The sequence below is a fragment of the Hansschlegelia plantiphila genome, from assembly GCF_027922265.1.
Taxonomy (GTDB): domain Bacteria; phylum Pseudomonadota; class Alphaproteobacteria; order Rhizobiales; family Methylopilaceae; genus Methylopila; species Methylopila plantiphila.
This window is the reverse complement of the sequence record NZ_BSFI01000002.1, coordinates 110,434-223,601: the sequence shown is the minus strand read 5'-3', so window position 1 is coordinate 223,601 and position 113,168 is coordinate 110,434. Positions and strand designations below refer to the sequence as shown.

Genomic DNA, 113,168 nt, shown 5'->3' with positions numbered 1-113,168 from the left:
ACCATCTTACAGTGGAATACATCTCTCTTATACTGTTCGTCGCAATCAGCTTGGGACGCCATTGCTGTCCGCAAACGACTTTGCCGGGTACGCTGCGCCGAGATAGGCGGATCTTGGACGAGATTGATGGTCGACCGCTCGCCTGCCCACTGACCCGCTGTTGATTCTCCACGTGGGACCCGGGGCTGATTTGGATCGAAACCGCCTTTGAACCGGAGCCGGTAGACTAAGAATTTGTGCCTAAGCCGATCGGAAGCGACATCCGATCTCAGACCCGTGAACCGCTGTCCAATCATGGACGTTCCCCTCCTCGATCGCTTTGAAGTCGGAGGGCAATTCTATAGGATTATATACTTAAAATCAAGCTGACTCTCTCGCTGTATGCGATGGGCAGTTCGACCCCCGAGGATCTTGCGACGAAAACACCCGGACCGCTGGCGCGATCCGGGTGTTTCAGGGGTGTTCAGTCCAGTTCAGTTCGCCTGGCGGCGGAGGAACGCCGGGATCTCGAGCTGATCGTCCTCGAGGCCGCGGGGATGCGGGGCCGGAGCGCGGCCCTGCTGGTCATACTGACCGGCCGACTGACGATGGACCGGAGCCTGCGGGCGACGGGCGAGGTCCGGATGCGGCGCCTGCGGACGCTGCTGAACCGGCGGCTGCTGCGGCGCCTGGTAGGCCTGCTGCGGAGCGTGCTGAGCGTGCTCTTCCTCCTGGTGGCGGCCGAGGCCGTTGGCCAGGCGCTGCAGCAGGGTCATGCGCTTGCGGTCAGGAGCGGCCGCGGCTTCCGCCTGCTCGCGATTCGCGCGGAGCTGCTGCTGGACCGGCATCGGCAGGTCTTCGATCTGCGGCATGCGCGGCGCGCGGGAGGCCGGGCGCTCGGCGTGCGGCGGGATGAAGGGCTGCTCGTGGCCGTGGTCTTCCTCGATCTGCTCTTCCTCGTGGTGATGCTGCTCCATCATCACCGGCTGCTTCGGAGCGGCGGCGCGGATGGTGACGTCCTCGATCGCGGCGACGACCTGGGCGTCGTAGTGGTTGGCCTCGGGCTGGGCTTCCGCGGACTGCGTCGGCGCGCGGAAGGTCGGAAGCGGGGCCGGCTCGGGGCTGCGGGTCGCGGGCGCCGGCTGCTTGAAGCGGCCGGCGAGCTCGGCGATGCGCTGCTCGGCGGGGCTCTGCTGGCCCTGCTCGAAGATGTGGTCGATGCCGGTCGCGACGACCGAAACCCGGATGATGCCGTCGAGGCTCTCGTCGAAGGTGGCGCCGAGGATGATGTTGGCCTCCGAATCGACCTCCTCGCGGATGCGGGTGGCGGCTTCGTCGACTTCGTAGAGCGTCAGGTCGTTGCCGCCGGTGATCGAGATCAGCAGGCCGCGGGCGCCCTTCATCGAGACGTCGTCGAGCAGCGGGTTGGCGATCGCGGCTTCGGCGGCCTGGACGGCGCGCTTGTCGCCGGAGGCTTCGCCCGTGCCCATCATCGCCTTGCCCATCTCGCGCATGATCGCGCGGACGTCGGCGAAGTCGAGGTTGATGAGGCCTTCCTTGACCATCAGGTCCGTGATGCAGGCGACGCCCGAGTAGAGCACCTGGTCGGCCATCGCGAAGGCGTCGGCGAAGGTGGTGCGCTCGTTCGCGACCCGGAACAGGTTCTGGTTCGGAATGACGATGAGGGTGTCGACCGCCTTCTGCAGCTCCTCGATGCCGGCTTCCGCCGTCTTCATCCGGCGCATGCCTTCGAAGTGGAACGGCTTGGTGACGACGCCGACGGTGAGGATGCCGGCCTCGCGCGCGGCGCGGGCGATGACGGGCGCGGCGCCCGTGCCGGTGCCGCCGCCCATGCCCGCGGTGATGAAGGCCATGTGCGCGCCGGAGAGGTGGTCGCGGATCTCGTCGATGACTTCTTCGGCCGCGGCGCGGCCGACTTCCGGCTGCGACCCGGCGCCGAGACCCTCGGTGACCTGCACGCCCATCTGGATGATGCGCTCGGCCTTCGACAGGGTCAGCGCCTGCGCGTCGGTGTTGGCGACCACGAAGTCGACGCCAACGAGGCCGGCCTCGATCATGTTGTTGACGGCGTTGCCGCCGGCTCCGCCGCAGCCGAACACGGTGATGCGGGGCTTGAGCTCCCGGATGTCCGGCATCTTCAGGTTGATCGTCATCGCATGCCTCTAAGGTTGTCGCGCCATCCCGGCGAGTGCCACTTCAGTTTCGGCGTTCGGGGGGCGCGCAAGGCCCCATCCCGACCGTCGGCCGCCGCGCCGCCGGTCAGAAACTCTCTTTCAGCCACCGCCCGACGCGGTGGATGTATGTGTTCTTCTGCGTCGAGCCGCCTCGCCGCATGCGCCGCGGATCGACATGTTCGAGCGCCGCCACCTGCGGGAAGACCAGCAGCCCGAGCCCGGCCGCGAAGGCCGGCCCCTTCGCCGCTTCGGGCAGCCCGCGGACGCCCAGCGGGCGACCGATGCGGACCGGCCTGTCCAGAATTCGTCTCGCGAGCTCCGGCAGACCGGTAAGCTGACAGGCGCCGCCCGTCAGCACCACGCGGCGCGCCTCGGCGCCGTAGCCGGACGCCCTGAGACGGTCCCTTACCAGCTCCAGCGTCTCCTCGACGCGGGGCTTCACGATCTTCACGATCATCGACTTCGGCAGATAGGTCGCGGCTTCCGGCTCGTTTTCTCCGACCGGAGTGACCGCAATCTGCTCGCGCTCGTCGGCGATCGAGGGGAACACGCTGGCGTGCAGCGTCTTCAGACGCTCGGCCTCGTCGATCGAGGTCGACAGGCCGCGGGCGAGATCGAGCGTGACGTGGTGCCCGCCGAGCGCGATCGCGTCGCAATGAACGAGGTTGCCGCCCTGAAAGACCGCGACCGATGTCGCGCCGCCGCCCATGTCGACCAGCGTCACGCCCATTTCGCTCTCGTCGTCGACCAGCGAGGCGAGACCTGCGGCGTAGGGCGCCGCGACCATCGTCTCGACGTTGAGATGCGAGCGCTCGACGCACAGCATCAGGTTGCGGAGCGGCGCCCCCTCGGCTGTGACGATGTGCATGTCGACGCCGAGATGCTGGCCCACCATGCCGCGGGGATCCCTGACGCCGCGCGTGGCGTCGAGCCCGAAGCCGGTCGCGATCGAATGCACCACCGCCCTGTTCGGACGCACCGAGTGGGCGCAGCCGGCCTGGAGCACGCGACGGATGTCGCGGTCCTCGACCGGATGCCCGGCGATGCCGACCTCGGCGTGGAAGGTCTCGCTCGCGAGCCGCCCGGCCGAGACCGAAAGGATCACGCTTTCGATCTGGACGCCCGCCATGCGTTCGGCGGCGTCGACCGCGAGGCGGATCGCCTGTTCGGCGGCCTCCATATCGACGACCTGGCCGCCCTTCACGCCGCGCGAGCGCTGATGGCCGATGCCGATCAGCTCCACCATGTGGCTGCGGTCCGGCAGCGCGTCGCCGGCTTCGGTCGGGCGCAGACGCGCCACGAGGCAGGCGATCTTCGAGGTGCCGACGTCGAGCGCCGACACCACCACCGCGCGGCGGGCCGGCAGCGGACGCATTTTCGGCACGACGCCGTATGGAAAGGCTTCGCTCATGTCTGGCCGGCCTTCTTTCTGGCCTTTGCGGCGGCCTTGTCGGCGTCGGCCATGATGCTGGCGGCCTCCGGAGAGAGCTGGACGACGGTGCGGGCGGGCGAGCGCAGATCGACGACCGCGATCCACCTGGAGAGGATGTCGTCGCGCTCCTGCAGCACCTCGAGACGGGCGAGCGCCGGGGCGAAGCCGGACTCCGGCAGCTTGACCTCGACCCCCGAACGCAGCCGCAGATTCCAGCGCCGCTCGGCGACGAGCACGGCGGCGTAGGTCTGCGCCTTGATCTTCGGAGCCGCGTCGAGCGCGTCGAGCAGCGCCTGGGCCTTCTCGTTCGCGGCGGGACCGACCACCAGCGGCAGATGCGCAAAGCGCGAATCACGGAACTCGTCGATCGCGGTGCCGTCGGCGGCGAGGATCTGGACCTTGCCGTCGTGCTGCCACAGCGCGAACGGCTTGCGCTCGACGAGATGGACGGTGACGCGGTCGGGATAGAGCTTGCGGACCGCCGCGTCCTCGACGAGCGGGTTCTCCATCAGCCGTTCGCGGGCGGCCTTGACGTCGAGGAAAGGCAGCGCGGTGTCGTCCTTGACGCCGAGCGCGAGCAGCACCTCGTCGTCGGTCAGCGCGCTCTGCCCCTCGGTCTGGACCGCGACGACGCGGAAACCGAAGGCGTTCGCGGCCGTGACATGGAGATTCAGGAGTTCTGCGCGGACCACGGGCCAATGCCCGCCGTCGATCATGCCGAGGACGCCGGTTCCCGCGAAAAAGGCCGCGGTGAGAGCGAGGCCGACGCGGCGCTTGCGGGCGACGCGCTCGAGCTTGAAGCGAAAGCTGGACCAGCGGCTCGCGCCGATAACCTCGTCGACGTCGTCGAGGTCCGGGCGGGGCTGCCGGACGCTGTCATGCGTCGCCCGCATATTCGGGTCGGTCTTGTAGACCAGCGTCGGGCGGTCGCGCTCGGCGCGGATCCGCACGGCCGGAGCGAGCGGCTCTTCTAGCGATCTAAGGAGGCGTCCTCCACTAGCCATCGAACGAGCTCACCAAACCCCATGCCGACAAAAGCGGCGAGTTCCGGCACGAGCGACGTCTCCGTCATGCCGGGCTGCGTGTTCACTTCGAGGCAGACGAGTTCGCCCGTTCCGCCCTTGCGGTCGTCGAAACGGAAATCGGCTCTGCTGACCCCGCGGCACCCGAGAGCGTTGTGCGCCGCTACCGCCAGTTTTCGGACCTGTTGGTAAACAAAGGGTGAAATTTCGGCCGGAAGAACGTGCCGCGAGCCACCTTTGGCGTACTTCGCTTCGAAGTCGTACCAGCCCTCGCCGGGCACGATCTCGATCACGTCGAGCGGTTCGCCATTCAGGACGGCGCAGGTAAGCTCTTTTCCTGCAACGAAATTTTCGGCGAGCAGGTTCTCGCCATGCGGCCAGTCGGAGCGGGTGAGCTCCTGCGGCGGTCGCTCATGGTCTTCGTTAACAATCAGCACACCGACAGAGGATCCCCCATCGACGGGCTTGAGAACGTAAGGCGGAGGCAGGACATGGGCCTTGGCCGCTTCCGCTCGTGTGACCACTTTGCCGCGGGGCACGGCGACGCCCGCCGCCGCCATCACCGTCTTCGCCCTCTCCTTGTGCATCGCGAGCGACGAGGCCAGCACGCCGGAGTGGGTGTAGGGAATTCCCATCACCTCCAGCAGGCCCTGAACCGTGCCGTCCTCGCCGAAGCGGCCGTGCAGCGCGTTGAACGCGACGTCGGGCTTGAGAGCGTGCAGCACCTCAGGCAGGTCGCGTCCGGCGTCCACCCGCGTGACCCGGAATCCCTCGCCTTCCAGCGCCTTGGCGCAGGCCTCTCCCGACCAGAGCGAAACCTGCCGCTCGGAGGACAGGCCCCCCATCAGGACGGCGACGTGCTTGGACATCTCAGTTCCCCCAGGAGGCGGTCGTCATCCCGAGGCCAAATGGTCGCGCCGGGATCGTTCGCAGAATTTAGCGCCGTCGTGGTCCGGCTTGACCGGACCACCCAAGTTGAGCCCGAGCTCTACGTCGCAGGTGGGTCCTCCGGTCAAGCCGGAGGACGACGAGCTTTGTGAAGCAGCAGAAGCTGACACGTTGCAGCGCCTAAGCCGCCACCCCTATGCGCTTGATTTCCCATTCCAATTCGACGCCGGACGTCTCCTTCACGCGGCGTCGGACTTCCTCGCCCAGCGCCTCGATGTCGGCCGCGGTGGCGCCCCCGACGTTCAGCAGGAAGTTCGTGTGCAGCTCCGACACCTGCGCCCCGCCGATCCGCAGCCCGCGGCAACCCGCCTCGTCGATCAGCTTCCACGCGGATTGGCCAGGCGGGTTCTTGAAGGTGGAGCCGCCCGTGCGGCTCTTGGTCGGCTGGCTCGCCTCGCGATGCGCGACGACGGCGTCGATCTCGGCCTTGACGGCGTCTCGATCGCGCGGCTCGCCCTGCATCAGCGCGCCGGTGAAGATCACGCCTTCGGGCGCCGAGGAGCGGCGGTAGGAGTATCCCATCTCGGCGTTCGACAGCGTCACCGCGTCGCCGGCCCGGTCGAAGCCGAACACCTCGACGACGCGGTCGGAGGTCTCGGTCCCGTTCGCGCCGGCGTTCATGGCGAGCGCGCCGCCGATCGCCCCGGGGACGCCGGCGAAAAAGGCGAAACCGCCGATCCCCGCCTCCATGGCCTCCAGCGCCACGCGCTTGTCGGCCGCCGCGGCTCCCGCCCAGAGCGCACCGTCCCTGCCCGGCGCGATTGTGGCGAAGGGGCGACCGAGCCGTATCGTGACGCCCGGAAGCCCGCCGTCGCGGACCAGCAGGTTCGAGCCGAGGCCGACGACCGTGTAGGGAATCCCATCCGGCAGGCGGCTCAGGAAATAGGCGAGATCGTCCTCGTCGGCAGGCGCGAACAGCGCTTCCGCCTTGCCGCCGACGCGGAACCAGAGCGATTCCGCGAGGCTCTGCGCGGCCGACAGCCTGCCGCGGAGCTTCGGCATGGCGGACGATAGGCGATCGGAGAGAGACGTCATGTCAGATCGCGTTCAGGCGCATGCTTGACGAGCATGTCGTCCACGGCCGCTTCCAGCGCTCCGAGATGATCCTCGTAGACGTTCCACAAAAGCTCGGCGTCCAGCTTGTGGTAGGCGTGACGAATATGATTTCCGAGGTCAGCGATCCTTCTCCACGGGATTTCGGGCGCTGCAGCTTTCTTCCAGTCGTCGGGGACGCTGCGCGAGGCCTCGCTCAAGATCTCCAAAAAGCGTTCGAACGCCGCTCGAACCACCTTGTCGCCGTACATGACGTCGAACGTGCGCCCGCTCAAGAGAGCGTCGATCTCCTGAATGGCGGCCTTCATGTCCTGAAGGCGGTATATCGCACGGTCAGCCATCAGAAGATCTTGATTTCGTCTTCCGCCAGCGTCTTCGAAAAGTTGGAGTTGAGGCTTCGGCGCATGAAGACGTTCGCAGGAAGTCCGGTCCTGCCTTCGATCTCGTGCGCGACGCCGATCAGATCGAGCAATGAGAACCGATGCCCGGGTCGCACGTCGATAACGACGTCGACATCGCTGTCCGGACGGTGGTCTGCGCGAGCGCGTGATCCGAACAGAGCCAGATGCGTGACGCCCTCGGCCTGAAGCGCCGGCTCCAGGGCGGAAAGAGAACGGACCAGAAACTCGCGCGACATCGTCATGGGAGACATGTTTATCACGCCGCGGCCTCCGGGCCGATGGCGGCGAGCTCCTCCGGCAGCGCGGCCGCCCAGTAGGTGCTGGTGCCCGCGCCGAGCAGCACGACATAGTCGCCCGGCCGCGCGACGCTCGCGACGACGCCTGCAAGAGCCTGCGGGCTTTCCAGCGCGATGACGTGGCGGTGACCGCGGGCGCGCAGGCCCGCCACCAGCCCGTCCTTGTCGGCTCCCTCGATCGGCGCTTCGCCTGCGGCGTACACGTCCGCGACGATCACCGTGTCGGCGTCGTTGAAGCAGCTCGAGAAACCCTCGAACAGCGCGTGCAGGCGGGAGTAGCGGTGCGGCTGCACGACGGCGATCACCCGTGCGTCGGTCGAGGCGCGGGCGGCCTTCAACACCGCCGCGATCTCCACGGGATGGTGGCCGTAGTCGTCGAAGATGGTGACGCCGTTCCACTCGCCGGTGCGGGTGAACCGGCGCTTCACACCGCCGAACTTGGCCAAGCCGGCGCGGATCTGGTCGACGGAGATGCCGAGCTCGTGGGCGACGGCGATGGCGGCGGTCGCGTTCAGCGCGTTGTGGCGTCCGGCCATGGGGAGCTCGAGCCCGTCGAGCGAAGTCACGGCCCCGGTCTTGCGGTCGCGCACCGTCACGCGGAACTTGCAGACGCCTCCGCGCAGGTCGAGGTCGAGCAGCCGCACATCGGCCTGAGGCGTCTCGCCGTAGGTCACGACGCGGCGGTCCTCGATCAGGCCGACCATCTCCTGCACGGTCGGATGGTCGAGGCACATCACCGCGAAGCCGTAGAACGGCACGTTCTCGACGAAGGACCGGAACGCCGTCTTGATCGCGTCGAAGGTACCGAAATGGTCGAGATGCTCGGGGTCGATGTTGGTGACGACCGCGACGGCCGCGGGCAGCTTGAGGAAGGTGCCGTCGCTCTCGTCGGCCTCCACCACCATCCAGTCGCCCTCGCCCATGCGGGCGTTGGTGCCGTAGGCGTTGATGATGCCGCCATTGATCACGGTCGGGTCCATCCCGCCGGCGTCGAGCAGGGTCGCGACGAGCGACGTCGTCGTGGTCTTGCCATGGGTGCCGGCGACGGCGACGCAGGTCTTGAACCGCATCAGCTCGGCCAGCATCTCGGCGCGCCGCACCACGGGCAGGCGCCGCTCGCGCGCGGCGGCGAGCTCGGGATTGTCGCGCTTGATCGCGGAAGAGACGACGACGACTTCGGCGTCGCCGAGGTTCCCGGCGGCGTGGCCGATCGTGACCGCTATGCCGTTCTCGCGCAGGCGCTTCACATTGGCGCTCTCCGCGGCGTCCGTTCCCTGAACCCTGTAGCCATGGTTCGCCAGCACCTCGGCGATGCCGGACATGCCGATGCCGCCGATGCCGATGAAGTGGATGGGGCCGATATCGCGGGGAAGCTTCATGGGAGTCCGGCTATCAGAAAACGGGCGTCGAGACGGGGGTGCGGGCGGACGCCCGCCCTTTGGCCGCCGCCAATACCACATCGGCGAGCCTTGAGGCTGCATCCGGAGCGCCGACACGCTTGGCGGCCTCGGCTGCGGCTTCCAGCGCTTGCGGATCGGCGAGCCGGGCGTTCAGATCATCGGCCAGCGCCTGCGGCGTGAAGCGGTCCTGCGCCGTCACCACCGCCCCGCCCGCGAGCGCCAGGGCGTTCGCGTTGGCGAGTTGGTCGTTGTCGAGCGCATGCGGAAGCGGGACGAGGATCGACGGACGGCCGATCACCGCAAGTTCGGCGACCGTGGAGGCCCCTGCGCGGGCGATCACGAAATGCGCGAGCGCCATGCGCATCGGCATGTCGCCGAAGAAGGACGACAGCTCGGCTTCGACCCCAGCCTCGTCATAGGCCCGGCGGACCTCCTCGATGTCCTCCGGGCGCGCCTGCTGCGTCACATGCAGCCGTTCCCGAAGCTCCCTCGGCAGCAGCGCGACCGCGGCGGGGACGACCTCGGACATGATGCGGGCCCCCTGGCTGCCGCCGAACACCAGCAGCCGGACGGCCTGGCCGGCGGTCGGCGCGTGGTAGGGCACGCCGCTTGCGGACAGCACCTGCGGGCGGACCGGATTGCCGACATGCGTCGCCGGCGCTCCCTTCGGCAGATGAGCGACCGAGGGAAAGCCGGCGCCGATCGCGGAGGCGAGCTTCGCCAGCATGCGGTTGGCCCGGCCCATCACGGCGTTCTGCTCGTGCAAGACGACCGGGATGCGAAGGATCCAGGCCGCGACCAGCGGAGGAAACGTCGGATAGCCCCCGAAGCCGACGACCGCCGCGGGGTTCACGCGGCGCAGCACCCGAAGGCTGCCGACGACGCCGCGCGCAAGCGTGGCGGCGAGCTTGGCGTAGGCCTTGAGGCCGCCGCCGCGGAGCGTGTCGGCCGGCGCCGCATGCACGGCGCGCGCGGGGAAATGGCCGGCGTAGGCGAGCGCGCGTTCGTCGGTGATCAGCTCGACCGCCACGCCGCGCCGGGCGAGTTCGACGGCGAGCGCCTCGGCCGGGAAGAGATGGCCGCCGGTGCCGCCGGCCGCCAGCAGGATCGGCCGTTCGACCGTCACGCCATCGCCTCCGCGCCCTCGCTCCGCTCATGCCTGCGGGCGTGACGGGCGATCTCGGCGGCGAGCGTGTCGGTGCGCGGGCGGCGGCGGGTCAGCGCAAGCAGCATGCCCATGCCGAGCGCAAGCGCGAACATCGACGATCCGCCGTAGGACACGAAGGGCAGCGTCATGCCCTTGGCCGGCATCATGTGGAGGTTGACCGACATGTTGATGGCGGACTGCAGCCCGAACAGCATGGAGAGGCCGGCGATCGCCAGGCGGACATAGCCGTCCTGCTCGCGGCGGGCGTGCATCAGACCGCGCATCACGATGAAGGCGTAGATCGTGACGATGCAGATGCAGAACAGCACGCCGAACTCCTCCGCCGTGACCGCGAAGATGAAGTCGGTGTGGCCGTCCGGGATGATGCGCTTGACCGTGCCCTCTCCCGGACCCTTGCCGAACCAGCCGGCGGAGGTGAACGCCTCGGTGGCCTTCTCGATCTGGAAGTTGTCGCCGGTCTCGGGATCCATGAAGCGGTCGATGCGGCGGGCGACGTGCGGCAGCAGCTCGTAGGCGGCGGTGAGGCCGACCACGCCGCAGCCGCCGAGGCCGACGACCCAGATCCACGGCAGGCCGGCGAGAAAGAACAGCGCGCCCCAGACCGTAGTGGTCAGGATCGTCTGGCCGAGGTCCGGCTGCAGGACGAGCAGGCTGAGCACCGATCCGAGAAGCGCCGTCGCCATGATGTGGCCAGGCATGTCGCGGCGCTCCGAGCCCTCGGCAAACAGCCATGCGGCGAGCACGACGAAGGCCGGCTTCACGAACTCGGAGGGCTGGATGACGACGCCGGCGAAGCTCACCCAGCGCCGCGCGCCCTTGATCTCCGTGCCGGCGAAGAGCGTGACGGCGAGCAGCAGCATGCCGATCGCGAACACGATCCACGCCAGCCGCCGGACCTGACGGGGACTGAGGAACGACACGCCGATCATGATCGCGATCGCCGGCGGCAGGAACAGCGCCTGGCGGTTCACGAAGTGGAACAGGTCGAGCCCTATGCGTTCGGCGACCGGGGGCGACGCCGCGAGCGAGAGCACGACGCCGAGCACCATCAGCGCGCCGACCGCGAACAGAAGAGCGCGGTCGATCGTCCACCACCATTCGCCAAAGACGGTGCGTTCAGCGCGGGAGATCATGTGGCGTGACCCTGTCGGCGATTGCGATCGCGTCGGTTCGCCGGCGACAGGCGGCGACGCGGCAGCATGGCGGATTTAGGGTTAACGGTTCGTCGCCGTCGCGCCGCCCAGGGCGAGCACGGCCGTCCGGAACGCTTCGCCGCGCTGTTCGAAATTGCGGAACTGGTCGAAGGAGGCGCAGGCCGGCGAGAACAGCACCACGGGCTCCGCGGCCTCCGCCTTCCCGGCGTCTGAGGCCGCCGCCGCGACCGCCCGGTCGATCGTGCCGAGCACCGCATGCGGCACGTCGTGGGCTGCGAGCGTCGCTGCGAACGCCTCGGCGGCCTCGCCGATCAGGTATGCGCGCTCGACGCGGGAGAAGAATGGCGCGAGCGCATCGATCCCGCCGGTCTTCGGTTTGCCGCCCAGGATCCAGAACACCTTCGGGAACGACGCCAGCGCCTTGGCGGCGCTATCGGCGTTGGTGGCCTTCGAGTCGTTGATGAAGGTGACGCGGCCCGGCGCCGCGATCTCCTCCATGCGGTGCGCGAGGCCCGGGAAGGTTTCGAGCGCGGCGTGCGCCGTCGCGTCTGAGACGCCAAGCGCCCGCGCCACCGCGAGAGCCGCGTTGGCGTTCTGCGCGTTGTGGGCTCCGCGAAGCGCGCGCGCCGCGGAGAGGTCGACAGGGTCGTTTTCGGAGATCGTGACGACCTTTACGCCGTCGAGCTCCAGCGACGTCGCGATCGCCGCCGAGAGCGCGTCGTCGCGCCCGACCACGGCCGTTCGCGAGCCTGCGACCAGCCGGCGCTTGATGGCCGCGTAGTTCTCCATCGCGCCGTGCCGCTCGAGGTGGTCTTCGGAGAGGTTCAACATCACGCCCACCGTCGGGTCGAGCGTGGGGGCGAGATCGATCTGGTAGGAGGAGCATTCGACGACGTGGACGCGCGCGGCGGACGGCGGTTCGAGATCGAGGATCGCGACCCCGATATTGCCGCCCATCTGGACGTCGCGCCCGGCCTGGCGGAGGACATGGGCGATCAGCGCCGTCGTGGTCGATTTGCCGTTGGTGCCGGTGATCGCGACGAAGGCCGCGTCCGGCGCGACGGCGCGGCGCTCGCGGCAGAAGATCTCGACGTCGCCGATGATCTCGACGCCCGCCGCATGCGCGCGCCCGACCGTCCAGTGCGGAGCCGGATGCGTCAGCGGCACGCCCGGGGCGAGCACGAGCGAATCGAACCGGGAGAAATCGGCGTCGCGCAGATCGCCGGTCGGCAGGCCCTGGGCGGCGGCCTTCGCCACGCTCGGCTCGGAATCGTCGAAGGCCAGGACCTCCGCGCCCCCGGCGACCAGGCTGCGGACGGTCGCGAGCCCCGAGCCGCCGAGGCCGAACACGGCGACGCGCTTGCCCCTGAAGGACGTCGCAGGCGTCACGAGACGCGCGCCCGCCTCTGCGCCAGGTTGATCCAGAAGAACGCGGCGCCCCGGTCCAGCGAAGCGCGCGCTTCGAGACCCGCCGCCAAACGTCGCTCCTCGGCATGAGGAACCGGAAGTTCTACGGAAACGCCACCGCCCTCATGCCGCGGAGCCGTCCAAAGGACGGCGTCCCGAAGCACGGCGGACTGCGCCGCTGCGAAATCTCTGGATCCGTTCGCGCCGTCCATTGCTCACCTCAGCTTGAGCGTCGCGAGCCCGACGAGGGCGAGCACGACGGCGATGATCCAGAAGCGCACCACGACCTGCGGCTCCGACCAGCCGAGATGCTCGAAATGGTGGTGGATCGGGGCCATGCGGAACACCCGCCGGCCCGTCAGCTTGAAGGACGCGACCTGAACGATCACCGAGACGGCTTCGAGCACGAACAGGCCTCCGATGATCGCGAGCACGATCTCGTGCTTGGTGGCGACCGCGACGGCGCCCAGCATGCCGCCCAGCGCGAGCGAGCCGGTGTCGCCCATGAAGATCGAGGCCGGCGGCGCGTTGAACCACAGGAAGCCGAGCCCCGCCCCCAAAACCGCGCCGCAGAGCACGGCGAGTTCGCCGGTGCCTTGCGTGAAGTGGATCTGCAGATAGTCCGCGAACACGGCGTTGCCGGCGAGGTAGGCGATGAAGCCGAAGCTCGCGCAGGCGATCATGACGGGAACGATCGCGAGCCCGTCGAGCCCGTCGGTGAGGTTTACCGCATTGCCCGCGCCGACGATCACGATCGCGCCGAACAGCAGGAACAGGTAGCCGAGGTCGAGCAGGACGTTCTTCAGGAACGGAAAGGCGAGCGAGGTCGAGAAGCCGAGATCGAGCAGCGGCAGGCCGGCCGAGTGGAACGAGCCGGGCTGCGCCGCGATCGCCATCAGATAGACCGCGATCACCGCTATGCCGGCCTCGATCGCGAGCCTCATCCGCCCGGAATAGCCGACATGGTTCTGCTTCGTGACCTTGAGATAGTCGTCGTAGAAGCCGATCGCCCCGAAGCCGACCGTCACGAACATGACGATCCAGACATAGGGGTTGCTCAGGTTCCCCCACAGCAACGTGGTAACGATCAGGCTCGACAGGATCATCAGCCCGCCCATGGTCGGCGTGCCGCGCTTGAGCAGATGCGACTGCGGCCCGTCGGAACGGATCGGCTGCCCCTTGCCCTGCTTGAGCCTGAGCTGGTCGATGATCCAGGGACCGAACAGAAATACGAACAGCGTCGCCGTCATCACCGCGCCGCCCGTGCGGAAGGTGATGTAGCGGAAGACGTTGAAGCCGGGGACATGGCCCGACAGATCGGCGAGGAAATAAAGCATGGGGCGCGCTATCCGGCCGTGACCGTCTCGTCAACAGCGACGGCGGCGAAGCGACCACGAAGCGCAGCCACCAGCGGCGCCATGCGTGATCCGTTGGAACCCTTGACCATGACGGCGTCGCCGCCGCGGACACGCTCGATGAGCGGAGTCTCGAGGGCTGCGGCGCTCGCCGCCCAGCCGCCGCGCGTCTGCGCGGGAAGCGAGTCGTAGAGCGACTTCATCAGCGGGCCGGCGGCGAAGACGAGGTCGATCTTGGCGGCCGCGACCGCCTCGGAGACGCGAGCGTGCAGCTCTTCCGCCGTCGCTCCCAGCTCCAGCATGTCGCCGAGCGCCGCGATCCGCCGTCCGCCGGCGCCGATCGGCGTCTGGCCGAGCAGAGCGAGCGCCGCGCGCATCGAGGCCGGATTGGCGTTGTAGCTCTCGTCGATGACGAGCAGCGGACCGGTCGGCGTCTCCAGCTCGTAGCGCTGGCCGCGCCCCGAAGGCGGCGTGAAACGGGCGAGCGCGAGCGCGGCGAGCGCGAGGTCGGCCCCGGCGAGCTTCGCCGCCAGCAGCACCGCGAGCGCGTTCTGCACGAGATGGCGGCCAGCCGCGCCCACCTTGAAGGTCACGGGCTCGCCAAGAATCGTGGCCGCGACGCACGAGCTCCGCTCCTTCAGCGCGAGCCGGTCGAGCCGGGCGTCCGATGCGATATGCTCGCCGAAACTCGCGACTTCCGCCCCGCAGGCGCGGGCGGCCGCGGCCAGCCGCTCATAATGCGGGTTGTCACGGTTGACGACCGCGTGGCCGCCGGGAACGAGGCCCTCGAATATCTCGGCCTTGGCGTCGGCGATCGCCTCGACGCTCTCGAACGCCGCCAGGTGCACCGGCTCGACATTGGTCACGATCGCGACGTGCGGGCGCACCATCTTCACCAGCGGCCGGATCTCGTCCGGGTGGTTCATGCCGATCTCGAACACGCCATAGGCGGCCGATTTCGGCAGCCGGGCGAGCGTGAGCGGCACGCCCCAATGATTGTTGTACGAGGCGGCCGACGCATGCGTCGGCCCGTCTCCGGCGAGCGCGACCTTGAGCGCCTCCTTGGTGCTGGTCTTGCCGACCGAGCCGGTCACCGCGAGGATCTTCGCGTCCGACCGGTCGCGCGCGGCCCGGCCTGCGGCCACCAGCGCGGCCAGAACGTCCTCGACCACCAGTAGAGGGCCGGCCTGCGCCAGTTCGCCGGCGTGGGCCTCGTCGACCACCGCGATCCCCGCCCCGCGCGCGAGCGCGTCGGCGACGAACAGGTGACCGTCATGCACGTCGCCCTTGATGGCGAAGAACACGTCGTCGCGTGCGACCGTACGGCTGTCGATCGACACGCCGAGCAGCGCGGCCGCCGGCTCGCCGACGATCCGGCCGGAGGTCGCGACCGCGAGCTCGTCCGGCGACCAGAGCGGTTCGACGACGCTGCTTGGAGCGCTCACGCGGCGTCCCCCTGGCTTGTGAGCGTCGCGCGAACGACCTCGTGATCCGAAAACGGCAGCGTCCGATCGCCCACGATCTGGCCCGTTTCGTGTCCCTTGCCCGCGATCACGACCACGTCGCCGGTTTTGGCCTCCGCGATCGCCGTCTCGATCGCGCGCCTGCGGTCCCCGATCTCGCGGGCCGACGGCGCCGCGGCGAGGATGGCGGCGCGGATCTCGGCGGGGTCTTCGCCGCGAGGATTGTCGTCGGTGACGATGACGAGGTCGGCGCCCCGGGCCGCGACCTCGCCCATCAGCGGGCGCTTGCCGGGGTCGCGATCGCCGCCTGCGCCGAACACCACGATCAGCCGTCCGGTCGCGAAGGGCCGCAGCGCGCCGAGCACGGAGGCGAGCGCGTCGGGCTTGTGGGCGTAGTCGACGAACACGGCGGCGCCGTTCGTCTCGCCCACGAGTTCAAGCCGTCCCGGCACGCCCTGCAGATGCTCGAGAGCGTCGAAAGCGACGTCCGGCGCGACGCCCGTCGCTATCGCGAGCCCCGCCGCGACCAGCGCGTTCTCCGCCTGGAAGGCGCCCGCGAGCGGCAGCCGGACGGCGCGCGCGGCGCCGCCGAAAGTGATCGAGAGCGTCTGCGCCAGTCCGTCATAGGCGACATGGTCGAGGCGGATGGTCTCGCCCTTGCGGCCGACGGTGAGCAGCCTCATCCCCCTGCCCCGCGCCGCCTCGATGAAATAGGAGGCGTCCGCCGCGTCAGCCCAGACCACCGCTGCGGCCCCGGCGGGCGCGAGCTCGCCGAACAGCCTGAGCTTGGCGTCGCGGTAATGGGCGACCGTCGGATGATAATCCATGTGGTCGCGTGAGAGATTAAGGAAGCCGACGGCGTTAAGGTTAACGCCATCCAGCCTTTTTTGATCGAGCCCGTGCGACGAGGCTTCCATCGCGAGATGGGTGACGCCTTCGCCCGCCAGACTGTCGAGCGTCCGGTGCAGCGAGACCGGGTCCGGCGTCGTCAGCGAGCCATAGGTCGCGCCCGACGGCCCCGTGACGCCGAGCGTTCCGAGGCTGGCGGCGGAAAAGCCCGCCTGCGTCCAGATCTGGCGGAGGAAGGTGACCGTCGAGCTCTTGCCGCTCGTGCCCGTCACCGCCGCGATCGTCGCGGGCTGGCGCGGGTGCAGGCGGGCCGCGGCCCTGGCCAGGTCGCGGCGGGCGTCGCGGCTGCGCACGACCGGAACCGAGGTCGGCAGCTCCGCTTCCGAGAGGATCGCGACCGCGCCGGCCGCCACCGCCGCCTCGACGAAGCGCGCGCCGTCGGTCCTTGCGCCCGCCAGGGCCGCGAACACGAAGCCGGGCTCGACGGCGCGGCTGTCGGCGGTCAGCCCCCGGATCGGGAGCGCCGCCGCGGCGGCGGCGAGACGTGTGTCCGGGAACAGCGCCCCAAGCGTATGGGCGGCTTCGCTCACTCGCCGATCACCGTGCCGACGGGGATGTTGCCGAGCAGCTCCGTCGCGCTCGGAGCGTCGTATTTCGGCTCGACGCCGAGCAGCGGCGCGACGCGCTCGACAATCTGGCCGCCGACCGGCACGGCGTTCCAGCCGGAGGTCGAGAAGCCGTGCGTCTCGGAGGTCGCCTTCGGTTCGTCGAGCACGACGAGCAGCATGTATTTCGGCGCGTCCATCGGGAACACGGCGGTGAAGGCGGTCAGGTTCTTCGTCTTCGAATACCGGCCGCCGATCACCTTTTCAGCGGTGCCCGTCTTGCCGCCGACGCGATAGCCGGGGATGTCGGCCTTCTTGGCCGATCCCTTCTCCGCGTTCAGCTTCATCAGATAGCGCATCTCGACGCTGGTCGACGGCTTGAGCACGATGGGGGACTCCGCGCGCGCCTCTTCGACCGTGCGGCGCAGGAAGGTCGGCTTCACGAGGTAGCCTCCGTTCACCAGCGCGCTGACGCCCATCACCGACTGGATCGGCGCGATCGCGATGCCGTGGCCGAAGGCGATGGTGATGGTGTTCAGTTCGCCCCAGTGGGCGGGGACGATCGGTCGCGCGCTCTCCGGGAGCTCGGTCTGCAGCCGGTCGAGCTGACCCATCTTCTTGAGGAACGCCTTGTGGGCGTCGACGCCCATCGCGAGCGCGATGCGGGCGGTGCCGATGTTCGAGGAGTGCACGAACACTTCCGGCACGTTGAGGATGCGGTGCGTGGCGTGGAAGTCATGGATCAGGAAGCGGCCGTATTTCAGCGGCGCACGGGCGTCGAAGCGGCTCTGCAGATTGACCTTGCCGGAGTCGAGCGCCATCGCAAGCGTCATCGCCTTGAACGTCGAGCCCATCTCGAACACGCCGACGTTGACGCGGTTGATGGCCTCCGGCTTCAGCGCGTCGGAGGGGCTGTTCGGGTCGTAGTCAGGCAGCGAGACGAGGCTCAGGATCTCCCCGGTGTTGACGTCGGCGATCGCGGCCGACGCGGCGATCGCCCTGAACTTCTGCATGCCGGCGACGAGTTCGTCGTGCACCGCATGCTGGACCTTGAGGTCTAGGGCGAGATGGATCGGCGCGAGGCGCTCGCCGTGGGCGGCCGCGGCCGCCGCCTCGGCGGTCTTGCCGGACGTGTCGAGATACTTCTCGATCCCGGCGATGCCCTTGTTGTCGACGTCGGCGAAGCCGAGGATGTGAGAGACCTCGGAGCCATTCGGATAGACGCGCTTGTTCTCCTGGACGAAGCCGACGCCCGGAATGCCAAGGCGGAAGATCGCGACCTGCTCGCCCGGCGAGATCTCGCGCTTGATCCAGACGAAGCCTCGCTTCGTCGACAGCTTGGCGCGCAGCTCCTTGGGGTCGAGCCCCGGCAGCGCCTTGGACAGAAGCTCGGTCGCGTCGTCGACGTCGATGATGTTCTTCGGCTCGGCGTAGAGCGACGAGACCTTGACGTCGGTCGCCAGCACCTGGCCGTTGCGGTCGACGATGTCGGGCCTCGAGATCGCCGCGACCGTCTGCGCGACCTCGTCGGCGGTCTGCTGGGCGGGATCGACGGCGTATTGCACGAGGCGCCCGACGATCGCGAGATAGACGAGGCCGAACGCGATGGCGGCGAGACGCAGACGGCCGGTCGTCAGCCCAAGCCCCTCGCCCGAGCCGATCAGGAGCCGGACGACGCGGCGCGAAGCGCGCCAGGCGATCACGGACCAGGCGCCGAGACGTCGCGCGGTCGCAAGCGATGCGCGGCCGATCACGACGCCGGCGACGGCGCCGCCGCGAAACGCTCCGTCGAGGACGTCCTGCCCCGTCATCGCACGAGCCCCATTTTCTTGAGGAAGTCGGTGATGTTCATCGGCGCGCCCTGCTTCGGCGTCGCCAGCGGCTTGGGCTGCGGCCGCGATGCGGGCGCCTTGAGTTCGGCGACCGGCTTGACGGCGATGGTCGCCTTCTTGGCCGGCGCCGGCGGTTTCTTGACGGCCGGCGTCGCCGGCGGCGGCGCCTCCACGGCGATGCTCGCGTCCTCGGCGCTCAGCCCGAGCGCCGCCAGCTTGTTGCCGATCTCGTCGACCGGCGCCGGGCGCGCGGGCAGCGAAGCGAGCAGCACCGTCTGGTCGCGGCCGAGCGGCTGGAGCGCGAGGTGCTGCTTGGCGAAGGCCTGCACGCGGTCGGGACGCGCGAGATAGGCCCATTCCGCCTTCAGCGTGGCGATCGCATCGGTTTCGAGCGTGATCTCGCGCTTCAGCTTCTGCGCGTGCTCGGCGTGGAGCGTGGCGTCGTATTTGATGCGGTAGACGGTGACGGCGGCGCCCACCAGCGCGCCGAGGGCGACCACATTGAGGATGCGGGCGATCTTCACGACGCGTCCCCCATGAGGCTCGGAATCGGCAGTCGCGGCGCGCCGAAGGCGAACGGGTCGCCGCCCCGCGCAGGGGCCGCAGTCCGGAGAGCCGCGCGCAGCCGCGCAGAGCGCGCCCGCGGATTGGTTGCGGTCTCCGCGTCGCCCGGCTTTTCGACGCCGCGGGTCATCGCCTCGAAGGTCGCGGGCGGCACGGGAGCCGCAGGCGCATGACGCGAACCTCCCGAGAGCGTGCGCGTCCGGTCGGCGAGGAACGTCTTGACGATGCGGTCTTCGAGCGAATGGAAAGACACCACCACCAGCCGGCCGCCCGGCTTGAGGCGACGCTCCGCCGCGAACAGCGCGAGGGCGAGCTGGCGCAGTTCGTCGTTGACGGCGATTCTCAGCGCCTGGAACGTCCGGGTCGCAGGATGGATGGCGTTGGGCGCCTGGCCGAGCACCCGCTCGACGATCCGCGCAAGCCGAAGCGTATCGAGGATCGGCTCCTTCTCGCGCTCCGCGCAGATCGCGCGGGCGATCGCGCCGGCGCGGCGCTCCTCGCCGAGCGTGCGCAGGATGGCGGCGAGCTCCTTATCCTCGAGGGTTGCGACCAGATCGGCGGCGGTCGGGCCGTCGCCGCCCATCCGCATGTCGAGCGGACCTTCGTTGCGGAACGAGAAACCGCGCTCGGCGCGGTCGAGCTGCATAGAAGACACGCCGACGTCGAGCACGACGCCGTCGAGCGCGGCGACGCCGAGATCGTCGATCGCGCCGGAGAGCTCCGAGAAACGCTCCTCGACCAGCGTCAGCCGGCCCTTGAACTCCGAAACCATGTCGAAGCCGCCGGCGATCGCCGTCGGATCGCGGTCGAGACCTATGACGGTGCAGTCGGCGGCTTCGAGGATCCCGCGGGAGTAGCCGCCTGCGCCGAAGGTCCCGTCGAGGAAGACCTCGCCGTCCTGCGGCTGCAACGCGGCGACCACCTCCGCGAGCATCACCGGCCGGTGACGGTCGTAAGGCTCGCCGCCGCCGCGCGGCCGTTCCTTGCGCGAGCTCACGACGCGCTGTCCGCCGCGGCGCTCATCCCGAGCCGCCGGCGAAAGGCGCGCAGGCTGTCCCGCGAGGCCGCGAGATGCGCGCGGAAGCGCTCCGGCTCCCAGATCTGGAATTTCACCCCGTGACCGACGAACGTCGCCTGATCCGTGATCCCCGCGTAGGACTTCAGGCTCTCGGTCAGGATGACGCGCCCCTCTCCGTCCACCTTCAGCGCCTCGCTCACCCCGAGCAACGCGGTCGAGAGGCTGTCCCGCTCGTCCGAATAGGGCGAGAGTCCCCCGAGCAGCTGATCGATCTCCGCCAGCAGCGCCGTCCCGCCGCAGTCGAGCGCCGGCTGGTCGAGGGCGGGATGCAGGAACAGGCCCTCGAACCCGTCCCGCACGAGCGTCGCCCGGTAGGGCGCGGGGATCGAAACGCGACCCTTCGCGTCCAGCCGATTGGTGAAATTGGATACGAACCGGTCCATGCGCCCCCGCATCCAGCACGCCGTCCCCCGTGAACGGCTCCGCCAGGAAGCGGACGTCGAACGTCGAGCCCGCAGCCTTTTCGGCCGCTGACCAGAACGACCGGCATCCTACTCGGAAGCCGTCGTTACGCCGTCTCGACGGGATGATTTGGGTTAACATGGGGCCCTATGGGCGTCAACGAGACACTCGACCGTTCGCGCCGCGATGCGGTCCAGGACGCATGACCTGACAAGGACCGCTTCGCGACCGGCGCGACGACAGGAGTAGAACTTCCTTAGGGTTAAGAAGGCGTTTCGACGGCCCACGCGGGAGCCGTCCGAAACGCCGCGCTAATGGGTACCGAAGCCCCGAACGGAAAACGGCCGCCCGCCGCAAAGCGCCGGAAGCGGCCGGTCTCGTCGAAGTCAGCGCCAGCCGGCCTGTAAGCCGGGTTCTGTATGGCGAGCGCGCCGGGGTCGCCCCCGATCCGCCCACGTGACGGCCATTCCTCTGGGACGTCCGTCGCCGGACGCCTCTAGCAACCAACCCGGGCGACCACCCGGAAGCGGGCTGGCTTTCCTCGCTTGCGCGCGAAAAACCGTGTCGCCCCTATTCGGTCTTGCTCCCGGCGGGGTTTGCCGTGCCGCTTCCGTTGCCGGTCGCGCGGTGCGCTCTTACCGCACCCTTTCACCCTTACCTGCGGCCGAAGCCGAAGGCGGTCTGCTCTCTGTGGCACTTTCCCTGGGGTCGCCCCCGCCGGACGTTATCCGGCGCCGTGCTTCCGTGGAGCCCGGACTTTCCTCCCCGGCGTAAACCGGAGCGGCCGTCCAGCCGACTGGCGGGCGTCTTGTGCGGGCGGCGGCGCTTCAGGTCAAGCGCCGCCGCCCCGGGGCTCAGTTCGAGGCGAGCTTGCCGGAGGACGGCACGCCCTCGGCCATGAAGCGCTTCACCTTGGCGCAATAGACGGCGCCGGCGCGGGTCACGCCTTTGACGCCGTGGCCGCCCTGATATTTCGAGACGGCCGCGCAGGTGTTGCCCGCGGAGAGCCGGACCGCCTGCGCGAGGTAGCGCATGCCGTAGGTCAGGTTGTTTGACGGTTCGTAGAGAGCCTGCCGGCTGCCGCGGAAGCCCATGCCCTGGGCGGTGCGGTAGCTGAGCTGCATCAGGCCGACATAGCCGCCGCGGCCGGTGGCGCGCGGCTGGTAGCGAGACTCGACCTTGACGACCGCATGGGCGAGCGCGGGATTGACGCCCTGACGGCGCGCCTCCGCCGTCACCATCGCCGGAATGGAGCCGGACGGCGCGACGGAAGCAGTCGGAGCGGGGATGTCGATATCGCGCTGGAGCGAAACCGGACGGCTGATCGCCGCGAGACGGCGGGCCGCCGCGCGGCGCTCGGCGCCGCGATCCGAGACGTGGGCGGGCGACGCGCGCTTAACGGCGGCGTACCGGGCGTGGCGGACCACCGGGCGCAGCTTCGAAGGCGTCGCTACGGCCGCCTGCCGGGCCGGCTGCGGCTGAAGCGCGGGCTGGGCGTTGCGGGCCGAAGTGAAGGCTGCGGCGCCCATGTGGGCGGGGCTGCCGCCAATCTGCGGAACCGGACGGGCGACGGGCGCGTTAACTGCATGTTTAGAATTGGCGAGGTTCGCCGAAGTAGTCGCTTTCACTGGTTGGGTCTTGGACTGAACGCTGGTCCCCCGGACAAGTCGTTCCTGGTTCGGCGCAGCTGACGCCGAGGCGATGGTCGCCGCTAGAAACGCGACGACGACCGTCGATCTACGCATGTGTACACTCCCGAAAGGCATTTCACAGGCCGGGACCAAAGCCTGTCGAAAATGACCATCGCTCGACCATGATTAGGTCGCTTCTTGACTGTCGCGTGTCGAGAAAGAGGCGGCGGGCCTCAGCGGTCGGGCAGCGAGCGCAGCAGGTTGCGGAGCGTATCTGCGGTGGAGAAGTCCGCGACGCCGTCAACTCTGGCGGGTCGGAAATGGCGCTGGAACGCCCGCACGACGGCCGTCAGGGCGGCGTCATAGCGGCCATGGATCTCCAGACCATATCCGTAAAGCGACAGAAGGGTTTGCAGCTCCTCGACGGGGTCGCCTTCGTCCCCTTCCCGTAGGCTCGCGCCAGCGTGATCGATCCGAGTAGGTCCGGTCCAATGACCGACGCCGCACGACGCCAGACGAGCCCACGGGAACTTCTCGCCGGGGTCGTCTTTCCGGCGCGGCGCGACGTCCGAATGAGCGAGCACACGCTGAGGTTGAATCGACCGTCGTGCGCAAATGTCGCGGCACAGCTCGATCACCGACTCCAATTGGGCTTCGGGAAAATCCGGATAGCCGAATTCATGGCCGGGATTGGCGATTTCGACGCCGATCGAGCGTGAATTGACGTCGGTCTCGTCCTCCCAGGACGACAGTCCGGCGTGCCACGCTCTTAGCGTTTCAGGCACAAGTTGCAGGACGCCGCCGTCTTCCAGCACGACGTAATGGCACGATACGCCGCTCTCGACAGCGCAGAGCCGGCGGCAGGCCTCCTCGGTCGATTCCATGCCGGTATAGTGCAGCAACAGGATATCCGGCTGCCGACCGTCGCGCCGCTCGTCGTGGTTGGCGGCGGACCGGACCTCCCGGACGAATCGGCTGTCGGCCGCAAAAACCGTCACGCGAGACCCCGCTCGGCCCGGATCGCGTCCCACGCGGCGTTGATGGAGGCGAGCTTGGAGGTCGCGATCTTGACCGCTTCCGCCGGAAGGCCTCGGGCCATCGCCCGGTCCGGGTGATTCTCGGAAACGAGCGCGCGGTGGCGCTGCTTGAGCTCTTCGTCCGAAGCCGCGGCGTCCGCGCCCAGAACCTCATAGGGGTCAGTTTCGGGAAACTGCACGTAGCGGCCGAGCGCGCGCCGGAATCTCGCACGATCGAGTCCGAAGATGCGGCCGACCTCCTCGAGGTATTGGATCTCCGCCTCGTGCATCGCCCCGTCGGCGGCGGCGATCTGCGCGAGGCTGTGCAGCACGTCCTCGAGCGTCGCGGGCTCGTCGGCGAAGGTCTCCGCTAGCTGGGTCGCATAGGCGTCGAAGCCCGCGACGTCCTTGCTGGCGACGTCGAAGGCGTGGCGCACCTCGTGCACGTCCTTCTCGGCGATCGAGAAGATTTTCTGGAACGCCTCGATCTCCTGCGGGGCGACGACGCCGTCGGCTTTCGCCATCTTCGCGGAAAGCGCGATCACCCCGATGGTGAAGGCGAGGCTCTTGTGATCGCGCTCTTCCGCCGCGATCGCCGCAGGATCGGTTTCGCGGTCGAGCAGATAGTGGCCGACAAGAGCGCCGGCGATGGCGCCGAGGGGCCCGCCGAGCGCGAAGCCGCCCGCGGCGCCGGCGAGCTTTCCCCAAAACGACATGGGAGTCCTCCGATTCGGATGGCGATCCTAACGGCGCCGGGCCAAGGGCGCGACCGGACAGGATTGGCCCTCAGGCGATCGCGCGCGCAGGTCCGAAAGACGGTATGGAAGATGCTCCGGCGCGCGACCACTTGATTGTCGCGCCCGCGTCGCGATCGTCATAGAAACGCGGCCGGGTGGGGATGCGCCCCTAGGAGTCATGGCGTCATGAGCGCACGTCGACCGGCCCCCGAGCAGGGAGCCAAGGCCTCGAAGCCTATTACGGTTTCCTCCGTCCGCAACGCCAAGGGCGTCGAGCCGCTGGTGTGCCTCACCGCCTACACCGCGCCGGTGGCCCAGGCGCTCGACGAGGCGTGCGATCTGCTGCTCGTCGGCGATTCCCTCGGCATGGTGATCTACGGTCTGGAGAGCACCATTCCCGTGACGCTCGACATGATGTCGGCGCATGGCGCGGCAGTGGCGCGCGGCGCGCGGCACGCGCTCGTCGTCGTCGATCTGCCGTTCGGCTCCTATCAGGAGAGCCCCGCGCAGGCGTTCCGCAGCGCCTCGCGCCTGCTCGCGGAGACCGGCTGCGGCGCGGTGAAGCTCGAGGGCGGCGCCGTGATGGCCGAGACCATCAACTTCCTCACGCAGCGCGGCGTGCCCGTGCTCGCCCATATCGGCCTGCAGCCCCAGTCGGTGAACGCGCTCGGCGGCTACGCCGCCCGCGGCAAGGCGGCGGCCGAGGCCGAGGCCATCGTCGCCGACGCCCGTGCGGTCGCCGACGCCGGCGCCTTCGCGATGGTCGTCGAGGGCGTCGTCGCGCCGCTCGCCGCCCGGATCACCGCGACGGTCCGCGTGCCCACCATCGGCATCGGCGCCTCGGCCGAGTGCGACGGCCAGATCCTCGTCACGGAAGACATGATGGGCGCCACGTTCGGCCACGTGCCGAAATTCGTGCGCCGCTACGCCGACGTGGGCGGGACGATGCGCGCGGCCGCCGAGGCCTACGCCGCGGATGTCCGTGCGCGCCGCTTCCCCGCCGAGGAGCACCTCTACGGCATGCCGAAGCCCAAGATCGCTGCGGGATAAGGCGGAGCGGACAGCTCGTCCCGGTCTCTCGACCGGAGACGGGCGACGCTCACTCGTCCGGTTCGTAGTCCGCAGGCGCGTCGTCGTGGGCCGCATCAGGGCGGCCGACCGAGCCGGTGGGAATGTCGGCGTCGCGGCCGCCGGGGGCATAGCTCATCAGCAGATCGCCCGCGCCGGACGGCGGCGCGGCCTTGCCGGGAAGAGAAGGTCTGGGCCGGCAGTAGGTGCGCTCGCCGGTCAGGTCGTGGTGGGCGAGGTCGAGATGGATATGGGTCTCGCGGCGGCCCTCGGCGCCCGGCCCCAACACCGTCTTGAACACGCCGCAAGCGCCGGCCATGACCTCGCTCAGGAAGGCCCGCGCCTCCGGGGTCGCCGTGCGCGCATCGGCCGGCACCGCAATCTCGCGTCCGTCGACCAGCGTGAACCCACCGATGTCGAGCCCATTGCCGAAGGCGTGCTCGGAGAGCGTCGCGCCCGGCTTGTCGTTGCGGGTTCGGCAGCCGTAGGACGCCGTGTTGCGGATTTCCGCGACCTCGGAGCCGAAGCGGGCTTTGGCGGCGGGCTGCACCGTGTCGCGCATCCACGTCTCGAGCGCCGCGGTCATCGAGCAGCCGATCCGGGCGCTCGGTTGCACGCCGACCGTGCCGTCGGCGATTGCAAAGACGCGGAACGGATTTTCGACGCCGCAGGTCCCGGGGCCCTCCAGCTCGGCGATCGGCCGGATGAATTTGGTCGGCTTCACGATGCGACCGGCGAGACAGACCTGCTCGGCCTGGCCGCGCCAGGCGTCGCGCTCCTCATGTTCGAGGAAGCCGCAACCGGCGAGCGCCGCCACGCCGGCGAGGAATATGAGGCTGCACACCACCCGGATCTTCATGATCGTTAGAATGCGGGCGATACGGTTAATACGCGCTTGACGATCAGACGGAGCGAAGAGGGCTTATTGTGCAGCGCGGAGGTGGAATGTGCGCCGCAAATGCGCTGCCTCCCGCGTCGAAGCCACGCCGCCGCGCATTTTCGACAGATGCATGAATTTTTTATCACATTGATATTCTTATACTTTTTTCCGTATCGCCCCTCCGGACCCAACAAATCTCCGCGCGCCCTCTTGTCTACCGGATCACTCTAAATAATGTCCGGCGGAGCTCATTCGCCGGGAGGCGTCCGTGGACGCGACGCAAAAACTGAATGTTGTCGCCATCTGCGCGGCCTTCGCGTTCATCGCCGCGATCGTGCTCGGCGTCTTCTGATCGATCCCTCACGGTCGCCGCCAGGCCTGTCGCCGCCTGAGGCGGGCGCCGGAACGCGCACGGCTTTCCGGCGCTCTTCGTTTGGGCGAGGATGCGGCCGCCGCGCCTGTCGCGCGCGATGTGAGGAAAACGCATGACCGACAGCCCCAAGACACTGCTCGAGCTTTCCGGCCTCGCTCCTGATCCCGCCTCGCTCGACGACGCGATCCTGGTCGTGATCGACGCGCAGAACGAATATGTCCGCGGGCCGATCGCGCTGCCGGGCGTTCAGCCGGCGCTGGCCGCGATCGAGAGCCTGCTGGCGGAGGCGCGCGCGGCAGGCACGCCGATCGTCCACGTCGCGCACACGTCGTCGGAAGGGGTGTTCGTCGAAGGCACGGAGGGCGCCGAGATCGCACCGCAGGCGGCGCCTGCGAACGGCGAGCCGGTGTTCAAGAAAGAGCTGCCCAACGGCTTCACCAACCCCGACCTCGCGCCGGCGCTGGAGAAGCTCGGCCGCAAGAACCTGATCCTGACCGGCTTCATGACGCATATGTGCGTCGACTCGACCGCGCGCGCCGCCGTCGACCTTGGCTACGGCGTCACGATCGTCGAGAACGCGACCGCGACCCGGCCGCTTCCCGGCGTGCTCGGCCGACCGGCGCGCTCGGCGCAGGAGGTCCACGACGGCGCGCTCGCCGGGCTTGCGGATCTGTTCGCCGTGGTGGTCCCCGACGCGACCGCGCTCGGAAAGCGCTGATCGCGCGATCGCGCGTCGGCCGAAGCGAATGGGCGGGCTTAGAGTCCGCCCGCCCTCCACTTGGGAGTTTCACGGGACGCCCAGGCGAGCGTCCCCGCAAAGACGCCGAACATCGCGATGACGGCGGCGACGAAGACGATGCTTTCAAGCGGCATTGGGCCTCTCCCTCTGGACAGGAGAGCCACTGACCATGGCTGCTGCGGCGCCGCCTTGATCTCGCTCAACGACGAGCGCCAGCGCGGCGGCGTCGCCGACGCGCCTAACCGGCGAGCTTCGCCTTCACGGCCCCGTTCGCCGCGCCGAAATCCATGACGCCGGCGTATTTGCCCTTCAGCGCCGCCATCACGCGTCCCATGTCCTTGATCGAGGCCGCGCCGGTCTCCGCAATGGCGGCGTCGATCGCGGCGGCGACGTCGGCTTCCGACATCTGCTGGGGCAGGAACTCCTGGATCACGGCGATCTCGGCGCGCTCCTTGGCGGCGAGCTCCGGCCGGGCGTTGTCCTCGTAGATCGAGGCCGATTCCTGGCGCTGCTTGATCATCTTGGCGAGCAATTGCTTCAGCTCGTCCTCGGTCGCGGTCCCCTTGCCGAGGCCGCGGGCCTCGATGTCCTTGTCCTTGATTGCTGCGCCCATCATGCGCAGCGTTCCGGTCCGGTCCGCGTCGCGGGCCTTCATGGACTCCTTCAGGGCGGCGTTGATCGCCTCGCGCATGGTCTTCGCTTCCTTTGAACGTGCAGGTCGGGCGCGCGCCGCGGATCGGTTGACGCGTCGTCGGGCGGCGCCTAGTTTCCGGCCGCATCGGCGCGGAGCGCGCGCCGGCGCTTCATGCGCTTCGGTTAAGGCAATCGCCATGACGGGACAAGACACGGCCGCCCGCGGCTGGGATGAGACGCGCCCCACAGCCCGGCTTCTGCTGGCGGACGGCACGCTGATCGAGGGCGAGGGCCTCGGCGCCGAAGGCGTCGCCGCCGGCGAAATCTGCTTCAACACTGCGATGACTGGCTATCAGGAGATCCTGACCGACCCGTCCTACGCCGGCCAGATCATCACCTTCACCTTCCCGCACATCGGCAATGTCGGCGTCAACGACGACGACGTCGAGACCGTCAATATGGCGGCCTCCTCCGGCGTCCGCGGCGCGGTGTTCGCAGCCGACGTCACCGCCCCGTCGAACTGGCGTGCGACGCGCGACCTTCACGAATGGCTGAAGGCCCGCGGGATCGTCGCGATCACCGGCGTCGACACCCGCGCGCTCACGGCTCTCGTCCGGGACAAGGGCGCGCAGAACGCCGTGATCGGCTACGCCGCCGACGGAGATATCGAGGAGAACGCCCTCAGGGCCGAGCTCGAGGGCTTTGCGGGCCTCGAAGGCGAGGACCTCGTGCCGCTTGTCGCCGCCACCCAGCGCTACGGCTGGGACGAGGCCGGCTGGACCTGGCCCGGCGCCTATGGCGTGCGCCCCGACGGCGCCCCGAAGCGCGTCGTCGCGATCGACTACGGCCTCAAGCGCAACATCCTTCGCATGCTCACCACCGCGGGCTGCGAGGTCACGGTGCTGCCGCCGACCGCGACCGCAGAGGAGGTTCTGGCGCTATCGCCCGACGGCGTGTTCCTGTCGAACGGCCCCGGCGACCCCGCCGCGACCGGCGTCTACGCCGTGCCGATGATCCAGGGCGTGCTTGAGAAGAAGGTGCCCACCTTCGGCATTTGCCTCGGCCACCAGATGCTGGCGCTCGCCGTCGGCGCGACGACCACCAAGATGCATCAGGGCCATCACGGCGCGAACCATCCGGTGAAGGACATGATCACCGGCAAGGTCGAGATCACCTCGATGAACCACGGCTTCGCGGTGGATCGCACGACGCTGCCGGAGACCGCTCGCGAGACCCATGTCTCGCTGTTCGACGGCTCGAACTGCGGCATCGAACTCACCGATCGCCCTGCGTTTTCGGTTCAGCACCATCCGGAAGCCTCGCCCGGCCCGCAGGACAGCCACTATCTGTTCAAGCGGTTCGTCGACATGATGGACGCGCCGAAGGGCTGAGTGAGGATGGCGCGCATGACGGCGAGGACGATCCTTCCCGTCGCCGCGCTATGCGCCGTGGTCCTCGCCGGTGGGGCCTATGTCGTCCTGAAGCCGCAGGGCGCCGCCGAGCATGCTTCAGTCGCGGAGAAGGCCGAAAGCACGTCGGCGCCAATCCAGCAGACGACCACCGGCTCCACGGCCTCGCCCAAGCTCTACTGCCAGTTCTACGTCTTCACCGAGCAGCGCCCCCGCGTCGCGTTCTATTTCGACGTCGTGCGCCGCGACGAGTCCCACGCCTTCCAGCAGGTCTATGTCGCCGAGGACACCGGCCAGCGGACCGATTTCGGCGCCGACGGTTCGCTGCGCCCGGAATGGCGGTTCGACCGGACGGCCGAACCGCCGCGCATCGCTTCGACGATCGCCGTTCCCGACAATTCGCAGGCCGCGAGCCACGACGAGGACATCGCGATCGACATCTACAGCTACGATCCCGAACGAGCCGGGACGGCGTGGTTCGAGGCCAGCCTCAAGAACATCCACTTCCAGAACCTGCCGGGAAAATGCCGGCAGAGCCCGGCGTGAGACGCGGCTGATGGCCCCCGCTCCCGAACCCTGGACCCTCGTGCTCCGCGACGCCACGGAGGCCGACATGGACGCCGTCCAGCGCATCTATGCGCCCGAGGTGCTGACGGGCCTCGCGAGCTTCGAGGAAATTCCGCCGACCCTGCCCGAGATGATTACTCGACGCGCGAACGTTCTGGCGCTCGGCCTGCCCTTCATCGTCGCGGAAGCCGACGGCGCCGTCGTCGGCTACGCCTATGCCGGCAGCTATCGGGCGCGCCCCGCCTATCGCCATACCGTCGAGAATTCCGTCTACGTCGCCCGGGACGCCCAAGGCAGAGGCGTCGGCCGCGCATTGCTCGCCGAGCTGATCGCGCGCTGCGAAGCCGGGCCGTGGCGCCAGATGATCGCCGTCATCGGCGACAGCGCGAACCATGGCTCGGTGGCGCTCCACGCGAGCCTGGGCTTCCGCCACGCCGGCACGCTCGAGGCGGTTGGCTTCAAGCTCGGGCGGTGGCTCGACACCGTGGTGATGCAGCGTGCGCTCGGTCCGGGCGCCGGCGCCGATCCCATGGATCGGCTCGAAATGTGATCGACCGCGCGACCGTCCTGCGGCTCGGCGTCGGGCAACTCGTCTGCTGGGGCGTCACCTTTTACCTCGTCGGCGCCTTTGGCGACCGGATCGCGGCCGACTTCGGCTGGAGCCTCGCGCAGGTTCAGGGCGGCTTCTCCGCGGCGCTTCTCGTGATGGGGCTCACCTCGCCGCTCGCGGGGCGACTGATCGACCGCCATGGCGGTCGCTCGGTGATGGTCTGCGGCTCGCTGCTGAGCGCGCTCGGCTGCACGGGGCTCGCCGCCGCGCAGGGATTCGTGAGCTACTACGCCGCCTGGATCTGCATCGGCCTCGCGATGCGGCTTTGCCTCTATGACGCGGCGTTCGCGGCGCTCGCCCGCATCGGCGGCCCGGGCGCGAAGACCGCGATGGCGCAGATCACCCTGCTTGGGGGCCTCGCCTCCACGGTGTTCTGGCCGTTCGGCGCCGAGCTTGCCGACCTGTTCGGATGGCGGATCGCGGCGCTCGCCTTCGGCGGCTTCGCCCTGCTCACCGCGCCGCTTCACTGGGGGCTTCCGGACGCCCGTTTAGTCTCGCTTCCGACCGATGATCCGTCCATTGCGGCGCTCGCGCCGCAGTCCGCGCCGAAAAGCCATCGCATCCTCGCGGCGGCGCTCTACGCCATGGTCGTCGCATTCACCAACACCCTGCATTCCGGCATGTCCGCCCATATGGTCTGGGTGCTGGCGGGCCTCGGCGTCGCCGCCGGCGCAGCCGCCTGGATCGCGGCGCTGCGCGGCGTCGGCCAGTCCTCGGCGCGGCTCTGCGAGGTGCTGTTCGGCAGACGGCTCGCCGCGGTCGATCTCAATCTCGGCGCGGCGGCCGGCCTGACGGCGGCCTTCCTGTTCGGCGTGTGGAGCGGGATCTCGCTCCCGGTCGCGGTCGCTTTCTCGCTGCTTTACGGCGGAGCGACCGGGCTGCTGACCATCACCCGCGGCACGCTTCCGCTGGCCTTCCTCGACCCGGCGACCTACGGGACGCTTGTCGGGCGGCTGATCGTTCCGAGCTTCGCGCTCTCCGCGGTCGCGCCGGTCGGGTATGCGCTCGTCATCGAACGCTTCGGAGCGGCCGGCGCCATCTGGCTGTCGGCTTCTCTGGCGCTGGCCACGCTCGCCGCCGCTTGCGGCCTCAAGATCCTGTCGGCCCGGCCGGCTTAGCCGGCCTTCCGCCAGCGCGTCCGCAAGCCGCCTTCCGGCCCGAACACAGGGTCGGTCGCCGGCAGCGGCACCTCGGCGATGCGCCTCACGGCCGCGTCATGTTCAGCGGCGCTGGCGCGGATCAGATCGAACGGCTGATCGGGAGGATAGGCGCCGACGATCAGGAAGTCGTCGCTGGCGTCGAGCCGCTTGTGGCCGGAGCCCGCCGGCAGCACGGCGACGTCGCCGGCCTCGATCCGGACGGTTTCGCCGTGCTCGCCGCCGAAGCGGATGTCGGCCCATCCCGACGCCACGCCGAGCGCTTCGTGGCAGGTCGAGTGATAATGGTGGAAGTCGTAGACGCCGTCGCGCCAGAACCCGCCCCAGCCGTTCGCGCCGAACAGGGCCTCGGCCGTGATCGCCGGTTGCGGCGTCGCGGCGTCAAAAGCTTTGCGGTGAAGAAGCAGGGACAGCGCGGGGTTGTTTGGAACCTGCCCGTCGGAGGCGAACCTGAACTCGGCGGTCGTTATGCTCTCGCCCGTTGACGCCAATGCAGTCGCCTCCCCTGGCGCGCCCATATCGGCCGCCGGATTCACAACGGTCCCGGGCCTTGCGGGTTCCTCCATGGGGATGCGAGCCCGTCTTGACGAGACCCGCCCCCTATGCGCCATAGTCGCATCTGCAATCAGATTTTTGGACGCACTGTCTGGCCTGTCTGCGGTGACGAACCGAAGCTTCCGCCTCTACGACACGCACCAAAGTTCGGATTGTGCCCGACCACTCGCTCATGAGATTGGGTGGTCAAATGCGCACACGCGCTTGTCTTAGGGAAAGCAGAAATGGCTAGCGGCACCGTAAAGTTCTTCAACACCCAGAAAGGGTACGGGTTCATCCAGCCGGCCGACGGCTCCAAGGATGTGTTCGTCCACATTTCCGACGTCGAGCGCTCGGGCCTCCACACCCTCGTCGAGGGCCAGAAGGTTGCGTTCGAGGTCGTCATGGACCGCGGCAAGACCAAGGCGTCCAACCTCCGCGCAGAGTGATCCGCGCCGGCCTACGGCTGTCGACTCGCATGAAACGGGGCGCCCTTCACAGGGCGCCCCGTTTTCGTTCGGGATGCTGAAACCGTCAGTCCTTCACACGCTGCATCTCGTGGGCGAGACGGCGCGTCAGGCCGCGTGAGCCGAGGCGGGTCATGAAGGCGCCGATCTTCGGAAGCGCGCCGGGGATGACGATCGCCTTGCCGGCCTGAAAACCGTCGAAGCCAGCCTTGGCGACCGCCTCGGCGGAGACGACGCCCGTCTTGAACAGCAACGCGTCGCCCATGCCGGCGACCTCGCCGAACTCGGTCGGCACGGGACCGGGGCAAAGCGCCGTCACCGTCACCCCCTTGCGCTTGGATTCCTCGAACAAAGCCTCGGAGAACGACAGCAGGTAGGCCTTGGTGGCGTAGTAGACCGCCATCTCCGGCCCGGCCTGGAAGGCTGCGAGCGAGGCGACGTTGAGGATCCCTCCCCGCCCCCGCGCCAGCATGCCCGGCAGGAAGAGGCCGGAGAGCGCCGTCGGCGCGGCGACGTTCACCTGGATCATCTCGAGCTGTTTGTCGAAGGAGAGCTGGGCGAACCGGCCGCGCAGGCCGAAGCCCGCATTGTTCACCAGCACGTCGACGACATGGCCCTTGCGGCCGACCTCGATCGCGAAGTCCTTGACGCCGTCCGGGGTGGAGAGGTCGCCTCGCACGACGTCGGCCGCCACGCCATGTTTTGAGGAGAGCTCCGCCGCGAGCGCCTTCAGCCGGTCCTCCCGCCGGGCGGAGAGCACCACGCGGTCGCCGTTCGCGGCGAACAGCCGGGCCAGTTCGACCCCGATTCCCGACGAGGCGCCGGTGACAAGGACTGTGCGTCCGGTCGTCGTCATGGTCTCATTCTCCCCATGTGAACCGCGGAGGGCGGCCTCGCCGGCGCAAGGGCGCTTCCCTGCCCGGCGATGACTGTGTAAGGAACGCCTTCAGCCACGCAATCGATCTCGACGAGCCGCGCGCCATACGCGCGGAACCACGTTTCACGCCCCCGCGCGGACCTGGAAAGCAGCATCACATGCCCAAACGCACCGATATCGCGACGATCCTCATCATCGGAGCGGGACCGATCGTCATCGGGCAGGCCTGCGAGTTCGACTATTCCGGCACCCAGGCGTGCAAGGCGCTGCGCGAGGAGGGCTACCGCATCGTCCTCGTGAATTCGAATCCGGCGACCATCATGACCGATCCGGACATGGCGGACGCCACCTATATCGAGCCGATCACGCCGGAGATCGTCGAGAAGATCATCGCCAAGGAGCGCTACGCAATCCCGGGCGGCTTCGCTTTGCTGCCGACCATGGGCGGCCAGACCGCGCTCAACTGCGCGCTTTCTCTCCGCAAGATGGGCGCGCTCGCGAAATACGACGTCGAGATGATCGGCGCGACGGCGGAGGCGATCGACAAGGCAGAGGACCGCCTGCTGTTCCGCGAGGCGATGCACCGGATCGGGCTCGAGACGCCGCGCTCGATGCTCGCCCACAACCTGACCGAGGCGCTCGTCGCCTTCGAGGCGATCGGGTTGCCGGCGATCATCCGGCCCTCCTTTACGATGGGCGGAACGGGCGGCGGCATCGCCTACAACCGCGAGGAGTTCCTCGAGATCGTCGAGCGTGGCGTCGACGCCTCGCCGACCGACGAGGTCCTCATCGAGGAGAGCGTGCTCGGCTGGAAGGAGTACGAGATGGAGGTCGTCCGCGACAAGGCGGACAACTGCATCATCATCTGCTCGATCGAGAACATCGACCCGATGGGCATCCACACCGGGGATTCGATCACCGTGGCTCCGGCGCTGACGCTGACCGACAAGGAATACCAGCGGATGCGCGACGCCTCGCTCGCCGTGCTGCGCGAGATCGGCGTCGAGACCGGCGGCTCCAACGTGCAGTTCGCGATCGATCCCGCCACCGGCCGCATGATCGTGATCGAGATGAACCCGCGGGTGTCGCGGTCGTCGGCTCTCGCCTCGAAGGCCACCGGCTTCCCGATCGCCAAGGTCGCGGCCAAGCTCGCCGTCGGCTACACGCTCGACGAGATCGAGAACGACATCACCGGAGGCGCGACGCCGGCCTCGTTCGAGCCGACGATCGACTACGTCGTCACCAAGATCCCGCGCTTCGCCTTCGAGAAGTTTCCCGGCGCCGAGCCCACGCTGACCACCTCGATGAAGTCGGTCGGCGAAGCGATGGCGATCGGACGCACCTTCGGCGAGAGCCTCCAGAAGGCGCTGCGCTCGATGGAGACGGGGCTGACCGGCCTCGACGAGATCGAGATCGAGGGCCTCGGCTTCGGCGACGACCGCAACGCCATCCGCGGCGCGCTCGGCCGGCCGACGCCGGACCGGCTGCTGAAGGTGGCCCAGGCGCTGCGCCTCGGCTTCTCGCCGGACGAGATCCACGAGGCCTGCAAGATCGACCCGTGGTTCATCGCCCAGATCGAAGGCCTGGTCGCGACCGAGGAGAAGGTGCGCCGCTTCGGCCTGCCCGTGACCGAGAGCGCGCTCCGCAAGCTGAAGGCGCAAGGGTTTTCCGACGCGCGGCTTGCGACGCTCGCCAAGCTCACGCCCGAGCAGGTCGCCGCGCGCCGTCACGCGCTCGGCGTCCGCCCGGTCTACAAGCGCATCGACACCTGCGCGGCCGAGTTCGCCTCGCCCACCGCCTACATGTACTCGACCTACGCCCCGCCCTTCGCCGGCGCGCCCGTCGACGAGGCCCGGCCTTCGGATGCGAAGAAGATCGTCATCCTCGGCGGCGGGCCGAACCGGATCGGCCAGGGCATCGAATTCGACTACTGCTGCGTCCACGCATGCTACGCGCTGAGCGAGGCGGGCTACGAGACCATCATGGTCAACTGCAACCCCGAGACCGTCTCGACTGACTACGACACCTCCGACCGGCTGTATTTCGAGCCGCTGACGGAGGAGGACGTGCTCGAGATCATCACGACCGAGAAACAGAACGGGACGCTGCACGGCGTGATCGTGCAGTTCGGCGGCCAGACCCCGCTCAAGCTCGCCAACGCGCTCGAGAAGGCCGGCGTGCCGATCCTCGGCACCAGCCCGGACGCGATCGACCACGCCGAGGACCGCGACCGGTTCAAGCGGCTGCTGGACAAGCTGAAGCTCGTTCAGCCCGACAACGGCATCGCCTATTCGGTCGAGCAGTCGCGCATCGTCGCGAGCGACCTCGGCTTCCCGCTCGTCGTGCGCCCGTCCTACGTGCTCGGCGGCCGCGCGATGGCGATCCTGCACGAGGAGAAGGCGCTCTCGGACTACCTGCTCGGCACCCTGCCCGATCTCGTCCCCGAGGACGTCAAGCAACGCTATCCGAACGATAAGACCGGCCAGATCAACACCGTTCTGTCGAAGAACCCGCTGCTGTTCGACCGCTATCTGTCGGACGCGATCGAGGTCGACGTCGATGCGCTCTGCGACGGAGAGGACGTCTTCGTCTGCGGGATCATGGAGCACATCGAGGAGGCCGGCGTGCATTCCGGCGACTCGGCCTGCTCGCTGCCGCCGCATTCGCTGGACGCCGAGATGATCGCCAAGCTCGAGGAGCAGACCCGGAAGCTCGCGCTCGCGCTCGACGTCGGCGGCCTGATGAACGTGCAGTACGCGATCAAGGACGGGGTGATCCACATCCTCGAAGTGAACCCGCGCGCCTCGCGCACCGTTCCCTTCGTCGCCAAGGTGGTCGGCGAGCCGTTCGCCAAGATCGCGGCCCGCATCATGGCCGGCGAGAAGCTCGCTTCGTTCGGCCTGACCAAGAAGCCGCTGCGCCATATCGGCGTGAAGGAGGCGGTGTTCCCCTTCGCCCGCTTCCCCGGCGTCGACACCGTGCTCGGGCCGGAGATGCGCTCGACCGGCGAGGTCATGGGCCTCGACTACGACTACGGCGTGGCCTTCGCGAAGAGCCAGCTCGGCGGCGGCACCCGCGTGCCGCGCGAGGGCACGCTGTTCGTCTCGGTCCGCGAAGCCGACAAGGAGCGCGTGCTGGCGCCGGTCCGGATGCTGTCCGAGCTCGGCTTCAAGATCATCGCGACCTCGGGCACCGCCCGCCATCTGGTCGCGAACGGCATCGACGCGCAGAAGATCAACAAGGTGCTGGAAGGCCGGCCGCACGTCGTCGACGCGATCAAGAACGGCGGCGTGCAGCTCGTGTTCAACACCACCGAGGGCGCGCAGGCGCTGGCCGACAGCCGGTCGCTCCGCCGCGCGGCCCTCTTGCACAAAGTGCCTTACTATACGACCCTGTCGGGGGCGGTCGCGGCGGCCCAGGGGATCAAGGCCTATCTTGGCGGCGATCTCGAGGTCCGCTCGCTTCAGTCCTATTTCGGCTGAGACCGATCGCTCGCCGGAACTGATGGAACGACGACGGATCCTCCGGCGTTGAAGAGTTCGCTTTCGCGCCCCGCCGCTTTCGACGGGGCGTCGTCTTTTGTGTCGAGAGAGACTGGAATGGACAAGATCCCGATGACGGCCGCCGGTCATGCGGCGCTGGAAGAGGAGCTGCGGCGCCGCGCTTCGAGCGAACGCCCGCGCATCATCGCGGCGATCTCCGAAGCGCGATCGCATGGCGATCTCTCGGAGAACGCCGAGTATCACGCGGCCAAGGAACAGCAGAGCCTCAACGAGGGGCGCATCGCCGACCTCGAAAACATGATCGCGCGCGCCGACGTCATCGACCTGTCGAAGCTCACGGGCGACATCATCACCTTCGGCGCGACCGTCACGCTGGTCGACGAGGACACCGACGAGGAGAAGGTCTACCAGATCGTCGGCGAGCCCGAATCCGACGTGAAGCAGGGCCGGGTCTCGATCGGCTCCCCGATCGCGCGCGCGCTGGTCGGCAAGAAGGTCGGCGACACGGTCGAGGTCGTGACCCCCGGCGGCGGCAAGAGCTACGAAGTGCTCAAGGTCCGCTTCGCCTGAGGGCGGCGCCCCCTCGTCCCGGAACGAAAAATGCCCGCGCATCGCGGGCATTTTTATGTCAGGCGGCCCGCCGACGCGGGACGCCTCGTCAGAACATCAGGCTCCAGGCGACCCACATCGCCACCGCCGCGCCCACGGTGCTGACGATCAGGACGATCGGCATGCCCTTCGGCTTGTCGGTGCCCTGCTTGGCTTCGACGGGGGTGACCTTCTCGGTGATCTCGCCTGGCGGGGGCGTGTGCGTTCGCGCTTCCATGGAGTTCTCCTGGGTGTAGGCGCGCTTAGGAAGCGCGTCCGTTCAGGACACAACGATCAAAGCGTCGAACCGATCCCTCCGAAGATCGGAACGTGTCCCCCCTGCGCCCGGATCGACGCGACGCCTCAGAACTTCCAGCGCTGCGCCTTCTCGATGAGGAAGTCGCGGAAGACGTTGATGCGCGCCACGTTCTTGAGCTCTTCCGGATAGACGAAATACGCCTCCAGCGTCGGCATTTCGGCGTCGTCGAGCACCCGCTGCAGCGTGGAGTCCTCCTCGACGAAATAGTCCGGCAGCACCGCGAGGCCGACGCCGGTCTCCGCCGCCCGCTTGCTCGCCGCCACGCTGTTGATGACGAGGCTGGCGAGCCGCGGATTGGCGGGCGTGCGAGCCGCGGTCTTCAACCAGTTTATGCTCTGCAGGAAGGGCGGGACCGGGCCGCCGAACTCGATGATCCGGTGCTGGTCGAGTTCGTCGAGGCTCGCGGGGCTGCCGTGGCGCTTCAGATATTCCGGGGCCGCGTAGACGTGATAGTGCACCGTGAACAGCCGGCGCTGGATCAGGTCCGGCTGGGTCGGCGCGCGCAGCCGGATCGCGACGTCGGCCTCGCGCATCGCGAGGTCGAGCTCGTCGTCGGTCAGGATGAGCTGCACCTGGATGTCGGGATAGGCGTCCATGAACTCGAGCAGCCGTGGCGTAAGCCAGCCTGTCCCGAGGCCGATCGTCGTCGTGAGCTTCAGCACGCCGTGCGGCCGCTCGCGGCTGTCGCTCAGCATCGAGCGCGCCGATTCGAGCTTGGCGAAAACCTCCTGCGTGGTCCGGAACAGCAGCTCGCCCTGTTCGGTCAGGATGAGCCCTCGGGCGTGGCGATGGAACAGAGGCGTTTTCAGCTCGTGTTCGAGCGCCGAGACCTGCCGGCTCACCGCTGACTGGCTCAGCGCGAGGCTTTCGCCGGCGCGCGTGAAGCTGCCGGCGTCCGCCGCCGCGTGAAAGATCCGCAGCTTGTCCCAGTCCATGCCTTCCCCCCGGGCGCTCCCTGTCGCGCCGAACCCGTGCCTCCCCGCTTCAGGCCGCGCGCTGCGCCGCCTCCTCCGCGGCGAGATATCGTTCCGCGTCGAGCGCGGCCATGCAGCCCATGCCGGCGGCGGTGACCGCCTGGCGGTAGTGCTCGTCGGCGACGTCGCCCGCGGCGAACACGCCGGCGACGTTGGTGAGCGTCGTGCCCGGCTTCACCGCGAGATAGCCGGAGGGCTTCATCTCCAGCTGGCCACGGAACAATTCGGTCGCGGGCGCGTGGCCGATCGCCACGAACACGCCGTCGCAGGCCCGGACCGTCGGCGCGCCCGTGCGCGTGTCGACCAGCTTGACGCCCGTCACCTTGAGCGGGGCGCCGGAGCCTAGCACCTCCCCAATCGTGGCGTTCCACACCACCTCGATCTTCGGATTGGCGAACACGCGGTCCTGCAGGATGCGCTCGCCGCGGAAGCCCTCGCGGCGATGGACCAGCACCACCTTCGACGCGAAGTTCGTGAGGAACAGCGCCTCCTCGAGCGCCGTGTTGCCGCCGCCGACGACCACGACCTCCTTGCCGCGGAAGAAGAAGCCGTCGCAGGTGGCGCAGGCCGAAACCCCGTAGCCCTTGAACGTCTCCTCGCTCTCCAGCCCGAGCCATTTGGCCTGCGCGCCGGTCGCGACCACGATCGCGTCCGCGGTGATCTGGCCGGACGACTCGGTGTCGATCACGAAGGGCCGGCGGTTGAGGTCGACCCTCGAGACGTGGTCGGCCAGCGTCCGCGCGCCCATGCGCTCCGCCTGGAGTTGCATCTGCTCCATCAGCCAGGGACCCTGGATCGGATCGGCGAAGCCCGGATAGTTCTCGACATCGGTCGTGATGGTGAGCTGGCCGCCCGGCTGCAGGCCCGAGATCACCACCGGCTCCAGCATGGCGCGCGCGGCATAGACGGCGGCCGTCCAGCCGGCGGGGCCGGAGCCGATGATCGCGAGGCGGACGTGGCGGATCGGTTCGGAAGTCATCGTGCGGCGGGTCCGTTGGTTTCTCTCGCCCGCGTCCGGGCCGTCCGTCCGGCGTCGGGGCGCAGCACCGCCCTGGTCGCGGCGAGGGCGTGGATTGCATGCGCGACGTCTCGCGTCGAGTCGACCGGCGCGTGGGGGTAGGATTCGATCCGACCGACGAACGGCCGGATCAGGCCGCGCCGCGCGAGGCTGTCGACGAACGCCCTGACCCTGCGCGGCGCCGTGGCCGGCAGGAAGGTCATGACCGGACATCCGACGCTGAGCGCCTCGCTGATCACACGCGTCGATGTCGCCACCACGACGAGGGCCTCCACATGGGCGAGGACCGAGATATAGGGGTCCGCGCCTTCGCCGTCCCATAGATAGTGTGTGACGTCTCTCATCGCCAAGCGGAACGTCGCGGGGGCGTCGCGCGCCGGGCGGGCGACCAGCGAGACGCCGTTGTCGCTCAGCCGCGTGAGGCCGGCGAGCAGGCGCGCGAGATCCTCGCCCGACAACGCCCGTCCGTCGCCCAGCATCACCCCGACGCGGACGCCTGCGCCCCCCACGCCGAATGGCGCCGGCCCGCCCCGCGCCGCGGCGAGACGCACCGGACCGATGCGATGCGGCGGAGCGGCCGCCACCACGACGTTGGGGCCGCTGAAACGGTCCTGCTCCAGCGCGACGACCAGATCGGCCGTGGCCGGCGCTCCGCGCGCGCCGATATAGACCGCGAGCGAGCGGCCCCCGGAGGCGGCCTTGGCGCGGGCGAGATAGGGCGCCGCCGTCGGACCCGCCGCGACGATCAGCTCCGGCCAGGTCTCGTCCCCCCGCGGGGCGATGGGTCCCGCCCCGCCCTCCGGGGCGTCGCGCGGATCGATCGAGCCGAAAACGCCCAGCCAGCGCCACAGCGCGCGCGGCGCGACGCGCCGCCGCTCGACGCGGTCGGCGACCGCCTCGGCCACGCCGAGGCACTGCTCCTCGAGATCGATGTCGCCGTCAGTCAAGCTCCATGCGCGCATGCCATGGTTGTCGGACGCGCAGCGCCGGCATGCAAGGGTCTGACGCGAGTTGTCCTTTGGCTATCCGCCGGACGCCATCGCCTGCAGAAGCTCGGGGCTTGGATAGCCGTCCGCCGGCAGGCCGTATTTCTGCTGGGCCTTGCGCGCCGCGCGGCGCGTGTCGAAGCCGAGCTTGCCGTCGACCTCGTCGGCCGGAAGCAGACCGTCACGCGCCAGAAACGTCTGAAGCCGCCGGAGCTCCTCGCCGTCGAGAGCGCGCACCGGCGCGGCGCCGTCGGAGACGACCGGCGCACCGTCGATACGCGTCGCGAGATAGGCTGCGGTCAGCGCGTAGACGAAGGAGCTGTTCCAGGTGCGGTAGACGTCGAAATTGCGGTAGGCGAGAAAGGCCGGGCCGTTGCGCCCCATGGGCAGCAGCAGCGCCGCCTGTGAATCGTCCGGCATCAGCGCGCCCGTGCGGGCCTTCACGCCCCAGCCGCGCCACTCGCCGACCGAATGCTTGATATCGATGTCGGCTTCCTGCCACGGCATGTCGGCGGGAACGGTGACCTCCTGGATCCACTTCTCGCCCCGCTTCCACCCGAGGTCAGAGACGTACTTGCCGGCCGAGGTCAGGGCGTCGGGCACGGAGCGCATCAGGTCGCGCTTGCCGTCTCCGTCGGCGTCGACGCCCGAGCGCATGTAGTCGACCGGCATCATCTGCGTCTGGCCGAGCTCGCCGGCCCAGGCGCCGCGCATGTCGGTCGGCGCCAGGTCGCCGCGGTCGACGATCTGGAGGGCCGCGATCAGCTGCGGGCGGAAGAAGTCCGGACGCCGGCAGTCGTGGGAGAGCGTCGCCAGCGCGTTGCGGGTGTCGAACTTGCCAAGATTGGCGCCGAAGTCGGTCTCGAGGCCCCAGAACGAGACGATGACCGAGGCCGGCACGCCGTACTGCTGCTCGATCCCGGCGAAAAGATCGGCGCGCTGCTTGAGCAGCTGCACGCCCTTGTTGGGCCGCGGCGCCCCGGCCATGCGGGTCGCGAACTGGAGGAAGGTCTGCTGGAAGACGGACTGGGCGCGGTCCGCGGCGAGCACTTTCGGCTCGATCCTGACGCCGTCGAGCCCTTCCGCAATCGCCCGCTCCGAGACCCCCGCCGCCCGCGCCTCGGCCCGGACGCCGTCGAGCCAGGCCTCGAAATCGCCGCCGCATGGCGCCTGAGCCGGCGCGGGTTGGGCTGCGCTTTCGGCGACCGACGCCCCAAGCAGAAGCGCGGCGAGAGCGCCGCAAAGCATAAGGTTCATCGAAACCGTTCCGGAACGCTTGGCCGAGGCCGCCACAGACGCCAAGCTGAATGGCGCGTCAAGCAGGCGAAGAGATGGCGCCGAACGCCGTTCAACCGTCGCGCCTCAGGCGCAGCACCAGTCGTTCGAGCGCCTTCTCGGCCCGCCTCATGCCCTGTCTGCCGCGGGCGCCGTCATAAGCCTTCTTCAGCGCGCCGCTGGCGAAGGCCTCCACCACGACTGCGTGAACGTAGGACTTGCGCACCACGGCCGGGGTGTTGGAGAGCCGATCGGACACCGCGCGCATCACCGCCGCCAGCTGGCGCTTGCGGCCAGACTCGCTCGGCGCCGGCTCGAGCGCGACGAGCTGTTCGGCGGCGGTCGCGCTGGCGCCGAGCTGGCGCAGGTCCTTCGCCGTGATCGGCAGGCCCGTCACTTCGCGGAGATATTGGTTCACGTCGACCGAGGTGATGCGGCGCACCTTGCCGTCGTCGTCCCGGAACTGGAACAGCCGCTTGCCCGGCAGCGAGCCGACGCGGGCGAGCGCGCGCGCGAGCCGGCCCGAGCGCATGCTGACGCTGATGTCCTTGCCGCCCTTGCCGCGGAAGCCGAGCGAGACGGTCTCGCCGGTCACCGTCACGTGACGCTTCAGAAGCGTCGAGGCGCCGTGCGCCTTGTTCGAGCGGACATAGGTCTCGCAGCCGACGCGGATATGCGTTTCGTCGATCAGCGCGACGGCGGAGGCCAGCGCCTTCGTCCTGCTGAGCTTGGGGCTCGCCATATCGCGCGCGACCGCGCGGCGGAGCTTCGGCAGCGCCTCGATGACACGATCGAGCCGCCCGACCTTGCGCATCTCCCGGACGACGTCCCAGTCCGGATGGTAGCGGTACTGCGTCCGGCCGGCCTCGTCGCGGCCGATGGCCTGCATATGATGACGGTCGGAGGCCGCGATCCTGACCTCCTCGTAGGCGGGAGGAATCGCGAGCGACCGGATGCGGGCGAGCACCGCCTCGTCGGAGATCCGCCTGCCCTTCGCGTCGAGATAGCGGAAGCCCTTGCCGGACCGCTTTCGCAGGATCGACAAATCGCGCGGGGCCGTGAGCGTGAGGCCGGCCTCGGTCGCGATCTCCTCGACGCTCGGGCCCTCGTCGTCCGCCTGCGCCATCACTGCGGCCCCGACGCTTCGATGAGTTTCGGCTTCGACGTCTTCGGCATGCCGCGCCTTTCCGGGGATACCACGTTCGCAGAACAGCCGCGGAGCGGCGGCGGTTCCAAGTGTTGCGCAGCCGCCGCGCTCGGGCGTTTATGCCTGCCGGGCGCAGCCTCGCTTTCCGCCCACGAGGTCCTGGCGAATGACGGCTTCCGCGGTGCTGGTCGAGGTGACGCGCGGGCTTAGCGTCGAGAGCCGCCATCTCGGCGCGGTCGCGGTGAGCGACGCGGCGGGCGGCCTGCTGCTGTCGATCGGCGACGTGGAGCGGCCGGTGTTTCCGCGGTCGGCCGTCAAGGCGATCCAGGCGCTCCCGCTGGTCGAAAGCGGCGCGGCGGCGCGCTTCGGTCTCACCGATCAGGAGCTCGCGCTCGCCTGCGCCTCGCATGGCGGCGAGCCGGAGCACGTCGCGACCGCAGCGGGCGTGATCGCCCGGCTCGGGCTTAGCGCCGACGCGCTCGAATGCGGCGCGCACTGGCCCCTGAACGAGGCGGCGGCGCGGGCGCTGGCTGCAAGCGGCGCCGGACCGAGCGCGCTTCACAATAACTGTTCCGGCAAGCACGCCGGCTTCCTTTGCCTCGCCTGCGCCATGGAGACCGATTCCGCCGGCTATATCGACCCCGAACATCCCGTCCAGCGCGAGGTGAAGGCCGCGCTCGAGGGCATGACCGGCGTCAGGATCGACGAGGCGGCCGCCGGCGTCGACGGCTGCGGCATCCCGACCTACGCCGCGCCGTTGAAATCGCTCGCGACTGCGTTCGCCCGGTTCGGGACCGGCGAGCGGCTGGGGGACGTCCGCGCTGCGGCGGCCCGGACGTTGATGGCGGCGGCGTGGTCGGCGCCGTTCCACGTCGGCGGGTCCGGCCGGTTCGACACCGAGGCGATGCAGCTCGGCGCTTTCCGGATCTTCGTGAAATTCGGCGCCGAGGGCGTGCATCTCGCGGCCTTGCCCGAGCTCGGGCTCGGCGTCGCGATCAAGATCGACGACGGCGCGAGCCGCGCGGCGGAAGCGGCGATGGCGGCCGTGCTGCGCCGCCTGTCGCCTGCGGAAGGCGATCTCGCAGCCTGGCTCGACCTTCGCGCGGCCCAGCCGCTGACGAACTGGGCCGGCGTCGAGGTGGGCGTCGTGCGGGCCGCGGAGAGCCTGTCGAGCTAGCCGGCCCTGGCCGCAGCTGCGGCGGGGTCGAGCACGGCCTGCGCGACCAGCAGCGCGTCCCGGTTGGCGCGGACGTCGTGGACGCGGAACATGGTCGCGCCCGCAGCCCATCCGAGCACCGAGGTCGCGACGGTGCCGAAGATGCGCTCCTTCGGCGTGCGCTGGATGATGTGGCCGATCAGGGATTTGCGCGACGTGCCGAGCAGCACGGGGAAACCCATGGCGGCGAGCGCGTCGACGCGTTTGATGGCGGTGAGGTTCTGCTCGACCGTCTTGCCGAAGCCGACGCCGGGATCGAGCGCGATCGCGCGCTCGGGCACCCCCGCCCGAAGCGCGATCTCGATGGAGCGGGCGAGGAAAGCCTTCATGTCCTCGACCACGTCGAGCGACGCGTCGACTTCCGTCCTGTGGTGCATGACGACCACGGGCGCGCCGTGCTCGGCCGCGACGCGGGCGATGTCGGGGTCGCGCTGCAGGCCCCAGACGTCGTTGACGATCCGCGCCCCGGCTTCGAGCGCCGCGGCGGCCACCTCGGCCTTCATCGTGTCGATCGAGATCGGCGCCGCGACGGCGGCCCGCACCGCCCGGATCGCCGGGACGACCCGCCGGATCTCCTCGTCGGCGTCGACAGCCTGATAGCCCGGCCTCGTCGATTCGCCGCCGATGTCGATGACGTCGGCGCCCTCCTCCGCCATGACGAGCGCATGGGCGACCGCCGCCTCGACCGCCGCGAACCGGCCGCCGTCGGAAAACGAATCCGGCGTGACGTTGAGGATGCCCATCACGCGCGGCCCCCCCGCACGATCGAACAGGCGGGCTGCGGCGAAGGGGCTGGCGGGAGAGTCGGACATTGAGATGCTCGGCGGCTGGGAGAACCCTACCGCAGCATCAGCACGATTTTGCGGGGTTGGGGAAGCTTCGGAAACCCCGCCCTCATGTCCCGGCCTTGAGCCGGAACCCGGACGCCCCCGGCTGCTGAACGACGCTCGCCCGGCCTTGAGCCGTGACATCAGGACCGAGCTCCGCGCTCAATAAGTCATCATCGGCGGCATGGTCTTCGCCTGCGATATCCACTTTGAGACCGTCTTCGTCGAAGGCGGCAGGCGGACGAGCTGTCTGGCCGCGTTCAGCTCCAGGATCGCCTTTGTGAGGTTCGCAGGGTTGCGGTTCTTGAGCTCCTTGACCGTGTCGACGCCGGCGGCCTCGAGCAGCTCGGAATACTCAGCTCCGACCCCGCGAATCCGCATCAGGTCCGCGATGTTGGCGAACTGCAGGATCTTGGACTCGGCGATGCCGGACGCCGCCGCCAGCGTCTTGCGGCCCTTGGGATCCTTCGCCCTCTCGAGCAGCGTCGCGGTGGTGCGCACCCCGACGGCCTTCAGCTTCGCCGCAATCTGGGGGCCGACGCCTTCGATGCTGAGGATCGGATAGGACAAGCGTCGCCTCCCGGGTGGTTCGAACGGCTTCGAACGCGCCCCAGGGACTACGCGGGGCCAAGCTCAACGCGCATGCAAGGACGCCGCCATGACAAGCGGCGCGGAAGTCACACGAACGCTTCGAGACCCGGCACGGCGCCGACGATGCGGCCGGTGGTTTCTTCGCCCACCGTCTCCCGCGAATAGGCGAGCAGCTCCTTCGTCACGACCTGGACCTCGCCGCCGGAAAGACCGGCGGCCGTCAGCGCGTGATAGGCCGCCATCGCGCCGAAACCGGGGTAGCCCGGCGCGCCGGCGGACTCCGCCTTACCCTCGTCGAGCACGGGGCGCGCGCCGCTCATGGCGTCGACGAGCTCGTTGATGGCGTCGGCCGGCGCTTCCTTGTCGAGGAACACGAGGATGGTCTTCACGGCCGCGGACGCCTTCGCGCGATCGATATGCGCGGCGTTCGAAAGCCGCGTCACGAGTTCGTCCATCCCCGTCGTCTCCCGTCCGGTCTTCTTTTTGGAGCGCGCATACTACGGGCGGCGAACACGAACACAAGCGAGTGAGCAGGCGACCGACCGAACGGCCGGCTTGGTTCGGCGTCGGCGCCGTGGCAGTTTCGCGGGACGGCCCGAGACGCGGCCGGAAGCGGTGGGGATGCGCATGCTCGAGGACGGCGAGATCTTCATCGGCACGAGCTTCGACGCCGAAGGCGCGCGGGTGAAGGGCGAATATCTCGACCTCAAGCTCGCGAACCGCCACGGGCTCGTCACCGGCGCGACCGGCACGGGCAAGACCGTGACCCTGCAGGTGCTCGCCGAAGGGTTTTCCGCCGCGGGCGTGCCGGTGTTCGCGGCCGACATCAAGGGCGACCTTTCGGGCGTCGCCGCAAAGGGCGAGCCCAAGGACTTCCTGGTGAAGCGCGCCCAGGAGATCGGGCTCGACCCCTACGTCAACGACAAATTCCCGGTCGTGTTCTGGGACCTGTTCGGCGAGCAGGGCCACCCGATCCGCGCCACCGTCTCGGAGATGGGGCCGCTGCTGCTGTCGCGCCTGATGGGGCTGAACGACACGCAGGAAGGCGTGCTCAACATCGTCTTCCGCGTCGCCGACGAACAGGGCCTGCTGCTGCTCGACCTGAAGGACCTGCAGGCGCTGCTGGGCTACGTCGCGGACAACGCTGCGACGCTGACGACCCAGTACGGCAACGTCGCCAAGGCGACCATCGGCGCGGTGCAGCGCCAGCTGCTGGTGATCGAGCAACAGGGCGGCGCGAAGTTCTTTGGGGAGCCGGCTCTGTCGCTGAGCGACCTGATGCGCAAGGATCCGACGGGCCGCGGCGTCATCAACATCCTCGCCGCCGACAAGCTGATGGGCAGTCCCCGGCTCTACGCGACCTTCCTGCTCTGGCTGATGTCCGAGCTGTTCGAGCAGTTGCCGGAGATCGGCGACCCGGACAAGCCGCAACTCGTGTTCTTCTTCGACGAGGCGCACCTGTTGTTCGACGAGGCGCCGAAGGCGCTGATCGACAAGGTCGAGCAGGTGGTGCGCCTGATCCGCTCGAAGGGCGTCGGCGTGTATTTCGTCACCCAGAACCCGATCGACGTGCCGGAGACTGTCGCCGGGCAACTCGGCAACCGGGTGCAGCATGCGCTTCGCGCCTACACCCCGCGCGACCAGAAGGCGGTGCGCGCGGCGGCGGAGACCTTCCGTCCGAACCCGAAGCTCAACACGGCGCAGGTGATCTCCGAGCTCGGGGTCGGCGAGGCGCTGGTCTCCACGCTCGAAGGCAAGGGCGCGCCCACCGTCGTGCAGCGGACGATGATCGCCCCGCCCGCCGCCCGCATCGGTCCGGTGACGCCCGCCGAGCGGCAGGCGCTGATGGCGAGCTCGCCGGTCGCAGGACGCTACGACGTCACGATCGACCGCCAATCGGCCTTCGAGATGCTGGCGAACAAGGCTGAGGGCGCGGTCGTCGCCGCGCCGGGCGGGCCGGCGCCGCAGCAGGCCGACGCAGGCGCGCTCGACAGCATCGGCGGAATCTTCAAATCGGTGTTCGGCGGCTCGGTGTCCGGGCGCAGCGGCACGCTGAATCCCGGCCAGCGCGTCGCGCGGGAGGTCACGCGCACCATCGTCAACCAGACCGCCGGCAACGTCGCGGCGTCGATCGGCAAATCCATTGCGGGATCGGTGGGCGGCTCGGTCGGACGCGCGCTGGTGCGCGGCGTGCTGGGCAGCCTGCTCAGGCGGTGAAGGTCTCGACCGCGTCAGGCGCGGCCGCGGCGCTCGCCCTGACGCTTGCGCTCGGCGGCGACGCGAGCGAGGAGCGGCCCATGGCGCTCGAAACGGTCGGCCCCGTCGAGCTCCGCGTCGCCCCCGACGGCGGCGCGCCGGGACGCGGGACCCTCGCCGCCGGGACGCCCGTGACGGTGGCCGTCCGACAGGGAGGCTGGACGCTGCTGCGCTCGGGCGCGCAATGGGGCTGGGCGGTCGAGCCGGAGCTGCGGGCGACGAGCAAGCGGTAAGCCGCTTGAAGGGCGCGGCCGCCATTGTAACCTAAAGGGGAAAGCTATCCGATGTCCGATCTCGACCGCGCGCTCGCATCTGCCGACGCCGCCCTCGACGCCAGCCTCGAGCGCCTGTTCGCCTGGCTGAAGATTCCCTCGATCTCGACCGACCCGGCCTACCGGCACGGTTGCCGGGAGGCCGCCGACTGGCTCAAGCGCGACCTCGCCTCGATCGGCTTCGCAGCGGAACTGCGCGAGACCGCGGGCCACCCCATCGTGCTGGCGAAGCGCCCGAAGCCCGGCGCCCCGCACGTGCTGTTCTACGGTCATTACGACGTCCAGCCGGTCGATCCACTCGACAAATGGGAGACGCCGCCCTTCGAGCCGCGCATCGCCGCGGGGCCGGGAGGCAAGAAGATCATCGTCGCGCGCGGCTCGAGCGACGACAAAGGTCAGGTGATGACCTTCGTCGAGGCCTGCCGCGCCTGGATCGCTGCGACCGGCGCGCTGCCCATCGGCGTCACGCTGATGATCGAGGGCGAGGAGGAGTCCGGCTCGATCAACCTCCCCGGCTTCCTCGAGGAGGCGAAGGACGAACTCGCCGCCGACGTCGCGCTGGTCTGCGACACCACGATGTGGGGCGAAGGCCGGCCTGCGATCACCTCGTCGCTGCGGGGACTGGTGTTCGAGGAGATCGTCATCCGGGCGGCGAACCGCGACCTGCATTCGGGCATGTATGGCGGCGCGGCGCGCAACCCTCTGCATGTGCTGGCGAAGATCGTCGCCGATCTGCATGACGAGGCCGGAAGGGTCGCCCTTCCCGGCTTCTACGACGGCGTCGCCGAGACGCCGGACGACGTGCGCGCGCAATGGAGCACGCTCGGGCTCGACGCCGGCTCCTTCCTCGGCCCGATCGGCCTCTCGCTGCCCGCCGGCGAAACCGACCGCATGATCATCGAGCAGATCCAGTCGCGCCCGACCTGCGACGTCAACGGCATGTGGGGCGGCTATCTCGGCGCCGGCGCGAAGACCGTCATCGCGGCCGAGGCCCACGCGAAGATCTCGTTCCGGCTCGTCGGAGAACAGGACCCGGCCGCGATCCGCCAGGCGTTTCGCGCCTTCGTGAAGGAGCGGCTTCCCGCGGACTGCACGGTCGAGTTCATCGGGCACAAGGGCTCGCGCGCCATCCAGCTTCCTTACGACAGCGCCGCCCTGGCGAAGACCCGCGGCGCGCTTCAGGCCGAATGGGGCGCGGTGCCGATAACGATCGGGTCTGGGGGATCGATACCCGTGGTCGGCGACTTCAAGCGAACTCTCGGGCTCGACACGCTGCTGGTGGGTTTTGCGCTCGACGACGACCGGATCCATTCCCCGAACGAGAAATACGACCTCGAAAGCTTTCGGAAGGGCGCGCGCTCTTGGATCAGGATTCTGGCGGCGCTCGCCCAATGATCAAAGAGTATTGCGCTGCAGCGTGATCAACTGACCATCACTGGGCTTACCCGACTAAAGGCGCGAAACGCCTCCGCTAAATACCTCTAACGGGCTTGTGACTGGGCCCCGGGGTGATTTTCCTGAACAGGCGTTCATACTGCGACTGCGAATGAATCGTGTCGGGCCTCCGTGCGGGCGGGCCGGCCGAGATCTTCGGAGTGGCGATGATGGCGTTCATCAAACCCGGCGCCGGGCTTGTGCTCGGCGCGATAGCTGCGCTTTGCGCAGCGCCGGCGCTGGCGGACGATCTGCGCTCGACGCAGGTTCTGGTCGAGGGCGGGATATTCCTCGCGCATTCCGAAACCGAGGCCGCTTTCGCGCGTCTCGACGCGCCGCGCCCGACCGACGCCGCTCTGATCCCGAAGCCGACGGCCTATTGGGAGACCGGCGGCGCATCGTTCGGCCAGGCCGAGCGCACGCGCCGCATCGGCTCGAGCGGCTCGACCACCCAGTTGCGCCTCGGCGTCGACCGCGACCTCGGCGGCGGCCTGATCGTCGGGGCGGCGACGAGCGCGGGGTTCGGCAGCGTCGGGTCCGGCGACCTCGGCGCGCAGGCGATCGGACAGCACGCGGACGTCTACGGACGGATCGACCGCGGACGATTCTTCACGAAGGTTCTGTTCGGCGGATCCCTGTTCGACTTCTCGGCGATCGACCGCGGCTCCGACGGCGCCAAGAGCAGCGCAGACGCGCTCTCCATGGGCGCGCGGACCGCGGCCCAGCTCGGCGCGAACTTCACGCTGCGCGGGGTGAAGCTGACGCCGACGGTCGCGCTCGCGGCCTACGCCAACCGGCTCGGCGCCTACGACGAATGCGGCGGCGGACAGCCGCTGTCGTTCGACGCGCGCACCGCGACGGCCGCGATCGGTTCGTTCCGGCTGACCGGCCAGCGCAACTTCCGCCTCGACCCCCGCCACACGGTCGACCTCCACGGCTTCGTCGGGGCGGAGGACGTGCTCGGCTACGGGTCGAGCCGCGCCGTCGCCGTCGACCAGACCGGCGCCCGGCAGCGGCTCGCGCGCGAGATCGCGCCGACCGGCCGCGGGCTGGTCAGCGGCGTCGGCGTCGGAACCACGCTTGCCCCGGGCGTGAGCATGACGGTCGACTACGACTACGGCCGCCGCGACAGCATCGCGACCCACGCCAGCCGCGCCCGCCTCGGCGTGTCGTTCTGACGCGAAGGGCCTGAACGGGCTCGCCGCTCATGTCCCGGCCGTGAGTCCGGACCCGGAACCGGTACGGCTTCGGAATGAAGCGATGACGCCTCGACCTTCGGGCGAGGCGCGTCTGGGTTCCGGCTCTTCGGTCCGACATGAAGCCGGAGCGTGCGGCCTGCGCTGCTGCAACGCACCCTAGTCCCAATGTCCATAATGGCTGAGGGGTCCCTCTGTGGCAGGGTCGCCCGGACCCCTCGACCGAGAACCGATGACAACCGAACCGATTCAGCCGGCGACCGGCTTCGCCGCAGATTTCACTTCGACCGAGGAGGCCTGGCGCAAGGCCGCCGAGGCTGCGCTCAAGGGCCGGCCGCTTTCCTCCGTGCTGTCGCATCGCACCATCGACGGCGTTCCCGCCGATGCGATCGCGCCGCGCGCCGAGCCGCGCACGATCGCCGGCCGGGACGCCGGCGCGCGGTGGATCGCGATGACCCGCATCGACCTCGCGGACCCCGCCGCCGCCAACGCACAGGCGCTCGAGGATCTGAACAACGGAGCCTCCGGCCTCTCGCTGTTCCTGGCGCACGCCCATGGTCCCTATGGCCTGCTTGCCGACACGCTCGCCCGCGTGGAGCGCGCGCTCGATGGCGTGATGCTCGACCTCGCGCCGATCCATCTCGACGCGCCTCCTTTCGACGACCGGACCACCGCCGCCCTGTTCGCCGCCGTCGTCGAAAATCGGAAGCTCGACCCCGGCGCCGTGCGCATCCTGTTCGGGTTGGACTACACCCGCGACCTCCTGCAGATGGGAACCTGCGCGCTGCCGTGGGACCGGACGGGGGCGCGGGCGTCGGCCACGCTGAAGAGCCTTCTCGACCGTGGCTTCACCGCCCCCGCTCTGATGATGGATCAGCGGCTCGCCCACGATTCCGGGGCGAGCGAAGCGCAGGAGCTCGCGGGCGCGCTGTCGTCCGCCGTCGAGCACATCAGGATGATGACGGCGAACGGCCTCGACGTGGAGACGGTCGCCGACTCGATGTCCTTCGCCTTCGCCTGCGACGCCGACCAGTTCGCGACGATCGCGAAGCTCCGCGCGGCGCGGCTGCTGTGGTCCGCCGCGCGCCGCGAGCTCGGGCTGGCTGACAGGCCGGTCCACATCCACGCGCAGACATCGCGGCGGATGATGACGCGCAAGGACCCGCAGACCAACATGATCCGCACGACCATCGCGGCCTTCGCCGCCGGCGTCGGCGGGGCGGATTCGGTGACGGTGCTGCCCTACACCTTCGCTCTGGCGGAGGCCGACGCCGATGCGCGGCGCCTCGCGCGCAACGCGCAGTCGATCGTGCTGGAGGAAAGCAACGCCTACCGCGTCGCGGATCCGGCCGCCGGCGCCGGCGCGATCGAGCGCCTGACGGACGGCCTGGCCGAACGCGCGTGGGAGCTGTTCCGCGAGATCGAGCGGGAGGGCGGTATGTTCGCCGCGCTGACGACGGGCGTCTGGCAAAGCGGCGTGAAGGAGACGTGGGCGAAGCGCGCCAGGGAGGTCGCGACCCGCAAGAGCGCGATCGTCGGCGTCAGCGAATTCCCCCGGGCCGGCGAGGTCACGCCGTCCGCAGCCGCGGCGGTCCGGCCCGAGCCGGCGCCGCGGACCCATCCGTTGCCTCCGCTCGACGACGACGACGCCGCGACCTTCACCGCGATCGTCGACGGCTTTCTGGCCGGCGCCTCGGTCGCGGACGTCAACGCCGCCTGGAAGGCGAATCCGAGCCTGTCCGCGACGCCGCTCGAGGTCGAGAGGCTCGCCGATCCCTTTGAATCGCTGCGCGACCTCAATGAGGCGCGCGAGCCCCGGCCAAAGGCGTTTCTGGCCGTCGTCGGCCCGATAGCCCGTCACGCGGCCCGCGCGGGCTTCGTGCGCAACCTCCTGACCGCCGGCGGCGTTCAGGCGGTGGAAGGCCCGGTTGGCGCGACCGACGACGACGTCGCGGCGGCCTACGCCGCCTCGGGCGCAGCGCTCGCCGTCGTCTGCGGCGCCGACGCCGATTATGCGGAGGCGGGCGCGGGCGTCGTGGTTGCGTTGAAACGGCAAGGCGCTACCGTCTGGCTGGCCGGTCGGCCGAAGGAGGGCCGCGAGGCGCTGGAGACCGCGGGCGTCGGTCGGTTCGTCGCCGCGGGAGACGACGCGATCGACGTTCTGACTGCGGCGTCGGACCTTTCGGCGCGGACGGCGAAGACCGGAGGCGCATCATGAGCGCGACCATTCCCGATTTCGGCGCGATCGACTGGCGCAGGCCCGAAACGGGGGCCCCGCGCGCGGCCGCCGACGCCTGGATGACGCCGGAAGGCGTGCCCGTGCAGCCGAGCTATGGCGCGAAGGATCTCACCGGACTCGAAGGGCTCGACACCTGGCCCGGCCTCGCGCCGTTCATCCGCGGCCCCTACCCCACGATGTACGCCTCGCAGCCCTGGACGATCCGGCAGTACGCCGGCTTCTCCACCGCCGAGGACTCCAACGAGTTCTACCGTGCAAACCTCGCTTCCGGGCAGACCGGCGTCTCCGTCGCCTTCGACCTCGCGACCCACCGCGGCTACGACAGCGACCATCCGCGGGTCGCCGGCGACGTCGGCATGGCGGGCGTCGCGATCGACTCGATCTACGACATGCGCACGCTGTTCGACCGCATCCCGCTCGAGAAGATGTCGGTGTCGATGACGATGAACGGCGCCGTGCTCCCGGTGCTCGCGCTGTTCATCGTGGCGGGCGAGGAGCAGGGCGTCGGACAGGACAAGCTGTCCGGCACCATCCAGAACGACATCCTCAAGGAGTTCATGGTCCGGAACACCTACATCTATCCGCCCGGACCCTCGATGCGGATCGTCTCGGACATCTTCGCGCACACCTCGCAGCACATGCCGAAGTTCAACTCGATCTCGATCTCCGGCTACCACATGCAGGAGGCCGGGGCGACGGCCGACCTCGAGCTCGCCTACACGCTGGCCGACGGCGCGGAATACGTGAAGGCCGGCCTCGCAGCCGGCCTCGACATCGACCGCTTCGCGCCGCGGCTGTCGTTCTTCTGGGCGATCGGCATGAACGTGTTCATGGAGATCGCCAAGATGCGGGCCGCGCGCCTGATCTGGACGAAGCTCATGACGGATCTCGGGGCGAAGAACCCGAAGTCCCTGCCCCTGCGCACCCACAGCCAGACGTCAGGCTGGTCGCTGACCGCCCAGGACGTCTACAACAACGTCATCCGCACCACGCTCGAGGCGATCGCCGCGACGCAGGGCGGCACGCAGTCGCTTCACACCAACTCCTTCGACGAAGCCCTCGCCTTGCCGACGGATTTCTCCGCCCGCATCGCCCGCAACACCCAGCTCGTGCTGCAGATGGAGAGCGGCACGACGCGCTTCATCGACCCGTGGGGCGGCTCGGCCTATGTCGAGCGCCTGACCCACGACCTCGCGACCAGGGCGCTCGCGCACATCGCCGAGATCGACCGTCTCGGCGGCATGGCGAAGGCGATCGAGGCCGGGGTGCCGAAGCTCAGGATCGAGGAGGCCGCCGCCACCACGCAGGCGCGGATCGACAGCGGCGAGCAGATCGTCGTCGGCGTCAACGCCTACAAGGTTCTGAAGAACGAGACGCTCGACGTCCGCCAGATCAAGAACGCCGAGGTCCGCGCCGCGCAGGCCGCCAAGCTCGAGCGCCTGCGCGCCGAGCGCGATCCGGCGGCGGTCGAAGCGGCCCTCGCAGCTCTGGAGAACGGCGCGCGCGGAAATGGTAATCTTCTCGCGCTCTCGATCGAGGCGGCTCGCGCCAAGGCGACGGTCGGCGAGATCACGGCCGCGATCGAGACTGTGTTTGGCCGGCACCGCGCGGAGATCCGATCGATCTCCGGCGTCTACAAGCGGGAGGCGCGCAACATGGGCGCGATCGAAGAGGTGCAGACGCTGGTGACGGCCTTCGAGCGCGCCGACGGACGCCGTCCGCGCATCCTGGTCGCCAAGGTCGGTCAGGACGGCCACGACCGCGGCCAGAAGATCATCGCCTCGGCCTTCGCCGACCTCGGCTTCGACGTCGACATCGGGCCGCTGTTCGCGACTCCGGAGGAATGCGCCCGGCAGGCGATCGAGAACGACGTCCACATCGTCGGCATCTCGACCATGACCGCGGGGCACCTGACGCTGGTTCCGGCGCTGCGGGATGCGCTGAAGGCGGAAGGCCGCGAGGACATCATGATCGTGGTCGGCGGCGTCATCCCGCCGGTCGACTACCCCGCCCTCAAGGACGCCGGCGCGAGCGCGATCTTCCCGCCCGGCACAGTCGTCGCCCACGCGGCGAAGGATCTCGTCACGCAGCTCAGCGAGCGGCTTGGCTACACCGGCGCAAAGGCGGCTGCGGAATGAGCGACGTGTATGACGTGAACGAGCCCGAGGAGCCCGCGCCGGAGATGGTCGAGGCCTTCGCGAAGCAGCTTTTCCGGAGCGAGAATCCGCCGGACCTGTTGTGGGACACGAAGATCTTCGAAAGCGCCGGACGCTCAACCGAGGGGCTCAGGGTCGTCGACGCCGCGGCGAAGGACGAGTACCTGCGCCGCGCTCATGAGCTGCTGCTCGACGCGGCGCGCGATCAATCCGCCGGTTCGGACTAGATCGCAGCCGTCACCGTAAGGCCCGGCTCAGCCGTGCATCGAGGACTGAACGTCGGCGGAGCTGTGGTCGCGCTCGTGGACGCCCAACGGGCGAGCGTCATGGCAGGGCCAGCCCCTCAGATGTGCAGCTTCACACCCCGAGGCGGCGGCGGAAACCGAAATGGCGGGTCGCGCCCATCGCGCGGCCGAAGCTGGCCTGCGCCGCGCCCGCGAACTCGGTCGCCTTGCCGCGCATCACCAGAGCCCGGTCGCCGATCGTCCGGCCCCAGACCTGCTGCAGCCGTCCCTTGATCTGGCGATAGAGACCTTCCATGCGATCCGCGTTCATCGGGCCCTCCCAGGGCATGAAACATTCTGTAACATCTTATCCGCCTCAACGCTGAACGTGAGATGACAGTTCGGCGGTGGCGAACAGATTTTCGTGACGCGGTGAATAAGGGGTGGCGCAGCGGCTTCGCCCTGGCTCGCGTGACCTGCTAGCCTTTCTCCAAACCTCGGAACTCCAGCGATTCAGACCCGATTGTCCCCCGCCCGCCCCGAGATCGACGTGCCCGCGGTCGCAGCCCGCATCCGCCTAGGCGACCGCGCGGCGCTCGCGCGCGCCATCACGCTGGCGGAATCCCGCCGCGCGGACCATCAGGCCGCCGCCCGGGCGCTGGTTCAGGAACTGCTGCCCGACACCGGCAAGGCGGTGCGCGTCGGGATCACCGGGGTGCCCGGCGTCGGCAAGTCGACGACGATCGACGCGCTCGGCAGCCGGCTCACCGCCGCCGGCCACAAGGTCGCGGTGCTCGCGGTCGATCCGTCCTCGACGCGCACCGGCGGCTCGATCCTCGGCGACAAGACGCGGATGAACCGTCTCGCGCTCGACCGCTCGGCCTATGTGCGCCCCTCCCCCTCCGCCGGCACGCTCGGCGGGGTCGCGGCGCGCACCCGCGAGACCATGCTGCTGATGGAGGCGGCGGGCTTCGACGTGGTGCTGGTCGAGACCGTGGGCATCGGCCAGTCCGAGATCACGGTCGCCGACATGACGGACGTGTTCGTGGTGCTGATGCTGCCCGGCGGCGGCGACGAACTGCAGGGCATCAAGAAGGGCGTGATCGAGATCGCCGACATCATCGCCGTCAACAAGGCCGACGGCGACGGCGAGACCCGCGCCAAGGCGGCGGCGGCCGACTACTCCGCGGCGCTGCGCATTCTGGCGGCTCATGGCGGCGCCTGGACGCCCGAGGTGCTCACCGTATCCGGCCGCGACGACCTTCGCCTCGACACGCTGTGGACCCGCATCCTGGCCTGCCACGCCGCGCGGGACCGTTCGGGGGAACTGAAGGCGCGCCGCGAGAAGCAGCAGGTGCGCTGGATGTGGACCATGGTCGAGGCCCGTTTCCGCGAACGCCTGGCCGACGATCCGCGGCTGGCGAGCCGCGTGCCGGAGCTCGAGCGGGAGGTCGCCGACGGCGAGATCGCGCCGACGACGGCCGCCGACGAGATCGCGCGGATGCTTGGGCTTTAGGAGCGTTGCGTGGCGGGCTGATCTAACGCGCGGCCGCAACAGGCGCGGGACTCTTCGGCGCCGGCGTCTCGTAGAGCGGCCGGCCGGTCTTTTCGAAGGCGTCGATATTGGCGATCGTCGTCTCGGCGATCGCGGTCAGCGCTTCGGTGGTGAAGAAGCCCTGATGGCCGGTGACGAGCACGTTCGGGAAGGTCAGCAGACGCGCGAAGACGTCGTCCTCGATCAGCTGGTCGGACATGTCCTCGAAGAACAGGTCAGCCTCCTCCTCGTAGACGTCGAGGCCGAGACGCCCGATCGCGCCGCTCTTCAGTCCGGCGATCACGGCCTGCGTGTCGATGATCCCGCCGCGGCTGGTGTTGATCAGCATGGCGCCGTGCTTCATGCCGGCGATCGCCGCGGCGTCGATCAAATGGCGGGTGTCCGGCGTCAGCGGGCAGTGCAGCGTGACGATGTCGGAGACCGCGAGCAGTTCGGGGAGCGGCATGTACGCGACGCCGAGCTTGACCGACTCCGGGTCGGGGACCGGATCGTAGGCCACGACCTTGCAGCCGAACCCGAGCATGATGCGCGCGACGCCTGCGCCGATCTTGCCGGTGCCGACCACGCCCACGGTCCGGCCGTGGAGGTTGAAGCCGATCAGGCCGTCGAGCGCGAAGTTGCCCTCCCGCACCCGCGCATAGGCGCGGTGGATGTTGCGGTCGAGAGAGAGCATCAGCGCGACGGCGTGCTCCGAGACAGCTTCCGGCGAATAGGCCGGAACACGGGCGACGACGATCCCGTTCCGGGTGGCGGCCGCCAGATCGACGTTGTTGAAGCCGGCGGAGCGCAGGGCGACGAGCCCGACGCCGAGCTGCTTGAACGTGTCGAGCACGGCGGCGTCGACCTGATCGTTCACGAAGGCGCAGACCGCGCCGGCGCCTTTGGCCAACGCGGCGGTCTTCGGCGACAGATGCGCCTCCAGATAGGTCAGGCGATGGCGGCCCGCCGCCGCGTCGAAGAACTGGCGGTCATAGGGCTTGGTGCTGAAGACGGTCACGTCCATGGGGCTGCTTTCCGCGTCATCGCGCAAGGTTTGTAGATGGTCCTCAGGCGCGCTGCGCCCTGAAGCTCGTGTCCTTCGCCGCCGGGGCCACAGCCGCGGCTCCGGTCTCGCGCAGGAATAGGCTGAGCACGATCGCGGCCACGACGCCGAAGACGAGCGGCAGGAAGGCGGTCTGGAAGCCCTGCAACGTCAGCGGGGCGTCGCCGGTCGGGACCATCAGGCGCGAGATGAACGGCGACATCACGCCGGTCGTCAGGAACACCAGGAAGTTCATCACGCCCGCCGCCGTGCCTTTGACCTCGGAGGGATTGACCTCCTTCATCATCGAAAACGGGATCATCGCGGCGCCGGAGGCGACGCCGAGGACCAGCGCCACGGAATAGCGCGGGAAGGTTCCGGCAGGCACGTAGATCGCGGCGAGTCCCGCGGCGAGCATGACGAGCGCGCCGCCGATCAGCACGGGCTTCCGCCGGCCGATCCGGTCGGAGATGAAGCCGAGCAGCGGGCAGCCGATCACCCAGCCGATCGGCACCATGGCCGCGTCGGAGGCGGCCGCCGCCATCGGCATCTGCTGGCCGTCGTGCAGGAAGGCGGTGGCCCACACCAGCGCGCCGATCGTGGTGGGAATGAACAGCAAGCCGCCGACCACCCCTGCTATCCAGCTCTGCGGATTGGAGAACACGACCCTGAAGGGATGCAGCACGCCGGCGACCGACAGCTCCGCGTGATGGCTCGGGCTATCGCCCTTTTCCCGCGGCATGATGAGCCAGACGGCGACCGCGAGCACAAAGCCCGCCACGCCGAAGGCGGCCCAGACGTGCTGCCAGCCGATCTGGAAGGATCCCGCCGGGTCGATGGCCATGTGGACAGGCTTCGAGCCGAACGCCGCGCCCGCCATGCCGAGGCACTGCGTCAGCCCGACGAAGGCCGCCAGCATCCGCGACGGCAGGTAGCGCGCCGCCACATAGGACGAGCCGATGAAGGCGAAGATGGCGCCGATCGCCTGCATCACGAAGCCGATCATGCCGGCGGCGGCGCTGCCTTGCGCAAACACCAGGCAACCGACGCCGACGACCAGGATGCCGAACGGGATGGTGCGCCGCGCGCCGTAGCGGTCGAGCAGGACGCCGGCGACGAGCGCCATCAGCGCATAGGCCACGTAATAGGCCGAGATCATCGCGCCGATGTCGTTGCCGCCCCAGGCGGCCGTCAGCTCGTCCCTCATGACGCCGAGCGCCGAGCGCACCACGTACTGGTAGAAATAGAAGATCGCGCACAGCAGCCACGCGAGGAAGAAGATCGGCTTCAGATCCGTCGGCGGCGAACCGGGCGTGTCGGATGACGATCTGGAGGGCGCAACGTACGGAGCGGACATGGAGGGGCCTTCAATGGCGAGACGCGAGAACGCGCCGACGCGACGCCTCCGGTCGGGACGCCGCTTCTGCGTATTCCTGAAATTGCCGCGGATCAGGGGTTCCGTCGCATCAACGCAAGACCGCGCGACTCGAACATTCAGTGGGCCGCAAGGACCGGATAGCGCTGGCGCGGTCAATCCGCTCAGCTCGAGGACCATCCCCCAGCCGTAAATTTAGGCTGGTCCCCGCGATGCCCGATGGCAATGCATATCTCGTCCGGTCAGCGCCGCGCAAAGAGAGGGGCTCGGCGTCCGACGTCAGACGGCCTCGCCCGAATATCCGCTCCGCCGGATCAGCAAGGCGACTTTCAGGAGTGGTGACCGGACGAGGACGGCTCGTCCACGCTCGCGCCCAGGCCCATTCCGCCGCCAAGACCCATGCCGCCGTCTCCCGCCTCTCCCTGCTTGGCCTGCTGCTTTCCGCGCTCGCTCTTGCCTCCCCCGCCTGTGGGCGACGGCCGGGCCGGGCCCTGCATCGGGATCGCGAGATGACGCGGGATCGGGTCGAGATCGAGCGCTTCGCGGATGAAATCGCGGAGCGACACGACCAGCTCATGGGTGTGAACGGGACGCCCCGCCACCAGTTCGCGCACGGCGTGCTCCGCCAGACGGACGTGCTCTTCGGTTCCCAGGAGCAGGATGTCCGATAAGGCTGATTCGACGATGTCGCGGATGCGCCGCGTCCTGTCCGACGCCGCTCCTGCCTCGACGGTCGGGTCGAGCGCGCCGGCGACGGGCTGGCCACGTTTCAGATCGCGGAGATGCCTCGGATCGACGACCAGGTCGCCGGTGAACGAGCCGCCCAGGGCCTTGTAGGCCGCGATCAGCACACGGAGCCGCTCGTTGATCTGGCGGTTCATGCGCTCGCGACGCTGCTGAATGGTGGCCATCATCAACAGGCGGACGCCGACGCCGATGAGCGTGACCAGCCCGAGGCCCGCCAACGTGGCCAGCACGCTCTGCCACGAGCTGAAGTCAAAGCCCCGCAAGTGTCTCTCCACGGCCCGTCATGTCAGCGCAAATGCGGCGGACGGGAGCCGAAACAAGCGACCGGAGAGGTACAAGCCTCGCAGATCCGCGCGCCCTAGGCCCTGAGCGCCCATCCCTCGCGTCCCAGAGCGGAGAGCGCCGTCGCGGCGATCGCCCTGGCGTCCAGCCCCGCTTCCGCCAGCTGGCGGTCGGGCCGGTCGTGGTCGATGAAGCGGTCGGGGAGCGCGAGGGCGCGGATCTTCAGGCCGCGGTCGAGCACGCCCTCGGTCGCAAGCAGCTGGAGCACGGTCGCGCCGAAGCCGCCGGTGGGGGCGGCCTCCTCGATGGTGATCAGCACCTCATGGCTCCGCGCGAGGCGCAGGATCAGGTCGCGGTCGAGCGGCTTTGCGAAGCGCGCGTCGGCGACGGTGGTCGAAACGCCCTTGAGCGCAAGCTCCTCCGCCGCCTCCTGGGCGGCGGCGAGCCGCGTGCCGAGCGACAGCAGCGCGACGCTCGCGCCCTCCCGCAAGACCCGCCCGCGGCCGATCTGCAGCACCCGGCCGCGCATCGGCAGCTCGACGCCGACGCCTTCGCCGCGCGGATAACGGAAGGCGCTCGGCCCCTCGTCATAGGCCGCTGCGGTCGCGACCATATGGGCCAACTCGGCCTCGTCGGCCGGCGCCATCAGCACGAAGTCCGGCAGGCAGCCGAGATAAGCGAGGTCGTAGGCGCCGGCGTGCGTCGCGCCGTCGGCGCCGACCAGCCCGGCGCGGTCGAGCGCGAAGCGGACGGGCAGCTTCTGGATCGCGACGTCGTGGACCACCTGGTCGTAGGCGCGCTGCAGGAAGGTCGAGTAGATCGCGCAGAACGGCTTCAGGCCTTCCGTCGCCAGTCCGGCGGCGAAGGCGACGGCGTGCTGCTCGGCGATGCCGACGTCGAAGGTGCGGTCGGGGAAGGCGCGGCCGAACAGATCGAGCCCGGTGCCGCCGGGCATGGCGGCGGTGATGGCGACGATCCGATCGTCCGCTTCCGCCTCGCGGATCAGGCTCTCGGCGAACACCTTGGTGTAACTTGGCGCGTTCGCCTTCGGCTTGGCCTGCGCGCCCGAAACGACGTCGAAGGCGCTGACGCCATGATATTTGTCGGCCGAGGCTTCCGCCGGCGCGTAGCCCTTGCCCTTCTGCGTGACGACGTGGACGAGGATCGGGCCGCCGAGCTCGGCGTCGCGCACGTTCTTGAGCACCGGCAGCAGGTGGTCGAGATTGTGGCCGTCGATCGGCCCGACATAGAAGAAGCCGAGCTCCTCGAACAGCGTGCCGCCCATGGCGAGCCCGCGCGCGTATTCCTCCGCCTTCTGCGCCCCGCGTTCGACGAATTTCGGGAGCTTCTTCGCCAGCACCCGGCCGATGTCGCGCAGGGACAGATAGGTGCGGCTGGAGACGAGCCGCGCGAGATAGGCCGACATCGCGCCGGTCGGAGGCGCGATCGACATGTCGTTGTCGTTGAGGATGACGATGAGCCGGGAGCCCAGCGCGCCGGCGTTGTTCATGGCCTCGTAGGCCATGCCGGCCGACATCGCCCCGTCGCCGATCACGCAGACGACGTGGTTGTCGCCGCCGGTCAGATCGCGCGCCACCGCCATGCCGAGGCCGGCGGAGATCGACGTCGAGGAGTGGCCGGCGCCGAACGGGTCATACTCGCTCTCGGCGCGACGGGTGAAGCCGGACAGCCCGCCGCCGCGCCGCAGGGTGCGGATGCGGTCGCGCCGCCCGGTCAGGATCTTGTGCGGGTACGCCTGGTGGCCGACGTCCCAGATCACGCGGTCGTCGGGCGTGTCGAACACGTGGTGGATCGCCACCGTCAGCTCGACCACGCCGAGCCCGGCGCCGAGATGGCCGCCCGTCTCCGAGACGGCGTCGATCGTCTCGCGGCGGAGCTCATCGGCGAGCTCGGCGAGGCGGTCTTCGGGAAGCGCGCGCAGATCCGACGGCAAGCGGACCGTGTCGAGCAGCGGCGTTGCAGACGGAGATGTCACGGGTTCTGCGTCGAAACTCAGGATTGAGACATCACGGTTACAGCACCGTCATGGTCGGCGCAAACCGGGCGGGGGCGGCTGCCGGGAACGGGTCCATCGGTTCTCCCGGCGGGCGCGAGAACTGTTCGGCGGCGGTGCGCGCTCCGCACATCAACGAGAAGAAGTCGTATCCGGCCTTCCGCTCGTTCGCCATGACGAACTGGAAATGCAGACGGAAGACTTTCAGCCTGGTCGCCAGCCGGAGCACGGTGGGACGGTTGAGCAGCGCGTTGATCTTGACGCGGCGGAAGCGCGGATTGGGCCTCTCGTCGCCGCCGGCGAGGCCGAGCTCCTCCGCCGGGCTGCGGCGGGCGAAGTTGAGCACGTCGAAATAGCCCGCGACCTCCGCCCAGTAGAGCGAGCGCTCGCGCGCGAGCCGGGCGAGCCGCTGGCGGAACCAGCCTGCGCCGGGATGGAAGGCGACCAGCAGCTCGGCGGTTCCGACCGTCAGCAGCGTGATCGCCGGCCCGCGGCGGCCGAGTTCGGGATCGGCCTCGAAGGCGCGCGCCATCACGTCGATCGCAAGAAAGCTGCCGGAGCTGTGGCCGACAACGACGATCTCGTCGTCCGTCCGCTCCGCCGCCGCACGCACGATGCGCTCGGCGAACCCGTCGAGCCGGTCGTCCAGCGCGGGGTCCGCGCGTCGGCGATAGCGGCGCTGGGCGATCCAGTCGTCCAGCAGGTGGATGGCGTAGAGCGTCGACGACGCGTGCAGCGCCTTCAGCGCGCCATAGGCGACGGCGGCGCCGGCGGCCAGGCCGAGCGCGAAGCCGAACCCGGCGGGCGCAAGCCAGGAGGCGGCGACGCCGGCCGCGGCGCCCGCGGCGACGCAGCCCAGCAGCCAGAGATAAGGATAGAGGTATCCGAAGGCGAACCACGGCGCGGCGCGGGCGACGCGGAACAGCGTGCCGGAAACCAGCGAGTCGAGCAGCGCGGCGAAGCCCTTCGCGAGCTTCGCGACGAGCGGCTCGCGGAAATCGGCCGCGACCAGATCATCCCAGGCCAGGGTCTCGACCACGGTTTCGACCTCGGCGGAAGACATCCGCGTCCGCGCGCGCCACTCGCAGGCGGCGACCCCGCCGGTTCCCGGCTGAAGCGCCGAAACCTGCACGTCGACCTTCCAGAGCGAGGCGAAGCGCGCGGCCTCGCGCGCGAACAGATCCCTGTGCCGCGCGGCGCCTTCGGGCGCGTAGCCCGGAACGTAGAAGACCCGCCTGACGAGGCGGGCCCGCGAGGGCGGCGTCTGAAACGACGCGGGATTGAAAACGGACACGGACCGGCTTCTAGCACGAAGCGCGCCTTGCGCCAGACCAAGGCCGGGCTCGCCCCGGGGGCCTTCGCGCCCCAGATGATGACCGGATGACAATCCCTTTCGTACGGCGTCTTGCTCAGCTGCTCGCAGCCGGCCTTATCGTCGCAGCCGTCCCGGCGGCGCCGATTCCCGTGGCGGCGCGCGAGGCGAAGTCCGCGACGCCGTGGCCGCAGTTGCGGCTTCCCTGGCAAAGCGAGCGCAAGCCGGCCCGCCGGACCAAGCGTTCCCCGAAGCCGGCGAAGACCGCCAAGCCCGGCCTTCAGCAGGGCAAGCGGCCGGTCGCAGCTCCGGCCAGCCCGGCGAAGCCGGCAGCCGCGGACGCGCTGCCCCATCTCGACCGTCCGCCCACGCTCGCGCCCTTCGCGCGCTCCGAGGCGACGCAGGCCGAGTGGCGCGCGGTCGCGGCCCAGTTGCCGCCGCCGGACGCCGCGCCGGCGCTTTCGCCCGATGGCCCAGCGCCGGCGCCGGCCTTCGTGGTCGCGCTGATTCCTCATCCGATCCCGGCCGACGAGCCCGACCCGGACGTCGAGCAGGACGGGCCGCCCCTGCCTCCGCAACGGCCCGTGGTCGAAGCGCAAGCCGCGGCGCCGACGGACGGGGAGATCCCGCTGCCGCCGAAGAAGCCCGGCGACATGCAGACCGCCGCGCTGATCCCGAAGGCCCCGCTGCCGACGCTGCCGCCCGAGCCTGGACCGCCCGACGTCGCTCTCCCGGAGGTCGCGCGTGAGGACGATCCGGACTGCAAGGCGCTCGACGCCGAGGCGGTCGCCGTCCAGAAGCCTCTGTCCTCGATCGATGGCCCGGGGGTCTGCAGCGCGGGGCCGCTGGTGGAGTTGACCGGCGTGCGTCGCAAGAACGGCGGCGTGGTCGAGATCAAGCCGGCCGCGACCCTGCGCTGCGCGATGGCGCGCACCGTGGCGGCCTACGTCCGCGACGACCTCGCGCCGGCGGCCGAAGCTGCGGGAGCCTCGCTCGCGAAGCTCGAGATCGCCGGCTCCTATGTCTGCCGCGGACGCAACAATGTCGCCGGCGGCAAGCTCAGCGAGCACGGCCGGGCCAATGCGATGGACATTTCGGGGCTGGCGCTCGCCGACGGCCGCAGTTTCGGGATCTACGCCAAGGAGATGCCCGACGCGCTCGCCTCGGTGGTGAAGGGCGCCGCCTGCGGACGCTTCAGCACGGTGCTTGGCCCCGGCTCGGACAGCCACCACGAGGACCACCTCCACGTCGACCTCCAGCCGCGCCGGGGAAATGGCAAGCTGTGCCAGTGGGCCGTGGACGAACCCGCGGATCCGACTGATGAGGCGCCGAAGCAGGCCGGGGATAAGTCCGGAGCGGAGCGCTAGGCCTCTTCGTCAGCCCAGCGCTTCAGCCGGATGACCAGGACGAGAACGGCGGTTCAGGGCGCCGTCGGCGCAGCCGCGGCGCTCGCGACCGCCTGACCTCCGAGCACAGCCAGCGCGACGCCGCCGACGCCGTCGCGATCATAGGCCGCGCGGGTCAGGTTGGCCCAGTGGCGCCAGCGCGGCACGCCCTCGCAGCGCAGGCCATGGCTCTCGCCAAGCGTTCGCTCGGCGCGGCCGAGCAAAGCGGCGCAGTCCTGCGGGGAGACGACCGCGATGCGGCGATATTCCGGCCAGTCCGCGGAGTAGCCGCCGGTGTTGAGATAGGTGACGTGAGTCATCGTCGCGTAGGCGGCGAGCATGATGGAGGCGCCGAACAGGGCGAGCCGCATCGTCATTGCACCGGGCGGAATTTGGCGGACCGCCGCATTAACGGCGACTTCGCCTTAATGTTCCACCAAAGACTCATCGCCGACGCCATTATTTATTGCTGCGGCGCACGCGCCAAAGCCGGCCGGGAGGCTTCCCCGCCGGCTTTGATCCGCCCTAAGGTCTGTTCGCCGGACCGGCCCGAACGAGGCGATTTCCCGATGGTGACCAATCTGCAGGCGCGCGACGCCGCCACCGTGCTCCACCCCTACAGCAACCTCTCGACGCTGCCGGCGCAGGGATCGCTCATCCTCGAGCGCGGCGAGGGCGTGTTCGTCTACGACGTCGACGGCAAGCCCTATCTCGAGGGCATGGCCGGCCTCTGGTGCAACGCGCTCGGCCATGGACGCGAGGAGCTGGTGCAGGCCGCCGCCGAACAGATGCGCAAGCTGCCCTTCGCGCATCTCTTCACCGGCAAGAGCCACGATCCCGCGATCGCCCTCGCCGAGAAGCTGAAGGAGCTGGCGCCGACCCAGGCCGCCAAGGTGTTCTTCTGCAATTCGGGCTCGGAGGCCAACGACACCCAGGTCAAGCTCGTCTGGTACGTCAACAACGCGCTGGGGCGGCCGCAGAAGAAGAAGATCATCAGCCGGATCAAGGCCTATCATGGCGTGACGGTGGCGAGCGCCAGCCTCACCGGCCTGCCGAACAACCACATCGACTTCGACCTGCCGATCGCAGGGATCAGGCACGCCGCCTGCCCGCACCACTATCGCTTCGCGCTCGACGGCGAGAGCGAGGAGCAGTTCGCGACGCGGCTCGCCGACGACCTCGACGCCATGATCCAGGCCGAGGGTCCCGAGACGGTGGCGGCCTTCATCGCCGAGCCCGTGATGGGCGCGGGCGGCGTGATCGTGCCGCCAAAGACCTATTTCGAGAAGATCCAGCAGGTGCTCGAGAAGCACGACGTCATGCTGATCGCCGACGAGGTGATCTGCGGCTTCGGGCGGCTCGGCGAATGGTTCGGCTCGACCGCGCTCGGCATGAAGCCGGACACGATCTCGATCGCGAAGCAGCTGTCGTCGTCCTATGCGCCGATCGCCGGCGTCATCATCCCCGACTGGATCGACGACGCGCTGACATCGCAGAGCGCGAAGATCGGCGTCTTCGGCCACGGCTTCACCTATTCCGGCCACCCGGTCGCAGCCGCCGTCGCGCTCAAGACGCTGGAGATCTACGAGCGCGAGAACATCCTCGGCCATGTCAGGAGCATCGTACCGCACTTCCAGAAGCGGCTGACGGCCTTCGCCGATCATCCGCTGGTGGGCGAGGCTCGCGGCGTCGGGCTGGTCGGCGCGCTGGAGGCGGTCGCGGACAAGGCGACCAAGCGCTCCTTCGATCCCAAGCGCGCGGTCGCAGCCAAGATCGTGGCCTTCGCTGAGGAGGAAGGCCTGATCGTGCGCGCCATCGGCGACGCGGTGTCGATCTGCCCGCCACTGGTGATCACGGAAGCCGAGATCGACCTGCTGTTCGATCGCCTCGGCCGCGCGCTCGACCGCGCTGAAGGCTGGGCGTCGAGCGAGAACGTCCGACACGCGGCCTGAGGGGCTCTCCCACGCAGGCCGGCGGCTGCCGGAGCCGGTCGATGCTTCGACTACCACCGCCGTCGTCCTCCGGCTCGACCGGAGGACCCATGTTCAAGCGTGGCGCTCAGCGCCCGGCATGGGTGGTCCGGTCAAGCCGGACCACGACGAGCTATGGGTCGAAGCGCAAAGCGCTCGCTGCGATCGTCGATCTCGCCACCCCGCATCGACTCGTGGTTTGATCGCGCCTGAGCGGTTCCGGCCGCGGCGGGGGCGGCGACTGGCATGAACGAGACCGGCTGGAGCGTCGGCCCGGCGGAAGCGCGGCCCCGCTTCCACGGGACGGCGGGCGCCATGGCGCCGGTCGTGCTGAAGGGTCTCGCGCTCACGCTTCTCACGCTCGGCGTCTACCGGTTCTGGTTCGTGACGAACGTCCGGCGCTTCCTGTGGGGCGGGACCGAGATCGACGGCGACAGGCTGGAGTACGCCGGCCGCGGGATCGAGCTGTTCCTCGGCTTCCTCGTGGCGCTTGCGGTCGTCGCGCCGCTTTCGGCCGCGATCCAGTTCGGCGCGCTCGTCGCGGGTCCCTCGGCGCAGGCGGTCCTTCAGCCGCTGTTCTCGCTCGGCTTCGTCGTGCTCGCGCAGTTCGCGCTGTTCCGCGCCCGTCGCTATCGCCTCACCCGGACCGTCTGGCGCGGCGTGCGGTTCCAGCAGAGCGGCTCGGGCTTCGTCTACGCCGCGCGCTCGATCGGCTGGGGACTGCTCGCGATCGTGAGCATCGGCCTGCTCTACCCGTTCATGCGGGCGAGCCTCGAACGCTACAAGATGGAGAACACCTGGTTCGGGGACCAGAAGGCTTCGTTCGACGCGACCGGCCGGCAGCTGTTCCGCCGCGGGGTCCTGCTCTGGCTCATCGCGATGGTCACGGTGCTCGGGCCGCTGGCGCTTGTCGGCCGGGTCGTCAGCCAGCATCAGTCGGGCGACGCTCCGTCCGGCGACGTCATGATCGGGATGGCTGCGGTCGGCGCGGGACTGGCGATCGCGATCGCGCTCGTCGTCATCCTGCCGCTCTATCAGGCGATCGAGTTCCGCTGGTGGGCGCAGGGGTCCCGCATCGGCGAAACGCGCGTGACGACCGACCTTGGCCTGTTCGCGTTCCTGCGCATCTATCTCGGCTTCGGCCTGCTGGCGGTGGTGTGCCTCGTCGCGATCGGCGCGGTCGCGGCCGCGCTGGGCTACGCGTCGGGCGCGAAGGCGGGCGGCGTCGAGGCCGGTCCGGCGTTCGCCATCCTGTTCGCGCTGTCCTATTTCGCCGCCGGCGTCGCGGTCGCCGCCGTCTGGCAGATCTTCGGCGCAAGACTGATCTGGAAGCGGTCCTTCGAGAGCGTGACGATCGCGGGGCTCGGACGGCTGATGGCCGCGCAGTCGACGACTCCGCCGGCGAACGCGTTCGGCGAAGGCGTCGCCGATGCGCTCGATTTCGGCGGGTTCTGACCGGATGAGCAGCGGCCTCGGCGTCTATTTCGACGGGCGGACGGCCAGGCGGCAGGACGTCCATGTCGAGCTCGGCGTGACGGCGCTTCGCATCATAGCGCCCGACGGCCGTCCGATCCTCGACTGGCCGTTTGGCGAGCTGCGCGAAGTCGCTGATCCCAGCGGCGGCCTGCGGCTGACGCGCGACGGCGGCGCGGCGCTCGCGCGACTCGAAATCCGCGACGCGGCGCTCGCCCGCGAGATCCGCGCCCGCGCGCCGAACCTGTCGAACGGTTCCGACAGGAGCGTCGACCGCAAGGTGGTCGCCTGGAGCCTGGCCGCGGTGGTCTCGTTCGTCGTGTTCGGCCTCTATGGCCTGCCCGCTCTGATCGACCGCGTCGCGCCCGCCTTGCCGTGGAGCGTCGACCGGCGGATGGGCGAGGCCCTCGACGGCCAGATCCGCCTGATCCTGCCGGTGCGCCGCGGCAGCTTCGCCTGCGGCGATGGTCCGGACGAGCGCGACGGCCGCGCGGCGCTCGACGCTCTCGGCGAACGGCTGTCGGGCGCAGCCTCGCTCCCCTTCCCCGTGACCATCGTCGCGGTGCGGAGCGACATCCCCAACGCCCTCGCCTTGCCCGGAGGCCCGGTCTACCTGTTCGACGGCCTGATCGCGCGCGCCCAAAGCGGCGACGAGATTGCGGGCGTGCTCGCCCACGAGATCGGCCACGTCGCCGCCCGCGACGGCGCGCGGCGGGTGTTGCAGGCCGGCGGCCTGTCCTTCCTGTTCGGCTTCGTGCTCGGCGATTTCGTCGGCGGCGGCGCGGCGGTCGCAGTTGTGCGGGCTCTTTCCGAGGCGTCCTACTCCCGGGGAGCGGAGAGCGACGCCGACGCCTATTCGGTGCGCCTAATGCGCAAGCTCGGCGCGGATCCCAAGGCGCTCGGCGCGCTGCTGACGCGGCTGGCCGGCGAGGACAAGGCTGACGGCGGCATGGTGTTCGGATATCTGGCCTCGCATCCCGACGCCCAGGCGCGGCGGCGGGCGATCGACGACGCGGCGGCCGGCGCGCCGCCGGCGCGCCCGCTGATGGACGGGCCGGCCTTCGCCGCCCTCAAACGCATCTGCGGCGCACGCGCATGACCCTCGACCTCCGACTTCCGCCTCGCGGCCGCTCGCGGCTCGCAGGACTGGCGCTCGCTCTCGCGTGGTTCTCGATCCTGGTGACGGGCTGTTCGGCGGTCCTGCTGCGCACCCACGCGGTCGAGGCGGCCGCGGGCTTCAGCGTCTTCCTCGCGGGCCTGACGCTCGCGGCGCTCGCGGCGCTCGTCGGCGTCGCCGCCATGGTCTCGGTGTGGGTGGGCGGCCGGCGCGGCGGCGTGCGCGCCTTCTTCGCCGTCGTGCTGGCCGGCGCCGTGCTCGCCGGCCCCGCCTATGTCGCGGCGCGCAACCTCACAGGACGCGCGACCGACGACGTCTCGACCGACCTCGCCGACCCGCCGCGCTTCGACCGGGCCGGCGCCCAGCGCGATCCCGGCGACCGCCCCGCCCCCGGACCTGCGATCGCGCCGGAGATGGCGGCGCTGCAGCGCGCCGCCTATCCCGACCTTGCGCCGCTGCGGATTGCGCTCGCCCCCGAGGACGTCGCCAATCTCGCGCTCGGCCTCGTGGAATCCCGCGGCTGGCGCATCGTCGGGCCGACCGCCTTTCCGCGCGGCGGTCCGCCGACCGGCCGCATCGAGGCGGTCGCCCCGACGCCGCTGCTGCGGCTGCGCGACGTCGTGACGATCCGCGTGCGTCCCGACGGCGACGGCGCGAAGGTCGACATGCGCTCGGCCTCGCGGCTCGCCGGGATCGACTTCGGCGCCAACGCCGATCGCATCCGCCTGTTCCTGGCCGACCTCGCCGCCGCCGCCGCGAACGCCGCCCCCTGACCTGCCCTCACCCTGCTGCGCGATAGATCCCGTCGAGCCGGGGAACGCCGTCGGTCGCGGCTTCCCCGCGCGCGACGAGCTCCTCGAGATGGGCGAACACCGACAGCCCGGCGGCGCCGGCGAGCCGCGGATCGAGACCGCGATAGAGCTCGGCGACGATCTCCGGGATACGCCGCGCGCCCTGTTCGAGCCGCCCGCGGATCGCGGATTCGCGCATCAGCCGGTGGCCGAGCAGATGACGGGTGAATTGCCGGGCGTTCCTGAGCGCCGGGCCGTGCCCGGGCAGATAGACGTCTTCCGGCCGCGCGATCAGCTTGCGGAGCGAGGCGACATAGGGGCCCATCGCGCCGTCGGGCGGGGCGACCACGCTCGTCGACCACGCCATCACATGGTCGCCCGACAGCAGGACGTCGGCTTCCGGCAGGGAGAAGGCGAGATGGTTGGCGGTGTGGCCGGGCGTCGCGACGGCGACCAGCGACCAGCCCGGGCCTGTGACGGCGTCGCCGTCCGCGAGTTCGATATCCGGCCGGTAGACGTGATCGGCGCCCGCCTCCAGGCGGTTCGTCTCGCCCTCGTGCAGCGGACGGAAGGTGCGGTGCGCGCCGGCGCCGACCAGCGGCGCGCCGAGCGCCTCGGCCATCGCCGCGGCCCCGCCGGTGTGGTCGAGATGGGTGTGGGTGACGACGATATGCGTGACCGTTTCGCCATCGAGCGCCGCAAGCACCGCGCGGCGATGGCGGGCGTCCTCCGGCCCCGGATCGACCAGCGCGACTTTACCCTTTCCGATAAGGTAGCTCGCGGTTCCGGTGAAGGTGAAAGGCGAAGCGTTCGGCGCGATGATGCGGCGCACGAGCGGCGCGACCTCGACGACCGCGCCGGCCACTGCGTCGCGCGACCTGTCGAATTCGATGTCTTCGCTCATGCGCTCCGCTTCATCCGGCGGCCCTCGGGCCGCGCGGCGCTGTTGCGGGGGCCGCTCGACCCCGCTATCCATCGCCGCGTCCGGCCATAGTCGGTCGATGGGGCGTAGCCAAGTGGTAAGGCAGGGGATTTTGATTCCCCCATTCGGAGGTTCGAATCCTCCCGCCCCAGCCAGACTTGCCAAGTTATCGCCAGATTGGCGATCAGTCGAAGCGGCCCCGGCGTCAGTTGACTCGCGCCACATTTCCGCCATAGCGTCCGTCGCGACGGTTCCCCTCGGGGATCAAAAGGGAACGCGGTGCCGGTCTCACGACCCCATGCCGCGGCAGCCCCCGCTACTGTGAGCGGCGAGCGACTTCGTCATCGGCCACTGGACTTCGGTCTGGGAAGGCGACGGAGCCGCAGCGACCCGCGAGCCAGGAGACCTGCCGTCAGTCGTGTGGTCACACGCGAACGCGTCGGGCGGGGTGCACCGATGGTGGGCGAGCCATCGGGCGTGGGCGACCGCGCGTGACGGGTGAGACCTCGAGTTCGCGGTGACGTGCCACTCGTCCCGCTCGGGGTCCCGATGTCCAGCCTTCCTCACCGCTCACAGGGCGCCTGCGCGCGCCTCGCCGCATCCGCGGCCCTTTCCGCCTGCCTGATCTCCTCCGCCGCGGCCCAGACGGCGCCGGCCGACGGCCCCACGGAGCTCGAGGAGATCTCCGTCACCGCCAACCGCGTCGAGGGCCCGCCAGCCGCGATCGGCAGCGCGGTCTCCTCGATCTCCGGCGAGGAGCTGGAGCAGCGCCAGATCCGCGTCGTCTCTGACGTGCTGCGCGAGCTGCCCGGCGTCGCGGTGAACCGCACCGGGCCGGTCGGCGCGCTCACCCAGATCCGCATCCGCGGTTCGGAGGGCAACCAGACCCTCGTCCTGGTCGACGGCGTCCGCATGAACGACCCCGGCACGAGCGCGGAGTTCGACTTCGCGAACCTGCTCAACCTCGAGGTCGAGCGCGTCGACGTGCTGCGGGGTCCGCAAAGCGCGCTTTACGGCTCGGACGCGATCGGCGGCGTGATCAACATCGTGACTCGCAAGGGTGAGCCGGGGCCGACGCGCTTCCGCGCCAGCATCGAGGGCGGCTCGTTCAACACGGCGACCGGGACGGCCTCGGTGTCCGGCGGAACCGCGGCCTACGACTACCTGATCGCCGGCCAGGGCTTCAGCACCCGCGGCGTCTCGACCGCGACGCGGTTCGACGCCTACGCGCCGACCAGCTCTCTCGACCGTGACCGCTACAGGAGCGGAACCGGCCTCGCCAAGGTCTCGGTCAGGCCGACGGAGAACCTCGAATTCTCGGGCGTCGCCCGCTACACGGAGTTCGACGCCGATCGCGACGGCTTCGGGGCGGCGTCAGACGGCTATCCGTTCGCCGCCTCGGTCGACAATCGCGACACCGAGACGGGCAAGCAGTTCTTCGGCCGCGCGCAGGCCAAGGCGACGCTGCTCGACGGCGCGTGGGACCATGTGCTCGGCCTGTCCTACACGAACCAGGACCGGCGCAGCTTCGACGGGACGGGCCTGAAGACCTACGCCTCGCTCGGCGAGATGACGCGGTTCGACTACCAGACCAATCTCCGTTTCCGGACCGAAGGCGCGCTTCCGGCGAGCCATGTGCTCACCTTCGGCGCGGATCACACGCGCGACGCCGTGAAGAGCTTCACGGCGTTTCCGTATCCCGAAGACGCGGCGAACCCGCTCCGCAGGCACATCGACGACGCAGGCCTCGTCGGCCAATACCAGATCGGCTTTTTCGAGAAGCTGTTCGTCACGGGAAGCGTCCGCCAGGACTTCAACGACCGCTTCAAGGAGGCGACGACCTACCGCCTCGCGAGCGCCTACACCTTCGACCAGACCGGGACCAAGTTGCGCGCGTCCTGGGGCACGGGCGTCAAGAACCCGACGACCTTCGAGCTGTTCGGCTTCTCGGGGAACTACATCCCGAACGGCGACCTGAAGCCCGAGCGCGGCGAGGGCTGGGACGCCGGCTTCGACCAGCCGCTCTGGAGCGACCGGGTCGTCTTCGACGCCACCTACTTCCAGCAGCGCGTCAGGGACCTGATCTCGAGCGAGACGGTCGCCGATCCGGGCGACCCGACCGGCTTCGTCAACCGCCCGATCAATCTGGCCGGCACGACCAGGATCGACGGCGTCGAAGTCGGGCTGACCGTCAGGCCGCTCGATGGCCTCACGCTGCGCGGCGCCTACACCTTCACGGACGGCGAAGACGCCACCGGGGCCACGCTGGTGCGCCGGCCGCGGCACGTCGCGAGCTTCAACGCCAACTACGCCTTCCTCGAGGGCAAGGCGAACGTGAACCTCGGCGTGGTCTACAACGGTCGCCAGCGCGACTTCGCCTACGACGCGAAGACCTACGCCCGGACCAGCGCGCCCTTGAAGGCCTACACGCTCGTCAACCTCGCGGGCTCCTACAAGGTCCACGAGAACGCCGAGGTCTACGGGCGGATCGAGAACCTCTTCGACCGGAAATACGAGGAGGTCCTCACCTACAACACGCCGGGCCGCGCGGCCTATGGCGGCGTCAAGGTCTCGTTCTGACGACGCCGGCCGCCGACGCCGGCCTCCTGCTCCGAAACAAGGGGGGCGCAATGCCCGACGAGACCATCGTCCCGCGAGGGCCGACCGAGACGATCTGCGGCGCGGACGGCGCCGTGAGGCGAGCGACGACCAGCGGTGCGGCTTCGGCGATCGGTGTGCGCGGCGCGCTGCTCGCCTTCGCCGTGACGCTCGCCTTCACGGCCCATCCGGCGCGCGCGGCCGGGACGCCCCCCGCCCGCGTCGCGTCGATCAATCTGTGCACCGACGAGCTGCTGGTCCGGCTCGGCGACCCCTCGCAGGTCGCGACCGTCACATGGCTATCGGCGGTCTCGGCCGGCTCGAACGTCGCCGCCGAAGTCATAGGCGTTCCGGCCAACAGGGGCCTCGCCGAGGAGGTCGTGGCGGCGCGGCCCGACCTCGTGCTCGCGGGCCGCTACACCGCACGGCAGGCCGCCTCGGTGCTGAGGCGCATCGGCTTCAGGGTCGTGGAGGCCGAAGCGCCGCGCACGCTGGACGGGGTGCGGGCGGAGATCCGCCGCGTCGCGGAGGCGATCGGGCATCCCGACCGCGGGGAGGCGATGATCGCCGAGCTCGAGCGGCGCCTGTCGCGGCCCGCGCCCGTCCGCGAGCCGAAGCTGCGTGCGGCGGTGTTGCGGCCGAACGGCTTCACCGCCGGCCCCGGCTCGCTCTCGGACGAGCTGATGCGGCGGGCCGGGCTGGTGAACGTCGCGGCGGAGCTGAAGCTCGACAATTACGGCCAGCTTCCGCTGGAGACGATCCTGACGTCGGGCGTCGACCTGCTGATCGTCGACGGCGAACGCGCCGGCCCGCCCGCGATGGCGACCGAAATCCTGAATCACCCGGCGTTGAAGCGGCTCGGGGACCGCGTGCGCGTGGTGGCGATCCCGCCGAAATTCTGGACCTGCTACGGCCCCGAGATCGCGAACGCCTACGACGCGCTGGTCGACGCCGCGGCGGGGATCGCTCGATGACGGCCTGGCCCGTCGAAGGCTCGGTCTCCGGCCCGCCACGCTACGGCGCGCTGGTCGCGGCGCTGTCCGGGATTGTCGTCGCTGCGCTCGGCGTGTCCATCGTCGTCGGCTACGCGCCGATCGATCTCGGCGAGGCGATCGCCGACGCGTTGGCCGGCCGGCCGTCGCTGGACGCCCTGGTGCTGATCGAGCTCAGACTGCCGCGCGCGCTGATCGGCGCGCTGGTCGGCTTCAGCCTTGGGCTCGCCGGCGCCGCCATGCAGGGCCTGCTGCGCAACCCGCTGGCCGACGCCGGCGTGATCGGCGTCTCGGGCGCCGCGGCCTTCGGCGCCGTGATGGCGTTCTACTCCGGCCTTTCGGCCTCCTTCGGCCTCGCGCTCCCGATCGGGGGCGTTCTGGGCGCCGGCGCCGCGGTCGCGGCTCTCTACGCGCTCGCCGGCCGGGGCCCGGCGACCATGACGCTGATCCTCGCAGGCGTCGCCATCAACAGCCTCGCCGGCGCGCTGACCGCGCTCGCGCTCAACCTCTCGCCGAACCCCTACGCGGCGATGGAGGTCATGTTCTGGCTGATGGGCTCGCTCGCCGACCGCAGCATGACCCATGTCCAGCTCGCCGCCCCGCTGCTCGCCGCCGGCTGGTTGATGATCCTCGCCTCCGGCCCCGCGCTCGACGCGCTGACGCTCGGCGAGGACACGGCGACGAGCCTCGGCTTCGACATGAGCCGGGTGCGCGGGCTGTTGATCGTCGGAACCGCGCTCGCGGTCGGCGCGTCGGTTGCGGTCGCGGGCGCGATCGGCTTCGTCGGGCTGGTGGCGCCGCACCTGCTGCGGCCGCTGGTCGGCGGAAGGCCCGGACGGCTGCTGCTGGTCTCCGGCCTCGGCGGCGCGGCGCTCGTGCTCGCAGCCGACATCGGCGTCCGGCTGGTCGGGGTGCGGCCCGAGCTCAAGCTCGGCGTCGTCACGGCGCTGATCGGCGCGCCCTTCTTCCTGTCGCTGCTCTGGCGGCTGAGGCGGGAGGCGTGATGGAGATCGCGGCCGAAAACCTCACCGTCCTTATCGGCGGGAGACCGCGCGTCGACCACGTCTCGCTGACGCTCCGACCCGGCCGGCTCGTCGGTCTCATCGGTCCCAACGGCGCCGGCAAGACGACGCTGTTCCGCGCGCTTGCAGGGCTGAGGCCGCCCGACGAGGGCGTGGTCCGCTACGACGGACGGTCGCTGGCGGAGCTCGGGCGGCGCACGCTCGCGAGGAAGCTCGCCTACCTCGAGCAGTCGTCGGAGGGCCATTGGCCGCTCAGGGCCGACCACGTCGTCGCGCTCGGCCGCCTTCCGCATCGCCGCTTCGGCCGCGCTGCGCTTCCCGGCGACGCGGAAGCGGTCGAGCGCGCCATTGAGGCGGCCGACGCGCAGGGCTTCCGGGATCGCCCGATCGACGGGCTCTCCGGCGGCGAGCGCGCGCGCATCCTGCTCGCGCGCGCCTTCGCGGTCGAAGGCGAATGGCTGCTCGCCGACGAACCGGTCGCGGCGCTCGATCCGTTCCACCAGCTCGGCGTCATGGAGCGCCTCGCCGAGGCGGCGCGTCGGGGCATGGGCGTCGTGGTCGTGCTCCACGACCTCACGCTCGCGAGCCGCTTCTGCGACCGCCTCGTGCTGATGGCGGACGGCCGCGTGATCGGCGACGGCGCGCCCGCCGAGGTCCTGACCGATGCGGCGGCCGCGGCCGCCTACGGCGTGAGGCTCGCCCGCGCCGAAGCCGATGGCGAGCCGCTGGTCGCGCCCTGGCGCCGGATCGATCCAACCGAGAGGGAACGATGAACGAGGTCGCGGCGGCGCTGGAGGCGCAGATCCGATCAGCCGAGACGCACTGGCATCTCGGGAGCTTCGGCGTCGTCGCCGAATTCATGCGCGACGTCGACGAGCCGGCGGCGTTTCCCGGCGACCGCGGCCTCGCGGCTTTCACCGCCCGCGGCGCGATGCGGCTCGAACCGATGCAGGACCTGACGCTCTTCGCCTACGAGACGGCGATGAGCCGGGCGGCCACCTGGAGCCAGCGGGTCGCGCTCTGCCTGCCGCACGAGGCCTGCCACATGAACCGCCGCCGCGTCGTCACCGAGCTCGGCCTCGACCTCGCCGCCGTGCGCGCCGACGACCGCCGCGCCATCCTGTTCGACCTCGGCCTCGACCGGCTGCAGGTCGACGCCTGCGTCCGGACCAGCGACGTCCGGCTGATCGACGCTCTCAGAAAGAGCGAGGGGCGGTCGCTGTTCGACGTCTCCAACGGCGCCATGATGGCCGTCATGACGGCGAGCCCGCACCGCGTCTTCGTCGCCCGTTTCGGCCGGGTCGAGGTGTTCCAGCCGATCCCCGCCCCAGGCGGCGAGAGCCCGCGCGGCCCGCACACCCATGTTCTGCCGAAGCTGATGAGAACCGGCCGCACCCACGCCGCCGACGCGCCGATCCCGAAAGGTCTCACGCCCTGCGGCGGCTTCGCTCCCCCTCACCCGCTCCGCGACGCGCGGGGCCGCCCGACGCCCTTCGATCCGGCGCGCCACGCCGCCTTTCAGGCGATGCTGGACCGCTTCGGCGACGGACGCCTCGTCTCTGTGAAGCGCGCCGCGGCGTATGAGGAGCATGGCGCCGGCCTAAAGCCCCTCACCCGGCACGAGCGCGCGGCCGCCCGCGTCGGCGCGCTGCAAAGAGGCCTTCCCGCCTGATCGCCGAGAGGAGACGTCGATGCGCAGCTTCCCGCCGGACCGGATCGTCTGCCTCACCGAGGAGACCGTCGAGACGCTCTATCTGCTCGGCGAGGACGCCCGGATCGTCGGCGTCTCCGGCTACGCCGTGCGGCCTGCGCGCGTACGCCGGGAAAAGCCGCGCATCTCGGCCTTCACCACGGCGGACATCCCGAAGATCCTCGCGCTGAAGCCGGACCTGGTCCTCGCCTTCTCCGACCTCCAGGCGGAGATCGCGGCCGAGCTGATCCGCGCCGGCGTCCATGTCCACGCGTTCAATCAGCGCGACGTCGCCGGCGTCCTCGCGATGATCCGCTGCGTCGGCGCGCTGGTCGGCGCCCCCCAGCGCGCGGAATGGCTCGCAGCCTCCTACGAGGCGCGGATCGAGGAGATCCGCGAGGCGAGCGCGGGGCTGCCGCGCCCCCGCGTGTATTTCGAGGAGTGGGACGGCCCGCTCATCAGCGGCGTCGGCTGGGTCTCGGAGCTGATCGACATCGCGGGCGGCGACGACGTTTTCGCCGAGCTCTCCGTTTGCGCCGCCGCGAAGGACCGCATCGTCGCGCCGGAGCGGGTCCTCGCCGCGGCGCCCGAGATCATCCTCGCCTCCTGGTGCGGGAAGAAGGTCGCAAAGGACAGGATCTGCAGCCGCGCCGGCTGGGATGCGATCCCCGCCGTCAGGGACGGAAGGGTCCATGAGATCAAGTCGCCTCTGATCCTGCAGCCGGGTCCCGCTGCGCTGACGGACGGTCTGGACGCCATCCGTCTCATCCTTCGCCGCCAGACCACGACGGACTAGAGACAGGGCGACCGCCGTCCCGCCTGGCGCCGAGATCGGGCCGATCTCCTGTCCGGCGGCTAGGGAACGGCGATCAGAAACAGGTAGGAGACGAACACCACCAGATGGACGAGACCCGTGAGCACCGTCGTCCGGCCGGTGCCGAAGCTCAGGACGCTGGTCGCGAGCGCGAGAACCAGCAGGACGCTGTCGCCCGGCCCGAGCCCGAGCATGAGCTGTCGCCCCGAGATGAGGCTCGCCGCGGCGACGCCGGGGATCGTGAGCCCGATCGTCGCGCAGGCCGAGCCAAGCGCCACGTTCAGGCTTCGCTGAAGCTCGTTGTTGGAGGCCGCCCGTATCGCCGACAGGGCCTCCGGCATCAGCACGAGCGACGCGATCAGCGCGCCCATGATCGCGTCGGCCTGACGGACCTGGAGCGCCGCCAGTCCGTTCTCGACGCCGGCGGCGACCTGCTCGGCGAGCAGCACGACGCCCAGCAATCCGGAAACGAGAAGCAGGGCGTTGACGCCCACCCGCCGCCCATCGGCCGACCGCTCCACTCTCTCGGCGGGAGACGACAGGTTCTCGACGAAGTCCTCTCGGCTGCTCACCGTCTGCGCGAACACGAACGCCGCGTAGAGCAGAACCGCAAGACCGCTCACGAACGCCAGCTGCGCCGTCGAGAACGCTCCCGGAACCGTCCCGAGGGTGTAGTTCGGCAGGACCAATGTGAGAACGCTGAGCGCGACCAGGACGGAGAGGAAGGCGCTCGTACCCTGCCGCTTCAGGTCCTGGTGCCCATGTCGCAGGCCCCCCAGCGTCAGGCAGGCGCCCACGAGGCCGGAGCAGACGATCATCACTGTCGAGAACACCGACTCCCGCGCCAGCGTGGGGTTGTTCTCGCCGTGCAGCATCGCCGCGACGATGATCGAGACCTCAATCGCCGTGACGGCGAGCGTCAGAAGCAGCGTTCCATAGGGCTCGCCGACATGGTCAGCCACCTCCTCGGCGTGGTGCAGCACGGCGAACACGGTCGAAAGCAGCAGCGCCGTTACGACCGCCGAAGCGAGGATCTCGAAAAGGAACGGCATGTCTTCGACGGGCGGCGCGGCGAAGCGCGTCGCGAGCCCGGCCATGAGCGACACGACGGGCAACGCATAGAACAAGGCGGACTTCCCGCCGGAAACCGCCGTCGCCTGATGAGACATCGTCTCGACCTTTCGTCACGGAGCACGCGCCGCTCCGCCCCCCGCGGCCCGCGAACCGCTCGTCGCCATTATGGCGTCCATCGTTTCACAATCGGTTGCCGCGCGCTGGCGAGAGGCCGAGGCCGGTCATGATCGACGCGACGCGACGCGACGCCGCCCCCCCCCTTGCTCCACCGCAAAACCGCGCGCGGATCGCCGGTCAGCCCATCAGCGAGAGCGTCCGCTCGCAGGCCGCGCCGCCGCATAAACGGTCGAGCGCCTCGCCGAACGGACCCCCGCCCCCGGCGTCCGCCAGCGAGAACAGCGTCATCGAGGAGCGGAACTTCATGTCGTCTGGCGACCCGAAGATGGCGCGCAACGAGCGTCCCTCGATCGCCAGGACCGCCCGAACGCAGAGCGCGAGGCGCGGCGCGAGGACGGGGTGAGCGAGATAGGCGCGGGCCTCATCGAGCGATCCGAGGCCGAAGCGGACCGCCATCGGCGAGGCGCCGAGCCCGCGCGCCTGTGGAAACACGAACCACATCCAGTGGCTTCGTTTCTCGCCGGCCCGGAGTTCGCCGAGCGCACGGTCGAACGCCGGCGCCTGCGCCTGCACGAAGCGCTCGAGGTCGTAGGGATCGGCGTCGGGCACTGTCGGACCTCGCTTTTCAAGCAGGAACGTCATGCGCGCCGGATGGTCCCCTCGCAGCCCGACGAAAGCGCCCGGCTCCGCATCATTCACGACACGTCGCGTCGGCGTCTAGTATGCCCGCGATGCGCGGCGCGCTCCTCCATCGCCGCCGGAGACCCTTCGCTGCGATGAAACGCGCCTTGCTCCTTGCGCTGCTCGCCACGCCGGCCGCGGCCGAACCGGATATCCTGAGGGAGCGCTTCGAATATCTCGGCCAGTTCGCGGGCTACGTCGTCGCCTGCGGCGTCGCGAGCGAGGACGAGGCCTCGGAGATGGTGCGCACGCTGGGGGCGGGCCTCGGCGACTCCTGGCCCGAGGCCGACGCCGCCCGAATGCGCGCCGCCCGCGACGCCGCGCGAACCGCCCATTGCCCGGACGGGCCGCAGCGCGACGCCATCAGGCGCCGCTGGGCGAATTATCTCGACGCCAGAGCGGGCCTGAACCGCGCGCCGTGAGCGCCCCCGCGGGGACGGTCTGCGTCGCCGCCTCAGGCGTCGCCATTGATGAGGCCCCGCGCCAGAACGGCATGGCGGCGAAGCGCGTCCTCGCGGGGAATGGTGGCGCACCGCCCGTCCTTCACCACCACCCTGCCGCCGACGATCGTCGCCGCCGCCTTCACCGGACCGCAGAACACCAGAGCCGCGACCGGGTCCCACTGCGCGCCGGCGAATTCGATCGCCGACATGTCGAAGGCGGCGACGTCCGCGGCCTTGCCGGGCTCGAGCGAGCCGATGTCCGACCGGTTCAGCACCGCCGCGCCGCCGCGGGTCGCGATCTCCAGCGCCCGCCGGGCCGAGAGCGCGGCCCCGCCCTTCGCGACGCGCTGCAGCAGCATGGCCTGCCGCGCCTCGTTCAGAATGTGTCCGCTGTCGTTCGAGGCCGAGCCGTCGACGCCGAGCCCGACCTTCACGCCCGCCGCCAGCATCTCGCGCACCGGCGCGATCCCGCTGCCGAGCCGCATGTTGGAGCATGGGCAATGCGCGACTCCGGTCCCGGTGCGGGCGAACAGGTCGATCTCCTGCGGGTCGAGCTGCACGCAGTGGGCGTGCCAGACGTCGTGGCCGCACCAGCCGAGATCCGCGGCGTAGGCGCCCGGCCGCACGCCGAACCTCTCCATGGAATAGGCGACGTCCTCGACGTTCTCGGCGAGATGGGTGTGCAGGCCGACGCCGTAGGCGCGCGCGAGTTCGGCGGAATCACGCATCAGCTCGCGGCTGACCGAGAACGGCGAGCAGGGCGCGACGCCGATCCGCGTCATCGCGAAGGGCTCTGGGTCGTGGAACATCTCGATGACGCGCCGGCAGTCGGCGAGGATCGCGCCTTCCGGCTCGGTCAGCGCATCCGGAGGCAGCCCCCCGTCGGATTCGCCGATGCTCATGCTGCCGCGCGTGGCGTGGAAGCGCACGCCGACCTCCGCCGCGGCCTCGATCGAATCGTCGAGGCGGGCACCGTTCGGGTAGAGGTAGAGGTGGTCCGAGCTCGTGGTGCAGCCGCTCTCGGCGAGTTCGGCGAGGCCGACCAGCGTGGAGACCCGGATATGCTCCGGCCCCATGCGCGCGAAGATCGGATAGAGCGTCCGCAGCCAGTCGAACAGCAGCTCGTCCTGGGCCACGACCCGGGTCAGGTTCTGGAACAGATGATGGTGGGTGTTGACGAAGCCCGGCGTCACGACGTGGCCGGTCATGTCGAGCACGACGTCCGCGGTCGCGGGAAGCTCCGGCGTCGCGCCGACCTGCTCGATCACCCCGTCGCGGGCGAACAGCCCGCCGTCCGGAAGCTCGCGCCGCGCGTCGTCCATGGCGACGAGGATCTCGGCGTGTTTGATCAGCAGCGTGGACAAGACCGGCTCCGTCGTTCTGGGGCTGAGGCGTCAGCTTAGATCAGGCGCAGCCCTCCCCGTCATGGTCCGGCCTGGCCGGACCATCCATCTCGGACGCAGAGTCGTCGCAGACCGGCGCGGACCGACGGCGTCAGATCCGCCGGTCGGGCGGAGACGCCGCCGCGCCTCAGTAGCGCTTGTAGCCGAGGAACTTGCCGGACATCGCGAGCTTCACGCGGTCGCCCTTCTGATCGGGCTGGCGCTCCAGCGTCATGTCGAAGTCGATCGCCGACATGATGCCGTCGCCGAACTCCTCCTGGATGAGCTCCTTCCAGGTCGTGCCGTAGACCTGGACCAGCTCGTAGAAGCGGTAGATCAGCGGATCGGTCGGCGGGACCTGCGGGAGCGAGCCGCGATAGGGGACCTCGGTCAGCAGGATCTCGGCCTCCTTCGGCAAGTCGAGCAATTCGGCCGCTTTCGCCGCCTCGTTCGGCTCCAGCCTCATCTGGCCGAGCATCGCCGCGGTGATCACCACGGGCGAGGTCGAGACCGAGACCTTTTCGTGGATCTCCTTCCAGGTGAGGCCCTTCAGGCGCTTGGCGCAGAGGACGAGTTCGGTGACTTCGGCGCGTGTCATTTGCGAGATCGCTCCTGTTGCTGGCGGTCGGCCAGATGACGGGCGAATGCGAGACGCATGCCAGACGGTCGTCTAGTCGCTTTCCTGCATCTGCACGAGCGAGGCTTCCAGCACGCAGCGGAGGCCGGCCGGCTGGAAGTCGAGGCTCACGTTCGCGCCGACCTGGCCGGCGAGGCCGCGCTCGATCAGGCGGGTTCCGAAGCCCTTCTTCGTGGGCGGCGAGACCGGCGGACCGCCATGCTCGGCCCAGACCAGCCGCAGCATCCGCGCGCCCGGCTCGCCCGAGACGCTCCACTCGATCGCGACGCGGCCGTCGGCGGCTGACAGCGCGCCGTACTTCGCGGCGTTGGTGGCGAGTTCGTGCATCATCAGGATCAGCGGCAGCGCGGCTTTCGAGCCGATCTCCACGTCCGGCCCGTCCAGCACGAAGCGGCCCGGCCGGTCGGCGTGGGGCTTCAGCGCCTCCTCGACGATCGCCCGCAGCCCGGCCGCCTCATACTCGCCGCCGAGCAGGATGTCGTGCGCCTTGCCGAGCGCGATCAGGCGGCTCGACAGCACGTCGCCGGCGGCCGCGAGGTCCGGGGCGCTCCGCAGCGTCTGCGCCGCGACCGCCTGCACCATGGTCAGCAGGTTTTTCATGCGGTGGCTGAGTTCGTGGTTCAGCAGCCGCTGGCGCTCCTCCGCACGGGCGCGGGCGATCGCGGCCCGCGTGCGATCCGCGATCGACTGGACGAAGGCGACGGCCTCCGGCGGCCATTCTCGCGGCGCGGCGACGTGCAGGAAGAACAGCGAGATCAGGGCGCCCCGTTCGACCAGCGGGACATGCAGCATCGCGCGGATCCCGACCGCCTCGTAGGCGTCGCTGTGGTCGGCCGTGCGGCTGTCACGGCGCACGTCCGAGATCGCGAACACCTCGCCCCGCGTCGCGGTCGCCAGCAGGTCGCCGAAGCGGTCGAGCGGGTGGCGTCCGACCGCGCTCGCCGCGTCGCCGCGCCGCCAGTCGACCTCGATGTCGACGACCGCCGCGCCGGGCTCGACCGCGCCGAAGCTCACCCGGTCGAGCGAAAGGTTGCGGCCGAGGATCTCGCACGCCACCGTCGCGATCGCGCGCGCATCGTCGAGGTCGCGGAGCCGCGCGCCGAACTCGACGAGAGCGTCCCGACGCTCCCGCGCCTCCCGCTCGGCGGTGACGTCCTCGATCATCGCCGTGGTCTGGATCGCGCCGCGAACCTTGCGCGAGACAAGGTTGACGCGCGCCCAGACGATCCTGCCGTCAGCGCGGCGATAGCGCTTTTCGAGCAGCGTGTTCATCAGCTCGCCGCGCGCGAGACGGGCGTGCAGCGCGGCGCGGGCCTCGTCGTCCTCTTCCGGCGTCCATTTCGCGACCGAATGTCCGATCACGGAATCCCGCGTCGCGCCCCAGATCTCGCAGAGCTTGTCGTTGACGCGGATCGCCCTGGCGGTCAACGGGTCGATCTGGACCATGCCGATGTTCGCGCCCTCGAACACGGCGCGGAACTGCTCCTCGGCCGCCTTGCGCTCGGTCAGGTCGAGCATGGCGCCGATCAGCCGGATCGGCAGGCCGTCCGGGTTGCGGGCGAGATGGCCGCGGTCGAGCACGTCGGCGTAGCGGCCATCGGCGCAGCGGAAGCGGTATTCGTGGGACCACTCGTTCTCGTCGCCGTCGATGACGGCGCGGATCTCGGCATAGACGCGAGCGCGGTCGTCCGGATGGATCTGGTCGATCCGCCACTCTCCTGTCGGCTTGATCTCGTCGAGCGCGTGGCCGTAGGCCTGCGTGAGGGCGTCGTTCCAGACGATGTGGTTGCGGCGCAGGTCCCAGTCCCAGACGGCGTCGTTGGTGGCGAGGCCGACGAGCCGGTAGCGCTCGAGCGCCGCCGCGACCTGCTCGTCGCTCTCCCGGCGGGCGGTGACGTCCTGCATCGTGCCGATCAGGCGGGGGCCGTCGTCGCCGCCGACCAGCCGGCCGCGCGCCGAAATCCACCGCGTCTCGGACCCGTCCGGGCTGACGACGCGGTGCTCGTGCTCGAACACCCCGCTCCCGGCGGGATCGAGCGCCGCCCGTACGGCGGCGTCGACGGCGTCCCGGTCGTCCGGATGAAGGCTCGCGAGGAAGTTGTCGGCGTAGGTGACGACCGTGTCCTCGGGCTCCCAGAACAGTTCGCGCGTGCGGGCGTCCCAGTCCAAGCGGCCGGCGCGGACGTCGTAGTCGAACAGGCCGACCCGCGTCGCCTCGAGCGCGAGGCGAAGCTTGACCGCCTGGTCGCGGATGACGGCGGACGCCGCCTGTTCGGCGCGCTGCGCGAGCGACTGGGCGACGATCGCATCGTCACGCCGGTCGACCGCGCGGCGCAGCTCGAGATGGCCCATGACCTGGCGGGCGAGCGCGCGCAGGATGCTGGCCTGCGCCGGCGTCAGTCCTTCCGGGCGAGGCTCGACGTCGATGACGCAGAGGGAGCCGAGCGGCTGCCCTTCGGGGCTCACCAGCGGCGCGCCGGCGTAGAAGCGGATGAACGGGCTTTCGGTGACGAGCGTATTGCCGTCGGTGCGCGGGTCGAGCGTCAGGTCGGGAATCACGAGCAGGTCGGACTCCTGCATCGCATAGACGCAGACCGACTGCTCGAGCGGCGTCTCGCAGGCTTCGAAGCCGGTGCGCGCCTTGAACCATTGCCGGTCGGCGCCGACGAAGCTGACCAGCGCGACCGGCGCGCCGCACGCCTCCGCCGCCACCGCCACGATATCCTCGAAGCTCGCCTCGGGAGGCGAGCCTATGACGTCGTAGCTCTCGAGCGCCGCAAGCCGGATCGGGTCTGTCGCAGCGGCGTGAGGATCGGAGATCGGAAAAACCATCTGCAAATACGGCGGCCGGGTCGCTTGGAGGCAGCGACCGGAACGGCGACCGTGACGCCAATCTAGCGGGAGACGACAGCTCCGCAACGTCGTTCGACGCCGCTGCGCTTGTTAACGCCGCGACGTCGCCGCGCCAAGCGGCCCCGCCATGGCCCGCGCCCTTCGCCGGGCTTCGAAAGGCTGACGTCCCGCGTCACGTTCGAGGATCGACGGACGCCCGCGACGCGCTGACCGCCGCCAGGACGCCAGGCGGGCCGGAAAATCATTCAGCGCCGGGCGCTTGCGCGGAAGGTCGATGTCGACGATCTGATCGCCGTCGGGCGCGTTCCCGCCGCAGCCGGCGGATGTCGCGTCGGACGGCCCTGCGCGGAGCCCGACGGCCTTGCGCCGCAGTCCTGAAGGGATCCGAGATGCGCGTACTGGTGCTTGGAAGCGGCGTCGTCGGCGTGACCTCGGCCTATTACCTCGCAAAGGCCGGCCACGAGGTCACGGTGCTCGACCGCCAGCCGGCCGCAGGTCTTGAGACCAGCTTCGCCAACGCAGGCCAGGTCTCGCCGGGCTATTCCTCGCCATGGGCCGCTCCCGGAATTCCGGTGAAGGCGCTGCGCTGGCTGATGATGCGCCACCGCCCGCTGGTGATCCGCCCGAGCGTCGACATGCGCTTCTACGGCTGGCTGGCGCGCATGCTCGCGAACTGCACGGAGGACGCCTATCGCCGCAACAAGGCGCGGATGGTGCGCGTCGCCGAATACAGCCGCGACGCGCTGATCGCGCTGCGCGGCGAGACCGGCATCGAATACGACCACCGCGAGCGCGGCACGCTCCAGCTGTTCCGCACGCAGAAGCAGCTCGACCATGTCGGCGACGACACCGTGGTGCTAAACCAGTACGGCGTGCCCTACACCGTGCTCGACCCTGCCGGTTGCATCGCGGCGGAGCCAGCGCTCGCGCGCGTCTCGAACAAGTTCGTCGGAGGCTTGCGGCTGCCCGGCGACGAGACTGGCGACGCCCACCTCTTCACCCAGCGCCTCGCCGCGATCTGCGCCGGGCTCGGCGTGACGTTCCGCTACGGCTCCGCGATCTCCGGCCTCTCGGCCGCCGGCGGCGCGATTTCCGGCGTCGTGCTCGCCAACGGCGAGAGCGTGACGGCCGACGCCTATGTCGCGGCGCTCGGCAGCTTCACGCCTGCGCTGCTGAAGCCGCTCGGAATCGACCTGCCGGTCTATCCGGTGAAGGGCTATTCGCTGACCATCCCTGTCGTGGAGCCCGAGGCCGCGCCGGTCTCCACCGTGATGGACGAGAGCTACAAGATCGCGATCACCCGGCTCGGCGACCGCATCCGCGTCGGCGGCACGGCGGAGCTGGCCGGCTTCAGCGCGCTGCTGCGCGAGCCGCGGCGCTCGACGCTGCTGCATTCCGTCGGCGATCTCTTCCCCGACGGCGGCGACGTCTCGCGCGCGACCTTCTGGACGGGCCTGCGGCCCATGACGCCGGACGGAACGCCAATCGTGGGCGCCACGCGCTACGCCAACCTGTTCACCAACACCGGCCATGGCACGCTCGGCTGGACCATGGCCTGCGGCTCGGGCCGCTTGCTCGCCGACCTCATCAGCGGCGTCGCGCCCGAGATCGACGGCGCCGACCTTTCGGTCGCCCGCTACGCCGGAGCCGCATGAAGCCGGGCGGGCATGCCGGATAAGGGAGTGGCAGCCGCCGCCGGTTTTGCGTAAGCGACAGAGCGCCAACCGGTGGCGCAGGGGTTCAGGCGGCTCGATGGACTACGTTCGCAAGATTCTCGACGCGCGGGTCTACGACGTCGCGGTCAACACGCCGCTCGACCCGATGGTGCGGCTGAGCGCCCGGCTCGGCCGGCACACGCTGCTCAAGCGCGAAGACCTGCAGCCGGTGTTCTCGTTCAAGATCCGCGGCGCCTACAACAAGATCTCGGGACTGTCGCAGAGCGACCGGCTGGCGGGCGTGATCTGCGCCTCGGCCGGCAACCACGCGCAAGGCGTCGCGCTCTCGGCGACCCGGCTCGGGATCGCCTCCACGATCGTGATGCCGGTGACGACGCCGCCCATCAAGATCGAGGCCGTGCGCCACTTCGGCGGAACCGTCGTGCTGTTCGGCGACACGTTCGACGACGCCTACGCGCACGCCCGCGAACTCGGCGACCGCGACGGCCTGACCTTCGTGCACCCTTACGACGACCCGGACGTGATCGCGGGCCAGGGCACGATCGCGGTCGAGATGCTGCAGCAGCACGGCGGGCCGATCGACGCGATCTTCGTTCCCATCGGAGGCGGAGGACTTGCCGCTGGCATAGCCTCTTACGTCAAGTTCCTGAGACCTGACGTTAAGGTGATCGGGGTCGAGCCCGCCGACGCCGCCTCGATGAAGGCTGCGATCGACGCCGGATCGCGCGTCACGCTCGACCGCGTCGGCCTGTTCGCCGACGGCGTCGCGGTGCGGCAGGCCGGCGAGGAGACCTTCCGCATCTGCCGGGAGCTGCTCGACGAGGTGATCACCGCCGACACCGACGAGATGTGCGCGGCGGTGAAGGATATCTTCGAGGACACCCGCATCCTCGCCGAGCCCGCCGGCGCGCTGTCACTCGCGGGCCTCAAGACCTACGCCGCGCGCGGCGGCGACCGCGAGGGCGCGCTGATCGCGATCAACAGCGGCGCCAACATGAACTTCGACCGGCTGCGCCATGTCGCGGAGCGCGCGGAGCTGGGCGAGGCGCGCGAGATCCTGCTCGCCGTCACCATCCCCGAGGAGCGCGGCAGCTATCGCCGCTTCATCGAGGTGATCGGCGGGCGCACCATCACCGAGTTCAACTACCGCTACGCCGACGGATCGGACGCGCATGTCTTCGTCGGGCTGAAGCTCGGCGACTCCAGGCGCGAAAAGGCCGAGCTCGTGGAGCGCATGGAGGCGCTTGGCTACGACGTGCTCGACATCACCGCCAACGAGACCGCGAAGCTCCACATCCGCTATATGGTCGGCGGCCGGACGCCTGGCCTCGTCGACGAGGTGGTGCTGCGCTGCGAGTTTCCCGAGCGGCCCGGCGCGCTGATGAAGTTCCTGTCTGGCGTCGGACAGGACTGGACGATCACCCTGTTCCATTACCGCAACCACGGCGCGGACTATGGCCGGGTGCTGGTCGGCCTCCAGGTTCCCCAGGCCGACCGGCCGCGCTTTCAGGAGCGGCTCTCGGCGCTCGGCTACCCCTATGAGGACGAGACCGACAACCCGGCCTACCGGATGTTCCTGAGCGAGGCCTGAGGGCCCCCGCCCCTACCCCCGCTCCGGCGGGACCTGCGCGATGAACGCCCGCGCGATGTCGATCCGGCGCGCGATCCACACCCCGTCATGCCGCGTCACATGATCGAGGAACCGCGCCAGCGCGCCAATCCGGCCGGGGCGGCCGATAATCCGGCAATGCAGCCCGACCGACATCATGCGCGGCGTCGTCCCACCCTCGGCGTGGAGCGCGTCGAAGGAATCCCGGAGATAACGGTAGAAGTCCTCGCCGGTGTTGAAGCCCTGCGGCGTGGCGAAGCGCATGTCGTTGGCGTCGAGCGTGTAGGGCACGACGAGGTGGGGCTTGTCGACGACCCGGCTCCAGAACGGCAGGTCGTCGCTGTAGTCGTCGGAATCGTAGACGAAGCCGCCCTCCTCCGCGACCAGCCGGCGGGTGTTCTCGGAGGTGCGCCCGGTGTACCAGCCCAGCGGCCGGGCGCCGGCGATGCGGGTCTGAATCTCGATCGCGCGCGCCATGTGCTCGCGCTCGATCTGCTCGGGAACGCCGTGGTAGTTGATCCACCGCAGGCCATGCGAGCAGATCTCGTGGCCGTCCTTCAGCGCGACCTCGGCGACCAGCGGGTTGCGCTCGAGCGCCATGGCGACCGCGAACATCGTGAGCGGCAGGCGGCGCGCGCGGAAGGTCTCCAGCACGCGCCAGACGCCGACCCGCGAGCCGTATTCGTAGAGCGACTCCATGCTCATGTGCCGCGCACCGGGATAGGGCGCCGCGCCGACGATCTCGGACAGGAAGGTCTCGGACGCCTGATCGCCGTGGAGCACGCTGTTCTCCGCGCCCTCCTCGTAGTTCAGCACGAACTGCACCGCGATCCGCGCGTCGCCCGGCCAGCGCAGACGCGGCGGGGTCGGACCGTAGCCCAGCATGTCGCGGGGATAGTCGGCGGGAGACGTCATCGGGCGGCGGTGATCGTGCGGCTTCGGCGGTTCATGCCCCTCACTCCACGCTGTCCAGCCACTGGCGAACCGTCTCACGCTCCTCAGCGGTCATCCGGGTCATGTTGCCCGGCGGCATCGAATGGGTGAGCACGGCGACCATGCGGACTTCGTCCGCGTGCGTCGTCATCTGTGTGAGGTCCTCGAGCTTCACGCCTTTCGGAGGCGAACCCAGACCGGGCATCAGCGGCTTGCCGGCGTGGCACATGCCGCAGCGGCTCTGGATCACCCCCTCCGCCTCCTCGGCGAGCTGCGTCGGCGGAGCCGCGGCTGCGGCCTCGCGCGTGACGGCGGGGCCGAGGCTCGACAGCCACATGATGGCGAGGCCGCAGAGCGCCGTCAGCCCCCATGTCCACCACGGCGACGGCAGGCCGCGGTGGCGGGTGTTGTAGAAGTGCCGGATCGACGCGCCCATCACCATGACGAGCGCGATGATCGCCCACGAGAACCGCGTGGCGAAGGCCAGCGGATAGTGGTTGCCGATCATGATGAAGACGACCGGCAGGGTGAGATAATTGTTGTGCAGCGAGCGTTGCTTGCCCTTGGCGCCGAGCGAGGGGTCGGGGCTCCTCCCCGCCCTCAGGTCCGCGACCACGATCCGCTGGTTCGGGATGATGATCATGAACACGTTGGCGACCATGATGGTGCCCATCACCGCGCCCATCTGCATGAAGGCGCCGCGGCCGCTGAAGGCGAGCGAATAGCCGAAGCTCATCGCGACGAGGAAGACGAACCCGGCGATCGCAAGATGGAGGTTGCTCGCGGCCAACGGCGACCTGCACAGCCCGTCATAGACCAGCCAGCCCGCCGCGATCCCGGCGAAGCTGAGCGTGATCGCCGCTTTCGGCCCGATGTCGAGCACGCCGGGGTCGATCAGATAGAGGCGCGCGCCGAAATAATACACGATGGCGAGCAGCGCGAAGCCGCTCAGCCATGTGGCGTAGGCCTCCCATTTGAACCAGGTGACGTGTTCCGGCAGCTCGGGCGGCGCCACCAGGTATTTGACCATGTGGTAGAAGCCGCCGCCGTGGACCTGCCACGCGTCGCCGTGGGCGCCCTTCGGCAGGCTGGCGTTCTGCTTCAGGCTCTGGTCGAGATGCACGAAGTAGAACGAGCCGCCGATCCACGCGACGCCCGCGATCACATGCGTCCACCGGACGAAGACGCTCAGCCACTCCCAGAGGATCGGTTCCAAAGGCTGGACTCCTAGAGCTCGAACGTTTCGAGAGGCTCCGCCGCAGTCATGCCGCCTTCGCCGGGCATGACGGCGGCGCTCGGCGCCTCCCTGACCGGATGGGAGCGCCCGCCCCGCCCTACTTCGGCAGGCCGCCTTCGACGCCCTCGACGTAGAAGTTCATCGACAGCAGGTCCTTGTCGGGGGCGCTCTCGCCCTGCTTCAGCCAGACCGAGCCGTCCTGCTTGTTCAGCGGTCCCGTGAACGGCTTCAGCCTGCCGTCGACGATCGCCTGCTTGGTCTCGTCGGCGAGCCTGGCGACGTCCTCGGGCACGGCCTTGCCGTAGGGCGCGAGCACGACCATGCCGTCCTTGAGGCCGCCCCAGGTGTCGGTCGAGGTCCAGGTTCCGTCCATCACCGCCTTGACGCGCGCGATGTAATATTCGTCCCAGTGGTCCTCGACCGACGTCAGCTGCGCCCTGGGGCCGAAATCGGCCATGTCGGAGGACTGGCCGATCGCATAGACGCCGCGCTCCTCGGCGAGCTTCATGGCGGCGGGGCTGTCGGTGTGCTGCATCAGCACGTCCGCGCCCTGATTGATCAGCGCCTTGGCGGCGTCGGCCTCCTTGCCCGGATCGAACCAGCTCGACACCCAGATGATCTTGATCTTGATGTTCGGGTTGACGGTCTTCGCGCCGAGATAGGCGGCGTTGACGCCCATCACCACTTCGGGGATCGGGAACGAGGCGATGTAGCCGATCGTGCCGGACTTGCTCATCTTGGCGGCGACGACGCCGGCGACGTAGCGGCCCTCGTAGAAGCGGGCGTTGTAGGTCGCGAGGTTGTCGGCGCGCTTGAAGCCGGTGGCGTGCTCGAACTTCACCTCCGGATGGCGCTTCGCGACCTTCAGCGTGGGGTTCATGAAGCCGAACGACGTCGTGAAGATCAGCTTGGCGCCGCCCGCCGCGAGCTGCTCGATCACGCGCTCGGCGTCCGGCCCGTCCGAGACGTTCTCGACATAGGTGGTCTTCACCTTGTCCCCGAACGCCTTCTCGACCGCCTGCCGGCCGACATTGTGCTGGTAGGACCAGCCATGATCGCCGACCGGACCGGTGTAGACGAAGGCGACCTTGAGCGGGTCGTCGGCGCGCACGGCGCCCGAGGCGGCGAGCCCCAGGGCGAGCGCCGCGCCGAGGCCGGCGAACAGGCGGGATACGCGGTTCATTGCTCTCTCCATCTCCAGAAGACCGGCGGGCGGGCGGCTCAGCTCGAGGCGTGGAACGCCCTGCCGAGGCAGGCCGGCGCGTTGAGCGTCATCGTCATGCGGTCGCGCGAGATCACGACCAGCACCACGATCGTCGCGAGGTAGGGCAGCATCGACAGGATCTGAGGATCGACCCTGAGGCCGAGCGCCTGGCTGTGCAGTTGGAGGATGGCGACGCCGCCGAACAGGTAGGCGCCGCCCAGCACGCGCGTGGGCTTCCACGAGGCGAACACCACCAGCGCGAGCGCGATCCAGCCGCGTCCGGCGCTCATGTTCTCGACCCAGAGCGGCGTCTGGACCAGCGAAAGATAGGCCCCGCCGAGGCCCGCGCAGGCGCCGCCGAACATCACCGCGAGGTAGCGGATGCCGATCACCGGATAGCCGATGGCGTGCGCCGCGTCGTGGTTCTCGCCCGCCGCCCGCAGGATCAGCCCGGCGCGCGTGCTGGCGAGGAACCACGAGACCCCGGCGACCAGCGCGATCGACAGGTAGACCAGCCCGTCCTGCCCGAACAGCAGCGGCCCGACGAAGGGGATGTCGGTGAGGATCGGGATATGGACCTGCGGGAACCGCGGCAGCGAGACGCCGGAATAGGACTGCCCGATCAGCGCCGAGAGCCCCAGGCCGAACAGAGTGAGGGCCAGGCCCGTCGCGACCTGGTTCGACATCAGCGACAGCGTCAGGACGCCGAACAGCGCGCCCATCGCGGCGCCCGCAAGCGCGCCGGCGAGGCTGCCGATAATGTAGCTGCCCGTGCCGTAGGTGGCGGCGAAGGCTGCGATCGCGCCGATGATCATCATGCCCTCGACGCCGAGGTTCAGCACGCCGGAGCGCTCCGTCACCAGTTCGCCGATCGCGGCGAACGCCAGCGGGGTCGCGGCCACCACGACGCCGAGCAGGATGCTGAGGACGAGATCCATCGCGTCGCTCTCCTTATGCGGCCGGGGTGAGCCGGGCCGCGGCCGGCGCGGACGCCGGCGCGAGCGGCTTGCCGGCGCGCACGATCCTGAAGTTCACCAGCACGTCGCTCGCGAGCAGGAAGAACAGCAGCATCCCCTGGAACACGCCGGTGGTCGCGCTCGGCAGGCTCATCTCGATCTGCGCGGTCTCGCCGCCGATATAGGTGAGCGCCATCAGCATGCCGGCGAACACCACGCCGACCGGGTGCAGCCGGCCGAGGAAGGCGACGATGATGGCCGTGAAGCCGTAGCCGACGGGAAGCGACGGCACGAGCTGGCCGACCGGGCCGGCCGCCTCGAACAGGCCGGCGAGCCCCGCCAGCCCTCCCGAGATCATGAAGCTCGACCAGACGATGCGGCGTTCGGAATAGCCGGCGAATCTGGCGGCGCGCGGCGCCTGGCCCAGCACCCTCGCCTGAAAACCCAGCATCAGCCGCTCGAGATAGACATAGGCTGCGGCGGCCGCGAACAGCGCGACGAGGAAGCCGATGTTGGCGCGCGACCCCGGCAGCAGCTTCGGCAGCAGCGCGTCGTCCTGGAACAGCCGGCTCTCGGGGAAATTGAAGCCGTCCGGGTCCCTCAGCGCCCCATGCACGAGGAAGCCCAGAAGCAGCGTCGCGACATAGGTGAGCATCAGGCTCACGAGGATCTCGTTGGCGTGGAACTTGGTGCGCAGCAGCGCGGGGATCGCGGCCCAGGCCATGCCGCCAAGCGCCCCCGCGAGCGCCATCAGCGGCAGCAGCCAGAAGCCCCCGCCGGGATAGAAGCCGAGCGCGACCGAACCGCCGCAGATGGCGCCGATCGTGAACTGGCCTTCCGCGCCGATGTTCCAGACGCCAGCCCGGAAGCCGATCGACAGCCCGACGCCGATCAGGATCAGCGGCGCGCCCTTCACAAGCAGTTCGGCGAGGCTGTTGTAGGAGGCGAGCGGCTTGATGAAGATCAGGCCCATCGCCTGGACCGGATCCTTGCCGAGGATCGTGAACAGCCCGAAACCGGCGATCAGCGTCAGCGCGACGGCGATGAACGGCGTCGCATAGAGCATCGGCGCGTTCGGCTCCCTGCGGGGGACGAGCTTAAACATGCGCCGCCTCCCTCGCCGCCCGGATCTCCTTGCTGCGGCCGCCCATGGCGAGGCCGAGCGTCTCCACCGTCAATTCCTCTGTAGGCTGGCTCGCGAACAGATGGCCTCCGGCGATGACCGAGATGCGGGTCGAGATCGTGAAAAGCTCGTCGAGGTCCTGGCTGATGATCAGCACGGCGGCGCCGGACTTCGCGAGCTCGAGCAGCACGCGGTGGATGGCGGCGGCGGCCCCGGCGTCGACGCCCCATGTCGGCTGCGAGGCGATCAGAACCTTGGGGTTCTGCAGGATCTCGCGACCCATGATGAATTTCTGCAGGTTGCCGCCGGAGAGCGAGCGGGCGGCGGAGCGCACGCTCGCCGTCTTGACGTTGAGCGCGCCGACGATCTCCCCCGCGAACCTGCTGGCGTTCGCTATGCTGATGATCCCGCCGGGCGCGAGATCGTTGGACGCGCCGGCCGAGAGCAGCGTGTTCTCCCATAGCGACATGCCGGGGACGGAGGCGTGTCCCAGCCGCTCCTCCGGCGCGAAGCACATGCCGCGCGAGCGCCGGGCCTTCGGCCCCTCATGGCCGATCGGAACGCCGTCGAGCTGGATCTGCCGGGGAAAGCGCAAGGTTCGCTCGCCGATCAGCGCCTCCATCAGCTCGGTCTGGCCGTTCCCGGCGACGCCCGCGACGCCGAGGATCTCGCCCGCCCGGACGTTGAAGCTGACGTTCTCGAGGTCGACGCCGAACTGCTCGTCGCTTGTGAGCGAGAGTTCGGCGACCTGCAGGCGGATCGCGCCCGGCTCGACCGGCTCGCGCCTCGGCGTGTTCAGGGTCGCGCCGATCATCATCTCCGCGAGGCTGCGGGTGGTCTCTTGGCCAGGGTCGCAGCTGCCGACGACGCGCCCGCCGCGCAGCACCGTGGCGCGGTCGCAGAGCGAGCGGATCTCCTCGAGCTTGTGGGAGATGTAGAGGATCGAGCAGCCTTCGGACGCCAGCCGCCTGAGCGTCTGGAACAGCACGCCGACCTCCTGCGGGGTCAGCACCGAGGTCGGCTCGTCCATGATCAGCAGCTTCGGCCCGGTCAGCAGGCAGCGCACGATCTCGACGCGCTGCCGCTCGCCGACCGAGAGCGTCCCGACCAGCCGCGCGGGGTCGACCTTGAGGCCGTAAGCGGCGGAGACGTCGATGATCCGCCGCCTGAGGTCGCCCCTCGCGGCCTCCGCCTTGCTGAGGCCGAGCGCGATGTTCTCGTGAACCGTCAGCGTCTCGAACAGGCTGAAATGCTGGAACACCATGCCGACGCCTTCGGCGCGGGCGTCGAAGGGCCGCGCCGGCGCATAGGGCTTGCCGCGGAACGTCATCTCGCCGGAATCCGGCTTCTGGACGCCATAGATCATCTTGACCAGCGTCGACTTGCCCGCGCCGTTCTCGCCGAGCAGGGCGTGGATCTCGCCCTCGCCCACCGCGAACGAGACGTTGTCGTTCGCGATCACGCCGGGGAAGGTCTTGGTGACGCCCTGCAGCTTCAGGATCGGCGCGTCGGTCATCGCATCGCCTTGTTTCCCCGCGTCCCACGCAAATGCCGGACCGCCTGTCGTCGTCCGCCGGATCGTCCGTCTCTCTTCCGAAGACCCGCCAGTTCCTGAAGCGCGGGACGGCGCCGAGACCGGCGCCCTCAGCTGCCGCGATAGATCGAATAGCCGTTGGCCTGAAGCAGCAGCGGCACGTGGTGGTCCTCGCCGCCGGAGGCCACGCCGAAGCGGACGACCACCGTGTCGAGGAAACCGCCCGAGCCGCGGCCGGTCCGGGCGAGATAGGGCCCGACATGGAAGTGAAGCTCGTAGAGTCCGGCTGCGAAGGCTTCGCCCTCGAGCAGCGGCGCGGGCGTCCGGCCGTCCTCGTTCGTCACGGCGCTCGCGAGCCGGACCGCGCCGCCTTGCGCGACGCTCAGCAGGTCGATCGCCACGCCGTTCGCCGGGCGTCCGCGTTCGGTGTCGAGGATATGCGTCGTCAGCCGACCCATCGTCAGGCCGCTCTCCCCGTCCGGGGACCGCCGGCGATCTGATCGAGCGGCGAAGCGGAGCGCGCGGGCTGCGGTCGGCGGGTCACGCGGCGGACGGCGCTCCGGTCTGTCTCGGGCGCGCCCGCCATATGGGCCGACGCCCGCCAAAGGTGGAGCCAAACCATCCGGGCGCGCAATGCTGTCACGGGGCAAAAATTCGGCAATGAACCGGCGTCCTGCCGACGAATTCGGCACGCGCCGCGCTGGATGCCGCCGCCTGCGAGCGGCTAGAACAACGCTCCGCAGACCACCGCCGACGAGGCGCGGATGACCATCGCCGATCTCCCGCCCTCGCGGCTGTCCGTGGCGGACTTCGTCGCGACCTATGGCGGCGTCTACGAGCGCTCCCCGTGGGTCGCCGAAGCGGTCGCGGCGGAGGGTCTGAGCGAGGCGGACGACGACCCGGATCGCCTCGCGGCGCGGATGGCCGCGGTGGTCGAGACAGCCGGCCCGGCGCGCCAGCTCGCGCTGCTGCAGCTTCACCCGGAACTGGTCGGTCGGCTCGAGGTCGGCGAGCCGCTCAGCGAAAGCTCGCGGTCCGAGCAGGCCGCCGCCCGCCTCGACCAGTGCGCGCCGGAGGAATACGCCCGCTTCCAGCAGCTCAACGAGATCTACCGCGCCCGCTTCGGCTTTCCGTTCATCATCGCCGTGACGGGCATGTCGCGCGGCCAGATCCTGCGCGCTTTCGGGGCGCGCGTCGGCCACGGCGTCGAGATCGAATTCCGCGGCGCGCTCGACGAAGCGCACAAGATAGCCCGCATCCGGCTCGACGCGCTGGCGCGGCGGCGGCTCGAGACCGGCCCTGAAAGCGGCGGCGATTGAGCGTGATCCGATGATGCTTTAGGCCGGATGGCGCCGTCCTCAATCCGCGAGACGCAATCTCCCGAGGCCACGCCGATGCACCGCGACCCGGACGCTCCCGACTTCGTCCACGACTACGTCAACCTCGCATCCCCGCTGCTCGGCTCGACGGCGGAGCTCGCGTCGGACGAGTTCTTCGCGCCGAAGGAGCGGCTGCTGCAGGACGCGGCGCCGGTGTTCCTGCCGGACGAGTTCGACGCCAACGGCAAGTGGATGGACGGCTGGGAGACCAGGCGTCGCCGTTCCGGCGGCAACGACTGGTGCCTGATCCGTCTCGGCGTGCCCGGCGTGGTGAAGGGCGTCGACATCGACACCTCGCATTTCACCGGCAACTATCCGCCGGCGGCCTCCATCGAGGGCCTCTACAGCGACACGGCGCCGGACGCGGACGCGGGCGCGCGCTGGCGGCCGCTCGTGCGCGCCACGCCGCTGAAGGGGAACGCCCACCGCTATGAGGCGGTGACCGAGAACGATCCCGTCAATTGGCTCAGGCTGCAGATCTTCCCGGACGGCGGGATCGCGCGGCTGCGGGTCCACGGGATCCCGTTCCGCGAGTGGACGGCGCAGGAGCGGGCCGGCGAGGTCGAGCTGTCGGCGGCCAAGAACGGCGGGCGGATCATCGCCTACAACGACGCCCATTACGGCGCGGTTCTGCGCCTGCTGTCGGAGGGCCGCGGCGTCAACATGGGCGACGGCTGGGAGACGCGGCGGCGGCGCGAGCCCGGCAATGACTGGATCATCGTCGCGCTGGCCTCCCCCGGCGCGGTCGAGCGGATCGAGGTCGACACCGCGCATTTCAAGGGCAACTTTCCCGACAGCTGCTCGATCCAGGCGGCCCGCGTCGAGCACGGCGCGCGGGGGTCGCTGATCACCCAGTCGATGTTCTGGCCGGAGTTGCTGCCGTCGAAGAAGCTGCAGGCCGACCACATCCACATGTTCGGCGGCGAAGACGTCGCGAAGCTCGGACCGATCAGCCACGTCCGCTTCAACATCTTCCCCGACGGCGGCGTCTCGCGGCTCCGCCTGTTCGGAACGCTCATGTGAGGACCCTTCGGCCCGAGCCGCTGACGAAGGCCGCCTTCGGGCCGTTCGGCGACGTGATCGAGATCGACGGCGCCGAGACCCGCGCCATCAACCAGGGCTTTGCGCGCCGCTTCCACGATCTCGCCGCGCTCGACGTCGCGACCGGCGGCGGCCGGGCGATCCTGTCGATCTTCCGCGCGACGCGCCGCCCCTCGCCGATCGCGATCGACATGCTGGAGCGGCATCCCCTGGGAAGCCAGGCGTTCTTCCCGCTGTCGCCGCACGACTGGCTGGCGGTGGTGGCGGAAGGCGGGCGCGCGCCTGACCTCGCGACGCTGCGCTGCTTCCGCGTCCGCGGCGACCAGGGCGTGAACTACGCCGCCGGCGCCTGGCACTTCCCGGTGCTGACGCTGGCCGAGACGCAGGACTTTGTCGTCGTCGACCGGGAGGGGCCGGGGGCGAACCTCGAGGAGATCGCGTTCGCGCCCGGGAGCGTCGCGACGATCGCCGCGGACTGAGGCGCGGCGGCGGGACATGGCATGCTGATTGCCACCCGAGGCCGAAGCCCGCGGAGCTCCGCCGCGCGGCTTGAGGGGAGCAGTCCTTGGACCTCGACACCATCGCCGAGATCGTCACGCGCCCCGACGCGTCGTCCTTGTCGGAGTGGCGCGACGGCGACGGCTGGCTCGGCGGCGGCACCTGGTTGTTCTCCGAGCCGCAGCTCGACCTCGTCAGGCTGATCGACCTCGACGGCTTCGGCTGGACGCCGCTCGAACTGACCGGCGACGCGCTTCGGGTCGCGGCCACCTGCAAGCTGCGCGAGCTTCACGCCTTCCCCCGTCCCGACGACTGGACGGCGGGCGCGCTCATCGACCAGTGCTGCGACGCGCTGCTCGGCTCGTTCAAGATCTGGAACATGGCGACGGTCGGCGGCAACCTCTGCCTGTCGCTGCCGGCGGGACCGATGACGGCGCTCGCCGCCGCGCTCGGCGGGACCTGCGTGATCTGGGCGCCGGACGGGACCGGGCGTCGCGTCGCCGCCGCCGATTTCGTCACCGGCGACCGGCGCAACGTGCTGACGCGCGGCGAGCTGCTGCGCTCGATCGAGCTGCCGCTCGCGGGCCTCCGGTCCCGCTCCGCCTTCCGCCAGGCCTCGCTCACCCCCGGCGGCCGCTCCGCCGCGCTGCTGATCGGGCTGAAGGCGCCGGACGGCGGCTTCGCGCTGACCGTGACCGCCGCGACCGTCCGCCCCGTGCGGCTTGTGTTCGAAACGCTTCCGGAGAGCGGGGCGCTGGGCGCGGCGATCGAACGGGCGATCCCGGACACGCTCTATCACGACGACATACACGGCCATCCTGACTGGCGGCGGCGCCTGACCTTCCACCTCGCGGAGGAGATCCGCCGCGAGCTCGCCTCGTGACGTTCCACGTCAACGGCGAGGATTTTCATGAAACCCCGCGTCCCGGCCAGTGCCTCAGGACCTTCCTGCGGGGGCTCGGCTGGTTCGGGGTGAAGAAGGGCTGCGACGCCGGCGACTGCGGGGCCTGCACGGTGCAGGTCGACGGGCGGCCCGTGCACAGCTGCGTCTACCCTGCGTTCCGCGCCGACGACCGGGAGGTCACGACGATCGAAGGCTTCGCCCGCGGCGACGCGCTGTCGCCGGTTCAGGAGCGCTTCGTCGCGGCGCAGGGATTCCAGTGCGGCTTCTGCACGCCCGGAATGATCGCGACCGTCGCAGCGCTCTCGCCCGAACAGCTCGACGACCTGCCGCGCGCGCTGAAAGGCAATCTGTGCAGGTGCACGGGCTACCGTTCGATCGCGGACGCCGTCCGTGGGGTCCGCAATGTCGCGGCGCCGGCCGCCGGTCGGGGCGCGGGCGCCGACGCGCCGGCGCCCGCAAGCCGGCGCATCGTGACAGGCGCCGAGCCCTACACCTTCGACGTCGACATGCCCGGCCTGCTGCACCTCAAGCTGCTGCGCTCGCCTCACGCCCACGCCCGCATCGTCTCGATCGACGTCGCGGCGGCGATGGCCGTTCCCGGCGTCCGGCTGGTGCTGACCCATGAGGACGCGCCGGAGACGCTGTTCTCCACCGGCCTGCACGAGCTCGACGCCGACGACCCGCCGGACACGCGCGTGCTCGACGACGTCGCCCGCTTCGTCGGACAGCGCGTCGCGGCGGTGGTCGCCGAAACGGAAGCCGCCGCCGAACTCGGCTGCCGGCTGCTCCGGGTCGACTATGACGTCCTCCCGGCCGTGTTCGCTCCGCTCGAGGCCATGCGCCCCGGCGCGCCCCTGCTGCACGACGACCCGGCCAAGACCGGCGCGGCGCGGCCCGAGCGCAACGTCTGCGCCGAGGTCCATGGCGCGGTCGGCGACCCGGACGCGGGATTTGCGGCCGCCGACGTCGTCCATGAGGGCGTGTACGAGACCCATCGCGTCCAGCACGCCCATCTCGAGACCCACGGCTCGATCGCCTGGATCGATGAGCGCGGCCGGCTGAACCTCCGCACGGGTTCGCAGACGCCCTTCCTCACCCGCCGCCGGCTTGCGACAGTCTTCGGCATGGACGTCGCCGATGTCCGCGTGATGTGCGCCCGCCTCGGCGGCGGCTTCGGCGGCAAGCAGGAGATGCTGACGGAGGACGTCGCCGCGCTGGCGGCGCTGAAGCTCGGCCGGCCGGTGAAGCTGGAGTTCACGCGCGAGGAGCAGTTCACCGGCGCCACCACCCGCCACCCGATGCGGGTCGGCGTGAAGCTCGGCGCGACCCTTGACGGCCGGCTCACCGCGATCGCAATCGACGTCGTCTCCAACACCGGCGCCTACGGCAATCACGGCCCCGGCGTCCTGTTCCACGGCTGCAACGAATCCGTCGCGCTCTATCGCTGCGCCAACAAGCGGGTCGACGGCGTCGCGGTCTACACCAACACCGTGCCCGCCGGCGCCTTCCGCGGCTACGGCCTCAGCCAGACGAGCTTCGCCATCGAATCCGCGATGGATGAACTCGCCCGCCGGCTGGGGATCGACCCGTTCGAGATGCGCCGGATCAACATGATCCGGTCCGACGACGCGCTCGTCGCCTTCGACGACGAGCCGCACGACGTCGAGATCGGCAGCTACGGCCTCGACCAATGCCTCGACCTGGTGGAGGCGGCGCTGGCGCGCCGCGATGGCGAGCCGCGCCTTCCGCCGGACTGGCTGATCGGCGAAGGCGTGGCGATCGCCATGCTCGACACCGTGCCGCCGCGCGGCCACTTCTCGCACGCCGAGGCGAGGCTGAGCGCGGACGGCGGTTACGAGCTCGCGGTGGGCACGGCGGAGTTCGGCTCCGGCTCGACCACCGTCCACGGCCAGTTCGCGGCCTCCGCGCTCGGCACGACGCCGGACCGCATCCGCATCGTGCAGTCGGACACCGACGCATCGGGCTATGACACTGGCGCCTTCGGCTCGACGGGGACGATGATCGCGGGCAAGGCCTGCTTCGACGCAGCGAACGCGCTGCGCGAGCGCATCCTGATCGTCGCGGCCGCCCTGCTGAACGCCCCCCTCGCCTCCTGCGCGCTGACGGCCGAAGGCGTCGTCGCCGGCAACGCCTCGGTCTCCCTCGCCGAGATCGCAGGCCAGTCGCCGCTGTCGGCCGCCGGCGAGGCCAACGGCTCGCTCCGATCCGTCGCGTTCAACGTTCAGGCGTTCCGCGTCGCGGTCCACCGCGTCACCGGCGCGATCCGCATTCTTCGCAGCGTCCATGCGGCGGACGCCGGAACCGTGATCAACCCGATGCAGTGCCGCGGCCAGATCGAGGGCGGCGTCGCGCAGGCGGTCGGCGCCGCGCTCTACGAGCACGTCGACGTCGGACCCGGCGGCGCGGTCGAGACGAAGAGCCTGCGCGCCTACCACATCCCGGCTTTCGCCGACGCGCCGCGCACCGAGGTGATGTTCGCCGAGACCTGCGACGCGATCGGCCCGATGGGCGCCAAGTCGATGAGCGAGAGCCCGTTCAACCCGGTCGCCGCGGCGCTGGCCAACGCGGTCCACGACGCAACCGGAGAGCGCTTCCGGACGCTTCCGCTGGCGGCCGACAGGATTTTCGCAAGGGTCGCCGCGCGCAACGGGCAAGGATCGCGCTGTTCTGAGAAATCACCGCCTTCCGGGACGGCGCCGGCGTAGCCTCAAGCTCCGCCGTCGTGGTTCCGGCTCGACCCGGACCAGCCATGCCGGGCGTGGGGCGCCTGCCCGAACAGGGGTCCTCCGGTCAAGCCAGAGGACGACGCGCTCCGTCTTGCTCCGTGGCGGCGCGCTACCCCGCCTTCGCGCGCGTCTCGCACTGCTGTTTGGCGTGCGCCTGCATGATCGCCTCGATCAGCGGGCCGAAACGCTCGCGAAGCTCACCCAGGCGAGCCGTGTTGCGGACTTCGACCCCGTGGCGCTCGCTGCGGACGAGCCCCGCCTCGCGCAGCACCTTGAAGTGCTGCGACAGCGTCGACTTCGGCACCGGCCGGTCGCTGACGTCCGCGAACGCCGAGCAGATCTGCGCGCAATCCGCCGATGCGACGCCCGCAAAGATCTGCGCGCGCACGGGGTCCGACAGCGCGTGGAGGATCGCCTCCACGGTGACGTCCTCCGGAGATGGGTGAAACAGCGGCCTCATGACAATCGATATAGGGCGCGCTTGACAGATCGTCCATTAGTTCACAATTTCTGAACTATCGAACGAAGCGACGCCGCCATAAGGCCTCGCCGCTCGCTCGGAAGCGAAACCAGAGCAGGGAATTCAGGTCATGGGTAAGCTCGAAGGCAAGGTCGCCGTCGTGACCGGCGCCTCGAAGGGCATCGGCGCCGGGATCGCCAAGGCGTTGGCGGCCGAAGGCGCCTCCGTCGTCGTCAACTACGCCTCCAGCCGCGAAGGCGCCGAGCGCGTCGTCTCGGAGATCGCCAGCAAGGGCGGCAAGGCCGTCGCGGTCCACGGCGACGTCGCGGTCGCAGCCGACGTGAAGCGCATCTTCGCCGAGACGAAGTCGGCGTTCGGCCGGCTCGACGTCCTCGTCAACAACGCCGGCGTCTACAAATTCGGCTCGCTCGAGGAGTTCGCCGAGGAGGAGTTCCACCGCCAGTACAACATCAACGTGCTCGGCACGATCCTGAGCGCGCAGGAGGCGCTGAAACACTTCGGCCCTGAGGGCGGCAATATCATCAACATAAGTTCGGTGGTCGGGTCGAATCCTGCGCCCAACTCCGTGATCTATTCCTCCACCAAGGGCGCAGTCGACAACATCACCGTGTCGCTGTCGCGCGAGCTCGGCGCGCGCAACATCCGCGTCAACGCGATCGCTCCGGGCGCCACGGAGTCCGAGGGCTTCACCGCCGTCGGCATCGCCGGCACCGACTTCGAAAAGACGATCATCAGCGCAACGCCGCTCGGTCGCCTCGGCCGTCCCGACGACATCGGCAAGATCGCCGTGTTCCTCGCCTCCGACGAGTCGTCCTGGCTGACCGGAGAAATCGTCAGCGCCTCCGGCGGCTGGCGCTGAGGCGAAGCGCGCTTCGACCGGGCGGCCGAGCGGGCCGCCCGCGCCTCCGGGAGCCCGGGCGTGCTCCTTATTGCGTCCCGGCCTTGAGCCGGGGCGCAAACGCTGCAATGCCCCCGAGCATGGCGGCGCCGGCGCCCGACTTCCCTGGCGCTTCGCGGTTTCGCGTCCCCGCCTGAGGGCCGGGAGGCAGCGACGACGGGTTAATCGCCCTGAATCATCGCGGAATTAACCCGGATTAACCCGCGATCAACTCGTTGGGCGCGCGATTAACTCGCGCTTCCCTCACGATCGCATTTCACAAACGTGAATTTCTGGATATCGTTTTCAGACGGCTTTCAGCCCTTAAGGCGGCCCGATGAAACGCAGCGCCCCTCCCCCGGTCTGGACGCGGCCCACCGGCTACGCCCTGAAGCAGGACCCGGTGTCCGGCGTCGAGCGGGCGGATCTTGCGATCGTCGGCGGCGGATTCCTCGGCCTGTCCGCGGCCCTCCACGCCGCCCGGCGCGGGCTTTCCGTGCGCGTCGTCGAAGCCGGCCGCGTCGGCGACGGCGCCTCGGGACTGAACGGCGGCCAGGTCATCCCCGGCCTCAAGCTCGAGCCCGAGCAGATCATCGAGCGTTTCGGACCGGCGCGGGGCGAGCGGCTCGTCGGCTTTGTCTCGACGCTGGCCGACCGGGTGTTCGAAACGATCGCGCGCGAGCAGCTCGACGTCGACCACGCCCGCAACGGCTGGATCTACGCGTGCCACACCAGGGCGGCGCTCGATTTCGCGGCGGAACGCGACCGCCAGTGGCGGGGTCTCGGCGCGGACGTTTCGCTGCTCGACCGCGCGGAGATCGCGCGCCTGACGGGGGCCGAGGGCTATCTCGGCGGCTGGATCGACCGCCGCGGAGGCGTGATCAATCCGCTCGCATTCATCTCCGAACTCGCGCGTGTCTGCGCGGCGGCCGGCGTCAGGATCGCCGAAAACGAGCGCGCCGCGGCGCTGCGGCGAGAAGGCGGAGGCTGGCGGATCGCTCTAAACTCAGGGGGCGAGATTCAGACGCCGATGGTGATCGTCGGCGCCAACGCCTATTCCGACGGGCTCATCCCGGGCCTCGCGCGCAGCATCGTGCCGCTGCACTCCTTCCAGATCGCGACCGCTCCTCTCGCCCCCGAGCAACTCGCGGCGGCGTTGCCCGGGGGGCAATCCGTCTCCGACTCCCGGCGCATCGTGATCTATTACCGCCGGACTGCGGACGGGCGGCTCGCGCTCGGCGGCCGCGGCAGCATGGCCGAGCCGACGGCGGAGGCCGACTGGGCGCATCTCGATCGCGCGCTTGGCCGGCTTTACCCGGCGCTGACCGGAACGACGATCGAGCGCCGCTGGTTCGGCCGGGTGGCGATGACGCCCGATCATCTGCCCCATGTCCACGAGCCGGAGACCGGCCTCGTCACCGCCGTCGGCTGCCAGGGGCGCGGCGTCGGGCTGATGACGGCGCTGGGTCCGGAGCTCGTCGACTACCTCGTCGACCGAGACCGCGAGCGGCTTCCGTTTCCGCTGTCGCCGATCCGGCCGATCCCGCTGCATGGCTTCCGCGCGCTCGGCGTCGCAGCGGCGATCGCCTGGTATCGAACGCTCGACGCGCTCGAGCGCTGAGAATGCCATTGCAGGTTTCATATTCGTGAAATAGGCTCGTCCTGTTTCAAGCATGCGAACGGGACTTCGATGACCCGCGATGCGACGACAGCCGGCGCCTTAAGCGCCAAGCGCGACACGGTATTCACGGCGGCGATGCTGCTTCCGGGCGCGCTCGCCACAGTCGTCCTGATCCTGTTCGCGCTGTCTCTTGTCCTGTTTCTGAGCCTACGCAACAATGCCGGGCCGTTATTGGGCGAAGGCTTTACGATCGAAAACTTCGTTTCGATCGCAATCGATCCGCTTTATTGGACGGTCATAATCCGATCTCTGTCGATCGCCGGCCTCGTTACGGCCGCGACCGTCGTCACCGCCTATCCCGTCGCCTATTATCTCGCCTTCCACGCCGGCTCCCGCCGCGGACTGATCCTGTTCCTCGTCACCCTGCCGTTCTGGACGAGTTATCTGCTCCGCGTCTTCGCGTGGAAGATCGTGCTCGCGTATAACGGCGTCCTGAACTCGGCCCTTATAGTAACAGGCCTGCAGAACGAGCCGGCGATCGCGCTTCTCAACACGCCGGCTGCGGTCGTCATCACGCTCGCTCACGCCTATGCGCCGTTCGCGATACTTCCGATCTATGTGTCTCTTCAGACGATCCCGACATCACTTCTCGAAGCTGCGTCCGATCTCGGCGCCCGGCCGTTCACCAGCTTCCGCCGGATCGTGCTCCCCAACTCCATGCCCGGCGTCCTCGCCGCAGCCCTTGTCGTCTTCGTTCCGACGGTCGGCGACTACGTCACCCCGGCCCTCGTCGGCGGTCCCTCGAGCACGATGATCGGCTCGCTGATCCAGTCACAGTTCGGCAAGGCCAACGACTGGCCGTTCGGCTCGGCGCTCGCGGTCGTCGTGATGTTGGTGATCCTCGCCGTCATTCTGCTCGCCCGCCACGCCGATCGTGCGTTCGGGAGCCGGACGTGAGCGCCGCCGGACGCAGCGCCGACGGCCGTCTCCTCGGCGGCTACGTCGTGCTGTACCTCGTGTTCCTGTACCTTCCCGTCGCCCTCATCCCACTGTTTTCGTTCAACGATTCAATCCAGGCCGCATTTCCGCTGAAGGGCTTCACGCTCGGCTGGTATCAGTCGCTCGCCGATAACGAGGCCCTTTACGGCGCGCTGCTGACGAGCCTGTTCGTCGCCATGATCGCGGCGAGCGTCGCCACTCTCTGCGGCGTCACCATCGCCTATATGGAGATGCGCGGCGGCTCACGCGCAGCCTCGGTGATCTCGGGGCTGGCGCGGCTGCCGATCCTGATCCCGGGCGTGGTCGCGGGCATCGCGCTGCTGATCCTGGTCAATCTCGCCGGCCTCGGGCCCTCTCGCTCGGCCGTCGTCCTCGGCCACGTGCTGGTCGCGCTCCCGACCACCGTCGTCGTGATGCGAAGCCGCTTCGCCGCGATCCCCAAAAGCATCGCGGAAGCCGCGGCCGACCTGGGCGCGACCGGCTGGCCGACCTTCGCGCGGATCATGCTGCCGCTCGCCGCGCCCGCCATCGGCTCGGCCTTCATGCTGGCGTTCCTGACCTCGTTCGACGAGTTCATCGTCGCCTTCTTCCTCGCCGGCGCCGAGCCGACCCTGCCGTTGTTCATCTGGGGGCAGCTCCGCTTTCCGAAGGCGCTGCCATCGGTGATGGCGCTCGGCACGACGATCCTCGTCGCCTCGATCGCGATCGCCGCGCTCGCCGAGGCGCTGCGCCGGCGCGGCCTTTCCGTCACCCGGCCCGCTCCGGGCCGCATCCCCGCCTCCCCCGTCACGGCCACCCGATGACCACCACAGAGGGCACTGCGATGACATGCTCGACGAAAAGGATTTCCGCCGGCCTCGCCGCCGCGGCGCTTGCGTTCGCGTTCTCCGCTGCGCCGTCCATGGCGGCCGACAAACTGAAATACTTCACGTGGTCGGGCTATGAGCTGCCCGAATTCAACCAGAGCTTCAACACAGCGCATCCGGACGCGGTCGAGACAACGACCTTTGGCGACGACGACGACGCCTTCTCCAAGGTGAAGGCGGGCTTCCACCCGGACCTTGCGCACCCCTGCTATGACAAGATCGCGCGGTGGAACAAGGAGGGCCTGCTCCAGCCCATCGACACCGCGAGGATAAAGAACTGGGACGCGATCTTCCCGATCTTCCGGAACCTGCCGGATCTGAAGGCGGGCGACGGGAAAGTCTGGATGGTGCCCTGGGACTGGGGAAACACCTCGATCCTCTACCGCAGCGACATCGTGAAGGATCCGGAGCAGAGCTGGAATCTGCTGTGGGACAAGAAGTACGCCGGCAAGATCGCGACCATCGACGCTGTTCACGATACGCCCGTCGTCGCCGCGCTGCTCGCGGGCGTCAGCCCCTTCGACATGACGCCGGAGGAGATGGACAAGGTCGCGGCGAAGCTCCGCGAGCAGCGGCCGCTGCTCAGCAGCTACACCACCGACATGACGTCGGTGGAGCAGGCGCTTTCGAGCGGCGAACTCGTCGCCGCCATGACGTGGAACGCGTCGGCCACTTCACTCAGGAAGCAGGGGGTTCCGGTCGAGTTCATGAAGCCCAAGGAAGGGATGCTGACCTGGGCGTGCGGCTTCGTGCTCCTGAAGGATTCCGCCAACGTCGATCTCGCCTACGACTTCATCAACAGCCGCCTGGAGGCGGCGTCCGGCCAGCACCTGATCCAGAGCTACGGCTACGGCGCCTCGACCAAGGCCGCCTTCGATCTGGTCTCGAAGGAAGAGCTCAAGACGCTTCAGCTGCCGGCCGACCCCGAGGAGGTGCTGAAGGAGACCGTCTTCACCGGGCCGATGAAACAGAACGACGAGCTCGCCAAGATGTTCGAGAAGGTCAAGGCGGGGGGCTGAGCGGCCCCCCACCGAACGCAGGACCAGACGCATGCGGAAGCTCGATGACGCGCTGGCGGAAAAGCCGGCGCGGGAACTGGACGAGGCGGACGTCCGCGTCGGACGGCGGGTGCGGGCGATGAGGCTCGCCCGCAACCTGTCGCTCGCCGACCTTGCGACGCGCGCCGGCATCTCGATTGGCGCGCTCAGCCAGATCGAGCGCGGTATGACCTCGCTCAGAGTGCGAGTGATCTGGCCGCTTGCGGCGGCGCTCGACTGCGAGCCCTCGGCACTTATCGCCGACGGCGAGGAGCAGGCGAGCGACCTCTATTGCGTGCGTCCTCGCGACCGGCGCTCGCTGCCGGTTCGGTCGGAGGGCATCGCCAAGGCGTTGCTCTCCCCTCCCGGCGCCACGCTCACAGGCCTGCTCGTCACGGTCGAACCTGGCGGCGGCACGGCGGAAGCCTATGCCCACGCCGGTCACGAATTCGGCTTCGTCAGCGCCGGCGAGGTCGAGCTCACGATCGACTCCGCCCGCTATCAGCTCAGGGCAGGTGACAGCTTCGCGTTCAAGAGCACCCTGACCCACGCCTTCCGCAACACGAGCGACGAGCGCTGCGAGATTCTCTGGGTCAACACCACCAAGCCCTCGAAAGTCCGCGATGGCGATTGATCCGCTGTTGCGGCTTGATGGCGTTTCGAAGCGTTTTGCAGGAGACGTCGTCGGCCTGGACGGCGTCGACCTCGACATCGCCTCCGGCGAATTCCTGACGCTGCTCGGTCCGTCCGGTTGCGGCAAAACCACGACGCTCCGGGTGATCGCGGGCTTCGAGAGCCCGACCGCAGGCCGGGTGCTGCTGGACGGGCGCGACATCACCGCTCTCCGGCCGCACGAGCGCCCGCTTAACACGGTGTTTCAGGACTACGCTCTGTTCCCGAACATGACCGTCGCCGAAAACGTCGGCTTCGGCCTGTCGCTTCGCAGGACGCCGAAAGCCGAGCAGCGGCGCCGCGCGGCAGAAGCCCTGGAGCTCGTCGGACTTGCCGACAAAATCGGGGCGCGCGTCCAGGAGCTGTCCGGCGGACAACGACAGCGCGTGGCGCTCGCCCGCGCTATCGTCTGCGAACCTCGCTTGCTCCTGCTCGACGAGCCGCTCTCCGCGCTCGACGCGCATCTTCGCGAGCAGATGCAGGTCGAACTGAAGCGCCTGCAATCGCGCCTCGGCACGACCTTCGTGATGGTGACCCATGATCAGACCGAGGCGATGTCGATCTCCGACCGCATCGTTGTGATGAACAAAGCGAAGATCGAGCAGATCGCCGAACCCGCGACGCTCTATGACCGGCCCGAGACCGCCTTCGTGGCGCGCTTTATCGGCGCGATGAACTTGCTGCGCGCAACGGCCGAGGGGGCCCGAGAGAACAGTCGGCCCCCGTTTTCCGCGGGTGGCCTCGCGCTCGATGTGGCCGCCGATGACGGCGCCGGCCGCCTTGCCGGGACGGAGCGGACGATCTGCGTCCGGCCGGAGGACCTCATCGTCTGTACAGCCGGAGCGGCGGGAGCGGCGCCGGCGCGCATCACGAGCGTGGTGTTCCACGGCCGCGCGCTGCGCCTTCACGCCGACCTCGCAGACGGGCAGACCATCATCATCGACGCCCCACGCCAGGCCGGAGCGTCGCCGTTTTCGGCCGGCGATATCGTGCATGTAGCGCTGCGCGCGGGCGCCAATTGCCAGGCGCTGCCGAACTGACCTCATCCTTGGCCGACGACGTTCACTGTGCGGCGGGCGGCGAAGAAAATACTGTGCAAGACGCAGACTTTTCGGCCTCTCGCACGTTCCCCGTCCATGGCTGGCCTTGCGGCTCGACAGGGACCTTGCGCGACATGACCGTGACGCCTCTCCGCCGCACCGATCGCCGACCAGCCGCGGACCCTGCGGCGGAGGTCGTGGAACGGGCCAAACGGAGCGCCGCAGCTCTTGATAGAGCGGGACGCGATGCGGACGCCGCGCCGTCGTTTCCCCGGGACGGCGTCGAGGCGCTGCATGAAGCCGGGTTGCTCACCGCGTTCGCGCCCCGCGAGAGCGGCGGAGCGGCTTTGACCAAAGCCCAGCGGGCAGACGCCCTGATGGACGCGCTCCGCATCGTCGGACGTGCGGACCTCAGTCTCGGCCGCATCTTCGAGGGCCATGTCAACGCGCTTGCTCTGTTCGATTGGTATGGCTCGGCCGCCCAGAAGGCGGAGCTCGCGACGCGCCTTGTCGAAGGGAGGGTCTACGGGGTCTGGGCGACGGAACCCGCGCCGGGGGTCCGAATAACCGTCGACGACGCGCTCGAAGGTGCGAAAAGTTTTGCGACCGGCGCCGGCGAGATCGACTATGCGATCGTCACTGCGGCCCGCGATGAAACGCGCCGTCTCGTCATCGCGCCGGCGAAGGATGCCCCGCGCGCCGATGTGTCCGGCTGGACGGTGCGCGGCATGCGCGCGACGATGAGCGGTCGCTATGATCTGTCCGGTCTCGCGGTCGCGCCGGACATGCTGCTGGGGGGGCCCGGCGACTATGACCTCGAGCCCCGCTTCACTGGCGGCGCCTGGCGTTTCGCCGCCGTGCAGCTTGGCGGCGTCGAGCGCATCCTGACGCTGATGCGCGAGGCCCTGAACAAGGCGGCCCGCGAAGACCCTCTCGTCCGCTCCCAGTTCGGCGCGGCGGTCGTCGCCGCCCGGTCAGCCTATCTCTGGGTGCGCGAGGCCGGCCTCCGGTCTGAAAGCGAGGCGCCGGACGCGAACTCCTTCGCCCTGATGACGCGGGGCGTCGTCGAGCGCGCCGGCCTCGACGTCATCGAACTCGCAAGCCGGGCCGTTGGCACGCGCGCTTTCTTCACCGGCGGCGATCTCGACCGGTTCTGCCGCGATCTCGGGCTCTATCTGAGGCAGGCCGCGCCCGATCATGCGAGGGATCGCGCCGCGGCCGCCTGGCTTGAGCGCGATTGCTGGGGCGCGGGGGACGAACTGTGGTGACCGCTCCCCCGTCGCTCATCGCGCGCGCCTCGCGTTTCGGCGGACGCCTCGCCAAGGCACGCTGGCTGGTGCTCGCGCCGCATCCCGACGACGAGACGCTGGGCGCCGGCGCGCTGATTGCGGAGGCGAGCGACAGCGGGAGGCTCGCCGGCGTCGTTTTCGTGACCGACGGCTCCGGGTCGCATCCATGCGTGGACGCATCCGCTCGACGTCGGCTGGCGGAGCTTCGCCGCCGGGAGGCTCGCGAGGCCCTGCGGGCGCTGACGCGGCGCGCCGATACGCCCATCGAGTTCCTCGATTGGCGTGATGCGCGCCCGCCCGACCTGGGGTCGCCCACTTTCTTGGCGGCGGCGCGGCGCCTCGCGGGACTCTGCCGCCGGGACCGGGTCGACGCCATAGCGGTCACTGCGCTCCGAGACGCGCATTGCGACCATGTCGCCTCGGCGAAGCTGGCCTACGCCGTGGCCCGTGACGCCCGGCGGCGCATCGACGTGCTGCAATACGCCGTCTGGAGCGACCCGGCCGACCTGCGCGACGGCCGGTTTCTCGCGATCGACGCCCGAAGCAGCCTGCCGCGCCGGACCGCGGCGCTCGCCCGCCACCGCAGCCAGCTGACGCCGAGCGCCGGCCAGGGCTTCCGCCTGTCGCCGGAACAGCGCGACCTGCGCCGCCGTCCCTTCGAATTCTTTCTCCGGAGCGCGCCGCGCCATGCGCCATGAGGGCAGCCTGCCGTCGGACTATTTCGAGCGGATGTTCGAAGATTCAGCCGATCCGTGGGCCTTCGAGACCAGCGACTACGAGCGCGCCAAATACAACGCCACGATCGCCGCCCTCGAAGGCCGGCGCTACGAAGCGGCGCTCGAGGTGGGCTGCGCGAACGGCGTGATGACGCAGCGGCTCGCGGGCTGCTGCGACGCGCTGGTCGCCGTCGACGTCAGCGAGACGGCGCTGCAGCGCGCCCGCGCCCGACTGAAATCCAATGCTCACGTCACTTTCGAGCGGCGGGCCCTTCCAAATGAGCGTCCGGACGGAGGGCCGTTCGATCTGATCCTGTTGTCCGAGGTCGCCTATTATTGGGATCGCGGCGATCTCTCTAAAGCGGCCGATTACCTCGCATCGGCGTCGCGCGAGGGGGCGGACCTGCTTCTGGTGCACTGGACGGGCGAGACCGACTATCCGCTGACCGGCGACGAGGCGGCGGAAGGCCTGATCGAGCGGCTGAGCGGCGTATTCAGGATCGAGCGGCAGCGCGCCGAGCCCGAGTACCGCCTCGACCTGCTGCGGCGCGGATGACTTCTGACGTCAGCGTCCTGACGCTGGTCGGAGATCGACAGGACCATTTCGACCGGCTGGTGGCGGGTCTCGCTCGCTCCACAGTGCAGCCGGGCGAGCTGGTCGTCTCTGACATCGGCGAGACGCCGGTCCGCCTGCCGGCGGCCCCTTTCCCGATCCGGCGCATCGCAGTCGCCGGATCGCCTCCCAGGCTTGCGGCGGCCCGCAACCGGACCGCGGAGGCCGCGTATGGCCGCCGCCTGCTCTTCCTCGACGTCGACTGCATCCCCGGGCGCCATTTCGTCGAACGCCTTTCGGCGGCGATCGAGACGACCGATGGTCTGTTTTGCAGCGAGGTGTTCTATCTGCCGCAGGGCGCCGTTTCGGACGGATGGAGCGAACATG

General features: G+C 69.7%; 104 protein-coding genes, 1 tRNA gene, 1 other RNA gene and 1 riboswitch (1 of these 107 running past the window's edge). Of the genes, 50 read left to right on the top strand and 56 right to left on the bottom strand.

The features are described 5' to 3' along the window. Positions 1–473 precede the first annotated feature (473 nt). The 22 genes from ftsZ to PKE75_RS02390 all read right to left on the bottom strand — a co-directional run bounded on the left by ftsZ (position 474) and on the right by PKE75_RS02390 (position 23,966). A complete protein-coding gene (ftsZ, locus tag PKE75_RS02495; RefSeq protein WP_271167112.1) occupies positions 474–2,153 on the bottom strand; it encodes a cell division protein FtsZ in 1,680 nt (559 codons plus the stop codon). 106 nt (positions 2,154–2,259) lie between these two features. Beyond that, positions 2,260–3,585 (bottom strand): cell division protein FtsA, encoded by a 1,326-nt coding sequence (ftsA, locus tag PKE75_RS02490; RefSeq protein ID WP_271167111.1) that lies wholly within the window; start codon positions 3,583–3,585, stop codon positions 2,260–2,262. Beyond that, positions 3,582–4,556 (bottom strand): cell division protein FtsQ/DivIB, encoded by a 975-nt coding sequence (locus tag PKE75_RS02485; RefSeq protein WP_271167110.1) that lies wholly within the window; start codon positions 4,554–4,556, stop codon positions 3,582–3,584. The genes ftsA and PKE75_RS02485 overlap by 4 nt, the downstream gene beginning before the upstream one ends. Positions 4,557–4,576: 20 nt before the next feature. Next, complete coding sequence (locus PKE75_RS02480) at positions 4,577–5,497, bottom strand: D-alanine--D-alanine ligase (RefSeq protein ID WP_271167109.1); 921 nt, start codon at positions 5,495–5,497, stop codon at positions 4,577–4,579. Between the two features lie 199 nt (positions 5,498–5,696). Continuing rightward, on the bottom strand, positions 5,697–6,611 hold the full coding sequence (gene murB / locus PKE75_RS02475) for a UDP-N-acetylmuramate dehydrogenase (RefSeq protein ID WP_271167108.1): 915 nt from the start codon (positions 6,609–6,611) through the stop codon (positions 5,697–5,699). Further along, positions 6,608–6,970 carry a HepT-like ribonuclease domain-containing protein gene (locus PKE75_RS02470; RefSeq protein ID WP_271167107.1) on the bottom strand — a complete coding sequence of 121 codons (363 nt, stop codon included), beginning with the start codon at positions 6,968–6,970 and terminating at the stop codon, positions 6,608–6,610. Before PKE75_RS02470 ends, murB begins: the two co-directional genes overlap by 4 nt. Beyond that, the gene (locus PKE75_RS02465; protein ID WP_271167106.1) at positions 6,970–7,281 is read right to left on the bottom strand and encodes a nucleotidyltransferase domain-containing protein; all 312 of its coding nucleotides are present in this window, start codon (positions 7,279–7,281) and stop codon (positions 6,970–6,972) included. The genes PKE75_RS02470 and PKE75_RS02465 overlap by 1 nt, the downstream gene beginning before the upstream one ends. Before the next feature lie 5 nt (positions 7,282–7,286). Beyond that, positions 7,287–8,705, bottom strand: a complete 1,419-nt coding sequence (gene murC / locus PKE75_RS02460; protein WP_271167105.1) for a UDP-N-acetylmuramate--L-alanine ligase — start codon at positions 8,703–8,705, stop codon at positions 7,287–7,289. Positions 8,706–8,718: 13 nt separating this feature from the next. Next, positions 8,719–9,852 carry an undecaprenyldiphospho-muramoylpentapeptide beta-N-acetylglucosaminyltransferase gene (murG, locus tag PKE75_RS02455; RefSeq protein WP_271167104.1) on the bottom strand — a complete coding sequence of 378 codons (1,134 nt, stop codon included), beginning with the start codon at positions 9,850–9,852 and terminating at the stop codon, positions 8,719–8,721. Further along, a complete protein-coding gene (gene ftsW, locus PKE75_RS02450) occupies positions 9,849–11,027 on the bottom strand; it encodes a putative lipid II flippase FtsW (protein WP_271167103.1) in 1,179 nt (392 codons plus the stop codon). Before ftsW ends, murG begins: the two co-directional genes overlap by 4 nt. Positions 11,028–11,108: 81 nt before the next feature. Beyond that, positions 11,109–12,437, bottom strand: a complete 1,329-nt coding sequence (gene murD, locus PKE75_RS02445) for a UDP-N-acetylmuramoyl-L-alanine--D-glutamate ligase (RefSeq protein ID WP_271167102.1) — start codon at positions 12,435–12,437, stop codon at positions 11,109–11,111. A gap of 233 nt (positions 12,438–12,670) precedes the next feature. Further along, complete coding sequence (gene mraY / locus PKE75_RS02440; RefSeq protein WP_271167101.1) at positions 12,671–13,792, bottom strand: phospho-N-acetylmuramoyl-pentapeptide-transferase; 1,122 nt, start codon at positions 13,790–13,792, stop codon at positions 12,671–12,673. A gap of 8 nt (positions 13,793–13,800) precedes the next feature. Beyond that, positions 13,801–15,255: a UDP-N-acetylmuramoylalanyl-D-glutamyl-2,6-diaminopimelate--D-alanyl-D-alanine ligase gene (locus PKE75_RS02435; protein WP_271167100.1), complete on the bottom strand. Its 1,455-nt coding sequence runs from the start codon at positions 15,253–15,255 to the stop codon at positions 13,801–13,803. Then, entirely contained in the window at positions 15,252–16,712 is a 1,461-nt protein-coding gene (locus PKE75_RS02430; protein WP_271167099.1) for a UDP-N-acetylmuramoyl-L-alanyl-D-glutamate--2,6-diaminopimelate ligase, read from the bottom strand. Before PKE75_RS02430 ends, PKE75_RS02435 begins: the two co-directional genes overlap by 4 nt. After that, on the bottom strand, positions 16,709–18,538 hold the full coding sequence (locus PKE75_RS02425) for a peptidoglycan D,D-transpeptidase FtsI family protein (protein ID WP_271167098.1): 1,830 nt from the start codon (positions 18,536–18,538) through the stop codon (positions 16,709–16,711). Before PKE75_RS02425 ends, PKE75_RS02430 begins: the two co-directional genes overlap by 4 nt. Continuing rightward, positions 18,535–19,083 (bottom strand): cell division protein FtsL, encoded by a 549-nt coding sequence (gene ftsL / locus PKE75_RS02420; protein ID WP_271167097.1) that lies wholly within the window; start codon positions 19,081–19,083, stop codon positions 18,535–18,537. Before ftsL ends, PKE75_RS02425 begins: the two co-directional genes overlap by 4 nt. Continuing rightward, positions 19,080–20,120: a 16S rRNA (cytosine(1402)-N(4))-methyltransferase RsmH gene (gene rsmH / locus PKE75_RS02415; protein WP_271167096.1), complete on the bottom strand. Its 1,041-nt coding sequence runs from the start codon at positions 20,118–20,120 to the stop codon at positions 19,080–19,082. The genes ftsL and rsmH overlap by 4 nt, the downstream gene beginning before the upstream one ends. Beyond that, positions 20,117–20,584 (bottom strand): division/cell wall cluster transcriptional repressor MraZ, encoded by a 468-nt coding sequence (locus PKE75_RS02410; protein ID WP_271167095.1) that lies wholly within the window; start codon positions 20,582–20,584, stop codon positions 20,117–20,119. Before PKE75_RS02410 ends, rsmH begins: the two co-directional genes overlap by 4 nt. A 407-nt stretch (positions 20,585–20,991) precedes the next feature. Then, positions 20,992–21,403: RNase P RNA component class A (rnpB, locus tag PKE75_RS02405), an RNA gene on the bottom strand. Between the two features lie 54 nt (positions 21,404–21,457). Further along, positions 21,458–22,132 carry a lytic transglycosylase domain-containing protein gene (locus PKE75_RS02400; RefSeq protein ID WP_271167094.1) on the bottom strand — a complete coding sequence of 225 codons (675 nt, stop codon included), beginning with the start codon at positions 22,130–22,132 and terminating at the stop codon, positions 21,458–21,460. A 335-nt stretch (positions 22,133–22,467) separates the two neighbouring features. Further along, complete coding sequence (locus PKE75_RS02395; protein ID WP_271167093.1) at positions 22,468–23,232, bottom strand: N-acetylmuramoyl-L-alanine amidase; 765 nt, start codon at positions 23,230–23,232, stop codon at positions 22,468–22,470. After that, on the bottom strand, positions 23,229–23,966 hold the full coding sequence (locus PKE75_RS02390) for a TerB family tellurite resistance protein (RefSeq protein ID WP_271167092.1): 738 nt from the start codon (positions 23,964–23,966) through the stop codon (positions 23,229–23,231). The genes PKE75_RS02395 and PKE75_RS02390 overlap by 4 nt, the downstream gene beginning before the upstream one ends. A 207-nt stretch (positions 23,967–24,173) precedes the next feature. On the opposite strand from PKE75_RS02390, the gene panB reads away from it, so the two are divergent. After that, the gene (panB, locus tag PKE75_RS02385; RefSeq protein ID WP_271167091.1) at positions 24,174–25,037 is read left to right on the top strand and encodes a 3-methyl-2-oxobutanoate hydroxymethyltransferase; all 864 of its coding nucleotides are present in this window, start codon (positions 24,174–24,176) and stop codon (positions 25,035–25,037) included. Between the two features lie 49 nt (positions 25,038–25,086). On the opposite strand, the gene PKE75_RS02380 is transcribed toward panB, so the two are convergent. Continuing rightward, the gene (locus PKE75_RS02380; RefSeq protein WP_271167090.1) at positions 25,087–25,899 is read right to left on the bottom strand and encodes an extensin-like domain-containing protein; all 813 of its coding nucleotides are present in this window, start codon (positions 25,897–25,899) and stop codon (positions 25,087–25,089) included. 521 nt (positions 25,900–26,420) lie between these two features. Here PKE75_RS02380 and PKE75_RS02375 point away from each other — a divergent pair. Then, positions 26,421–27,026, top strand: coding sequence for a cysteine hydrolase family protein (locus PKE75_RS02375; protein WP_271167089.1), 606 nt, complete (start codon positions 26,421–26,423; stop codon positions 27,024–27,026). Positions 27,027–27,285: 259 nt separating this feature from the next. Here PKE75_RS02375 and PKE75_RS02370 read toward each other — a convergent pair whose 3' ends face one another. Continuing rightward, entirely contained in the window at positions 27,286–27,738 is a 453-nt protein-coding gene (locus PKE75_RS02370; protein WP_271167088.1) for a GatB/YqeY domain-containing protein, read from the bottom strand. Between the two features lie 139 nt (positions 27,739–27,877). Between PKE75_RS02370 and carA the strand changes: the two genes are divergently transcribed. The 4 genes from carA to PKE75_RS02350 are packed head-to-tail and all read left to right on the top strand — an operon-like array spanning position 27,878 to position 31,384. Continuing rightward, positions 27,878–29,071 carry a glutamine-hydrolyzing carbamoyl-phosphate synthase small subunit gene (carA, locus tag PKE75_RS02365; protein WP_271167087.1) on the top strand — a complete coding sequence of 398 codons (1,194 nt, stop codon included), beginning with the start codon at positions 27,878–27,880 and terminating at the stop codon, positions 29,069–29,071. 15 nt (positions 29,072–29,086) lie between these two features. Then, positions 29,087–29,635: a hypothetical protein gene (locus PKE75_RS02360; RefSeq protein WP_271167086.1), complete on the top strand. Its 549-nt coding sequence runs from the start codon at positions 29,087–29,089 to the stop codon at positions 29,633–29,635. A gap of 10 nt (positions 29,636–29,645) precedes the next feature. Next, entirely contained in the window at positions 29,646–30,206 is a 561-nt protein-coding gene (locus tag PKE75_RS02355; RefSeq protein ID WP_271167085.1) for a GNAT family N-acetyltransferase, read from the top strand. After that, complete coding sequence (locus tag PKE75_RS02350; RefSeq protein ID WP_271167084.1) at positions 30,203–31,384, top strand: MFS transporter; 1,182 nt, start codon at positions 30,203–30,205, stop codon at positions 31,382–31,384. The genes PKE75_RS02355 and PKE75_RS02350 overlap by 4 nt, the downstream gene beginning before the upstream one ends. Here PKE75_RS02350 and PKE75_RS02345 read toward each other — a convergent pair. Beyond that, positions 31,381–31,914, bottom strand: coding sequence for a cupin (locus PKE75_RS02345; protein ID WP_271167083.1), 534 nt, complete (start codon positions 31,912–31,914; stop codon positions 31,381–31,383). The two genes, PKE75_RS02350 and PKE75_RS02345, sit on opposite strands and share 4 nt — an antisense overlap. 288 nt (positions 31,915–32,202) lie before the next feature. Between PKE75_RS02345 and PKE75_RS02340 the strand changes: the two genes are divergently transcribed. Beyond that, positions 32,203–32,406, top strand: a complete 204-nt coding sequence (locus PKE75_RS02340; RefSeq protein ID WP_271167082.1) for a cold-shock protein — start codon at positions 32,203–32,205, stop codon at positions 32,404–32,406. 85 nt (positions 32,407–32,491) lie between these two features. Here PKE75_RS02340 and PKE75_RS02335 read toward each other — a convergent pair whose 3' ends face one another. Continuing rightward, a complete protein-coding gene (locus tag PKE75_RS02335; protein WP_271167081.1) occupies positions 32,492–33,280 on the bottom strand; it encodes an SDR family NAD(P)-dependent oxidoreductase in 789 nt (262 codons plus the stop codon). A 179-nt stretch (positions 33,281–33,459) separates the two neighbouring features. On the opposite strand from PKE75_RS02335, the gene carB reads away from it, so the two are divergent. Both carB and greA read left to right on the top strand, forming a co-directional pair. Beyond that, complete coding sequence (gene carB / locus PKE75_RS02330) at positions 33,460–36,783, top strand: carbamoyl-phosphate synthase large subunit (protein WP_271167080.1); 3,324 nt, start codon at positions 33,460–33,462, stop codon at positions 36,781–36,783. 117 nt (positions 36,784–36,900) lie between these two features. After that, complete coding sequence (gene greA, locus PKE75_RS02325; protein ID WP_271167079.1) at positions 36,901–37,374, top strand: transcription elongation factor GreA; 474 nt, start codon at positions 36,901–36,903, stop codon at positions 37,372–37,374. Positions 37,375–37,462: 88 nt separating this feature from the next. Here greA and PKE75_RS02320 read toward each other — a convergent pair whose 3' ends face one another. From PKE75_RS02320 to PKE75_RS02295, 6 genes are all read right to left on the bottom strand, one after another. Beyond that, a complete protein-coding gene (locus tag PKE75_RS02320) occupies positions 37,463–37,630 on the bottom strand; it encodes a hypothetical protein (RefSeq protein ID WP_271167078.1) in 168 nt (55 codons plus the stop codon). Positions 37,631–37,755: 125 nt separating this feature from the next. Beyond that, entirely contained in the window at positions 37,756–38,646 is an 891-nt protein-coding gene (locus PKE75_RS02315) for a LysR family transcriptional regulator (RefSeq protein WP_271167077.1), read from the bottom strand. A gap of 49 nt (positions 38,647–38,695) precedes the next feature. Further along, positions 38,696–39,664 (bottom strand): thioredoxin-disulfide reductase, encoded by a 969-nt coding sequence (gene trxB / locus PKE75_RS02310; RefSeq protein WP_271167076.1) that lies wholly within the window; start codon positions 39,662–39,664, stop codon positions 38,696–38,698. Beyond that, positions 39,661–40,650 (bottom strand): ELM1/GtrOC1 family putative glycosyltransferase, encoded by a 990-nt coding sequence (locus tag PKE75_RS02305; protein WP_271167075.1) that lies wholly within the window; start codon positions 40,648–40,650, stop codon positions 39,661–39,663. The genes trxB and PKE75_RS02305 overlap by 4 nt, the downstream gene beginning before the upstream one ends. Before the next feature lie 75 nt (positions 40,651–40,725). Beyond that, positions 40,726–41,946, bottom strand: a complete 1,221-nt coding sequence (locus PKE75_RS02300) for a lytic murein transglycosylase (protein WP_271167074.1) — start codon at positions 41,944–41,946, stop codon at positions 40,726–40,728. A 91-nt stretch (positions 41,947–42,037) separates the two neighbouring features. Further along, entirely contained in the window at positions 42,038–43,090 is a 1,053-nt protein-coding gene (locus tag PKE75_RS02295) for a DNA topoisomerase IB (RefSeq protein WP_271167073.1), read from the bottom strand. Between the two features lie 187 nt (positions 43,091–43,277). On the opposite strand from PKE75_RS02295, the gene PKE75_RS02290 reads away from it, so the two are divergent. Further along, on the top strand, positions 43,278–44,288 hold the full coding sequence (locus PKE75_RS02290) for an asparaginase (protein ID WP_271167072.1): 1,011 nt from the start codon (positions 43,278–43,280) through the stop codon (positions 44,286–44,288). Here PKE75_RS02290 and folP read toward each other — a convergent pair. From folP to PKE75_RS02275, 3 genes are all read right to left on the bottom strand, one after another. Next, the gene (gene folP, locus PKE75_RS02285; protein ID WP_271167071.1) at positions 44,285–45,139 is read right to left on the bottom strand and encodes a dihydropteroate synthase; all 855 of its coding nucleotides are present in this window, start codon (positions 45,137–45,139) and stop codon (positions 44,285–44,287) included. The genes PKE75_RS02290 and folP overlap by 4 nt on opposite strands. A 177-nt stretch (positions 45,140–45,316) precedes the next feature. Further along, positions 45,317–45,724: a DUF4332 domain-containing protein gene (locus tag PKE75_RS02280; protein ID WP_271167070.1), complete on the bottom strand. Its 408-nt coding sequence runs from the start codon at positions 45,722–45,724 to the stop codon at positions 45,317–45,319. Positions 45,725–45,831: 107 nt separating this feature from the next. Further along, positions 45,832–46,200 carry a hypothetical protein gene (locus PKE75_RS02275; protein ID WP_271167069.1) on the bottom strand — a complete coding sequence of 123 codons (369 nt, stop codon included), beginning with the start codon at positions 46,198–46,200 and terminating at the stop codon, positions 45,832–45,834. 172 nt (positions 46,201–46,372) lie between these two features. Here PKE75_RS02275 and PKE75_RS02270 point away from each other — a divergent pair, with 172 nt between their 5' ends. The 7 genes from PKE75_RS02270 (at position 46,373) to PKE75_RS02240 (ending at position 55,525) form a co-directional block, all read left to right on the top strand. After that, positions 46,373–47,962, top strand: a complete 1,590-nt coding sequence (locus PKE75_RS02270; protein WP_271167256.1) for a helicase HerA-like domain-containing protein — start codon at positions 46,373–46,375, stop codon at positions 47,960–47,962. Continuing rightward, positions 47,959–48,234, top strand: a complete 276-nt coding sequence (locus PKE75_RS02265; RefSeq protein ID WP_271167068.1) for a hypothetical protein — start codon at positions 47,959–47,961, stop codon at positions 48,232–48,234. Before PKE75_RS02270 ends, PKE75_RS02265 begins: the two co-directional genes overlap by 4 nt. A 51-nt stretch (positions 48,235–48,285) precedes the next feature. Next, on the top strand, positions 48,286–49,668 hold the full coding sequence (locus PKE75_RS02260) for a M20/M25/M40 family metallo-hydrolase (protein WP_271167067.1): 1,383 nt from the start codon (positions 48,286–48,288) through the stop codon (positions 49,666–49,668). A gap of 209 nt (positions 49,669–49,877) precedes the next feature. Beyond that, entirely contained in the window at positions 49,878–50,885 is a 1,008-nt protein-coding gene (locus PKE75_RS02255; RefSeq protein ID WP_271167066.1) for an autotransporter outer membrane beta-barrel domain-containing protein, read from the top strand. Positions 50,886–51,135: 250 nt separating this feature from the next. Further along, positions 51,136–53,121: a methylmalonyl-CoA mutase family protein gene (locus tag PKE75_RS02250; protein ID WP_271167065.1), complete on the top strand. Its 1,986-nt coding sequence runs from the start codon at positions 51,136–51,138 to the stop codon at positions 53,119–53,121. Further along, positions 53,118–55,280, top strand: coding sequence for a methylmalonyl-CoA mutase (scpA, locus tag PKE75_RS02245; RefSeq protein ID WP_271167064.1), 2,163 nt, complete (start codon positions 53,118–53,120; stop codon positions 55,278–55,280). Before PKE75_RS02250 ends, scpA begins: the two co-directional genes overlap by 4 nt. Continuing rightward, positions 55,277–55,525 carry a hypothetical protein gene (locus PKE75_RS02240; RefSeq protein ID WP_271167063.1) on the top strand — a complete coding sequence of 83 codons (249 nt, stop codon included), beginning with the start codon at positions 55,277–55,279 and terminating at the stop codon, positions 55,523–55,525. The genes scpA and PKE75_RS02240 overlap by 4 nt, the downstream gene beginning before the upstream one ends. Positions 55,526–55,655: 130 nt before the next feature. Here PKE75_RS02240 and PKE75_RS02235 read toward each other — a convergent pair whose 3' ends face one another. Continuing rightward, on the bottom strand, positions 55,656–55,853 hold the full coding sequence (locus PKE75_RS02235; protein ID WP_271167062.1) for a CsbD family protein: 198 nt from the start codon (positions 55,851–55,853) through the stop codon (positions 55,656–55,658). 192 nt (positions 55,854–56,045) lie between these two features. On the opposite strand from PKE75_RS02235, the gene meaB reads away from it, so the two are divergent. Next, positions 56,046–57,038: a methylmalonyl Co-A mutase-associated GTPase MeaB gene (gene meaB, locus PKE75_RS02230; protein ID WP_271167061.1), complete on the top strand. Its 993-nt coding sequence runs from the start codon at positions 56,046–56,048 to the stop codon at positions 57,036–57,038. 22 nt (positions 57,039–57,060) lie between these two features. On the opposite strand, the gene PKE75_RS02225 is transcribed toward meaB, so the two are convergent. The 5 genes from PKE75_RS02225 to PKE75_RS02205 all read right to left on the bottom strand — a co-directional run bounded on the left by PKE75_RS02225 (position 57,061) and on the right by PKE75_RS02205 (position 63,810). Further along, positions 57,061–58,080: a 2-hydroxyacid dehydrogenase gene (locus PKE75_RS02225; protein ID WP_271167060.1), complete on the bottom strand. Its 1,020-nt coding sequence runs from the start codon at positions 58,078–58,080 to the stop codon at positions 57,061–57,063. Positions 58,081–58,123: 43 nt separating this feature from the next. Next, entirely contained in the window at positions 58,124–59,455 is a 1,332-nt protein-coding gene (locus PKE75_RS02220; RefSeq protein WP_271167059.1) for an MFS transporter, read from the bottom strand. 347 nt (positions 59,456–59,802) lie between these two features. After that, positions 59,803–60,483, bottom strand: coding sequence for a hypothetical protein (locus PKE75_RS02215; RefSeq protein ID WP_271167058.1), 681 nt, complete (start codon positions 60,481–60,483; stop codon positions 59,803–59,805). A gap of 95 nt (positions 60,484–60,578) precedes the next feature. Beyond that, positions 60,579–62,498: a 1-deoxy-D-xylulose-5-phosphate synthase gene (gene dxs / locus PKE75_RS02210; protein WP_271167057.1), complete on the bottom strand. Its 1,920-nt coding sequence runs from the start codon at positions 62,496–62,498 to the stop codon at positions 60,579–60,581. Positions 62,499–62,535: 37 nt separating this feature from the next. Continuing rightward, a complete protein-coding gene (locus PKE75_RS02205; protein ID WP_271167056.1) occupies positions 62,536–63,810 on the bottom strand; it encodes a hypothetical protein in 1,275 nt (424 codons plus the stop codon). An 86-nt stretch (positions 63,811–63,896) separates the two neighbouring features. Here PKE75_RS02205 and PKE75_RS02200 point away from each other — a divergent pair, with 86 nt between their 5' ends. Beyond that, positions 63,897–65,195 (top strand): extensin family protein, encoded by a 1,299-nt coding sequence (locus PKE75_RS02200; RefSeq protein ID WP_271167055.1) that lies wholly within the window; start codon positions 63,897–63,899, stop codon positions 65,193–65,195. A gap of 53 nt (positions 65,196–65,248) precedes the next feature. Here the strand turns inward: PKE75_RS02200 and PKE75_RS02195 are convergent, their stop codons facing one another. Beyond that, positions 65,249–65,584, bottom strand: a complete 336-nt coding sequence (locus tag PKE75_RS02195) for a hypothetical protein (protein ID WP_271167054.1) — start codon at positions 65,582–65,584, stop codon at positions 65,249–65,251. 198 nt (positions 65,585–65,782) lie between these two features. On the opposite strand from PKE75_RS02195, the gene PKE75_RS02190 reads away from it, so the two are divergent. The 5 genes from PKE75_RS02190 (at position 65,783) to PKE75_RS02170 (ending at position 70,546) form a co-directional block, all read left to right on the top strand. Next, a complete protein-coding gene (locus PKE75_RS02190) occupies positions 65,783–67,165 on the top strand; it encodes an aspartate aminotransferase family protein (protein WP_271167053.1) in 1,383 nt (460 codons plus the stop codon). Positions 67,166–67,254: 89 nt separating this feature from the next. After that, positions 67,255–67,386 carry a hypothetical protein gene (locus PKE75_RS02185; RefSeq protein ID WP_271167052.1) on the top strand — a complete coding sequence of 44 codons (132 nt, stop codon included), beginning with the start codon at positions 67,255–67,257 and terminating at the stop codon, positions 67,384–67,386. A gap of 43 nt (positions 67,387–67,429) precedes the next feature. Beyond that, the gene (locus tag PKE75_RS02180; RefSeq protein WP_271167051.1) at positions 67,430–68,638 is read left to right on the top strand and encodes a YjgN family protein; all 1,209 of its coding nucleotides are present in this window, start codon (positions 67,430–67,432) and stop codon (positions 68,636–68,638) included. A gap of 4 nt (positions 68,639–68,642) precedes the next feature. Further along, positions 68,643–69,755, top strand: a complete 1,113-nt coding sequence (locus PKE75_RS02175; protein ID WP_271167050.1) for a M48 family metallopeptidase — start codon at positions 68,643–68,645, stop codon at positions 69,753–69,755. After that, positions 69,752–70,546: a DUF1499 domain-containing protein gene (locus PKE75_RS02170; RefSeq protein WP_271167049.1), complete on the top strand. Its 795-nt coding sequence runs from the start codon at positions 69,752–69,754 to the stop codon at positions 70,544–70,546. Before PKE75_RS02175 ends, PKE75_RS02170 begins: the two co-directional genes overlap by 4 nt. Positions 70,547–70,553: 7 nt before the next feature. Here the strand turns inward: PKE75_RS02170 and PKE75_RS02165 are convergent, their stop codons facing one another. Beyond that, entirely contained in the window at positions 70,554–71,468 is a 915-nt protein-coding gene (locus tag PKE75_RS02165; protein ID WP_271167048.1) for an MBL fold metallo-hydrolase, read from the bottom strand. Positions 71,469–71,566: 98 nt separating this feature from the next. Here PKE75_RS02165 and PKE75_RS02160 point away from each other — a divergent pair. The 7 genes from PKE75_RS02160 to PKE75_RS02130 all read left to right on the top strand — a co-directional run bounded on the left by PKE75_RS02160 (position 71,567) and on the right by PKE75_RS02130 (position 78,584). Then, a tRNA-Gln gene (locus PKE75_RS02160) sits at positions 71,567–71,641 on the top strand. A 76-nt stretch (positions 71,642–71,717) separates the two neighbouring features. Further along, positions 71,718–71,914, top strand: a riboswitch (cobalamin riboswitch). Between the two features lie 121 nt (positions 71,915–72,035). Beyond that, positions 72,036–74,066, top strand: coding sequence for a TonB-dependent receptor plug domain-containing protein (locus tag PKE75_RS02155; protein ID WP_271167047.1), 2,031 nt, complete (start codon positions 72,036–72,038; stop codon positions 74,064–74,066). A 50-nt stretch (positions 74,067–74,116) separates the two neighbouring features. Further along, complete coding sequence (locus tag PKE75_RS02150) at positions 74,117–75,058, top strand: ABC transporter substrate-binding protein (protein ID WP_271167046.1); 942 nt, start codon at positions 74,117–74,119, stop codon at positions 75,056–75,058. Then, the gene (locus PKE75_RS02145; RefSeq protein ID WP_271167045.1) at positions 75,055–76,080 is read left to right on the top strand and encodes a FecCD family ABC transporter permease; all 1,026 of its coding nucleotides are present in this window, start codon (positions 75,055–75,057) and stop codon (positions 76,078–76,080) included. Before PKE75_RS02150 ends, PKE75_RS02145 begins: the two co-directional genes overlap by 4 nt. Then, positions 76,080–76,871 (top strand): ABC transporter ATP-binding protein, encoded by a 792-nt coding sequence (locus PKE75_RS02140; protein ID WP_271167044.1) that lies wholly within the window; start codon positions 76,080–76,082, stop codon positions 76,869–76,871. The genes PKE75_RS02145 and PKE75_RS02140 overlap by 1 nt, the downstream gene beginning before the upstream one ends. Beyond that, positions 76,868–77,770, top strand: coding sequence for a DUF6925 family protein (locus tag PKE75_RS02135; protein WP_271167043.1), 903 nt, complete (start codon positions 76,868–76,870; stop codon positions 77,768–77,770). The genes PKE75_RS02140 and PKE75_RS02135 overlap by 4 nt, the downstream gene beginning before the upstream one ends. A gap of 19 nt (positions 77,771–77,789) precedes the next feature. Next, a complete protein-coding gene (locus tag PKE75_RS02130) occupies positions 77,790–78,584 on the top strand; it encodes a cobalamin-binding protein (RefSeq protein ID WP_271167042.1) in 795 nt (264 codons plus the stop codon). A 59-nt stretch (positions 78,585–78,643) separates the two neighbouring features. Here the strand turns inward: PKE75_RS02130 and PKE75_RS02125 are convergent, their stop codons facing one another. Then, on the bottom strand, positions 78,644–79,771 hold the full coding sequence (locus tag PKE75_RS02125; protein WP_271167041.1) for a calcium:cation antiporter: 1,128 nt from the start codon (positions 79,769–79,771) through the stop codon (positions 78,644–78,646). A gap of 199 nt (positions 79,772–79,970) precedes the next feature. After that, positions 79,971–80,435: a DUF1810 domain-containing protein gene (locus PKE75_RS02120; RefSeq protein ID WP_271167040.1), complete on the bottom strand. Its 465-nt coding sequence runs from the start codon at positions 80,433–80,435 to the stop codon at positions 79,971–79,973. A gap of 134 nt (positions 80,436–80,569) precedes the next feature. Here PKE75_RS02120 and PKE75_RS02115 point away from each other — a divergent pair, with 134 nt between their 5' ends. Next, entirely contained in the window at positions 80,570–80,896 is a 327-nt protein-coding gene (locus PKE75_RS02115) for a hypothetical protein (RefSeq protein ID WP_271167039.1), read from the top strand. A 32-nt stretch (positions 80,897–80,928) separates the two neighbouring features. Here PKE75_RS02115 and PKE75_RS02110 read toward each other — a convergent pair whose 3' ends face one another. From PKE75_RS02110 to PKE75_RS02100, 3 genes are all read right to left on the bottom strand, one after another. After that, positions 80,929–82,281, bottom strand: a complete 1,353-nt coding sequence (locus PKE75_RS02110; RefSeq protein WP_271167038.1) for an 8-oxoguanine deaminase — start codon at positions 82,279–82,281, stop codon at positions 80,929–80,931. 166 nt (positions 82,282–82,447) lie between these two features. Beyond that, complete coding sequence (gene cynS / locus PKE75_RS02105) at positions 82,448–82,897, bottom strand: cyanase (protein WP_271167037.1); 450 nt, start codon at positions 82,895–82,897, stop codon at positions 82,448–82,450. A 72-nt stretch (positions 82,898–82,969) separates the two neighbouring features. After that, positions 82,970–85,768 carry a PAS domain-containing protein gene (locus tag PKE75_RS02100; protein ID WP_271167036.1) on the bottom strand — a complete coding sequence of 933 codons (2,799 nt, stop codon included), beginning with the start codon at positions 85,766–85,768 and terminating at the stop codon, positions 82,970–82,972. A gap of 410 nt (positions 85,769–86,178) precedes the next feature. Between PKE75_RS02100 and PKE75_RS02095 the strand changes: the two genes are divergently transcribed. Together PKE75_RS02095 and ilvA are read left to right on the top strand one after the other, a co-directional pair. Beyond that, positions 86,179–87,444, top strand: coding sequence for a D-amino acid dehydrogenase (locus PKE75_RS02095; RefSeq protein WP_271167035.1), 1,266 nt, complete (start codon positions 86,179–86,181; stop codon positions 87,442–87,444). A 97-nt stretch (positions 87,445–87,541) separates the two neighbouring features. After that, the gene (ilvA, locus tag PKE75_RS02090) at positions 87,542–89,056 is read left to right on the top strand and encodes a threonine ammonia-lyase, biosynthetic (protein ID WP_271167034.1); all 1,515 of its coding nucleotides are present in this window, start codon (positions 87,542–87,544) and stop codon (positions 89,054–89,056) included. Between the two features lie 12 nt (positions 89,057–89,068). Here ilvA and puuE read toward each other — a convergent pair whose 3' ends face one another. The 7 genes from puuE to uraH all read right to left on the bottom strand — a co-directional run bounded on the left by puuE (position 89,069) and on the right by uraH (position 96,519). Beyond that, the gene (puuE, locus tag PKE75_RS02085; RefSeq protein ID WP_271167033.1) at positions 89,069–89,989 is read right to left on the bottom strand and encodes an allantoinase PuuE; all 921 of its coding nucleotides are present in this window, start codon (positions 89,987–89,989) and stop codon (positions 89,069–89,071) included. A 40-nt stretch (positions 89,990–90,029) separates the two neighbouring features. Continuing rightward, the gene (locus tag PKE75_RS02080) at positions 90,030–91,223 is read right to left on the bottom strand and encodes a urate hydroxylase PuuD (protein WP_271167032.1); all 1,194 of its coding nucleotides are present in this window, start codon (positions 91,221–91,223) and stop codon (positions 90,030–90,032) included. Between the two features lie 118 nt (positions 91,224–91,341). After that, entirely contained in the window at positions 91,342–92,427 is a 1,086-nt protein-coding gene (locus tag PKE75_RS02075; protein ID WP_271167031.1) for a BMP family ABC transporter substrate-binding protein, read from the bottom strand. Between the two features lie 38 nt (positions 92,428–92,465). After that, complete coding sequence (locus tag PKE75_RS02070; RefSeq protein WP_271167030.1) at positions 92,466–93,386, bottom strand: ABC transporter permease; 921 nt, start codon at positions 93,384–93,386, stop codon at positions 92,466–92,468. A gap of 13 nt (positions 93,387–93,399) precedes the next feature. After that, complete coding sequence (locus tag PKE75_RS02065; RefSeq protein ID WP_271167029.1) at positions 93,400–94,509, bottom strand: ABC transporter permease; 1,110 nt, start codon at positions 94,507–94,509, stop codon at positions 93,400–93,402. Continuing rightward, complete coding sequence (locus PKE75_RS02060) at positions 94,502–96,043, bottom strand: ABC transporter ATP-binding protein (protein ID WP_271167028.1); 1,542 nt, start codon at positions 96,041–96,043, stop codon at positions 94,502–94,504. Before PKE75_RS02060 ends, PKE75_RS02065 begins: the two co-directional genes overlap by 8 nt. Positions 96,044–96,171: 128 nt before the next feature. After that, positions 96,172–96,519, bottom strand: coding sequence for a hydroxyisourate hydrolase (uraH, locus tag PKE75_RS02055; protein ID WP_271167027.1), 348 nt, complete (start codon positions 96,517–96,519; stop codon positions 96,172–96,174). A 306-nt stretch (positions 96,520–96,825) separates the two neighbouring features. Between uraH and uraD the strand changes: the two genes are divergently transcribed. The 5 genes from uraD (at position 96,826) to PKE75_RS02030 (ending at position 102,609) form a co-directional block, all read left to right on the top strand. Then, on the top strand, positions 96,826–97,380 hold the full coding sequence (gene uraD / locus PKE75_RS02050) for a 2-oxo-4-hydroxy-4-carboxy-5-ureidoimidazoline decarboxylase (RefSeq protein WP_271167026.1): 555 nt from the start codon (positions 96,826–96,828) through the stop codon (positions 97,378–97,380). A 75-nt stretch (positions 97,381–97,455) separates the two neighbouring features. Continuing rightward, entirely contained in the window at positions 97,456–98,463 is a 1,008-nt protein-coding gene (alc, locus tag PKE75_RS02045) for an allantoicase (protein ID WP_271167255.1), read from the top strand. Further along, complete coding sequence (locus PKE75_RS02040; protein WP_271167025.1) at positions 98,460–98,960, top strand: ureidoglycolate lyase; 501 nt, start codon at positions 98,460–98,462, stop codon at positions 98,958–98,960. Before alc ends, PKE75_RS02040 begins: the two co-directional genes overlap by 4 nt. An 86-nt stretch (positions 98,961–99,046) precedes the next feature. Next, positions 99,047–99,862, top strand: a complete 816-nt coding sequence (locus tag PKE75_RS02035) for an FAD binding domain-containing protein (RefSeq protein ID WP_271167024.1) — start codon at positions 99,047–99,049, stop codon at positions 99,860–99,862. Further along, the gene (locus PKE75_RS02030; protein WP_271167023.1) at positions 99,859–102,609 is read left to right on the top strand and encodes a molybdopterin-dependent oxidoreductase; all 2,751 of its coding nucleotides are present in this window, start codon (positions 99,859–99,861) and stop codon (positions 102,607–102,609) included. The genes PKE75_RS02035 and PKE75_RS02030 overlap by 4 nt, the downstream gene beginning before the upstream one ends. A 130-nt stretch (positions 102,610–102,739) precedes the next feature. On the opposite strand, the gene PKE75_RS02025 is transcribed toward PKE75_RS02030, so the two are convergent. After that, positions 102,740–103,090: an ArsR/SmtB family transcription factor gene (locus tag PKE75_RS02025; protein WP_271167022.1), complete on the bottom strand. Its 351-nt coding sequence runs from the start codon at positions 103,088–103,090 to the stop codon at positions 102,740–102,742. 130 nt (positions 103,091–103,220) lie between these two features. Here PKE75_RS02025 and PKE75_RS02020 point away from each other — a divergent pair, with 130 nt between their 5' ends. The 11 genes from PKE75_RS02020 to PKE75_RS01970 all read left to right on the top strand — a co-directional run. Then, entirely contained in the window at positions 103,221–103,970 is a 750-nt protein-coding gene (locus PKE75_RS02020) for an SDR family NAD(P)-dependent oxidoreductase (RefSeq protein ID WP_271167021.1), read from the top strand. 355 nt (positions 103,971–104,325) lie between these two features. Next, the gene (locus PKE75_RS02015) at positions 104,326–105,609 is read left to right on the top strand and encodes an NAD(P)/FAD-dependent oxidoreductase (protein ID WP_271167020.1); all 1,284 of its coding nucleotides are present in this window, start codon (positions 104,326–104,328) and stop codon (positions 105,607–105,609) included. A gap of 69 nt (positions 105,610–105,678) precedes the next feature. After that, positions 105,679–106,566: an ABC transporter permease gene (locus PKE75_RS02010; protein WP_271167019.1), complete on the top strand. Its 888-nt coding sequence runs from the start codon at positions 105,679–105,681 to the stop codon at positions 106,564–106,566. Further along, on the top strand, positions 106,563–107,411 hold the full coding sequence (locus tag PKE75_RS02005; RefSeq protein WP_271167018.1) for an ABC transporter permease: 849 nt from the start codon (positions 106,563–106,565) through the stop codon (positions 107,409–107,411). Before PKE75_RS02010 ends, PKE75_RS02005 begins: the two co-directional genes overlap by 4 nt. A gap of 20 nt (positions 107,412–107,431) precedes the next feature. Then, entirely contained in the window at positions 107,432–108,493 is a 1,062-nt protein-coding gene (locus PKE75_RS02000) for an ABC transporter substrate-binding protein (protein WP_309298799.1), read from the top strand. A 31-nt stretch (positions 108,494–108,524) separates the two neighbouring features. Then, positions 108,525–109,145 (top strand): cupin domain-containing protein, encoded by a 621-nt coding sequence (locus tag PKE75_RS01995; RefSeq protein WP_271167016.1) that lies wholly within the window; start codon positions 108,525–108,527, stop codon positions 109,143–109,145. Next, positions 109,135–110,223: an ABC transporter ATP-binding protein gene (locus tag PKE75_RS01990; RefSeq protein WP_271167015.1), complete on the top strand. Its 1,089-nt coding sequence runs from the start codon at positions 109,135–109,137 to the stop codon at positions 110,221–110,223. The genes PKE75_RS01995 and PKE75_RS01990 overlap by 11 nt, the downstream gene beginning before the upstream one ends. A gap of 197 nt (positions 110,224–110,420) precedes the next feature. Beyond that, positions 110,421–111,491, top strand: coding sequence for an acyl-CoA dehydrogenase family protein (locus PKE75_RS01985; RefSeq protein WP_428979096.1), 1,071 nt, complete (start codon positions 110,421–110,423; stop codon positions 111,489–111,491). After that, positions 111,488–112,210 (top strand): PIG-L deacetylase family protein, encoded by a 723-nt coding sequence (locus PKE75_RS01980; RefSeq protein ID WP_271167013.1) that lies wholly within the window; start codon positions 111,488–111,490, stop codon positions 112,208–112,210. Before PKE75_RS01985 ends, PKE75_RS01980 begins: the two co-directional genes overlap by 4 nt. Further along, on the top strand, positions 112,200–112,784 hold the full coding sequence (locus PKE75_RS01975; protein ID WP_271167012.1) for a class I SAM-dependent DNA methyltransferase: 585 nt from the start codon (positions 112,200–112,202) through the stop codon (positions 112,782–112,784). The genes PKE75_RS01980 and PKE75_RS01975 overlap by 11 nt, the downstream gene beginning before the upstream one ends. After that, positions 112,781–113,168: the beginning of a glycosyltransferase family 2 protein gene (locus PKE75_RS01970; RefSeq protein ID WP_271167011.1), read on the top strand. 470 nt of this gene lie beyond the right edge of the window; only the first 388 of its 858 coding nucleotides appear in the window; its start codon is at positions 112,781–112,783; the stop codon falls past the right edge of the window. Before PKE75_RS01975 ends, PKE75_RS01970 begins: the two co-directional genes overlap by 4 nt.

Bases quoted from the DNA above. Each gene is read 5' to 3' on its own strand.
- ftsW (WP_271167103.1), bottom strand. From the start codon at position 11,027: ATGATCTCCCGCGCTGAACGCACCGTCTTTGGCGAATGGTGGTGGACG.
- PKE75_RS02165 (WP_271167048.1), bottom strand. From the start codon at position 71,468: ATGAGCGAAGACATCGAATTCGACAGGTCGCGCGACGCAGTGGCCGGC.
- ilvA (WP_271167034.1), top strand. From the start codon at position 87,542: ATGGACTACGTTCGCAAGATTCTCGACGCGCGGGTCTACGACGTCGCG.
- PKE75_RS02000 (WP_309298799.1), top strand. From the start codon at position 107,432: ATGACATGCTCGACGAAAAGGATTTCCGCCGGCCTCGCCGCCGCGGCG.
- carB (WP_271167080.1), top strand. From the start codon at position 33,460: ATGCCCAAACGCACCGATATCGCGACGATCCTCATCATCGGAGCGGGA.
- PKE75_RS02370 (WP_271167088.1), bottom strand. From the start codon at position 27,738: ATGCGCGAGGCGATCAACGCCGCCCTGAAGGAGTCCATGAAGGCCCGC.
- PKE75_RS02425 (WP_271167098.1), bottom strand. From the start codon at position 18,538: ATGACGGGGCAGGACGTCCTCGACGGAGCGTTTCGCGGCGGCGCCGTC.
- PKE75_RS02275 (WP_271167069.1), bottom strand. From the start codon at position 46,200: ATGGACGAACTCGTGACGCGGCTTTCGAACGCCGCGCATATCGATCGC.
- panB (WP_271167091.1), top strand. From the start codon at position 24,174: ATGAGCGCACGTCGACCGGCCCCCGAGCAGGGAGCCAAGGCCTCGAAG.
- scpA (WP_271167064.1), top strand. From the start codon at position 53,118: ATGAGCGCGACCATTCCCGATTTCGGCGCGATCGACTGGCGCAGGCCC.
- PKE75_RS02470 (WP_271167107.1), bottom strand. From the start codon at position 6,970: ATGGCTGACCGTGCGATATACCGCCTTCAGGACATGAAGGCCGCCATT.
- PKE75_RS02340 (WP_271167082.1), top strand. From the start codon at position 32,203: ATGGCTAGCGGCACCGTAAAGTTCTTCAACACCCAGAAAGGGTACGGG.
- greA (WP_271167079.1), top strand. From the start codon at position 36,901: ATGGACAAGATCCCGATGACGGCCGCCGGTCATGCGGCGCTGGAAGAG.
- PKE75_RS02260 (WP_271167067.1), top strand. From the start codon at position 48,286: ATGTCCGATCTCGACCGCGCGCTCGCATCTGCCGACGCCGCCCTCGAC.
- PKE75_RS02065 (WP_271167029.1), bottom strand. From the start codon at position 94,509: ATGTTTAAGCTCGTCCCCCGCAGGGAGCCGAACGCGCCGATGCTCTAT.
- cynS (WP_271167037.1), bottom strand. From the start codon at position 82,897: ATGACACGCGCCGAAGTCACCGAACTCGTCCTCTGCGCCAAGCGCCTG.
- PKE75_RS02015 (WP_271167020.1), top strand. From the start codon at position 104,326: ATGAAACGCAGCGCCCCTCCCCCGGTCTGGACGCGGCCCACCGGCTAC.
- PKE75_RS02095 (WP_271167035.1), top strand. From the start codon at position 86,179: ATGCGCGTACTGGTGCTTGGAAGCGGCGTCGTCGGCGTGACCTCGGCC.
- PKE75_RS02115 (WP_271167039.1), top strand. From the start codon at position 80,570: ATGAAACGCGCCTTGCTCCTTGCGCTGCTCGCCACGCCGGCCGCGGCC.
- PKE75_RS02145 (WP_271167045.1), top strand. From the start codon at position 75,055: ATGACGGCCTGGCCCGTCGAAGGCTCGGTCTCCGGCCCGCCACGCTAC.
- PKE75_RS02290 (WP_271167072.1), top strand. From the start codon at position 43,278: ATGACGGCTTCCGCGGTGCTGGTCGAGGTGACGCGCGGGCTTAGCGTC.
- PKE75_RS02070 (WP_271167030.1), bottom strand. From the start codon at position 93,386: ATGGATCTCGTCCTCAGCATCCTGCTCGGCGTCGTGGTGGCCGCGACC.
- PKE75_RS02410 (WP_271167095.1), bottom strand. From the start codon at position 20,584: ATGGACCGGTTCGTATCCAATTTCACCAATCGGCTGGACGCGAAGGGT.
- PKE75_RS02185 (WP_271167052.1), top strand. From the start codon at position 67,255: ATGTTCAAGCGTGGCGCTCAGCGCCCGGCATGGGTGGTCCGGTCAAGC.
- murC (WP_271167105.1), bottom strand. From the start codon at position 8,705: ATGAAGCTTCCCCGCGATATCGGCCCCATCCACTTCATCGGCATCGGC.
- PKE75_RS02300 (WP_271167074.1), bottom strand. From the start codon at position 41,946: ATGAACCTTATGCTTTGCGGCGCTCTCGCCGCGCTTCTGCTTGGGGCG.
- puuE (WP_271167033.1), bottom strand. From the start codon at position 89,989: ATGACGTCTCCCGCCGACTATCCCCGCGACATGCTGGGCTACGGTCCG.
- murB (WP_271167108.1), bottom strand. From the start codon at position 6,611: ATGACGTCTCTCTCCGATCGCCTATCGTCCGCCATGCCGAAGCTCCGC.
- PKE75_RS02255 (WP_271167066.1), top strand. From the start codon at position 49,878: ATGGCGTTCATCAAACCCGGCGCCGGGCTTGTGCTCGGCGCGATAGCT.
- PKE75_RS02315 (WP_271167077.1), bottom strand. From the start codon at position 38,646: ATGGACTGGGACAAGCTGCGGATCTTTCACGCGGCGGCGGACGCCGGC.
- PKE75_RS02175 (WP_271167050.1), top strand. From the start codon at position 68,643: ATGAGCAGCGGCCTCGGCGTCTATTTCGACGGGCGGACGGCCAGGCGG.
- PKE75_RS01990 (WP_271167015.1), top strand. From the start codon at position 109,135: ATGGCGATTGATCCGCTGTTGCGGCTTGATGGCGTTTCGAAGCGTTTT.
- PKE75_RS02120 (WP_271167040.1), bottom strand. From the start codon at position 80,435: ATGACGTTCCTGCTTGAAAAGCGAGGTCCGACAGTGCCCGACGCCGAT.
- carA (WP_271167087.1), top strand. From the start codon at position 27,878: ATGACGGGACAAGACACGGCCGCCCGCGGCTGGGATGAGACGCGCCCC.
- PKE75_RS02060 (WP_271167028.1), bottom strand. From the start codon at position 96,043: ATGACCGACGCGCCGATCCTGAAGCTGCAGGGCGTCACCAAGACCTTC.
- PKE75_RS02375 (WP_271167089.1), top strand. From the start codon at position 26,421: ATGACCGACAGCCCCAAGACACTGCTCGAGCTTTCCGGCCTCGCTCCT.
- PKE75_RS02020 (WP_271167021.1), top strand. From the start codon at position 103,221: ATGGGTAAGCTCGAAGGCAAGGTCGCCGTCGTGACCGGCGCCTCGAAG.
- PKE75_RS02390 (WP_271167092.1), bottom strand. From the start codon at position 23,966: ATGTCGTTTTGGGGAAAGCTCGCCGGCGCCGCGGGCGGCTTCGCGCTC.
- PKE75_RS02025 (WP_271167022.1), bottom strand. From the start codon at position 103,090: ATGAGGCCGCTGTTTCACCCATCTCCGGAGGACGTCACCGTGGAGGCG.
- PKE75_RS02180 (WP_271167051.1), top strand. From the start codon at position 67,430: ATGAACGAGACCGGCTGGAGCGTCGGCCCGGCGGAAGCGCGGCCCCGC.
- PKE75_RS02400 (WP_271167094.1), bottom strand. From the start codon at position 22,132: ATGGGCGCCGCAGCCTTCACTTCGGCCCGCAACGCCCAGCCCGCGCTT.
- folP (WP_271167071.1), bottom strand. From the start codon at position 45,139: ATGTCCGACTCTCCCGCCAGCCCCTTCGCCGCAGCCCGCCTGTTCGAT.
- trxB (WP_271167076.1), bottom strand. From the start codon at position 39,664: ATGACTTCCGAACCGATCCGCCACGTCCGCCTCGCGATCATCGGCTCC.
- PKE75_RS02155 (WP_271167047.1), top strand. From the start codon at position 72,036: ATGTCCAGCCTTCCTCACCGCTCACAGGGCGCCTGCGCGCGCCTCGCC.
- PKE75_RS02190 (WP_271167053.1), top strand. From the start codon at position 65,783: ATGGTGACCAATCTGCAGGCGCGCGACGCCGCCACCGTGCTCCACCCC.
- PKE75_RS02240 (WP_271167063.1), top strand. From the start codon at position 55,277: ATGAGCGACGTGTATGACGTGAACGAGCCCGAGGAGCCCGCGCCGGAG.
- PKE75_RS02195 (WP_271167054.1), bottom strand. From the start codon at position 65,584: ATGCGGCTCGCCCTGTTCGGCGCCTCCATCATGCTCGCCGCCTACGCG.
- PKE75_RS01995 (WP_271167016.1), top strand. From the start codon at position 108,525: ATGCGGAAGCTCGATGACGCGCTGGCGGAAAAGCCGGCGCGGGAACTG.
- PKE75_RS02225 (WP_271167060.1), bottom strand. From the start codon at position 58,080: ATGGACGTGACCGTCTTCAGCACCAAGCCCTATGACCGCCAGTTCTTC.
- uraD (WP_271167026.1), top strand. From the start codon at position 96,826: ATGACCATCGCCGATCTCCCGCCCTCGCGGCTGTCCGTGGCGGACTTC.
- PKE75_RS01975 (WP_271167012.1), top strand. From the start codon at position 112,200: ATGCGCCATGAGGGCAGCCTGCCGTCGGACTATTTCGAGCGGATGTTC.
- PKE75_RS02220 (WP_271167059.1), bottom strand. From the start codon at position 59,455: ATGTCCGCTCCGTACGTTGCGCCCTCCAGATCGTCATCCGACACGCCC.
- PKE75_RS02355 (WP_271167085.1), top strand. From the start codon at position 29,646: ATGGCCCCCGCTCCCGAACCCTGGACCCTCGTGCTCCGCGACGCCACG.
- PKE75_RS02335 (WP_271167081.1), bottom strand. From the start codon at position 33,280: ATGACGACGACCGGACGCACAGTCCTTGTCACCGGCGCCTCGTCGGGA.
- PKE75_RS02295 (WP_271167073.1), bottom strand. From the start codon at position 43,090: ATGGCGCAGGCGGACGACGAGGGCCCGAGCGTCGAGGAGATCGCGACC.
- PKE75_RS02200 (WP_271167055.1), top strand. From the start codon at position 63,897: ATGACAATCCCTTTCGTACGGCGTCTTGCTCAGCTGCTCGCAGCCGGC.
- mraY (WP_271167101.1), bottom strand. From the start codon at position 13,792: ATGCTTTATTTCCTCGCCGATCTGTCGGGCCATGTCCCCGGCTTCAAC.
- alc (WP_271167255.1), top strand. From the start codon at position 97,456: ATGCACCGCGACCCGGACGCTCCCGACTTCGTCCACGACTACGTCAAC.
- PKE75_RS02130 (WP_271167042.1), top strand. From the start codon at position 77,790: ATGCGCAGCTTCCCGCCGGACCGGATCGTCTGCCTCACCGAGGAGACC.
- uraH (WP_271167027.1), bottom strand. From the start codon at position 96,519: ATGGGTCGGCTGACGACGCATATCCTCGACACCGAACGCGGACGCCCG.
- ftsZ (WP_271167112.1), bottom strand. From the start codon at position 2,153: ATGACGATCAACCTGAAGATGCCGGACATCCGGGAGCTCAAGCCCCGC.
- PKE75_RS02135 (WP_271167043.1), top strand. From the start codon at position 76,868: ATGAACGAGGTCGCGGCGGCGCTGGAGGCGCAGATCCGATCAGCCGAG.
- ftsA (WP_271167111.1), bottom strand. From the start codon at position 3,585: ATGAGCGAAGCCTTTCCATACGGCGTCGTGCCGAAAATGCGTCCGCTG.
- PKE75_RS02320 (WP_271167078.1), bottom strand. From the start codon at position 37,630: ATGGAAGCGCGAACGCACACGCCCCCGCCAGGCGAGATCACCGAGAAG.
- PKE75_RS02140 (WP_271167044.1), top strand. From the start codon at position 76,080: ATGGAGATCGCGGCCGAAAACCTCACCGTCCTTATCGGCGGGAGACCG.
- PKE75_RS02100 (WP_271167036.1), bottom strand. From the start codon at position 85,768: ATGGTTTTTCCGATCTCCGATCCTCACGCCGCTGCGACAGACCCGATC.
- PKE75_RS02480 (WP_271167109.1), bottom strand. From the start codon at position 5,497: ATGTCCAAGCACGTCGCCGTCCTGATGGGGGGCCTGTCCTCCGAGCGG.
- PKE75_RS02360 (WP_271167086.1), top strand. From the start codon at position 29,087: ATGACGGCGAGGACGATCCTTCCCGTCGCCGCGCTATGCGCCGTGGTC.
- PKE75_RS02170 (WP_271167049.1), top strand. From the start codon at position 69,752: ATGACCCTCGACCTCCGACTTCCGCCTCGCGGCCGCTCGCGGCTCGCA.
- PKE75_RS02270 (WP_271167256.1), top strand. From the start codon at position 46,373: ATGCTCGAGGACGGCGAGATCTTCATCGGCACGAGCTTCGACGCCGAA.
- PKE75_RS02010 (WP_271167019.1), top strand. From the start codon at position 105,679: ATGACCCGCGATGCGACGACAGCCGGCGCCTTAAGCGCCAAGCGCGAC.
- PKE75_RS02150 (WP_271167046.1), top strand. From the start codon at position 74,117: ATGCCCGACGAGACCATCGTCCCGCGAGGGCCGACCGAGACGATCTGC.
- PKE75_RS02075 (WP_271167031.1), bottom strand. From the start codon at position 92,427: ATGAACCGCGTATCCCGCCTGTTCGCCGGCCTCGGCGCGGCGCTCGCC.
- PKE75_RS02250 (WP_271167065.1), top strand. From the start codon at position 51,136: ATGACAACCGAACCGATTCAGCCGGCGACCGGCTTCGCCGCAGATTTC.
- PKE75_RS02235 (WP_271167062.1), bottom strand. From the start codon at position 55,853: ATGAACGCGGATCGCATGGAAGGTCTCTATCGCCAGATCAAGGGACGG.
- PKE75_RS02465 (WP_271167106.1), bottom strand. From the start codon at position 7,281: ATGTCTCCCATGACGATGTCGCGCGAGTTTCTGGTCCGTTCTCTTTCC.
- PKE75_RS02125 (WP_271167041.1), bottom strand. From the start codon at position 79,771: ATGTCTCATCAGGCGACGGCGGTTTCCGGCGGGAAGTCCGCCTTGTTC.